101 protein-coding genes, 1 tRNA gene and 5 pseudogenes (2 of these 107 running past the window's edge) are annotated in these 111,943 nt (G+C 63.4%); 43 read left to right on the top strand and 64 right to left on the bottom strand.

Annotation, left to right across the window (positions count from 1 at the left end):
- Positions 1 to 1,029: the 5' portion of a mannose-1-phosphate guanylyltransferase/mannose-6-phosphate isomerase gene (locus tag ACMDCM_RS08960; RefSeq protein ID WP_412773241.1), read on the bottom strand. It extends 384 nt beyond the left edge of the window; only the first 1,029 of its 1,413 coding nucleotides appear in the window; the start codon lies at positions 1,027 to 1,029; its stop codon lies beyond the left edge, outside the window.
- 275 nt (positions 1,030 to 1,304) lie between these two features.
- On the bottom strand, positions 1,305 to 2,324 hold the full coding sequence (locus ACMDCM_RS08965) for an NAD-dependent epimerase (protein WP_412773242.1): 1,020 nt from the start codon (positions 2,322 to 2,324) through the stop codon (positions 1,305 to 1,307).
- Positions 2,325 to 2,518: 194 nt separating this feature from the next.
- Between ACMDCM_RS08965 and ACMDCM_RS08970 the strand changes: the two genes are divergently transcribed.
- Positions 2,519 to 3,478 (top strand): lysylphosphatidylglycerol synthase transmembrane domain-containing protein, encoded by a 960-nt coding sequence (locus ACMDCM_RS08970; RefSeq protein ID WP_412773243.1) that lies wholly within the window; start codon positions 2,519 to 2,521, stop codon positions 3,476 to 3,478.
- A 26-nt stretch (positions 3,479 to 3,504) separates the two neighbouring features.
- On the opposite strand, the gene ACMDCM_RS08975 is transcribed toward ACMDCM_RS08970, so the two are convergent.
- The 3 genes from ACMDCM_RS08975 to rfaD all read right to left on the bottom strand — a co-directional run bounded on the left by ACMDCM_RS08975 (position 3,505) and on the right by rfaD (position 8,242).
- Positions 3,505 to 5,433: an SDR family NAD(P)-dependent oxidoreductase gene (locus ACMDCM_RS08975; RefSeq protein WP_412773244.1), complete on the bottom strand. Its 1,929-nt coding sequence runs from the start codon at positions 5,431 to 5,433 to the stop codon at positions 3,505 to 3,507.
- 61 nt (positions 5,434 to 5,494) lie between these two features.
- On the bottom strand, positions 5,495 to 6,964 hold the full coding sequence (rfaE1, locus tag ACMDCM_RS08980) for a D-glycero-beta-D-manno-heptose-7-phosphate kinase (RefSeq protein ID WP_412773245.1): 1,470 nt from the start codon (positions 6,962 to 6,964) through the stop codon (positions 5,495 to 5,497).
- A gap of 297 nt (positions 6,965 to 7,261) precedes the next feature.
- Positions 7,262 to 8,242: an ADP-glyceromanno-heptose 6-epimerase gene (rfaD, locus tag ACMDCM_RS08985; RefSeq protein WP_412774709.1), complete on the bottom strand. Its 981-nt coding sequence runs from the start codon at positions 8,240 to 8,242 to the stop codon at positions 7,262 to 7,264.
- A gap of 347 nt (positions 8,243 to 8,589) precedes the next feature.
- Here rfaD and waaF point away from each other — a divergent pair, with 347 nt between their 5' ends.
- From waaF to ACMDCM_RS09000, 3 genes are all read left to right on the top strand, one after another.
- A complete protein-coding gene (gene waaF / locus ACMDCM_RS08990) occupies positions 8,590 to 9,663 on the top strand; it encodes a lipopolysaccharide heptosyltransferase II (protein ID WP_412773246.1) in 1,074 nt (357 codons plus the stop codon).
- A gap of 70 nt (positions 9,664 to 9,733) precedes the next feature.
- Entirely contained in the window at positions 9,734 to 10,321 is a 588-nt protein-coding gene (locus tag ACMDCM_RS08995; protein WP_412773247.1) for a D-sedoheptulose 7-phosphate isomerase, read from the top strand.
- Positions 10,318 to 10,869 (top strand): D-glycero-alpha-D-manno-heptose-1,7-bisphosphate 7-phosphatase, encoded by a 552-nt coding sequence (locus ACMDCM_RS09000; protein WP_412773248.1) that lies wholly within the window; start codon positions 10,318 to 10,320, stop codon positions 10,867 to 10,869. The genes ACMDCM_RS08995 and ACMDCM_RS09000 overlap by 4 nt, the downstream gene beginning before the upstream one ends.
- A 120-nt stretch (positions 10,870 to 10,989) precedes the next feature.
- Here the strand turns inward: ACMDCM_RS09000 and waaC are convergent, their stop codons facing one another.
- The gene (gene waaC / locus ACMDCM_RS09005; protein WP_412774710.1) at positions 10,990 to 11,934 is read right to left on the bottom strand and encodes a lipopolysaccharide heptosyltransferase I; all 945 of its coding nucleotides are present in this window, start codon (positions 11,932 to 11,934) and stop codon (positions 10,990 to 10,992) included.
- Positions 11,935 to 12,119: 185 nt separating this feature from the next.
- Between waaC and galE the strand changes: the two genes are divergently transcribed.
- From galE to ACMDCM_RS09020, 3 genes and pseudogenes are all read left to right on the top strand, one after another.
- Positions 12,120 to 13,130 carry a UDP-glucose 4-epimerase GalE gene (galE, locus tag ACMDCM_RS09010; RefSeq protein ID WP_412773249.1) on the top strand — a complete coding sequence of 337 codons (1,011 nt, stop codon included), beginning with the start codon at positions 12,120 to 12,122 and terminating at the stop codon, positions 13,128 to 13,130.
- Between the two features lie 121 nt (positions 13,131 to 13,251).
- Positions 13,252 to 15,057, top strand: coding sequence for an ABC transporter ATP-binding protein (locus ACMDCM_RS09015; protein WP_412773250.1), 1,806 nt, complete (start codon positions 13,252 to 13,254; stop codon positions 15,055 to 15,057).
- Positions 15,058 to 15,126: 69 nt separating this feature from the next.
- A pseudogene (locus ACMDCM_RS09020) lies at positions 15,127 to 15,294 on the top strand (fumarylacetoacetate hydrolase family protein); the annotation flags it as partial.
- On the opposite strand, the pseudogene ACMDCM_RS09025 reads toward ACMDCM_RS09020, so the two are convergent.
- The 12 genes and pseudogenes from ACMDCM_RS09025 to murD form a co-directional block, all read right to left on the bottom strand.
- Positions 15,269 to 16,159: pseudogene (locus ACMDCM_RS09025) on the bottom strand (AAA family ATPase); the annotation flags it as partial. The pseudogenes ACMDCM_RS09020 and ACMDCM_RS09025 sit on opposite strands and share 26 nt — an antisense overlap.
- Before the next feature lie 197 nt (positions 16,160 to 16,356).
- On the bottom strand, positions 16,357 to 17,256 hold the full coding sequence (locus tag ACMDCM_RS09030) for an outer membrane protein assembly factor BamD (protein ID WP_412774711.1): 900 nt from the start codon (positions 17,254 to 17,256) through the stop codon (positions 16,357 to 16,359).
- 422 nt (positions 17,257 to 17,678) lie between these two features.
- The gene (gene lpxC, locus ACMDCM_RS09035; RefSeq protein WP_412773252.1) at positions 17,679 to 18,635 is read right to left on the bottom strand and encodes a UDP-3-O-acyl-N-acetylglucosamine deacetylase; all 957 of its coding nucleotides are present in this window, start codon (positions 18,633 to 18,635) and stop codon (positions 17,679 to 17,681) included.
- A gap of 338 nt (positions 18,636 to 18,973) precedes the next feature.
- Positions 18,974 to 20,794, bottom strand: a complete 1,821-nt coding sequence (ftsZ, locus tag ACMDCM_RS09040; protein ID WP_412773253.1) for a cell division protein FtsZ — start codon at positions 20,792 to 20,794, stop codon at positions 18,974 to 18,976.
- A 91-nt stretch (positions 20,795 to 20,885) separates the two neighbouring features.
- Complete coding sequence (ftsA, locus tag ACMDCM_RS09045; protein WP_412773254.1) at positions 20,886 to 22,208, bottom strand: cell division protein FtsA; 1,323 nt, start codon at positions 22,206 to 22,208, stop codon at positions 20,886 to 20,888.
- Positions 22,205 to 23,227 (bottom strand): cell division protein FtsQ/DivIB, encoded by a 1,023-nt coding sequence (locus tag ACMDCM_RS09050; RefSeq protein WP_412773255.1) that lies wholly within the window; start codon positions 23,225 to 23,227, stop codon positions 22,205 to 22,207. Before ACMDCM_RS09050 ends, ftsA begins: the two co-directional genes overlap by 4 nt.
- Positions 23,228 to 23,595: 368 nt before the next feature.
- Complete coding sequence (locus ACMDCM_RS09055; protein WP_412773256.1) at positions 23,596 to 24,585, bottom strand: D-alanine--D-alanine ligase family protein; 990 nt, start codon at positions 24,583 to 24,585, stop codon at positions 23,596 to 23,598.
- Between the two features lie 4 nt (positions 24,586 to 24,589).
- A complete protein-coding gene (gene murB / locus ACMDCM_RS09060; RefSeq protein ID WP_412773257.1) occupies positions 24,590 to 25,507 on the bottom strand; it encodes a UDP-N-acetylmuramate dehydrogenase in 918 nt (305 codons plus the stop codon).
- A gap of 169 nt (positions 25,508 to 25,676) precedes the next feature.
- The gene (murC, locus tag ACMDCM_RS09065) at positions 25,677 to 27,080 is read right to left on the bottom strand and encodes a UDP-N-acetylmuramate--L-alanine ligase (RefSeq protein ID WP_412773258.1); all 1,404 of its coding nucleotides are present in this window, start codon (positions 27,078 to 27,080) and stop codon (positions 25,677 to 25,679) included.
- 194 nt (positions 27,081 to 27,274) lie between these two features.
- Positions 27,275 to 28,387 (bottom strand): undecaprenyldiphospho-muramoylpentapeptide beta-N-acetylglucosaminyltransferase, encoded by a 1,113-nt coding sequence (murG, locus tag ACMDCM_RS09070; RefSeq protein WP_412773259.1) that lies wholly within the window; start codon positions 28,385 to 28,387, stop codon positions 27,275 to 27,277.
- Between the two features lie 236 nt (positions 28,388 to 28,623).
- Complete coding sequence (ftsW, locus tag ACMDCM_RS09075; RefSeq protein WP_412773260.1) at positions 28,624 to 29,775, bottom strand: putative lipid II flippase FtsW; 1,152 nt, start codon at positions 29,773 to 29,775, stop codon at positions 28,624 to 28,626.
- A 189-nt stretch (positions 29,776 to 29,964) separates the two neighbouring features.
- Positions 29,965 to 31,365 carry a UDP-N-acetylmuramoyl-L-alanine--D-glutamate ligase gene (murD, locus tag ACMDCM_RS09080; protein ID WP_412773261.1) on the bottom strand — a complete coding sequence of 467 codons (1,401 nt, stop codon included), beginning with the start codon at positions 31,363 to 31,365 and terminating at the stop codon, positions 29,965 to 29,967.
- Between the two features lie 71 nt (positions 31,366 to 31,436).
- Here murD and ACMDCM_RS09085 point away from each other — a divergent pair.
- A pseudogene (locus tag ACMDCM_RS09085) lies at positions 31,437 to 31,604 on the top strand (GIY-YIG nuclease family protein); the annotation flags it as partial.
- 76 nt (positions 31,605 to 31,680) lie between these two features.
- Here the strand turns inward: ACMDCM_RS09085 and mraY are convergent.
- The 6 genes from mraY to rsmH form a co-directional block, all read right to left on the bottom strand.
- Entirely contained in the window at positions 31,681 to 32,787 is a 1,107-nt protein-coding gene (gene mraY / locus ACMDCM_RS09090) for a phospho-N-acetylmuramoyl-pentapeptide-transferase (protein ID WP_412773262.1), read from the bottom strand.
- A gap of 11 nt (positions 32,788 to 32,798) precedes the next feature.
- Entirely contained in the window at positions 32,799 to 34,238 is a 1,440-nt protein-coding gene (locus tag ACMDCM_RS09095) for a UDP-N-acetylmuramoylalanyl-D-glutamyl-2,6-diaminopimelate--D-alanyl-D-alanine ligase (RefSeq protein WP_412773263.1), read from the bottom strand.
- Positions 34,235 to 35,692: a UDP-N-acetylmuramoyl-L-alanyl-D-glutamate--2,6-diaminopimelate ligase gene (locus ACMDCM_RS09100; RefSeq protein ID WP_412773264.1), complete on the bottom strand. Its 1,458-nt coding sequence runs from the start codon at positions 35,690 to 35,692 to the stop codon at positions 34,235 to 34,237. The genes ACMDCM_RS09095 and ACMDCM_RS09100 overlap by 4 nt, the downstream gene beginning before the upstream one ends.
- Positions 35,693 to 35,795: 103 nt before the next feature.
- Positions 35,796 to 37,553, bottom strand: coding sequence for a peptidoglycan D,D-transpeptidase FtsI family protein (locus ACMDCM_RS09105; protein WP_412773265.1), 1,758 nt, complete (start codon positions 37,551 to 37,553; stop codon positions 35,796 to 35,798).
- The gene (ftsL, locus tag ACMDCM_RS09110; RefSeq protein ID WP_412773266.1) at positions 37,550 to 37,930 is read right to left on the bottom strand and encodes a cell division protein FtsL; all 381 of its coding nucleotides are present in this window, start codon (positions 37,928 to 37,930) and stop codon (positions 37,550 to 37,552) included. Before ftsL ends, ACMDCM_RS09105 begins: the two co-directional genes overlap by 4 nt.
- 3 nt (positions 37,931 to 37,933) lie before the next feature.
- Positions 37,934 to 39,133 carry a 16S rRNA (cytosine(1402)-N(4))-methyltransferase RsmH gene (rsmH, locus tag ACMDCM_RS09115; protein WP_412773267.1) on the bottom strand — a complete coding sequence of 400 codons (1,200 nt, stop codon included), beginning with the start codon at positions 39,131 to 39,133 and terminating at the stop codon, positions 37,934 to 37,936.
- A 297-nt stretch (positions 39,134 to 39,430) separates the two neighbouring features.
- On the opposite strand from rsmH, the gene ACMDCM_RS09120 reads away from it, so the two are divergent.
- A complete protein-coding gene (locus ACMDCM_RS09120; RefSeq protein ID WP_412773268.1) occupies positions 39,431 to 40,294 on the top strand; it encodes an N-acetylmuramoyl-L-alanine amidase in 864 nt (287 codons plus the stop codon).
- Positions 40,295 to 40,667: 373 nt separating this feature from the next.
- On the opposite strand, the gene ACMDCM_RS09125 is transcribed toward ACMDCM_RS09120, so the two are convergent.
- Positions 40,668 to 41,366 (bottom strand): hypothetical protein, encoded by a 699-nt coding sequence (locus tag ACMDCM_RS09125; protein ID WP_412773269.1) that lies wholly within the window; start codon positions 41,364 to 41,366, stop codon positions 40,668 to 40,670.
- Between the two features lie 184 nt (positions 41,367 to 41,550).
- On the opposite strand from ACMDCM_RS09125, the gene ACMDCM_RS09130 reads away from it, so the two are divergent.
- Entirely contained in the window at positions 41,551 to 41,796 is a 246-nt protein-coding gene (locus ACMDCM_RS09130; protein WP_412773270.1) for a CsbD family protein, read from the top strand.
- 271 nt (positions 41,797 to 42,067) lie between these two features.
- Positions 42,068 to 42,205: a hypothetical protein gene (locus ACMDCM_RS09135; protein ID WP_412773271.1), complete on the top strand. Its 138-nt coding sequence runs from the start codon at positions 42,068 to 42,070 to the stop codon at positions 42,203 to 42,205.
- Positions 42,206 to 42,324: 119 nt separating this feature from the next.
- Here ACMDCM_RS09135 and ACMDCM_RS09140 read toward each other — a convergent pair.
- From ACMDCM_RS09140 to ACMDCM_RS09150, 3 genes are all read right to left on the bottom strand, one after another.
- Positions 42,325 to 42,401, bottom strand: a tRNA-His gene (locus ACMDCM_RS09140).
- 289 nt (positions 42,402 to 42,690) lie between these two features.
- Complete coding sequence (locus ACMDCM_RS09145; protein ID WP_412774712.1) at positions 42,691 to 43,104, bottom strand: phasin; 414 nt, start codon at positions 43,102 to 43,104, stop codon at positions 42,691 to 42,693.
- 216 nt (positions 43,105 to 43,320) lie between these two features.
- Positions 43,321 to 43,704, bottom strand: coding sequence for a phasin (locus ACMDCM_RS09150; RefSeq protein ID WP_412773272.1), 384 nt, complete (start codon positions 43,702 to 43,704; stop codon positions 43,321 to 43,323).
- Between the two features lie 283 nt (positions 43,705 to 43,987).
- Between ACMDCM_RS09150 and ACMDCM_RS09155 the strand changes: the two genes are divergently transcribed.
- Together ACMDCM_RS09155 and ACMDCM_RS09160 are read left to right on the top strand one after the other, a co-directional pair.
- Entirely contained in the window at positions 43,988 to 46,963 is a 2,976-nt protein-coding gene (locus ACMDCM_RS09155; RefSeq protein WP_412774713.1) for a PAS domain-containing protein, read from the top strand.
- Positions 46,964 to 47,066: 103 nt separating this feature from the next.
- A complete protein-coding gene (locus tag ACMDCM_RS09160; RefSeq protein ID WP_412773273.1) occupies positions 47,067 to 47,660 on the top strand; it encodes a hypothetical protein in 594 nt (197 codons plus the stop codon).
- Between the two features lie 156 nt (positions 47,661 to 47,816).
- Here ACMDCM_RS09160 and ACMDCM_RS09165 read toward each other — a convergent pair whose 3' ends face one another.
- Positions 47,817 to 48,467, bottom strand: a complete 651-nt coding sequence (locus ACMDCM_RS09165) for a 3-oxoacid CoA-transferase subunit B (RefSeq protein WP_412773274.1) — start codon at positions 48,465 to 48,467, stop codon at positions 47,817 to 47,819.
- Positions 48,468 to 48,644: 177 nt separating this feature from the next.
- Complete coding sequence (locus ACMDCM_RS09170; protein WP_412773275.1) at positions 48,645 to 49,352, bottom strand: CoA transferase subunit A; 708 nt, start codon at positions 49,350 to 49,352, stop codon at positions 48,645 to 48,647.
- Between the two features lie 235 nt (positions 49,353 to 49,587).
- Here ACMDCM_RS09170 and ACMDCM_RS09175 point away from each other — a divergent pair, with 235 nt between their 5' ends.
- On the top strand, positions 49,588 to 51,516 hold the full coding sequence (locus tag ACMDCM_RS09175) for an AsmA family protein (protein ID WP_412773276.1): 1,929 nt from the start codon (positions 49,588 to 49,590) through the stop codon (positions 51,514 to 51,516).
- Positions 51,517 to 51,554: 38 nt separating this feature from the next.
- On the opposite strand, the gene ACMDCM_RS09180 is transcribed toward ACMDCM_RS09175, so the two are convergent.
- The 4 genes and pseudogenes from ACMDCM_RS09180 to ACMDCM_RS09195 form a co-directional block, all read right to left on the bottom strand.
- Complete coding sequence (locus tag ACMDCM_RS09180) at positions 51,555 to 52,373, bottom strand: ABC transporter permease (RefSeq protein WP_412773277.1); 819 nt, start codon at positions 52,371 to 52,373, stop codon at positions 51,555 to 51,557.
- On the bottom strand, positions 52,373 to 53,287 hold the full coding sequence (locus ACMDCM_RS09185; protein WP_412773278.1) for an ABC transporter permease: 915 nt from the start codon (positions 53,285 to 53,287) through the stop codon (positions 52,373 to 52,375). The genes ACMDCM_RS09180 and ACMDCM_RS09185 overlap by 1 nt, the downstream gene beginning before the upstream one ends.
- A complete protein-coding gene (locus tag ACMDCM_RS09190) occupies positions 53,284 to 54,432 on the bottom strand; it encodes an ABC transporter ATP-binding protein (RefSeq protein ID WP_412773279.1) in 1,149 nt (382 codons plus the stop codon). Before ACMDCM_RS09190 ends, ACMDCM_RS09185 begins: the two co-directional genes overlap by 4 nt.
- A 268-nt stretch (positions 54,433 to 54,700) precedes the next feature.
- Positions 54,701 to 56,431 (bottom strand): annotated as a pseudogene (locus ACMDCM_RS09195) (putative bifunctional diguanylate cyclase/phosphodiesterase); the annotation flags it as partial.
- A gap of 443 nt (positions 56,432 to 56,874) precedes the next feature.
- Between ACMDCM_RS09195 and ACMDCM_RS09200 the strand changes: the two are divergent.
- A complete protein-coding gene (locus ACMDCM_RS09200; RefSeq protein ID WP_412773280.1) occupies positions 56,875 to 57,978 on the top strand; it encodes an NAD(P)/FAD-dependent oxidoreductase in 1,104 nt (367 codons plus the stop codon).
- Between the two features lie 266 nt (positions 57,979 to 58,244).
- Here the strand turns inward: ACMDCM_RS09200 and ACMDCM_RS09205 are convergent, their stop codons facing one another.
- Positions 58,245 to 58,430, bottom strand: coding sequence for a YdcH family protein (locus ACMDCM_RS09205; RefSeq protein WP_412773281.1), 186 nt, complete (start codon positions 58,428 to 58,430; stop codon positions 58,245 to 58,247).
- 347 nt (positions 58,431 to 58,777) lie between these two features.
- On the opposite strand from ACMDCM_RS09205, the gene ACMDCM_RS09210 reads away from it, so the two are divergent.
- Positions 58,778 to 58,984 (top strand): YdcH family protein, encoded by a 207-nt coding sequence (locus ACMDCM_RS09210; protein ID WP_412773282.1) that lies wholly within the window; start codon positions 58,778 to 58,780, stop codon positions 58,982 to 58,984.
- 17 nt (positions 58,985 to 59,001) lie between these two features.
- On the opposite strand, the gene ACMDCM_RS09215 is transcribed toward ACMDCM_RS09210, so the two are convergent.
- The gene (locus tag ACMDCM_RS09215) at positions 59,002 to 59,679 is read right to left on the bottom strand and encodes a GGDEF domain-containing protein (protein WP_412773283.1); all 678 of its coding nucleotides are present in this window, start codon (positions 59,677 to 59,679) and stop codon (positions 59,002 to 59,004) included.
- A 206-nt stretch (positions 59,680 to 59,885) separates the two neighbouring features.
- Between ACMDCM_RS09215 and purE the strand changes: the two genes are divergently transcribed.
- The gene (purE, locus tag ACMDCM_RS09220) at positions 59,886 to 60,374 is read left to right on the top strand and encodes a 5-(carboxyamino)imidazole ribonucleotide mutase (protein ID WP_412773284.1); all 489 of its coding nucleotides are present in this window, start codon (positions 59,886 to 59,888) and stop codon (positions 60,372 to 60,374) included.
- Entirely contained in the window at positions 60,371 to 61,477 is a 1,107-nt protein-coding gene (locus ACMDCM_RS09225) for a 5-(carboxyamino)imidazole ribonucleotide synthase (protein WP_412773285.1), read from the top strand. The genes purE and ACMDCM_RS09225 overlap by 4 nt, the downstream gene beginning before the upstream one ends.
- A 6-nt stretch (positions 61,478 to 61,483) precedes the next feature.
- Here the strand turns inward: ACMDCM_RS09225 and aqpZ are convergent, their stop codons facing one another.
- Positions 61,484 to 62,197: an aquaporin Z gene (gene aqpZ / locus ACMDCM_RS09230; RefSeq protein WP_412773286.1), complete on the bottom strand. Its 714-nt coding sequence runs from the start codon at positions 62,195 to 62,197 to the stop codon at positions 61,484 to 61,486.
- A 269-nt stretch (positions 62,198 to 62,466) separates the two neighbouring features.
- Between aqpZ and rpsU the strand changes: the two genes are divergently transcribed.
- Entirely contained in the window at positions 62,467 to 62,754 is a 288-nt protein-coding gene (gene rpsU, locus ACMDCM_RS09235; RefSeq protein WP_412773287.1) for a 30S ribosomal protein S21, read from the top strand.
- 95 nt (positions 62,755 to 62,849) lie between these two features.
- On the opposite strand, the gene ACMDCM_RS09240 is transcribed toward rpsU, so the two are convergent.
- The 9 genes from ACMDCM_RS09240 to ACMDCM_RS09280 all read right to left on the bottom strand — a co-directional run bounded on the left by ACMDCM_RS09240 (position 62,850) and on the right by ACMDCM_RS09280 (position 72,811).
- Positions 62,850 to 63,680 carry a hypothetical protein gene (locus ACMDCM_RS09240; protein ID WP_412773288.1) on the bottom strand — a complete coding sequence of 277 codons (831 nt, stop codon included), beginning with the start codon at positions 63,678 to 63,680 and terminating at the stop codon, positions 62,850 to 62,852.
- A gap of 176 nt (positions 63,681 to 63,856) precedes the next feature.
- Positions 63,857 to 65,341 carry a hypothetical protein gene (locus ACMDCM_RS09245; RefSeq protein ID WP_412773289.1) on the bottom strand — a complete coding sequence of 495 codons (1,485 nt, stop codon included), beginning with the start codon at positions 65,339 to 65,341 and terminating at the stop codon, positions 63,857 to 63,859.
- A gap of 58 nt (positions 65,342 to 65,399) precedes the next feature.
- Positions 65,400 to 66,494 (bottom strand): calcium:cation antiporter, encoded by a 1,095-nt coding sequence (locus tag ACMDCM_RS09250; RefSeq protein WP_412773290.1) that lies wholly within the window; start codon positions 66,492 to 66,494, stop codon positions 65,400 to 65,402.
- A gap of 11 nt (positions 66,495 to 66,505) precedes the next feature.
- A complete protein-coding gene (locus tag ACMDCM_RS09255; protein ID WP_412773291.1) occupies positions 66,506 to 66,961 on the bottom strand; it encodes a DUF3606 domain-containing protein in 456 nt (151 codons plus the stop codon).
- 29 nt (positions 66,962 to 66,990) lie between these two features.
- The gene (locus tag ACMDCM_RS09260; RefSeq protein WP_412773292.1) at positions 66,991 to 68,388 is read right to left on the bottom strand and encodes an NAD(P)(+) transhydrogenase (Re/Si-specific) subunit beta; all 1,398 of its coding nucleotides are present in this window, start codon (positions 68,386 to 68,388) and stop codon (positions 66,991 to 66,993) included.
- 158 nt (positions 68,389 to 68,546) lie between these two features.
- Positions 68,547 to 68,864, bottom strand: coding sequence for a proton-translocating transhydrogenase family protein (locus ACMDCM_RS09265; RefSeq protein WP_292618519.1), 318 nt, complete (start codon positions 68,862 to 68,864; stop codon positions 68,547 to 68,549).
- A 138-nt stretch (positions 68,865 to 69,002) separates the two neighbouring features.
- A complete protein-coding gene (locus tag ACMDCM_RS09270) occupies positions 69,003 to 70,133 on the bottom strand; it encodes a Re/Si-specific NAD(P)(+) transhydrogenase subunit alpha (RefSeq protein WP_412773293.1) in 1,131 nt (376 codons plus the stop codon).
- Between the two features lie 98 nt (positions 70,134 to 70,231).
- Positions 70,232 to 70,384 (bottom strand): aa3-type cytochrome c oxidase subunit IV, encoded by a 153-nt coding sequence (locus ACMDCM_RS09275; RefSeq protein ID WP_412773294.1) that lies wholly within the window; start codon positions 70,382 to 70,384, stop codon positions 70,232 to 70,234.
- 546 nt (positions 70,385 to 70,930) lie between these two features.
- Positions 70,931 to 72,811: a M3 family oligoendopeptidase gene (locus tag ACMDCM_RS09280; RefSeq protein ID WP_412773295.1), complete on the bottom strand. Its 1,881-nt coding sequence runs from the start codon at positions 72,809 to 72,811 to the stop codon at positions 70,931 to 70,933.
- A 145-nt stretch (positions 72,812 to 72,956) separates the two neighbouring features.
- On the opposite strand from ACMDCM_RS09280, the gene ACMDCM_RS09285 reads away from it, so the two are divergent.
- The 3 genes from ACMDCM_RS09285 to ACMDCM_RS09295 all read left to right on the top strand — a co-directional run bounded on the left by ACMDCM_RS09285 (position 72,957) and on the right by ACMDCM_RS09295 (position 78,980).
- Positions 72,957 to 74,435, top strand: coding sequence for a sigma-54-dependent transcriptional regulator (locus ACMDCM_RS09285; protein WP_412773296.1), 1,479 nt, complete (start codon positions 72,957 to 72,959; stop codon positions 74,433 to 74,435).
- Positions 74,436 to 74,742: 307 nt separating this feature from the next.
- Positions 74,743 to 77,109 carry a L,D-transpeptidase scaffold domain-containing protein gene (locus ACMDCM_RS09290; protein WP_412773297.1) on the top strand — a complete coding sequence of 789 codons (2,367 nt, stop codon included), beginning with the start codon at positions 74,743 to 74,745 and terminating at the stop codon, positions 77,107 to 77,109.
- Between the two features lie 284 nt (positions 77,110 to 77,393).
- Positions 77,394 to 78,980: a DUF882 domain-containing protein gene (locus ACMDCM_RS09295; protein ID WP_412773298.1), complete on the top strand. Its 1,587-nt coding sequence runs from the start codon at positions 77,394 to 77,396 to the stop codon at positions 78,978 to 78,980.
- A gap of 186 nt (positions 78,981 to 79,166) precedes the next feature.
- Here the strand turns inward: ACMDCM_RS09295 and ACMDCM_RS09300 are convergent, their stop codons facing one another.
- The gene (locus ACMDCM_RS09300; protein ID WP_412774714.1) at positions 79,167 to 79,658 is read right to left on the bottom strand and encodes a hypothetical protein; all 492 of its coding nucleotides are present in this window, start codon (positions 79,656 to 79,658) and stop codon (positions 79,167 to 79,169) included.
- Positions 79,659 to 79,826: 168 nt separating this feature from the next.
- Complete coding sequence (locus ACMDCM_RS09305) at positions 79,827 to 80,162, bottom strand: ArsR/SmtB family transcription factor (protein WP_412773299.1); 336 nt, start codon at positions 80,160 to 80,162, stop codon at positions 79,827 to 79,829.
- A gap of 158 nt (positions 80,163 to 80,320) precedes the next feature.
- Between ACMDCM_RS09305 and ACMDCM_RS09310 the strand changes: the two genes are divergently transcribed.
- The 6 genes and pseudogenes from ACMDCM_RS09310 (at position 80,321) to ACMDCM_RS09335 (ending at position 87,291) form a co-directional block, all read left to right on the top strand.
- Positions 80,321 to 81,625: an NAD(P)/FAD-dependent oxidoreductase gene (locus ACMDCM_RS09310; protein WP_412773300.1), complete on the top strand. Its 1,305-nt coding sequence runs from the start codon at positions 80,321 to 80,323 to the stop codon at positions 81,623 to 81,625.
- Positions 81,626 to 81,643: 18 nt separating this feature from the next.
- Positions 81,644 to 81,847, top strand: coding sequence for a YgaP family membrane protein (locus tag ACMDCM_RS09315; protein WP_412773301.1), 204 nt, complete (start codon positions 81,644 to 81,646; stop codon positions 81,845 to 81,847).
- 66 nt (positions 81,848 to 81,913) lie between these two features.
- Positions 81,914 to 82,927 carry an efflux RND transporter periplasmic adaptor subunit gene (locus ACMDCM_RS09320; RefSeq protein WP_412773302.1) on the top strand — a complete coding sequence of 338 codons (1,014 nt, stop codon included), beginning with the start codon at positions 81,914 to 81,916 and terminating at the stop codon, positions 82,925 to 82,927.
- Positions 82,924 to 86,151: pseudogene (locus ACMDCM_RS09325) on the top strand (efflux RND transporter permease subunit); the annotation flags it as partial. The gene ACMDCM_RS09320 and the pseudogene ACMDCM_RS09325, both read left to right, overlap by 4 nt.
- A 168-nt stretch (positions 86,152 to 86,319) precedes the next feature.
- On the top strand, positions 86,320 to 87,015 hold the full coding sequence (locus tag ACMDCM_RS09330; protein ID WP_412773303.1) for a helix-turn-helix domain-containing protein: 696 nt from the start codon (positions 86,320 to 86,322) through the stop codon (positions 87,013 to 87,015).
- A gap of 57 nt (positions 87,016 to 87,072) precedes the next feature.
- On the top strand, positions 87,073 to 87,291 hold the full coding sequence (locus ACMDCM_RS09335; protein WP_412773304.1) for a hypothetical protein: 219 nt from the start codon (positions 87,073 to 87,075) through the stop codon (positions 87,289 to 87,291).
- Between the two features lie 362 nt (positions 87,292 to 87,653).
- On the opposite strand, the gene ACMDCM_RS09340 is transcribed toward ACMDCM_RS09335, so the two are convergent.
- From ACMDCM_RS09340 to ACMDCM_RS09350, 3 genes are all read right to left on the bottom strand, one after another.
- Positions 87,654 to 88,322, bottom strand: a complete 669-nt coding sequence (locus ACMDCM_RS09340; RefSeq protein WP_412773305.1) for a universal stress protein — start codon at positions 88,320 to 88,322, stop codon at positions 87,654 to 87,656.
- A gap of 243 nt (positions 88,323 to 88,565) precedes the next feature.
- On the bottom strand, positions 88,566 to 89,021 hold the full coding sequence (locus tag ACMDCM_RS09345) for a baeRF12 domain-containing protein (RefSeq protein WP_412773306.1): 456 nt from the start codon (positions 89,019 to 89,021) through the stop codon (positions 88,566 to 88,568).
- 199 nt (positions 89,022 to 89,220) lie between these two features.
- Positions 89,221 to 89,901 carry a protein-L-isoaspartate(D-aspartate) O-methyltransferase gene (locus ACMDCM_RS09350; RefSeq protein WP_412773307.1) on the bottom strand — a complete coding sequence of 227 codons (681 nt, stop codon included), beginning with the start codon at positions 89,899 to 89,901 and terminating at the stop codon, positions 89,221 to 89,223.
- 433 nt (positions 89,902 to 90,334) lie between these two features.
- Here ACMDCM_RS09350 and ACMDCM_RS09355 point away from each other — a divergent pair, with 433 nt between their 5' ends.
- On the top strand, positions 90,335 to 91,372 hold the full coding sequence (locus ACMDCM_RS09355; RefSeq protein WP_412773308.1) for a zinc-dependent alcohol dehydrogenase family protein: 1,038 nt from the start codon (positions 90,335 to 90,337) through the stop codon (positions 91,370 to 91,372).
- 48 nt (positions 91,373 to 91,420) lie between these two features.
- Here ACMDCM_RS09355 and ACMDCM_RS09360 read toward each other — a convergent pair whose 3' ends face one another.
- Entirely contained in the window at positions 91,421 to 92,254 is an 834-nt protein-coding gene (locus ACMDCM_RS09360; protein WP_412773309.1) for a universal stress protein, read from the bottom strand.
- A 185-nt stretch (positions 92,255 to 92,439) separates the two neighbouring features.
- Between ACMDCM_RS09360 and ACMDCM_RS09365 the strand changes: the two genes are divergently transcribed.
- Entirely contained in the window at positions 92,440 to 92,763 is a 324-nt protein-coding gene (locus ACMDCM_RS09365; protein WP_412774715.1) for a c-type cytochrome, read from the top strand.
- A gap of 136 nt (positions 92,764 to 92,899) precedes the next feature.
- Here ACMDCM_RS09365 and ACMDCM_RS09370 read toward each other — a convergent pair whose 3' ends face one another.
- The 3 genes from ACMDCM_RS09370 to ACMDCM_RS09380 form a co-directional block, all read right to left on the bottom strand.
- On the bottom strand, positions 92,900 to 93,121 hold the full coding sequence (locus ACMDCM_RS09370; RefSeq protein ID WP_412773310.1) for a hypothetical protein: 222 nt from the start codon (positions 93,119 to 93,121) through the stop codon (positions 92,900 to 92,902).
- A gap of 239 nt (positions 93,122 to 93,360) precedes the next feature.
- Positions 93,361 to 93,789, bottom strand: a complete 429-nt coding sequence (locus tag ACMDCM_RS09375) for a CBS domain-containing protein (protein ID WP_412774716.1) — start codon at positions 93,787 to 93,789, stop codon at positions 93,361 to 93,363.
- 81 nt (positions 93,790 to 93,870) lie between these two features.
- Positions 93,871 to 94,341: an Hsp20/alpha crystallin family protein gene (locus ACMDCM_RS09380; RefSeq protein WP_412773311.1), complete on the bottom strand. Its 471-nt coding sequence runs from the start codon at positions 94,339 to 94,341 to the stop codon at positions 93,871 to 93,873.
- A 172-nt stretch (positions 94,342 to 94,513) separates the two neighbouring features.
- Between ACMDCM_RS09380 and ACMDCM_RS09385 the strand changes: the two genes are divergently transcribed.
- A complete protein-coding gene (locus ACMDCM_RS09385) occupies positions 94,514 to 95,497 on the top strand; it encodes a zinc-dependent alcohol dehydrogenase family protein (RefSeq protein ID WP_412773312.1) in 984 nt (327 codons plus the stop codon).
- A gap of 159 nt (positions 95,498 to 95,656) precedes the next feature.
- Complete coding sequence (locus tag ACMDCM_RS09390) at positions 95,657 to 96,601, top strand: CHAD domain-containing protein (protein ID WP_412773313.1); 945 nt, start codon at positions 95,657 to 95,659, stop codon at positions 96,599 to 96,601.
- Between the two features lie 123 nt (positions 96,602 to 96,724).
- On the opposite strand, the gene ACMDCM_RS09395 is transcribed toward ACMDCM_RS09390, so the two are convergent.
- A complete protein-coding gene (locus tag ACMDCM_RS09395) occupies positions 96,725 to 97,561 on the bottom strand; it encodes a universal stress protein (RefSeq protein ID WP_412773314.1) in 837 nt (278 codons plus the stop codon).
- 264 nt (positions 97,562 to 97,825) lie between these two features.
- On the opposite strand from ACMDCM_RS09395, the gene ACMDCM_RS09400 reads away from it, so the two are divergent.
- Both ACMDCM_RS09400 and ACMDCM_RS09405 read left to right on the top strand, forming a co-directional pair.
- Positions 97,826 to 98,554, top strand: a complete 729-nt coding sequence (locus ACMDCM_RS09400) for a CBS domain-containing protein (RefSeq protein WP_412773315.1) — start codon at positions 97,826 to 97,828, stop codon at positions 98,552 to 98,554.
- 243 nt (positions 98,555 to 98,797) lie between these two features.
- Positions 98,798 to 99,445, top strand: a complete 648-nt coding sequence (locus ACMDCM_RS09405; RefSeq protein WP_412773316.1) for a BON domain-containing protein — start codon at positions 98,798 to 98,800, stop codon at positions 99,443 to 99,445.
- A gap of 55 nt (positions 99,446 to 99,500) precedes the next feature.
- On the opposite strand, the gene ACMDCM_RS09410 is transcribed toward ACMDCM_RS09405, so the two are convergent.
- Positions 99,501 to 99,650, bottom strand: coding sequence for a hypothetical protein (locus ACMDCM_RS09410; protein WP_412773317.1), 150 nt, complete (start codon positions 99,648 to 99,650; stop codon positions 99,501 to 99,503).
- A 234-nt stretch (positions 99,651 to 99,884) separates the two neighbouring features.
- On the opposite strand from ACMDCM_RS09410, the gene fixL reads away from it, so the two are divergent.
- Genes fixL through ACMDCM_RS09425 form a run of 3 tightly spaced genes read left to right on the top strand, consistent with a single transcriptional unit; the run spans position 99,885 to position 102,479 of the window.
- Complete coding sequence (fixL, locus tag ACMDCM_RS09415; protein ID WP_412773318.1) at positions 99,885 to 101,420, top strand: sensor protein FixL; 1,536 nt, start codon at positions 99,885 to 99,887, stop codon at positions 101,418 to 101,420.
- Positions 101,410 to 102,027: a response regulator FixJ gene (gene fixJ / locus ACMDCM_RS09420; protein ID WP_412773319.1), complete on the top strand. Its 618-nt coding sequence runs from the start codon at positions 101,410 to 101,412 to the stop codon at positions 102,025 to 102,027. Before fixL ends, fixJ begins: the two co-directional genes overlap by 11 nt.
- Positions 102,028 to 102,062: 35 nt before the next feature.
- Entirely contained in the window at positions 102,063 to 102,479 is a 417-nt protein-coding gene (locus ACMDCM_RS09425) for a response regulator (RefSeq protein ID WP_412773320.1), read from the top strand.
- Between the two features lie 121 nt (positions 102,480 to 102,600).
- On the opposite strand, the gene ACMDCM_RS09430 is transcribed toward ACMDCM_RS09425, so the two are convergent.
- Both ACMDCM_RS09430 and ACMDCM_RS09435 read right to left on the bottom strand, forming a co-directional pair.
- Entirely contained in the window at positions 102,601 to 102,891 is a 291-nt protein-coding gene (locus ACMDCM_RS09430; protein WP_412773321.1) for a DUF2312 domain-containing protein, read from the bottom strand.
- 269 nt (positions 102,892 to 103,160) lie between these two features.
- Positions 103,161 to 103,463 (bottom strand): DUF1244 domain-containing protein, encoded by a 303-nt coding sequence (locus tag ACMDCM_RS09435; RefSeq protein WP_412773322.1) that lies wholly within the window; start codon positions 103,461 to 103,463, stop codon positions 103,161 to 103,163.
- Positions 103,464 to 103,647: 184 nt separating this feature from the next.
- Between ACMDCM_RS09435 and ACMDCM_RS09440 the strand changes: the two genes are divergently transcribed.
- The 3 genes from ACMDCM_RS09440 to ACMDCM_RS09450 all read left to right on the top strand — a co-directional run bounded on the left by ACMDCM_RS09440 (position 103,648) and on the right by ACMDCM_RS09450 (position 105,969).
- The gene (locus tag ACMDCM_RS09440) at positions 103,648 to 104,223 is read left to right on the top strand and encodes a DUF1036 domain-containing protein (RefSeq protein ID WP_412773323.1); all 576 of its coding nucleotides are present in this window, start codon (positions 103,648 to 103,650) and stop codon (positions 104,221 to 104,223) included.
- A complete protein-coding gene (pyk, locus tag ACMDCM_RS09445; RefSeq protein ID WP_412773324.1) occupies positions 104,220 to 105,656 on the top strand; it encodes a pyruvate kinase in 1,437 nt (478 codons plus the stop codon). Before ACMDCM_RS09440 ends, pyk begins: the two co-directional genes overlap by 4 nt.
- Before the next feature lie 151 nt (positions 105,657 to 105,807).
- The gene (locus ACMDCM_RS09450) at positions 105,808 to 105,969 is read left to right on the top strand and encodes a hypothetical protein (protein WP_412773325.1); all 162 of its coding nucleotides are present in this window, start codon (positions 105,808 to 105,810) and stop codon (positions 105,967 to 105,969) included.
- Between the two features lie 350 nt (positions 105,970 to 106,319).
- Here the strand turns inward: ACMDCM_RS09450 and ACMDCM_RS09455 are convergent, their stop codons facing one another.
- Together ACMDCM_RS09455 and ykgO are read right to left on the bottom strand one after the other, a co-directional pair.
- Positions 106,320 to 106,997, bottom strand: coding sequence for a tetratricopeptide repeat protein (locus ACMDCM_RS09455; RefSeq protein ID WP_412773326.1), 678 nt, complete (start codon positions 106,995 to 106,997; stop codon positions 106,320 to 106,322).
- 118 nt (positions 106,998 to 107,115) lie between these two features.
- The gene (gene ykgO, locus ACMDCM_RS09460; RefSeq protein WP_011314284.1) at positions 107,116 to 107,241 is read right to left on the bottom strand and encodes a type B 50S ribosomal protein L36; all 126 of its coding nucleotides are present in this window, start codon (positions 107,239 to 107,241) and stop codon (positions 107,116 to 107,118) included.
- Between the two features lie 511 nt (positions 107,242 to 107,752).
- Here ykgO and ACMDCM_RS09465 point away from each other — a divergent pair.
- A complete protein-coding gene (locus tag ACMDCM_RS09465; protein ID WP_412773327.1) occupies positions 107,753 to 108,967 on the top strand; it encodes an EAL domain-containing response regulator in 1,215 nt (404 codons plus the stop codon).
- Positions 108,968 to 108,981: 14 nt separating this feature from the next.
- On the opposite strand, the gene ACMDCM_RS09470 is transcribed toward ACMDCM_RS09465, so the two are convergent.
- From ACMDCM_RS09470 to ACMDCM_RS09480, 3 genes are all read right to left on the bottom strand, one after another.
- Positions 108,982 to 109,359, bottom strand: a complete 378-nt coding sequence (locus ACMDCM_RS09470) for a DUF3175 domain-containing protein (protein ID WP_412773328.1) — start codon at positions 109,357 to 109,359, stop codon at positions 108,982 to 108,984.
- 97 nt (positions 109,360 to 109,456) lie between these two features.
- Positions 109,457 to 109,765 (bottom strand): hypothetical protein, encoded by a 309-nt coding sequence (locus tag ACMDCM_RS09475; protein WP_412773329.1) that lies wholly within the window; start codon positions 109,763 to 109,765, stop codon positions 109,457 to 109,459.
- A 155-nt stretch (positions 109,766 to 109,920) separates the two neighbouring features.
- Positions 109,921 to 110,838 (bottom strand): LysR family transcriptional regulator, encoded by a 918-nt coding sequence (locus ACMDCM_RS09480; protein WP_412773330.1) that lies wholly within the window; start codon positions 110,836 to 110,838, stop codon positions 109,921 to 109,923.
- Between the two features lie 158 nt (positions 110,839 to 110,996).
- Here ACMDCM_RS09480 and ACMDCM_RS09485 point away from each other — a divergent pair, with 158 nt between their 5' ends.
- Both ACMDCM_RS09485 and wrbA read left to right on the top strand, forming a co-directional pair.
- Complete coding sequence (locus ACMDCM_RS09485; RefSeq protein ID WP_412773331.1) at positions 110,997 to 111,695, top strand: pirin family protein; 699 nt, start codon at positions 110,997 to 110,999, stop codon at positions 111,693 to 111,695.
- A 74-nt stretch (positions 111,696 to 111,769) separates the two neighbouring features.
- Positions 111,770 to 111,943: the 5' portion of an NAD(P)H:quinone oxidoreductase gene (gene wrbA / locus ACMDCM_RS09490; RefSeq protein WP_412773332.1), read on the top strand. It continues 426 nt past the right edge of the window; only the first 174 of its 600 coding nucleotides appear in the window; it begins with the start codon at positions 111,770 to 111,772; the stop codon falls past the right edge of the window.

The following is a 111,943-nucleotide window of genomic DNA, read 5'->3' on the forward strand; positions in this document are numbered from 1 at the left end:
CAGACGTTTCAGCCCGTTGGCGTCCTTCTGGCGCGAGACCAGCACCGCATCCTGCGTCGCCACCACCACGAGATCGTCGACACCTTCCAGCGCGACCAGTGCCCTGTCGGTTGAGATATTGCAGTTGCGGGAATCCTCGAACACGGCGGGGCCTTGCGCCGCATTGCCTTCGCCATCCTTGTCCGACAATTCCCATACCGCGTGCCACGATCCGACATCCGACCAGCCGCAATCGACGGGCACCACGGCGGCAAGTCCGGTCTTTTCCATCACCGCGTAATCGATAGAAATCGCCTGTGCCTGCGCGAAAGCGTCGGGGTCGAGCGTAACGAAGCCGAGATCCCGGCCGGCATTGGCCACAGCATCCGATACCGACCGAACACTGTCGGGATCGACGTTGCGATATTCATCGAGCAGCACCGCCGCGCGGAACATGAAGTTGCCGCTGTTCCAGAGATAACCCGCCTCGACATAGCCCGCGGCGGTTTGCGGGCCGGGCTTCTCGACGAACATCGTCACCGCGCGCACCTCGCCTGCGATCACCGCGCCGGGGCTGATATAGCCGTACTCGGTCGCCGCCCGCTCTGGCCGGACGCCGAAGGTCACGATGCGGCCGGCATTCGCGGCGGCGAGGCCCTGACGGCAGGCGGCGACGAACGCTTCGGTATCACACACCACATGATCCGCGGCCAGCGCGAGCACGACGGCCGCGTCGTCGCGCATCTGCGCGAAGACCGCTCCCGCCGCGATTGCCGGTCCGGAGTCGCGTCGCGTCGGCTCCAGCAGGACGTCCGCCTCAAGCCCGATCTCCGCGAGCTGTTCGAGCACCATGAAACGGTAGGCGGCGTTGGTGATCACGATCGGCCGCTCGAACAGCGCCGGATCGGAAACCCGCCTCAGCGTATCCTGAAACGTCGAACGCTGCCCGAACAACGGCAGAAACTGCTTCGGGCGGCCCTCCCGCGAGGCCGGCCACAGCCGGGTTCCCGCGCCGCCGCACATGACGAGGGGGATGATACGCTCACTCACAAGACAATCTCCGCATTCCGATCCGTCCATTAGAGCGTTTTCGAGCGAAGTGGCTACCGGTTCGCGTGAAGAAAACGCGTCAAATCAAAACATAGAGCCCCGCTTCTGATCCCGTCAGGAGCGGAAAGGCTCTAGAACGGCACGAGGAAAAATGTATAGCGGTTTTCCGTCCGTATCCCGCCCGAAAACATTGGAATCGATCACGATGTGTTCGGATACAGATGCTCGCCCGACAAAACGGAATCGGGTTTATCGAATGGACCCCAATCGCCACGCTATCCGACCCGATGATAGCGACGATACCAGGTTGCAAAGCGAGGGATGCCGTCTTCAAGCGGCATCGAAGGACGGAAACCCACCTCGCGGGTGAGATCGTCGATATCGGCGAACGTGGCTTGCACGTCGCCGGGCTGCATCGGGAGCATCTCCTTTCGTGCCGTCCGTCCGAACTCCATCTCCAGAAGCGCGACGACGTTCATCAATTCCGCCGGCTTGTTGTTGCCGATGTTGTAAATTCGCCAGGGAGCCGGACTCGTGCCGGGATCCGGAGCATCACCCGGCCGGTCGGTTTCGCCCTGTGGAACATGATCGATCAGGCGGACAACGGCTTCGACGACGTCGTCGATATAGGTAAAATCGCGCCGCATGTTGCCGTGATTGAACAGCCTGATCGGCTGCCCTCCGACGATCGCGTCAGCGAACTTGTAGAGCGCCATGTCGGGCCGATACCACGGGCCGTAGACGGTGAAGAAGCGCAGTCCCGTTATCGGCATGCGGTAAAGGTGACTGTAGGCATGCGCCATCAGTTCGTTGGATTTCTTCGTCGCCGCGTAAAGGCTGACCGGATGGTCGACGTTATCGTGAACGGAAAAGGGAAGTTTTGTATTCGCGCCGTAAACGGAGGACGACGAAGCAAACAGCAAGTGAGGGCAGTCGGCGTGCCGGCATCCTTCGAGGACATTGGCGAAGGCCGTAAGGTTGGAATCGACATAGGCGTCCGGATTTTGCAATGAATAGCGTACGCCCGCCTGGGCCGCGAGATGGATCACGGCCGAAAGACGATTTTCAGCGAACAGGGCGGCCGCCGCCGCGCGATCGGCGAGATCGGCCCTGACGAAACGGAACCGCGAGTCCTTGCGCAGGATGTCGAGCCGGCCCGCCTTGAGCGCGGGATCGTAGTAGCTGTTGAGATTGTCGATGCCGACGACCCGACGCCCGTCCTTCAGGAGTCGGCCGGCGAGGTGAAATCCAATGAAGCCTGCCGCGCCGGTGAGCAGTATCGGATGATCCGACATTTCATTCCTCAGGATGTACAGGCCGCGGAGTGCGGTCGCGGGACTTCTTTATTGCCCACGTCCCGATGGGAGACCGCAATGCCTGTCGCGACTATTGCCAGACGCCGTCCAAAACCATACCAAGGCAGCCGGGCCGCCGATCGTCGTCCCGAAGGTCCCAGACGACCAACTTAACCTCGGCACACACGAGCGCAATGCGCCAGATCCTGCTTTCAACGGCAAAAATACTGGTTTCTGCCGCGTTGCTCTATCTTGCGCTCCGCAAGATAGACGTCTCCGACCTCGTCTCTCGCCTCGGTCTCGCCAGCGTCGGATGGATCGCGTTTGCCCTCGCCATGGCCCTGTTGCAGGTTCTCGTCAGCGCCCTGCGCTGGCGGGAAATCAGCGCGGACTGCGGCGCGCCTCTCTCGGTCGCGCAGGTACTGCGCTACTGCATAATCGGCTCGTTCTTCAACCAAACCCTGCCTTCCTCGATCGGCGGCGACGCCATGCGGCTCTGGCTGGTCGGGCGCGGGCCAGCCGGTTGGCGAGCAGCCGCCTATTCGATCTTCGTCGACCGCGCGATCGGCCTGACCGCGCTTGCCGTGCTGATCGTCGCCAGTCTGCCGTGGAGCTACCGGCTGATCGGCAACCCTCATGGCCGGCTTGCGCTGCTTCTCGTCGATCTTTCCGCGCTGGCCGCCGCCGGGGGATTCCTGCTTCTCGGCAGGCTGCAATGGCCCTGGCTCAAAAATATTCGGGCCGCGCATCATCTTCGCGCCTGCTCGGTCATTACCAACCATGCCATCTTCAATCGCAAACGCGGATGGAAGATGGCGTTCCTGTCGCTCTCCATCCATTCGCTTGCCGTCGTGATCGCGTGGTGCGTTGCGAGGGCGATCGCCGCGCCGGTTTTTTTCACGGAGATATTCCTGCTCATTCCACCGGTCATGCTGATTACGATGCTGCCGATCTCGATAGCCGGCTGGGGCGTGCGCGAGGCCTCCATGGCCCTGACTTTCGGATACGCCGGACTGGCGACCAGCGAGGGAGTTAATGTCTCGCTGTTGTATGGCGCGGTGCTCTTCGTCGTCGGCGCGCTCGGCGGCCTTGTCTGGATATTCAGCGGCGAGAGAGCCGAGAGGGGACCTGCCCCGATTGAACTCGCGGAATAACGGCGCGGGCCCGTTCGCGCGAAACGTCATGCGTGAGACGGTGTATGTCCCGCATGCACCCCGAATTCCGGCACGGCATCCTTCAAGACCGAGCGGATCTTCGACTTGTCCTCGTTGGCGACGGCCTCCCTCAGGTCCGCGATCCACTTGTGCAGCATGTCCATCGGCGGCTCGTTCGGCTTCGCCGCCAAGACACCCGGCAAACCGATCTCGATGGTCGGCTCCTCGCTCGCAAACAGGATTTCATTCAACCGCTCGCCCGGCCGCACGCCGGTAAAGACGATCTCGATGTCGTGGTGGGGTTGCAGGCCGGACAGGGTGATCATGCGTTCGGCCAGATCGACGATCTTCACCGGCTGGCCCATGTTCAGCACGTACACCGATACGTCGTGCCGTTCCGGCATCGCCGCATGGCTCGCCGCGGTGATGACGAGATCGCAGGCTTCACGAATCGTCATGAAATAGCGGACCATGTCCGGATGCGTGACGGTCACCGGACCGCCAGCTTCGATCTGCGCCTTGAACTTCGGCACAACCGATCCGTTTGACGCCAGCACATTGCCGAAGCGGACCGAAATCAGCCGCATCGGAATCTTGTCGTCGGTGCGCTGCGCCAGTTCGCGGTCGAGCGCCTGGCAATACATCTCGGCAAAACGCTTGGTCAGCCCGAGCATGGAGACCGGCTCGATTGCCTTGTCGGTCGAGATCATCACCATGGCTTCGGCGCCGGCCGCCAGCGCCGCATCGGCAACATTGACCGAACCGAAGATGTTGGTCTTGACGCCTTCGCTCCAGTCGCGTTCGAGGATGGGCACGTGCTTGAGCGCCGCCGCATGGAACACGATGTCGGGCTTGAATTCGTTCATCAGGCGCTTCAGCCGTTCGCGGTCGCGGATGTCGGCGATGCGGCCTTCCACCACAGCGGCCCGGTTTCTGGTGCCTAGTTCCTCCATGACCGCATAGAGCGCAGGCTCGGAATTTTCGATGATCAGCAGCCGGCTCGCACCGAACGTCACGACGCGTTTGCAGATTTCGGATCCGATCGATCCGCCGCCGCCGGTCACGACGATGGACTTGTCCTTGATCAGCCCCCCGAGCCGCTCATAGTCGATGGTGCGGCTCGGGCGAAGCAGGAGATCTTCGACGGCAACCGGCGTCAGGCGCGGAATATCGCCTTCCTCGCCGAGCGACGGCAGCCGGCTGACCTTCAGGCCCAGTTTGCGGCCCCGCGCAAGAACGGCCTCGGGCTGGGCCTCGGGCTCGAATGCCGAGGGCGTCATGATGATGCGTTTGATCGCACGGCGCCGCTCGGCAAAGTCCGTGATCACGTCTTCGAGCTTGTCTACTGCGCCAAGGACCGGAACCCCGCGTATCGTCTGGCCGATGTCGGCGGACGACGGCGACAGCAGGCCGACCGGCCGCAGGTGCTTGACCGCGCCGCTCTCGACCGAACGGAACAGAATTTCGGCATCCGCAGCGCGGCCGACGACGATGGCGGGCGTCGCATCGTCGGCCTTGACGCGAACAAGGGTGCGTTTGTAGCGGAAATACCGATAGGTGAAGCGGGTGGCCGCGAGCAGGAATATCTGCAACAGCCAGTACAGTATGATCGTCTTCTTTCCGAGAAAGAACGTGCCGTAGAGATTGGGCGCGATGACGATATAGTCGAAGACAAGGATAATGAATCCCAGAACCGATGACGCCTTGACGATGTTGAGGGCATCCACAAGGGAAATGAACCGCCATTTCGTCGTCGTCAGGTTGAAGGCGTAAAAGACCACGAAACTGATGACGAGGAAGTAGGGCAGCGTTTTCAGCAGCAACGGCAGGCGCAGGGCAAATTGACGGTCGTCAAAACGAAAGTAACAGCTCACGAGCAGCGCCGCCACGACCGTAATCAGGTCATGCAGCGCGATCAGGACGTTTCGCGAGGTAAATTTTCGACGCAGGCTCATGAGACGGCAACCCGGACAGCGCAGGAAGGGGAAACACGCCGGCCGCCGCGGAACAAGGCTGTCATGCCCTGCCTCCTGCGCGCTTCACCAATGATGTCGTACTGAATCCCTGCAGGATATCGATCAGCACGACCTCGCCGCCTCGCGCGGTAACAAGCTCCTGACCGACAACCTGCTCAAGAGAATAATCCCCGCCTTTGACAAGCACGTTCGGCTGAATGCGCTCGATCAACCTGAGCGGGGTGTCCTCTTCGAAAACCATCACAAGATCGACGGCCTCGAGCGCAGCCAGCACCTCCGCCCGCGCCCGCTCATCCTGAACCGGCCGGCCCTGTCCCTTCAGCCGGGCCACGGATGCATCGCTGTTCAATCCGACGACCAGACGATCGCAGGTTGCGCGCGCTCCGGTCAGCACCTTGACGTGACCGGGATGCAAAATATCGAAACAGCCGTTGGTGAAGCCGATCCGCAAGCCCTGTTCGCGCCACGCCGACAGACGCATGTCGAGATCGGCCGCCGATCGCGCGATTTTCTCTTCGGCCGCGAGAGAGGCCGGCGGCAGAATATTGCGGCGCAGTTCGGCGAGCGTGACAATCGCGGTGCCGCTCTTGCCCACCGCCACCGCCGCGGCGGCGCTAGCGGTCCGCAACGCAGTTTCCCAATCGGCCCCCGCGGCGAGCGAAACCGCGAGCGCAGCGACGACGGTGTCGCCCGCGCCGGTCACATCGCGAACCTTGACGGTGTGCGCGGGAACGTGAATGACCTCGCCCTCGCCGGGCACAAGCGTCATGCCGCGCTCGCTCTGGGTCACCAGCAAGGCTTCGCAATCAGCGAGCCGCATCACCTCGCGAGCCGCTGCGGCGATGCTGGCCTGATCGTCGGCGCGGCTGCGGGTCGCGTCCGCAAACTCCTTGCGGTTCGGCGTCAGCAGCGTCGCGCCGCGATAGACGCCGAAATCGGCGCTTTTCGGATCGACGATCACGCGCTTGCCGAGCCCGCGGGCCGTATCGATGACGGTGCGGATCACCCGCGCCGTCAACACCCCCTTGGCATAGTCCGACAACAGAACGATGTCGGCGCGCGGCAGTTGCGGCAAAATGGCGTCGATCAGGGCCTGCTCCACCGCCCCGGACGCCGGAGCCGGCGTTTCCCAATCGGCGCGCAGCATGTGAGTCGAGAAGTGCTCCGAAACGAATCTCACTTTGCGCGTCGTCGGCCGCGAGGAGTCCGAAACCAACAACGGCTCGATCAGACGTTCGCGTGACAATGTGGCGCGCAGTCGCTCTCCCGCGTCATCCTGCCCCACCAGCCCGACAAAGATGCAGCGCGCACCGAGCGCGGCGATGTTACGCGCGACGTTACCCGCCCCGCCGACGTTGGTCTCGCTGCGCTGAACCGCGATGACCGGCGCCGGGGCCTCCGGCGAAATCCGGGAAATCTCGCCGTATACGAACTCGTCGAGCATCAGATCGCCGACGCAGAGCACGGTCTGGCGGGAAAACGCATTCGACAAGCCGTCAAAATCGATCATCAGACCCTTCACCTGCTGCTTGAGTTCGATCCGGATTGCATTGAATCAAACTCAAGCTCTCTCGTTTTTACCGTGCACTATCTTATCCGAAAACCAGTTTCCGCCTTCGGACAAGATCACGCTCCAGTGGTCCTCTGATTTCAAGATCAGCATCCCTGCCCGGCCGATTTTTGCGAATGTTAGAATCAAAGGACCACTGGCAAATAAAAGGTTTCTAGCGGAGTTTCGAATTTGACATTCGCATCACCAACCCGCGGCAAAATGGGTCGCGAATGGCAGATCCACTCCACTGGCGTGTCAGCGAAAGCGATCGTCCCGATCGAGATAGCCTTCGACATAGGCCTCGACCGCTTCCTCCAGCGGCGTGAAGCCGCCGTTGTAGCCTGCGCGTTGCAGGCGCTCGACCTCGCTTTGCGTGAAATACTGGTAGGCTCCGCGAATCTGCTCAGGCATATCGACGTATTCGATGTTCGGCTTCGCGCCAAGCGTGACATAAGCCGCCGTCATCAGATCACGAAAGCTGCGCGCCTTGCCGGTTCCGACGTTGAAGAGACCGCTGACCGAGGGCGTCGCCAGTAGCCACATCATCACGCGGACCACGTCGTCGACATAGATGAAGTCGCGGCGCTGGTCGCCGTCGGCGATGCCCTCCCGGTGCGATTTGAACAACTGCACCGGACGGCCGGCTTTGACGTCGTCGAACCGGCGCGCCAACACGCTCATCATGGCGCCCTTGTGATATTCGTTGGGGCCGAACACGTTGAAGAATTTCAGGCCGGCCCATTGCGGAGGCAGCGCATCGCCGTTGGCGACGCGGCCGGCGACCGCCATGTCGAACAGGTGCTTGCTCCAGCCGTAGAGATTCATCGGCCGAAGCGCCCGCAGCGCGGCCAACGACTGATCGTCGCGAAAGCCCTGCCGGCCGTCGCCGTAGGTCGAGGCCGACGAGGCATAGATGAAGGGCGTCGCGGTCGCCGTGCACCAGTCAAGCAACCGCAGCGACAGCCGGAAGTTTGTTTCGACGACGAGATCGCCGTCGGTCGCGGTGGTCTCGGAGATCGCGCCGAGATGAACGATCGCGTCGAGACGGCGGCCCTCCAGCCAGTCCGCCAGTCCTGCGGGAGGAACGATATCCGCAAGCTGCCGCTTGGCGAGGTTGCGCCATTTGCCGTCGTGGCCCAGCGCATCGCACACCGCCACGTCGCCGCGTCCGGCGCCGTTCAGCGCGGCCACGAGATTCGATCCGATAAAACCGGCGCCCCCGGTCACCAGCAGCATGATGTCCCCGTCATGGATGTGCAATTCCTAGTGGTCCAATTCTAACCTTTGCATCCCGGTGCGGGCAGGCGTCCTCGCAAATGTCAGAATCAAGGGACCACGAGCAACCATAAGATTTTCCAGTGGAGTTTTGAATTTGACATTCGCCTGCCGGGTGTGCGGCAAGGTGGGCGGCTAATGTCGAATTCACCCGCTGGTTTGCCCCACTCCTGCCTGCGAGGCAACCTGGATGGCGTGAAGGGACGAAATCGCTCGCCAAACGCATGGCGCAAGATAACTTTACCTCCGCCACGGGAGCGGATAGGGAGGATTTTTCATCTGTCCCGGTGTTACGTATTCGTTAAGTTATGAAAGCAGATTCACCAGAAGATCTGGAGATTGTCAGCGACGCGGACGACTCGCGCCCTGTTCTGATCGTTCCCTACATGTGGATCGGCGACTTCGTCCGCGGCCATACGGTGGTGCGGGTGCTCAAGCAGCGCTGGCCGAATCGGCCGGTGGATATGCTGGTGACGACGCTCTGCGCCCCCCTGGTCGATTACATGCCGGGCGTGCGCGCCGGCGTGGTCTGGGACCTGCCCCGAGGCCGGCTGGCGCTGAGGCAACAGTGGGGACTGTCTCGCCAGTTGCGCGCGCGAGGATACGGAACCGTCCTCATCATGCCGCGGACCTGGAAATCGGCCATTGCGCCCGCGCTGGCCGGCATTCCGGAACGGGTCGGCTTTGTCGGCGAAGCGCGGTTCGGGCTGCTCAACCGCTGGCGCTGGGGCGAGCGAGCCCTGCCCCGCATGATCGACCGGAAGGCGTCGCTGGCGCTTCCGGCCAAGGCGGAGCGACCGCCAGAGTGGCCCGCGCCGCAGCTTCGCGTCCCAGGCGAGGACGTCATCCGCTGGCGGCAGGCGCAAGGACTGGGCTCCGGACCAGCGGTGGCGCTCGCTCCCGGAGCGGTCGGCTCCAGCAAGCGCTGGACTTACTACGCCGAGCTGGCTCGGATGCTGGCCGAGCATGGAATCGATGTCTGGGTGATCGGCGGCCCCAACGAAAAGGCGATCGCGGCCGAAATCGTGGCAACCGGCGGCTCGCGCGTCCGCGACCTCACGGGCCACGACTTGCGAAACGGCATTTTGGCGATGGCGGCGGCGACGCTCGCGATTTCGAACGACTCCGGCCTGCTGCACGTCGCGGCCGCGATCGGAACGCCCACGATGGGAATTTTCGGCCCGACCAGTCCCTATCACTGGGCGCCTTTGAACGGGCTTGCCGCGACGATCCAGGCTAAAACGCCGCTGCCGTGCCAACCGTGCCATCGCCCGGTCTGCACGCGAAACGACCATCGCTGCATGAGGGACATCCCGGCGGCCGAGGTGCTGGCCATCGCGGAACGGGTGCTTGCGGAGACCCGCGAGCGCGCCGCGCCTTGATACGACCATGCTTGCGCGGGCATGACGGGCTCAGTACCACTGCTATCCGTTACGGCGACAAAGGTGCGTCTTGAGCCAGAACCAGATCGCAACCCATTTTCAGCAATCGCTCGCCGCGCTTGAGCGCGCGGCGAAGGATACCGCGCTGCTCACGGTGGCAAGTGAGATTGCACTCGCGATCATCAGCGCGCTCCGTACCGGGCACAAGGTGCTTCTGGTCGGCAACGGCGGAAGCGCCGCGGACGCGCAGCATATCGCTTCCGAAATCGTCGGACGCTACAGGAAGGAGCGGCCCGGCTTCGCCGCCATCGCGCTGACGACCGACACCTCCGCCCTCACCGCCATCTCCAACGACTACGGCTTCGAGCAGATTTTCGCGCGACAGGTCGAGAGCATAGGCCAGTCCGGCGACGTGCTGGTGGCGCTATCGACCTCGGGCCGGTCGCCGAACATCCTCGCCGCGCTCGCGGCCGCGCGCCGGTGCGACCTGGTCACGGTCGGTTTCACCGGCCTCAAGGGCACGAGTCTGAACGACGTATGCGACCACCTTTTCGTCGCGCCGAGCGACGACACTCCTGTCATTCAGCAAATCCACATGACGGCCGCTCACGCGATCTGCGACAGCGTCGAGCGCGCGCTGGCGGGCGGCTGCACGTGAACGGCGACAAGATCGCTCCCGCTTCCCAGCCCGCCGCGTTCCTCGATCGCGACGGCGTCGTCAATCACGATGACTGCTACATGGGCACACGCGACCGCATTCGCTGGATGCCGGGCGTCGCCAAGGCGATCCGGCGGCTGAACGAGGCCGGATATTTCGTTTTCGTCTTCACCAATCAATCAGGCGTCGCGCGCGGCTTTTTCAGCGAAGACGACGTTCGCAATCTGCACCTGTGGATGCAGTCGCATCTCACATCGCAGGGCGCACGGATCGACGACTTCAGATATTGCCCGCACCATCCCGACGGCAGCGTCGCCGGATATCTGGAAGACCATCTCTGGCGCAAGCCGAGGCCCGGCATGATCCTCGACCTGATGCAGCACTGGCCGGTACGGCGCGAAGGCAGCTTCGCCATCGGCGACCGCGACAGCGATCTTAAAGCTGCGGCAGGCGCAGGCATTCCCGGATTCCTGTTCTCAGGCGGCGACCTCGACGCCTTCGTCGCGCGGGTGCTTGCTGAGATGTCGGGTGCGAGGCCGAATTTTTAGAGGATGAGGTTTGATTGCATCGTCATGCCCCGGCTTTATGCCGGGCATCCATCTTCTTTCGAAGATTGATGGATTGCCGGGATAAGCCCGGCAATGACGGATAAAGCGTGAAGCACCAAACTATCCCAGCAATCGCTCCGCCGCCTCGATCGCCTGTCGCGCCGCCGGTGGGCCGTTCTTGCCGCCGAGCACCGCCATACGGCCGCTGCCGACAGGTCCCGTCAGGCCAGGATCGGTGCTGACATAGATGCCCACGAGCGGCACGCGATAGGCCGCGGCGAGATGCATCAATCCGGTATCGACGCCCATCACCAGCGCCGCATTGCCGATCACCTGCGCGGTCAGGTCGAGACTTTGGCGCGGCAGAATGCGACTGCCCGCGATGTCCCGCGACAGCCGTTCCGACAGCAGTCGTTCGGCATCGGTGCCCCACGGCAGCACGATCTGCAATCCCTTCGCCTGGAGCCAGCAGCCGGTTTCGATCCAGTCCTCGGCGCGCCACTCTTTCGCGGATCGCGAGGTGCCATGAAGCAGCACGGCGTAGCGCTGGCTATCCGTCCGCGGGGGACGGATCAAACCGTAGTCCACCTCCTCCGGCGGCCGATATCCGAGCGAGAGACCGGTCAGCATCCGGTTGCGCGTCACGGCGTGCAGATCGCGATTCACCGCGTGTCTGATATCGTAGAATCGCACGGCGAAAGGTTCGCGGATGCTGCGGCCATCGTAGCCGTGGCGCTCGCCGCGCGCGAGGCGCGTCATGATCGCGGAGCGGATCAGGCCCTGGGTATCGATCACCTTGTCGAACGCCCGCGCGCGCAGAAGCGCGCGGAACCGGCCGATCTCGCGCCATGTCGCGCCAGCGGCGAGTTCCGAGCGCCAGCGCCGCGTCGCCACAACCACGACATCGGCAACCGACGGGTGCAGACGCACCAGCGGCGCGAACGTCTCTTCCACCAGCCACGTGATCCGCAGGTCCGGACACGCGCGCGAGGCATCGACGATCGCGGGCATCTGATGCACCACGTCCCCGAGCGAAGAGGTCTTGATGATGAGAATGTCGGTCATCGACATGCTGGGCCGCTCAGGAACATTCGGCTCTCGTTACAGTTTGGCAACCATAATGTCGATTCCCGGTCGCGAAGGCCAAAAATCGGCCGATCGGCGGCGATGCTATACGGCAACTCTACCGTTTCATGCGAGATAACGGCAAACGCGGGCGAGCCCGCGAGCCTTCGCACAGAGGAGCAGATATGACCGTGCTCGTTACCGGTGGCGCCGGCTATATCGGCAGTCATATGGTTCTCGCGCTGGCCGAGGCCGGGGAAAACGTCGCCGTGATCGACAACCTGTCCACGGGATTTTCCTCCGCGCTGCCGGACGGCGTACCGCTGTTCATCGGCGACGCGGGAGACGAGACGCTGGTCGAGAACGTGATCGCCCAGCACGGCGTCGAAAGCATCGTTCATTTCGCGGGTTCGGTGGTGGTGCCGGAATCGATGCGCGATCCGCTCGCCTACTACCGCAACAACACGATGACCACACGCAGCCTGCTCAACGCCGCCGTCAAATGCGGCGTCAACCGCTTCATCTTTTCGTCCACCGCCGCCGTTTACGGCAACCCCGAGCGGATGCCGGTTCGGGAAGACGCGCCGACCCGGCCGCTCTCGCCTTACGGATCGTCGAAACTCATGACTGAGATCATGCTGCACGACGTCGCGACCGCACACGGCATGAGCTACGTGGTGCTGCGCTACTTCAACGTCGCGGGCGCAGATCCGCTGGCGCGGATCGGTCTCTCGACCGAGGGCGCGACGCACCTGTTGAAAATCGCGGTCGAAGCCGCGACCGGCCAGCGCGCCAAGATCGACGTGTTCGGCACCGACTACCCGACGCCGGACGGAAGCTGCATCCGCGACTTCATCCATGTCAGCGATCTGGCGCAGGCGCATCGCGCCGCGCTGACGTACCTGCGGAGCGGCGGGCGTTCGACGACGCTGAACTGCGGATACGGACGCGGCTACTCCGTGCTGGAAACCATCGAGGCGGTGCGGCGGGTCTGCGGCCGCAATTTCGCGGTTCACTATGCCGATCGCCGTCCCGGCGACATCATGACCATGATCGCCGATACCGGCCGGATTCGCGCGGTGCTCGACTGGACGCCGCAATACGACGACCTCGCGACCATCGCCGCGCACGCGCTGGCGTGGGAGAAAAAGCTGGCGCAGCGGCACGTCTCGGAGGCGCTCGCGGCGTCGGCCTGACAATGCGGACGAAACCCGGTTTTGGCTTGAAAAAGACCGCTATTGCGGGCATTGAGTCGGACGCTTTCGCAACAACCCTGGCGCGCGGGCGACAGCCCACTCCCGGCGTCAATGGAACGCGATGACCGAGCTTCCGAAGAAAATCACCGACGATCCCTACGGCGCGGCGATCCTGATCCGTCGCCTGATCACCGAACAGGGCATGGCCTATTGGCGGCGCTACCTCGTCGCATTCGCGCTGATGGCCGTCTCGGCGGCAACGACGGCGGGTTCCGCCTATCTGCTCGGCGAAGTCATCAATCAGGCCTATGTGGACCGCAATGTGGGCGGCATTTTCATGCTGTCCTCCGTGGTGCTCGTCATCTTCATCGTCAAGGGTGCGGCGACCTACGGTCATTCCGTGATCCTGTCCCAGATCAGCAATGCCATTCTCGCCAATAACCAGCGCCGCCTGTTCGCCAAGCTGATGAGCGAGAGCATCGGCTTTTTCTCGCAACGACATTCATCGGAATTTCTCGCGCGGCTCACGGCCGGCGCGACATCGGTGACGCAGGTGCTCAGCCTGCTGATCAACGCCGTGGGGCGCGATCTCCTGTCGCTGATCGGGCTCGTCGCCGTGATGGTGATGCAGGATCCGTACATGTCGCTGCTTGGCGCGCTGGTCGCGCCGCCGGCGATGATCGTGCTGCGCAAGCTGGTGAAGCGCATCAAGGGACTGGCGCACAGCCAGTTCCACGGCACCGCAGATATCATGGAAACGATGCAGGAGTCGTTGCAGGGCATCCGCACCGTGAAGGCGTTCACGCTCGAACGGACAATGAGCGAACGGATCGACGCCAGCATCGCAGCCGTCGAGCAGACCAACAACAAGATGGCGCGGGTCTCCAACCGCGCCAGTCCGCTGATGGAAACGCTCGGCGGTTTCGCCATCGCGGGCGGGCTGATGTACGGCGGCTATCGCGTCGTCGCCATGGGCGCGACGCCCGGCCAGTTCTTTTCGTTCCTCACCGCCTTCCTGCTGGCCTATGAGCCGGCCAAGCGGCTGGCACGCCTCAACATCGAACTCAACAGCAGCCTGATCGGCGCGCGCAAACTGCTGGAAATCGTCGACAGCCCCGCCAGCGAGCCCGACGACAGCGACAAGCCGGCGCTGAAACTGACGGACGCCCGCGTCGAACTACGCGACGTCAGCTTCGCCTATCGCGCGGACGAGCCCGTCCTCAACCGCATGAGTTTCGTCGCCGAGCCCGGCAGGATAACGGCTCTGGTCGGCCCGTCCGGCGGCGGCAAATCCACCGTGCTGGCGCTGCTGCTGCGGTTGTACGAGGTAAGCGATGGCGCGATCCTGATCGACGATCAGGCCATCTCCGCCGTGTCGCGAACATCGCTGCGCCAGCAAACCGCCTACGTCGGACAGGACGTGTACCTGTTCCGCGCCACCATCCGCGAGAACATCGCGTTCGGCCGCCCCGGCGCCACCGAGGACGAGATCATCACTGCGGCGAAAGCCGCCTGCGCTCACGACTTCATCACGAGCTTTCCGCTCGGCTATGACACGCCGGTGGGCGAGCACGGCACGCAACTCTCCGGCGGGCAGCGCCAGCGGATCGCCGTGGCGCGCGCGCTGATCAAGGACGCGCCGATCATCCTGCTGGACGAGGCCACCGCCGCGCTCGATTCCGAATCCGAAAAGCAGGTGCAGGAAGCGATCGAGCGGCTCTGCCGGAATCGCACCACGATCGTGATCGCGCACCGCCTGCACACCATCATGCATGCCGACGCGATCCTCGTGGTCGAAGGCGGCGAGATCGTCGAGCGCGGCCGCCACGACGAGCTGCTGCGGCGCGGCGGACGCTATGCGTCGTTTTTTCGACTGCAGCATCGCGACGCGCCGGCGGCACTGGCTCCCCTAAGCGCTTCGGCATAAGCTATACCCACTCGTCGTTTGCAGCGGGCGATCCCGGCGCATGGCCTGCGAACCAACGCGGAGAGCCGCATGAGCGCATCACCGTTCGTGATTCCACAGCCGCCGCAACCAGCCATCGCCGTCGCGGGCGAAGGCGGATTTTTTCCGGTCCGCCGCATCTGGTGCGTCGGCCGCAACTATCTCGATCACGTCCGCGAAATGGGTAACGACCGAAATCGGCGGCAGCGAGCGCCGCCGCGAGATGCTGGTCGGCCTCCTCCAGCGCGTTGATCGCCGCATCGATGGACCTGACCGCCGGCTCGACCAGGCTCGGCGAACTCGCGGCCCGGCGTTCCAGCCGCCGCACCGCCGCCGCCAGCACGCTCACCGGCGAACGATTGCCGCTGACGGCATCCTGCGCCTCGCGCAGGTCGGCCGCGATCTTTTCGCCGGCCATCATGGCGGCGCGGCGCTCGGCCAGCGCGGTTTCCTCGCCGTCCAGCGGCGCGAGTTGCCTTAACTCGTCGGATGCATGGCGCAGATAATCAGCCTCACGCGCCGCGCGCTCCACGCCGGCGCGGTGATCATCAAGTGCTGCGCGGGCGGCGCGACGGGCCTCCCACAGCGCCTCCAGAGCGGCGGCATCGGTCTCCAGCCCGGCAAAGGCATCGAGCAGCCGCCGATGAGAGGAGGCATCGACCAGGGCCCGTTCGTCGTGCTGGCCGTGAATTTCCACCAGCGCCGCGCCCACCGCTTTCAGGGTCTGCACGCTGATCGCCTGATCGTTGATGAAGGCGCGGGTGCGGCCGTCGGCGAGCTGGACCCGGCGCAGGATCATCTCGCCCGAATCTTCGGACACCAAACCATCGATGCCGTTGGCGGCGAGGATCGCGGCGGCCGGGTGATTTTTCGGAATATCGAAGGTCGCGGTGACCTGCCCCTGCTCCGCGCCGTGGCGGACCAGCCCGGCATCGCCGCGACCGCCGAGCGCCAGCGCGAAGGCATCGAGCAGAATGGACTTTCCCGCGCCGGTTTCGCCGGTCAGCACCGCAAGGCCGGAGGCGAACTCGATATCGAGCCGCTCGATCAGGACGATGTCGCGGATCGAAAGGCGCGCAAGCATCGAAGGCCGGTTCCTGCCATGGGTGTCGCTGACGGGTTTGCAAAGACGCGTGGCGTTGAGTCTAGCGAAGTTCGGACCAGGACACTAGATCACGATGATCTTGGATCGAATCGATTCAAAATCATCATGATCGATTCCAATATTTTGAGAAGCGGATGCGGGCGGAAAAACCGCTACACACCTTTCCTCATCCCGCTCTAACCAAGCCCCATCTTCTTGAACGCCTTGCTGATCCACGAGCCCCGATTCTCGTTCGGCTCGACCCCGCCCGACTTCACGAGGTTGTAGGCGTCCTTATACCAGCGGCTGTCGGGAAAGTTGTGGCCGAGCACGGCGGCGGCGGTCTGCGCCTCGCCGACGATGCCGATCGCCATATAGGCCTCGGTCAGCCGCGCCAACGCCTCCTCGACGTGCCGCGTGGTCTGATAACGGGTCACGACGGTCTTGAAGCGATTGATGGCACCGGTGTAGTCGCGCCTCTCCATGTAGTAGCGACCGATCGCCATTTCCTTGCCGGCGAGTTGATCGCGCGCGCCCTCGAGCTTCTTCTTGGCTTCGCCGGCGTATTCGGACGTCGGATATTTGCGGATGACCTCTTCGAGCGAGTTCATCGCCTTTTCGGTCCGGGCCTGATCGCGCGAGATATCCGGAATCTGGTCGTAGTTCGAGACCGCTATCAGGTATTGCGCATAAGCGGCGTCGGGACTGCCAGGATGCAGCGTAACATAACGCGACGCGGAGCCGATGCAGGTGTCGTAATCGCCGGCTTGATATGAAGCATAGGCCGACATCAGGAGCGACTTCCGCGCCCATTCCGAATACGGGTGCTCGCGGTCAACCTCGTCGAACTTCTTCGTGGCCGCCTTGAGGTCGTGTTGGTTGTTCATCAGGAACAGGCCCTCGTTGTAGAGCTTGTCCGCCGGTTCATCGCTGAAGGTCTGTTCGTCCTTCGCCATGAACTTGTCCCACAGCGCACCCGTGCCGCAGCCGCTCAGGGTCGTCCCCAGAACCGCGAGACCGACGACGAGCCGCAGTTTCCGGCCGAGCCGATCAAGGAAAACGGTGCGATCCGTCAACGCGACCCGTCCGAGCGCCATACGCTTAGCCACCATCAATGAAAACCTGACGTGTGTGATACGGTGACCCGGGAACCGCCCTGAACAGGCGGTAAACCGGTTCCCAATTTTCGGGATCATGCTTCAGAGCGGTTTGCGTTTTGATGGAAACACCATGTTCTGTCATGGCCGGGCTCGTCCCTGCTATCCGCGTCTTGCCTGGCTGAAATTCCAAAGACGTGGATGCCCGGCACAAAGCCGGGCATGACGGCTGCCGATTCCATCTTAAAGCAATCCACCCTCACCAATCGGGTACGCAGCTATTTCGCCCGGATTAAGGCAAAACGCCGGCCGCACAACGCTCCGGACCTGCGGGATGACAACTCAAGCAACTCGCAGAGCGACAAAACAGAAGTGAGACGCGCGCGACGACACATGGAGGGCAGAACGCTGTGTCCCGCCGGTCACGACACGTTGGGACCGTAGGCCGCAACCATGCCACCCACCATGCCGCCGACCGCCTCGCCCTGACTGCGCGGACGCGACACCGGCTGGCCCTCAATCACCCGCCATGCGGTCCGATCGGCCATCAGCGCCGTGAGCACGGCATGGTTGAGCTTGTGCCCGCCGCGCAGCGAGCGATAGTCGCCCATCAGCGGCAATCCTGCGAGCGCAAGATCGCCGATCACGTCGAGAACCTTATGTCGCGCACACTCGTCGGCGTAGCGCAGGCCGTCGGCGTTCAACAGGCGTTCGTCGTCGAACACCATGGAGTTTTCAAAAGACGCGCCGCGCGCGAAGCCCGCGCTCCAAAGCTTCGCGACATCGTTCATGCAGCCGAAGGTGCGGGCGCGGCTGACTTCGCGCCGAAAGCTTTCGGGGTTGAGGTCGAGCGCATAATCCTGATGGCCGATCACCGGATTGGCGAAATCGATCTCGACTTCAACCCGGAAGCCGCGCCGGTTCGGACGCAGCTCGCCGAAGGCGTCGCCTTTCTTCACCCGCACCGGTTTCAATACCTGAATAAAACGCCGCGCCGCGGACTGCTCGACAATGCCGGCCTGATCAATCGCCGCGACGAACGCGGCCGCGCTGCCGTCCATGATCGGCACTTCAGGTCCGTCGATCTCGATGGTGGCGTTGTCGACACCGAGACCTCGCAGCGCAGCAAGAACGTGTTCGGCGGTGGAGACCAGCGGACCCTGCTGGTCCCCCAGTACCGTGGCGAATTCGGTGGACGTCACCGATTTTGCAACGGCTGGCAGCCGCCGGTCATTTCCGTCGGCGCTGGTCCGGACAAAAACAAAACCTGCGTCGATCGACGCAGGTCCGAGGGTCAGACTGACCTTTGATCCGGAATGAACGCCAACACCCGTCACAGTGGCTTGCGAACGCAGCGTCGTCTGGCGACTGAATTTCATAACCCGTGCCCAAGTGACTCATCTCGAATGCCGAATTCCTCGCTTGAGAGCGACGAATCGCTTCGTGATTCCCCAAGTCACAACTAAAACATACCGGTTGCCCCAAAGCGCGCCAACTCACGCTTCTTTACCAATTGTTACCCCATCTCCGCCGCAATCACGCCGCCGGCTGACCAAATTTGCTGCCACCGGCGCGACCTTAAAGTGAAACATGAGGTTGATAATTTTTCGTTAATCTTCAAACGCCTATCGAGAAAGGCTGAAATATCCGATTAAGCAAAACAGAGGCTTCGGCGCGCTGGTCGGCCGAAGCCCCCGAAGTTCGATTGTTACAGCTCTCAATTGGCCTGCCGCCGCAGAAAAGCGGGGATATCCAGGTGGTCGTCGCCCTGCGGCGGCGGTGCCACGGGAGCCGGTCGGCCATGGGAGTCCAACCCTTGCGGCGCCGGACGCCGGGCATATTCCGATACCGGCTCGTTGGCGGCCATCTGTTCGGCTACGCTGCGCTGCGGCCGGCGCTCCGGCAAGGGCGGCATCGGCGCCATGGCCGGTCCGGAGGCCCGGGCCGCGATCGGCGGCTCGGTGTCCTGGTCGCGGCGGCCGAGACTGACGTTGGCGAGGCGTTGCAACAGCGACAGCCGGCTCTTCTGCGGATGGTCCCCCTCGGTCTCGCCCCTCGCCTGACGGATCTCGTTCTGCGCGGGCATCGGCAGTTCCTCGATCCTTGGCATCCGCGGCGCGCGCACCGGGGCGCGCTCGGCCGGCTGCGGAATGAAATTCTCCGGCGGCGGCGGTTCGTGGCTCTCGTGCGGCGCGGGATCGTGATCGGGAAACAGCGTCGGCTTCTGCGCGATCGGCCGGACGGTGACGTCGCCGTAGGACGCCGGCTGAACGGGAGCCGGAGCGGCCGGCTGCGGCGGCTCGGCGACGGCCGCGGCAATCGCCTCCAGAGCCGCACGCTCGACATTAACGCCGGCCGTGGCGGGCTGAGCCGCCGGAGCGGCCTGAACGGCCGGACGCGGCTGCTCGGCGGCCTTCTGCGCCTGGGCGGCAGCCAGAGCGGCCTGGCGCTTCTGGTCCTCACGCAGCTTCGCGCTCAGATCGGCGATACGGGTGTCGGTCGCGGCCGTCGTGGGCGGGGTGGGAGAAATCGGCTTCGCGGCCGGGGTAGCGGCGGCGGTCCGGGCAATCGTGCTCTGGTCGATGCCGGTGGCAACCACCGAGACGCGGATGATGCCGTCAAGGCTCTCGTCGAAGGTCGCGCCGACGATGATGTTGGCGTCCTGATCGACCTCCTCGCGGATGCGGGTGGCGGCCTCGTCGACCTCGAACAGCGTCAGGTCCTTGCCGCCGGTGATCGAGATCAGAAGGCCGCGCGCGCCCTTCATGGAGGAGTCGTCGATCAGCGGGTTGGCGATCGCGGCTTCGGCGGCGGTGAGCGCGCGCTTCTCGCCCGAAGCTTCTCCGGTGCCCATCATCGCCTTGCCCATCTCGCGCATCACCGCGCGGACGTCGGCGAAGTCGAGATTGATCAGCCCTTCCTTCACCATCAGGTCGGTGATGCAGGCGACGCCCGAATAGAGCACCTGGTCGGCCATCGCGAAGGCGTCGGCGAAGGTGGTCTTCTCGTTCGCAACCCGGAACAGATTCTGGTTCGGGATGATCAGCAGCGTATCGACCACCTTGTGCAGTTCGCCGATTCCCGAATCGGCGGTGCGCATCCGGCGCTGGCCCTCGAAGTGGAAGGGCTTGGTGACGACGCCGACCGTCAGAATTCCCATCTCGCGCGCGGCCTTGGCGATCACCGGCGCCGCACCGGTTCCGGTGCCGCCGCCCATACCGGCGGTGACGAACACCATGTTCGCGCCGGAGAGATGATCGCGGATCTCGTCGATGACCTCCTGCGCCGCCGCCGCGCCGACATCCGGCTGCGAACCCGCGCCGAGACCCTGGGTGACCTGCGTGCCCATCTGGATGATGCGCTGCGCCTTCGACATGGTCAGCGCCTGCGCGTCGGTGTTGGCCACCACGAAATCGACACCCTGAAGTCCTGCGGTGATCATGTTGTTGACCGCGTTGCCGCCAGCGCCGCCGACCCCGAATACGGTGATCCGCGGCTTCAGCTCATGAATATCGGGAACGTTGAGATTGATGGTCATGGGTGCCTCTCGATTAAGCGCGCGGTGTCGCTGGGCCAGCGGTCGCCGACCGCGGGAGTTGATGAAAATCTGCAAATCGGCGGAAAACTCATCAGAAGCCCTCCCGGAGCCATCGTCCGACCTTTCCGAAATAACCGTCCGTCCCCGTCCGGAGCTGCCGCGTATGTCGCGGTTCGACATGTTCGAGATGTGCGTATTGCGGATACACCAGCAACCCGGTGGGAACCGCGAACGATGCGCTCTTGGCCTCGTTGGGCAGCCGGCCGAACCCGAGCGGACGGCCGATGCGGACCGGGCGGCCGAGGATGCGCCTGGCCAGTTCGGGAACGCCCGTGAGCTGCGATGCGCCGCCACTCAGCACGACCCGCGCGCGCGGTTCGGCTGCAAAGGGGGAATCCGCGAGCCGGTCCCTGACCATCTCAAAAATCTCCTCGACACGCTGGCGGACGATATTGGCGATTGTCGCGCGCGACACGACCTGAGGCGCGTCGCTGTCGCTGTCTCCGGCTGCCGGAACCGTCATCAGTTCGCGCACGTCCGAACCACCCGTCAGCACCGTGCCATATAACGTCTTGATTCGCTCGGCATCCGCAATGCACGCGCCCAGTCCGCGGGCGAGATCCATCGTGACGTGATGGCCCCCGATGGCGAAGCCGCTGGCATGCACGAAGCGGCCGGCGGAATAGACCGCGATCGTGGTGGTTCCAGCTCCCATCTCCACCACCGCAGCGCCGAGATCGGTCTCGTCGTCGGTGAGAACCGACAGGCCGGCCACATAGGGGCCGGCCGCCATGGCTTCGACGGTGAGGTGACAGCGCTCGACCGCCAGCATCAGGTTTTTCGCAACCGTCGCCTCCGAGGTGACCACGTTCATGTCGACGCCAAACCTGCGCGCCACCATCCCGCGGGGATCGCGAATGCCTTTCACGCCGTCGAGCGAATAGCCGACCGGCAGCGCATGGAGCACGGTGCGCCCGGGGGCGGTGGCGTGGTGCATCCCCGTCGAGGTGACGCGGCTGACGTCCGACGGCGTGACCGCGCCGCCCTGAATGCGGGACGCCGCCTCGATCAATTGTCCCTGCAACCGCCCGGCCGATATCGGCAGCAATACCGATTCGACCCGAACCTTCGCCATCTGCTCGGCGAGCGATACGGCGTGGCGCACCGCCTGTTCGCACTGGGCGAGATCGGCCACCGCGCCGGCCTTCATGCCGCGCGACTGGATCTGGCTGTAGCCGATCAGTTCGACCGCGTGGGTTCGTCCGCGCAGAGCGTCGTTGGGCGCGCTCGGCTTCAACCGCGCGATCATGCAGGCGATCTTGCTGGTGCCGATGTCCAGCGACGCCACCAGCGCGCTGCGATTGGGCTGCATCGGCCGCGTCTTGGGGGTCTGATTACGGTCAAGGTCGGTCATGCGCTGCCGGCCTTTTTGTTGGACTTCTTGAATTGCTCTTCGCGCGCCTTCGCGGCCTCTTCCGAAAGCCGCACGGTCAGGCGGTCGGGCAGCCGCATGTCGATGGCGGTGATGTCGCGCGACAGCAGCTTGTCGTCCCTGTCGTATTTCACGAGCGCAGCCAGCGCGCGGCCGACGTCGGTTTCCGGAAGCCGGATGTCAAGGCCGTCCTTGAGGCGCAGATTCCAGCGCCGCTCGCCAACGAAGATCGCCGCCTTGAGCTGGTCGTTCACCACCGGGTATTTCGCGACCAAAGCGAGAAAATCCCTGGCGCGGGTTTCCGCCCCCTTGCCGACCACAAGCGGCAGCGAGGCAAAGCGCCGGTTGACGTAGGGCTCGAGCACGACACCGTCATCCGCGATCACCGAGAGCTTGCCGTTCTCCTGCCACAGCGCGAAGGGGCGGCGCTCGGTGATATTGATCTGCAGCGCGCCCGGATAAAGCTTCAACACGGTCGCGTCCGCGATCCAGGGATCGCGCTTCAGGTTGTCGCGCACGCCGGCGGCGTCGAGGAACAGAAGCGAGGAACGGCCGTTGACGCCACCGACGGCCAATACTTCATCCTGCGTCAACTGCTTGCGACCGTTGACGGTAACTGAGGTGATGCGGAAGCCTACGGCATTGGCGAGCGCATTGCGCGTGTCGCTTAAAGCGCCGATCGCCGCATCGACGTGTCCGCCCGTAATGACGCCGAGCGCCACGCTGACGCCAAGGACGGTTACGGTCAGGGCCGCGCCGAGCCGGCGCGGAACGTAGCGCTCCAGAAACGCGATCGCGCGGTTGGGATTTCTGGCGCGCGCGTCGAGGCGCTCCGCCCGGGCGCGCTTCAGCTTCGCGATCTGCTCGCGCAGTAAAATGCTCGCGCCGCTGGCGGCCAGCCTGATCAGGTCGGCCTGCTTCAGCAGGTCCGACGCGCTCAGCAGATCAGACCCGGAGCCCGGCGGCCTCAACGACCGATCGAGACGTCCTCCACCATTCATTGCGCAAGCTCGTCACACGTTTTGCCCCGCCGCTCGCAAACTTTCGGCGCCTGAGGCGGAAAACTCGAATCGGAAACACGCGCAACCACCTGGCAATGCCGGACGGGGGCCGACCTCGCCGCAGGTCCACTCTCCCCCTCGATGCGACCGTCGAAGCGGAAAACCCGCAACAGCTCGCGCCCCGGCAGCCAAGTCGTTACATGAGCCGCCAGCGTTAACCTTCGGGCTTACTGGTAAACAAAAGGTAAAGCTGCTGTGGGCACGCGGCGTTTTGGTACGATAAAAGAACGCCTTGCGGCTTTTTGGACTCAAGCCGACCCCCATAACCCGCATAGCTCCGCCGGTCACCTCCTCCGGTGCGACCGCCCTCAACCGGTGCAGACCGCCCGTTCGGCAAGCACGATCTGATCGCGCAGAAAATCCGCGAACCCGATCCCCTGCGCCTTGAGCGCCTTGGGGAAGAGCGAGGCCGCGGTCAGGCCCGGCAGGGTGTTGGTTTCGAGATAGACCGGTCCCTCGCCCGTCACGATGAAGTCGGTCCGCGAATAGCCGCGACAGGACAGCGCGCGATGCGCCCGCAGCGCATCGTCCATGATCCGTGCGGCAATGGCCGGCGAGAACCGTCCGGGGCAGATCTCCTGCGTCGTTTTCGCCAGATACTTCGCGGCATAATCGAACGCCCCCTCGGCCGGCACGATCTCCACCGGTGGAAGCGCGATGACCGTGCCGTCGGCGCGCTCCAGCACCCCGCAGGTCGCCTCGACGCCGGACACAAACGGCTCGATGACATAATCCTCGGTCTTCGCCGCCTCGCGGACGCCAAGGAGATCCTGCGTCGCGTTGACGAAAATCAGCCCGTAGCTCGATCCATCGCGCGCGGGTTTTGCAATCAGCCGGCCATGCTCGGCCAGCGCGCGGTCGATGTCCGCCAGCGGCACGCCAACAGGCGCGGCGACGCCCGCCAGCGCCGCGAACCGCTTGGCGGCGACCTTGTCGAACGCGAGGTGCGAGGCGGCCGATCCGGAGCCCGTAAAGGGAATGCCGCGCAGTTCGCACATCGCCTGCAACTCGCCGTTCTCCGCGCGGCCGCCATGAAGCCCGAGCACCAGCACACGCTTTTCGGCCTTTGCTCTGTCGAGCGCCCGTTCAAGCGGCTCGCCGGAACCACCAGCAATGAACTCGTCTTCAAACGGCCGCGCGTGACCGAGCAATGCCTCCGAACGCACCTCGGTCACCTCGTCACGCACATCCCAGAACCACAAGTCCGCGTCCGGCAAAGCACGGTGCAGCGCCTGCGCGCTCGCCACCGAAACGAGACGCTCCTTGTTGCTGCCGCCGAAGAGAATGGTGACGCGCATCGACCTACTCCAATCCGATCCGCTTGATTTCCCATTGCAGATTGACGCCCGCATGTTTTTTCACCCGCTCGCGCACGGCCTCGCCCAGCGTTTCGATATCGCGTGCCGTCGCATCGCCGGTATTGATGAGGAAATTGCAGTGCATCTCCGAGACCTGCGCGCCACCGACGCGATGGCCGCGCATCCCGGCGGCGTCGATCAGCTTCCACGCGCTCTGCCCCGGCGGATTCTTGAAGGTCGAGCCGCCGGTCTTGTCGCGGATCGGCTGCACGGTCTCGCGATGGCTCTGCACATCGTCCATGCGCGCGCGGATCGCTTCCGGCGCGGCCTTGCGGCCGCGAAAGACCGCACTGGTGAAGATCACCGACGGATAGACCGCGCTGTTGCGGTATTCGAACTTCATGCCGGCATTATCGAAGGTCATCTTGTCGCCGCGGCGGCCGACGGCGCGCGCCTCGATGAGAACATCCCTGGTCTCGCTGCCGTTGGCGCCGGCGTTCATGCGCAGCGCGCCGCCAATGGTGCCGGGAATACCGAAATAGAATTCGAGGCCCGCGATGTTCGCCACCGCCGCCGCTTCCGCGACGCGCTTGTCGAGCGCGGCGGCGCCGGCGCGCAACGTCTCGCCGTCGGTCGTGATCTCCCCGAAGCCGCGCGCCGACAGGCGGATCACCACGCCCGGCAGGCCACGGTCGCGCACGATCAGGTTGGAGCCGACGCCGATGCAGTAGACCGGAATCTCCTCCGGCAGATGCCGCAGGAAATAGGCGAGGTCGTTTTCGTCCGCCGGCGTGAACAAGACCTGCGCCGGACCGCCGACGCGAAACCATGTCAGCGGCGCCAAGGACTCGTTCGCCAGCATCCGCCCGCGCAGTTCCGGCATCTGCGATTTCAGTTTTGTCGTGATGTCGGGGAAGGTCATGCGCACGACATCGCGACAATGGCAGACCGTCCCCTCTCCCGCTTGCGGGGGAGGGTCAGGGTGGGGGCGCCTTCTCGCAAGCTATCCGTTTGAAAGAAGCCCCCACTCCACCTCTCCCCCGCAAGCGGGAGAGAGAGCAGGCCGTGCCACTCTGCAAGCTCACCGCTTTTCATTCCAGCGCCTTCAACTCGCCCGGCAGCGCGTAGGCCCATTGGGTGATGTTGCCGGCCCCGAGGCACACCACGTAATCGCCGGGCTTCGCTAGACCCGCGACAACGCCCGGCAGCGCCGCCGACTCCTGCAACGGCACCACCTGGCGGTGACCGTGGGCACGCAGGCCGAGCACGAAGTGATCGCGATCGATTCCAGCGATCGGCGCTTCGCCCGCCGGATAGACCTCGGCGACGATGACGGTATCGGCATCGTTGAAGCAGGTGCAGAACTCCTCGAACAACGATTGCAGGCGGGTGTAGCGATGCGGCTGCACCACTGCGATGACCCTGCCCGAGGTCGAATCGCGCGCCGCTTTCAGCACCGCGGCGATCTCGACCGGATGATGGCCGTAATCGTCGATGATCGTGACGCCGTTCCACTCGCCGGTCTTGGTGAAGCGCCGCTTGACGCCGCCGAACCCTGCGATGGCGCCGCGGATGGTCGCGTCGGGAATGCCGAGTTCGTGCGCCACCGCGATCGCTGCCGTGGCGTTGAGCGCGTTGTGGCGGCCGGGCATCGGCAACACCAGATCGGAAATCTCGTGGGCGGCGTCGGTCTTGCGGTTGCGGAACACCACCTTGAAATGCGAGCCGCCGCCGTTCGGCGCAAGGTCGACCAGCCGCGCGTCGGCCTGCGGGTTCTCGCCGTAGGTGATGATGCGGCGGTCCTCGATCTTGCCGACCATGCTCTGCACGACGGCATGATCGATGCACATCACCGCGAAGCCGTAGAACGGCACGTTCTCCACGAACGAGCGGAACGCGTCCTGCACGGCGTCGAAGGTCTTGAAATGGTCGAGATGCTCGGGATCGACATTGGTGACGACGGCGACGTCGGTCGGCAATTTCAGGAACGTGCCGTCGCTCTCGTCGGCCTCCACCACCATCCACTCGCCCGCCCCCAGCCGCGCATTGGTGCCATAGGCGTTGATGATGCCGCCGTTGATGACGGTGGGATCGAAATCGCCGGCGTCGAGCAGCGCCGCGACCATCGACGTGGTCGTGGTCTTGCCGTGGGTGCCGGCAATGGCGACGCAGCTTTTCAGCCGCATCAGTTCGGCGAGCATTTCGGCGCGGCGCACCACCGGAATGCGCTGCGCGCGCGCCGTCATCAATTCGGGGTTGTCGCGCTTGATCGCGGTGGACACGACAAGCACGTCCGCGCCGTTCACGTTCTCGGCTTTATGGCCGACCGTGACATGGATACCCTTCTCGCGCAGGCGGCTGACATTAGCGCCTTCGGAAGCATCCGACCCCTGCACGGTATAACCAAGATTGCACAGCACTTCGGCGATGCCGCTCATGCCGATGCCGCCGATGCCGACGAAGTGGATGGGGCCGATTTCGCGCGGCAGTCTCATGAGGTCCCGTCTTCCCGCCAGAGTTCGTCATGCCCGGCTTCATGCCGGGCATCCACGTCTTCTTCCAGACGATTCATGCAAGACGTGGATGCACAGGCGCTCGGTATACCGAGTACCGTCAATTTTTAAAGCATCGAGTCGGATATATCCGACACGATTCCACAAGTCCGGCCATGACGGCAAATGTCAAGTCGTCATGCCGGCGAATCGAGTCGCGCCACCTTCATCACCAGATCGGCCAACCGCTCGGCCGCGTCGAGGCGGCCCACGGTACGCGCCGCCGCCGCCATGGCCGCGAGCCGCGCCGGATCGCCGGCCAGCGCAGACAATTCGGCCGCGAGGCGCTCCGGCGTAAAGTCCGCCTGCACCATACGGATCGCGCCGCCGGCATCCGCCAGCACGCCGGCATTGGCAAACTGATCCTGATCGATCGCGCCGGGCAGCGGCACAAGAATAGAGGGACGGCCGATGGCGCCAAGCTCGGCCACCGTGCCCGCGCCGGAGCGGGAGACGATCACATGACTCGCAGCCAGCCGCGCAGGCAGGTCGGCAAAGAACGGCGCAAGCTCCGCGGCGACCCCGAGTCGATCATAGACCGCACGCACCCGCGCCATGTCCTCGTCGCGCACCTGCTGGGTCAGGACCAGCCGCCGCCGGAGCGGCGCTGCAAGCTTTTCGATCGCGCCCGGCACGATGTCGCTCATGACGCGCGCGCCCTGACTGCCGCCGACGACGAGAACGCGCAGGGGATCGTCCGGACCGGGCGCGGCGAAGGGCACGGCGGCGGCCGCGAGAACCGCAGGCCGCATCGGCGTGCCGGTCGTCGTGGTCTTGCCGATCAGCGAGGGCTCCTTGTAGAGCACGCCGGGGAGCGAGGTGGCGATGGCGCTGACGCGGCGCGACAGGAAGCGGTTGGCGCGGCCCATCACCGCGTTGGCGTCGTGGATCACGGTCGGGATGCCGGCGAGCCTTGCGGCGATCAGCGGCGGCAAGGTCGGATAGCCGCCGAATCCGATCACGGCGGCCGGCTTCAATCGCCGCATCAGTCTGAGCGCAACGACGGTGCCGGTCGCGAGCGTCAGGCCGGTGCGCGCCAGCGCCAACGGCGAACGGCCGCGCACGGTCTCGCTCGGCACCACGTCGGTCATGTCCGTCGAGAACAACCCGCTGTAGCGCAGCGCGCGCGAGTCAGTCACCAGCCGCACCCGCAGGCCGCGCTTCATCAGTTCGACGCCGAGCGCTTCCGCCGGAAACAGGTGTCCGCCGGTGCCCCCGGCGGCGAGCAGGATGAGAGGCGTGGTGGTCATGGATAACGCTATCCCGGAAAAACCCTCTCCGTCATGCCCGGCTTTATGCCCGGCATCCACGTCCTTAGAGCCTTTCCGCTTCTGATGGAATCAGAAGCGGGCTCTATGATTTTGATTTGACGCGTTTTCTTTACGCGAACCGGTATCCACTTCGCTTGAAAACGCTCCAGGCACATCAAAGACGTGGATGGCCGGGACAAGCCCGGCCATGACGGTGTTGCTATCAGAAGCTGAAGTCACGCAAAATTCGCGGCCGCGGTGGCCTCGCCGATCGATTCCATTTCCGTGCGCGGCCGCTGCCGCGTCAGCGCCAGCATGATACCGACGCCGTAGGCGAGCGAGACCATCGACGAGCCGCCATAGGAAATGAACGGCAGCGTCATGCCCTTGGCAGGGATCAGGTGCAGGTTGACCGCCATGTTGATGGCCGCCTGCACGCCGAACATGATCGCGAGCCCGGACGCCGCGAAGCGCGAGAACAGATCCTCCGATGCATAGGCGCGTGACAGCGCGCGCATGACGATGAATGTGAACAGCGCCAGCAGCGCGAGGCACATGATGATGCCGAACTCCTCGGCTCCCACCGCGAACACGAAGTCGGTGTGACTGTCCGGCAGGCTTCGCTTGGCGATGCCCTCGCCCGGACCGAGCCCGAACCAGCCGCCGTTCGTAAAAGCCTCCATCGCGGTATCGACCTGGAAGGTGTCGCCCGAGGCCGGATCCATGAAGCGCTGGATGCGGGCGGCGACATGGGGCACCAGCATGTAGGCGGCGAACAATCCGGCGAACGCCATGCCCGCAAGACCAAACACCCAGACGATGCGCATCCCTGCGATAAAGAACAGCGCGCCCCACACCATCAGGATCAGCATGGTCTGGCCGAAGTCCGGCTCCATCACGAGCAGCGTCACCATTCCCAGCAGCAGCGTCAGCGCCATCGACGTCGCCGGCACCTCGGGCTTGCGCGCGGATTCCGAGAACAGCCACGCCGCCAGCACGACAAAGGCCGGTTTTGCGGATTCCGAGGCCTGGATGTTGACGCCGAGGATCGTGATCCAGCGTTTCGCGCCCTTGACCTCCGGGCCGAACCACAGCGTCGCCACGATCAGCACGATGCTCAGCGCGAAAACGATCAGCGCCGAGCGGCGGATCTGACGCGGCGTCAGGAACGACACGCCTACCATCACGATGATCGACGGCAGCAGAAACAGCACGTGACGATGGAAGAAGTGAAACGGATCGAGCCCGATACGGGTCGCGACCGACGGACTCGCCGCCAGCGACAGCACGACGCCGGTGAGCATCAAAAGGATCATGGCCGCCAGCAGCCACCGGTCCACGGTCCACCACCATTCCGAGAGCGGCGTGCGTTGTTCGCGTGAAATCATGACGGGTCCTGCGGGCGGAGATCACGCCATTGGTCCCCGATCGTGATTACCGGGAGGTTAAGGAAACAGGACAAGTTTGCGGGAGTTGCTCATCTGTCATGCCCGCGAAGGCGGGCATCCAGTATGTCGCAGCTTTCGACAGTCCCGGATGGCGACGGAGACAGATCAATCTTCGTTGGCGACATACAATCACCCCACCGGCTTCACGCCCGGCAGCGCGCGCACCAGTTCGCGGAAGCGGTCGCCCCGGACTTCGAAATTGCGGAACTGATCGAACGACGCACAGGCCGGCGACAACAGCACCACGGCGTCGGCAAGGCCCGACGCCTCCGCGTCGTGCGCGGCGATCGGCACCGCCGCTTCCAGCGACCCGCTGATCTCGTACTGCACTTTGCCCTCCAGCGTCGCAGCGAATTCCGTCGCCGCCTCCCCGATCAAATAGGCTTTCCTGATGCGCGGGAACGATTCGGCGAGCGAGGCGATGCCGCCGCTCTTCGGCTTGCCGCCGGCGATCCAGAAAATGTCGGCGAAGGACGACAATGCCTTCTCGGTGGCGTCGGCGTTGGTGCCCTTGGAGTCGTTGACGAACAGCACGTTGGCTTTGCGTCCGACCTGCTCCATGCGGTGCGCCAGCCCGGGAAAGCTGCGCAAGCCCTTTTGCAGGAGGTCGTTGCGCACGCCGAGCGCCAGTGCCGCCGCCGAGGCGCAGGCAGCGTTCTGCGCGTTGTGCCGCCCGCGCAGCGAACCGATGCCGCCAATATCGGCGATTTCGGTCCGCGCTCCGCCGCGGGCGCGGACGATCCTGTCATGATCGACGCCGATGCCGTCCGCGAGCGGCCGCTTCACCGAAACCCGCACCACGCGCCCGCCGGCCTGCTCGATGCGATCCGCCGCCGCCCGGCACCAGATATCGTCGACGCCGATGACGGCCGTTCCCTGCGGCGGCACGCTGGCGACCAACCGCTCCTTCACCTCCGCGTAATGCTCGATGGTGCCGTGGCGGTCGAGATGATCGGGACTGACATTGAGCAGGATGCCGACGGTCGGATCGAGCGAAGGCGTCAGATCGATCTGGTACGACGACATCTCGATGACATGCACGCGACCCCTGCGCGGCGGCTCCAGCGACAGGATCGCGGTGCCGATGTTGCCGCCCATCTGCACATCGTGACCGGCTTCGCGCATCAGATGCGCGACCAGCGCCGTGGTGGTGGACTTGCCGTTGGTGCCAGTGATGGCGACGAACGGCGCGTCGGGCACATGACGCCGCCGCTCACGGCAGAACAGTTCGATGTCGCCGATCACCTCGACGCCGGCCTCTCGCGCCGACAGCACGCTCCAATGCGGCGCCGGATGCGTCAGCGGCACGCCTGGCGCCAGCACCAGCGCGGCGAAATTGGTCCACGACACCGTGCGCAAGTCCGCGGTGATGAAGCCGGCCTGCGCAGCCTTCGCGAGATTATCGGCGCTGTCGTCGCTTGCGATGACTTCCGCCCCGCCCGCCTTCAGCGCGTGACAACTCGCAAGGCCGGAGCCGCCGAGGCCGAACACCGCAACCATCTTGCCGGCGAAAGAGGTGACGGGGATCATGTGGATAAACCGGCGAGGTTGTGGCCGTCATGGCCGGGCTTGTTCCGGCCATCCATGTCTTTCATAATTGAACCAAGCAGCATGGACTGAAACGTCTGATTTATTTCGAGAGGTTTGAGGATATTCGAGCAGCGATTCAGCGGGAGCACAACATCAAGCACTGGCCTCGCGCCCAGAAGATTCGAAATATTATCATAGGCAATCCGAACTGGGACGATTTGTACAAAACGATCGCTTGAGGCGTGGATGGCCGGGACCATAGGCGTTCGACAGAACGCCGTTCTTCGAACGGCTATGCCAGGCCATGACGAAAAATCACCGCAGCTTCAGCGTGGAGAGGCCCGCCAGCGCCAGCATCACCGAGATGATCCAGAACCGGATCACGATCTGCGGCTCGGTCCAGCCGAGCTGCTCGAAATGATGATGGATCGGCGCCATCTTGAAGATGCGCTTTCCCGTGAGCTTGAACGACGCCACCTGCACGATCACCGACACCGCTTCCAGCACGAACAGGCCACCGATGACCGCCAGCACGATCTCGTGCTTCACCGCGACCGCGATCGAGCCGAGCATGCCGCCGAGCGCCAGCGAACCGGTGTCGCCCATGAAGATCGAGGCCGGTGGCGCGTTGAACCAGAGGAAGCCGAGGCCCGCCCCGAGCACCGCGCCGCACAGCACCGCGAGTTCACCCGCGCCGGCGATGTAGTTGATCTGGAGGTAGTCGGCGAACACGGCGTTGCCGGCGAGATAGGCGATCATGGCGAAGCTCGCGGACGCGATCATGACCGGCACGATGGCGAGACCGTCCAGGCCGTCGGTGAGATTCACCGCATTGCCGGCGCCGACGATGATGAAGGCGCCGAAGGCGAGGAAGAACCAGCCGAGGTCCAGCACCACGTCCTTGAAGAACGGAATTACCAGAGCGGTCGAGAACGGCTCGCGGCCGAGGCGGACCAGCGCATAGCAGGCGGCCAGCGCAATCAGCAGTTCGAGCAGGAGGCGCGTCCGTCCGGCGAAGCCGGCATGGGTCTGTTTGGTGACTTTCAGATAGTCGTCGTAGAATCCGATGATGCCGAAACCGAGCGTCACCGCAAGCACGATCCAGACATAGGGATTGAGCGGATTGGCCCACAGCACGGTCGATACGACAAGCCCCGACAGGATCATCAGGCCGCCCATGGTCGGCGTGCCCTTCTTGCTGACGAGGTGCGACTGCGGCCCGTCGGCGCGGATCGGCTGTCCCTTGCCCTGACGCAGGCGAAGATTGTCGATGATCCAGGGACCGAACAGGAACACGAACAACGCGGCCGTCACCATCGCGCCGCCGGTGCGGAACGTAATGTAGCGGAAGACGTTCAGGAGCGGCTTGAAAACGCCGAGCCCCGGAACCGTGTTGGAAAGATCGATCAGCCAGTAAAACATTTCATGAAACCCTAAACCGCGACACCGTCGTGCGCGGCGTTGCCGGGAAATCGCTTTTCAAGCGCCGTCACAATCACTTTCATTCGCGATCCGAGCGAACCCTTGACCATGATGACGTCGCCGGCGCGGATCGCCGCCACCACCTGCGATTCGAGCGCGCCCGATCCCTCTGCATAGCCGCCCCGCCTGCCGGAAGAAAGCGTATCCCACAGGTTGCGCATCAGGGGGCCGCAGCAAAATACCATGTCGACGGCGTTGGCGTTGATCGCCTCGATCAGGCCGCGGTGCAGCGCGGCGCTTTTGGGGCCGAGTTCCAGCATGTCGCCCAGCACGGCGATGCGGCGGCCTTGCGCGCCGATCTCGGCACGACCAAGCACGTCGAGCGCCGCCGCCATCGACGCCGGATTGGCGTTGTAGCTCTCGTCGATCAGCGTCGCCTCGCCGTTCGGCACGGTCAGGACATGGCGCACGCCGCGTCCGGCGGCCGGCTGCGCCTGCGACAGCGCAAGACCCGCCAGCGCGAGATCGGCGCCGGCCAGCAACGCCGCCGCCAGAACCGCCAGCGAGTTCATCGCCATGTGGCGGCCGGGCATGGCGAGCTTGTAGGTCAGATCCTGGCCAAGAATTCTGGCATGCACGGCCGAGCATGCCGGATGCAGCGCCACGTCGAGCAGGCACGCATCGGCCTTCTCGTCCGCGCCGAACGAGACGATCCTCGCGATGCCGAGTTTCATGGCGCGCTTCTGCAAGCGCGCGAACTGCGCGTTGTCGCGATTGAGCACGACGGCGCCGCCCGGCTCGACGCCTTCGAAAATTTCCGCCTTGGCATCCGCGATCGCCTCGACGCCGGAGAAGAATTCCAGATGCACCGGCTCGACCGTGGTGATGATGGCGATATGCGGCCGCACCATCTTCACCAGCGGCGCAATCTCGCCGGCGTGATTCATTCCGATCTCGAAGATCGCGAAACGCGCGTCCGCCGGGCAGCGCGCCAGCGTCAGCGGCACGCCCCAGTGGTTATTGAACGAAGCCACCGAGGCGTGGGTCTCGCCCTGCGCGGCCAGCACGCTCCGTAACGCCTCCTTGGTCGAGGTCTTGCCGACCGAACCCGTCACCGCGATCACCTGCGCGGCGAGACGCGTGCGCGAGGCCCGCGCCAGATCGCGCAATGCTGCAAGCACGTCCTCGACGATCAGCAGAGGCGCAGCGGCGGCGAAGTTGTCGCGCTGCGCGGCCTCGACCACCGCCAGCGCCGCGCCCGCCTTCAAGGCGGCATCGACGAAAGCGTGGCCGTCATGCACGTCCCCCCTGATCGCGAAATAGGCCTCGCCGGGCGCGATGGTGCGGCTGTCGATGGAAATGCCGGCGATCGCCGCCGGCAACGCCCCTCGCCTCTCGGCGCGCATCGCCGCAGCCATCGCGTCCAGTGTCCACAACGGCTGCGCGCTCATGGCGCCCCCGCTGTCAGCGCAGCGATAGCCGCCTCGTGATCGCTGAACGGCAACACCCGGTCGCCAACGATCTGTCCGGTTTCGTGGCCCTTGCCGGCGATCAGCAATGCATCTCCGGGCTGCAGGCCCGCGATCGCGGCCCGGATCGCCTCGGTGCGATCGCCGATCTCGCGCGCGCCGCACGCGGCCGCGAGGATCGCAGCGCGGATTGCGGCGGGATCTTCGCTGCGCGGATTGTCGTCGGTGATAATGACCGCATCAGCATTGTTGACGGCGATCTCGCCCATCAGCGGACGCTTGCCCGCGTCACGGTCGCCGCCCGCGCCGAACACCACCACGAGCCGCCGCCTGGCATACGGCCGCAGCGCCTGCAGCGCTTTCGCCAGCGCGTCCGGCTTGTGAGCGTAATCGACAAAAACCGGTGCGCCGTTGCTCTCGCCAACCAGTTCAAGCCGCCCCTTGGCGCCTTCGAGATGCTCGAGCGCCGCGAACACCTGATCGGCATCGCCGCCGGTGCCGATGACGAGACCCGCCGACACCAGCGCGTTCTCGATCTGGAACTCGCCGACCAACGGCAGGCGTATGATGCGCTCGCGTCCCGCGTGTTCGAGCGTTACTCTTTGTGAAAAGCCCTCGATGGCCGCACCGACCAGGCGAATGCCGATATGCGTGCCGTCGCCGCGGCGGCCGACACGCATGACCCGGATGTTGCGCGCGGTCGCCGCCTCGATCACCGTGCCCGAACAATCATGGTCGGCGGAAATCACGGCGGTGCCGTCCGGCTCGACCAGCTCGCGGAACAACCGCAGCTTCGTATCGAGATAATGCGCGACGGTCGGATGATAATCCATGTGGTCGCGCGACAGGTTGGTAAAACCGGCGGCGCGCACGCGCACGCCGTCGAGGCGATGCTGGTCGAGTCCGTGCGAGGACGCTTCCAGCGCGAGATGCGTCACGCCCTCGCCCGCGAGCTGATCGAGTTCGCGATGCAATGCGATCGGATCGGGCGTCGTCACCGAGCCGTATACGTTGCGCGACGGCGCGACCACGCCGATGGTGCCGATGCTGGCGGCGGGATGCCCGAGCCGCTGCCAGATCTGCCGCGTGAAGGCTGCGACCGATGTCTTGCCGCTGGTGCCGGTGACGGCGGCGACGGTCGCGGGCTGGCGCGGATAGAATCGCGCCGCAGCCTTCGCCAGCGCGCGGCGCGGATTCGGCGTCGCGACGAACGGAACGCGCGCGTCCGCCGGCGCGTGCTCACCGGCGACCGCAACGGCGCCGGACGCGACAGCGGCATCGATGAACCGCGCGCCGTCGGTCTTTGAGCCAGCAAGCGCGAAGAAAAGATCGCCCGGCTTCACCTCGCGGCTGTCCATGGCGAGGCCCGTGACGGCCAGTTCGCCCGTGCGCGCGTCCATGGCGGCATCGACGCCGAAAAGCTCGCGAAGTTTCATGGTTCCCCGCCGCCGACCCGGTGGTTCGATTCTAGCATTCGCATCCCGTGCGCGCGCTGAAAATGGGACGAAACTCGGGTTCAGGACACCAGAAGAGCTGCGTTTACTGCGTCGTCCTGGATGCCGCAAGAATAAGGCGGTCGGACGGCGGCAAATTGAAGCGCGGCTTGATTCCAAGCAGCGGCGCAATGCGCGCGATCACCTTGCCGCCGGTCGGGACCGCGTTCCAGCCCGACGTGATGAAGCCATGGGTTTCCTTGGTCGCCTGCGGCTCGTCCAGCATGACCAGAAGCTGATATTGCGGATTGTCGGCGGGCACGATCGCCGTGAACGCGGTGAGCACCTTTTTCTTCGCGTAGCGGCCGTGGATGACTTTTTCGGCCGTGCCGGTCTTGCCGCCGACGTAATAGCCCTTCACGTCGGCCTTCCGTGCGGTGCCGATCTCGGCGTTGAGACGCAGCAGGAAGCGCATTTTCTCGCTGGTCTCGGGCTTGATGACCCGCTTCGCAAGCTTCATCGCATCGGCTTCCGAGCGTTTCAGGAAGGTCGGAGGAATGAGATAACCGCCGTTGACCAGCGCGTCGATGCCCATCACCGCCTGCAGCGGCGCCACCGCGATGCCGTGCCCGAAGGCGATGGTCACGGTGTTCAGTTCACCCCATTTGCGCGGCACGATCGGAGCGGCGCTTTCCGGCAATTCGGTGCGCAGACGGTCGAGCTGTCCCATCTTGCGCAGGAACGCCTTGTGCGCCTCGACGCCTTGCGCCAGCGCGATGCGGGCGGCGCCGATATTCGACGAGAACGTGAATACCTCTTTCATGCTGAGAAAGCGGCCCTTGGGCTCGTCGTCGTGAATCCTGAAACGCCCATAGTGCAGCGGCGCGCGGGCGTCCCACATCGAGTTCAAACCGTATTTTCCGGTATCGAGCGCCATCGCCAGCGTGAAAGCCTTGAAGGTCGATCCCATTTCGTAAACGCCCGTGGTCAAACGGTTGATGCGATCGGGATCATGCGCTTCTTTCGGGTTGTTCGGATCGAAGTCCGGCAGCGAGACCATCGCGACGATTTCGCCGGTCCGCACGTTGGAAACCAGGCCCGAGGCGGCCTTGGCGTGATAGCGCTCCTTGGCCTTGACCAGCTCGTCGCGCAGCGCGTGCTCGACGCGAAGATCGACCGACAGTACCACCGGCTTCTGCAGACGGTCGGTGGCGAAGCCGGCGCGATGCAGATCGGCAAGCCCGTTGCTGTCGAGCCACTTCTCCATGCCGGCAATGCCCTGATTGTCGATGTTGACCAGGCCGATCAGATGCGCCACCTCGCGGCCGCTTGGATAGACGCGCTTGTTCTCACGTAAAAAGCCGATGCCCGGAATTCCGAGATTATGGATTTCCTTCTGCTGCGACGGCGTGATCTCGCGCTTCAACCAGACGAAGCCCTTGCGCGTGCCGAGACGCCGGCGAACCTCCGCGGTCTCGAGATCGGGCAGCGTCGCCGTCAGCAGCTCGACCGCCTCGTCGCGATCGATGATGCGGCGCGGCTCGCCGAACAGGCTCGGCGCTTTGACGTCGGTGGCGAGAATCTGGCCGTTGCGATCGACGATATCGGGTCGCGCGGTGGCGATCGCATCCTGCGACACGGTGCGGTGGCCTCCCTTGTCGTCCGGGAACGCTGCGAACATGACGAGGCGCGCCGCGATCACCGAATAGATCAGGCCGAATGCGATAATGACGAGACCGACCCGCACCCGCGCCTTGGCGGCGCGATCGACGTTGCGTCCGTAGAGCAGGTTGCGGATCACGCGCTGGGTCCAGGCCGCGGACGGCTCGCGACTGTCGCGACCGAGCATGTTCCGGCCGGTCATCGCGGGCCCTCCGGTGCGGGAAGGGAGCCGGTGATGACATCGGGGTCGACGATCTCGATCATGGCGCCGATCGGGTCTGCGGTGCCGGGCGGCACCAGAGTCGGGGGCCGCTCCGGCAGGTTCTTGAGAGAATCGAACTGCGTGGCGTCGACAGGCTTCAGTTTCAAATGCCGTTCGGCCAGAACCTGCAGGCGCCTCGGCGCATCGAGCCGGGCCCATTCCGCGCGCAGCGACGCGATCGCCTCGCGCTGCTCGCGCACCTGCGCCTGCAGCCGCGACACGCGCTCGGTGCGGGCCGTCGAATCCATCTTGATGCGGTAGACATACGATGCCGCATAGACCAGCGCGCAGACCACGAGGAAATGGATGATCCGCATCGATCAGCCTCCCCGCATCACGTCTGCGAGCGAGGGCCAGCCCGAAGGCTCGCCGGCGCCGGCGATCGCCGGCGCAGCGGTGCGTTCGGCGGCGCGCAGCTTGGCGGAGCGCGCGCGCGGATTGACGCTCACCTCGTCATGCCCCGCCGTCACCGGACGTTTGGTAAGGATGGCAAAGCTCGGCGCGGCCCGCTCGATCTCCGGCCGGTGGCGCGAACCGCCGCCCGCCTTGCCGCGCGCGGCGAAGAAGTTCTTGACGATGCGGTCTTCCAGCGAGTGAAAGGATACCACCGCGAGCCGGCCCCCCGGCTTGAGCACGCGCTCCGCCGCCGCCAGCGCAGCGCTCAGTTCGTCGAGTTCCTCGTTGACGAAAATCCGCAAGGCCTGGAACGTCCGCGTCGCCGGATGAATCTCGTGCGGCTGGGCGCGCACCACCTTCGAGACGATATCGGCCAGCGCCCGCGTAGTGAGAATCGGCCCCTCCCGCCGCGCCGCAACGATGGCGCGGGCCACGGCGCGCGAGCGGCGCTCCTCGCCAAAGACATAGATGATATTGGCGAGGTCGGTCTCCGACGCGCGCGCCACCACGTCGGCCGCGGTCGGCCCGCGCCCGCTCATGCGCATGTCGAGCGGACCGTCGAGGCGAAACGAGAAGCCGCGACCGGCATCGTCGAGTTGCATCGAGGACACCCCGACATCCATGACGATGCCATCGACGACATCGGCGCCTTGAGCCGCGCAGACGGCGGCGAGATTGGAAAAGCGATCCTCGACCAGCGTCAACCGGCCGCCGGACTCCTCAACCAGACCGAAGCCAGCCGCAATGGCGGTACGGTCGCGGTCGATCCCGATCACACGGGTATCGGCGGCGGCAAGAATGGCGCGCGAATAGCCTCCGGCCCCAAAGGTCGCATCGACGTAAACGCCGCCGTCATGCGGCGCGAGCATGGCGACGGCCTCGCGGCCGAGCACGGGCACATGGCGAACCGGCGGTACCGTCATGCCCCGCCTCTCGTCCGCAGATGCCTCGCTCTCGACATGCGCCCGCCCATTCCGCCCCGGATGCCCGAAAATCAGCCGGCCGCTCCGGTCGCCGCGACCCATCGCCACGGCGAGGCCGGCCGGATCGGTTCCCACAAGTTTCCTCGCCAGGAGACAGGCCGACAAACCCGGGCTTCCGCATGGAATTTGAGGGGCTGCCATGGGGATTTCGAGCGCGAATGGGACCTCGGCCGCCCCGAAACCGGTTCGGCACTTCATCCCTCAGTAACGGCGGTTAGCATTAAGAAAGGGTTGATGGTTTCGGCTGGAATCGAGTTGTCGCGGGCAGCCGCACGGCGCGAGATGCAACCCTCCAAAGTCGGGGGAAAACACGCGAGGTTGTCCTGCTTTGATTGCCTGGCGCCTCGCGCGTCCGGATAGTGATCCTGATGAGTCGCGGGATAAATCGAAACGCGCTTCGGATGGCGCGTCGTTCTCCTGCCCGTTTTGGATCGTTGCATGTTATCAAGTTCGTTCGCGTCTGCTGAATTCAGGCATCGACGCCCCCTCCCGATCCCCAAGGCCATCGCTGGAATGCCGACCTTCGTCCCGGACTCATCCGTCGTCTCCGACACTGTGCCCTCCATGAACTTCGGCGACCGCGCCAAAGGGCGGCAGCCGGACATGATTGTGCTGCACTACACCGGGATGCCGGACGTCGAGGGCGCGCTGGCGCGGCTATGCACCTCCGGGACCGACGTGTCCGCACATTATGTCGTGCTCGAGGACGGTCGCGTCGTGCAATGCGTCCAGGAGGCGAAACGGGCCTGGCACGCCGGCGTCGCCTCGTGGGCCGGCGAGGAGGACATCAATTCCTGTTCGATCGGTATCGAGATCGTCAATCGCGGCCACGACTGGGGCTATCCGGATTTTCCGCTACGGCAGATCGCCGCCGTCATCGCGCTGTGCCGCGGCATTATTCTTCGGCGCGACATTCCGGCCCATCGCGTCGTCGGCCATTCCGATGTCGCGCCAGCACGCAAAAAGGATCCCGGCGAAAAATTCCCCTGGCACTCGCTGGCGGATTCCGGCGTCGGGCACTGGGTTCGGCCGGCGCCGATCGTGTCCGGCGACGTGCTGAAAGGCGGCAGCGAGGGCGACGATGTCCGCGCGCTCCAGCAATCGCTGGCGCGATACGGCTACGGCATCAAGGCAAGCGGGATATTCGACAACACGACCACGGATGTGGTCAGAGCCTTTCAGCGGCACTTCCGGCCCGAGCGCGTCGATGGTCTGGCCGATCAATCGACATTGAATACGCTGCGGGCTCTGCTCGAGAACCTGCCGGCCGCAGCCGCCACGGCGTCGCGCGAAACCAGCTAAAAGCATGGATTACCGCGATGGAAAAGCCAATGAAACCGTCGTATAGTCTTGGACGTTGTCGGTGGCACACGCTGAGTGACAACCGGCCGCGACGGGGATGATGGACGTAGCCTATTTTGCCGGTTTCAGGCTGCGGCACCAACGCATCGGCACGCGTTTTGTCTAACCCGTTCCCGGCGTGTGCGACCTTTTCGCGCCTGGACGTCGGCCGTTTCAGTAACGGCAGCGGCGGATGGCTTGTTCAGCCCTAAATCAGTTCGACCGTCGCCATGCCGGCCGCGCCATCCCACCCACGCCATGTCGACGCTCGTGTTGGATGGAGCGGGGAAAGCCTGCAAGCTGCGGGCCGGTATCGGTGATCCTCAGGTTTCAATCACCCGGTCAGGTTCGCAACGAATTCGGGCGCTTCGAGACCGGAGTCGGCAAAGAAGGACAGGATCGCGGCCTTTGACCAATATTGCTCGATCAGCAGCCTCGCGAAACGCTCCTTCTCCCGCGAGAATCTTACTGTCAGCGTATCGGCACTGTCCGGCTTTTTCCCGAACAGATCGGCATTCCACGGATCCCCGTTGAAGAAGTCATGTTCGAGGACCGTTCGTTCCGATACGTGATTTCCGTTCGCCTGATTGCGCCGCGCGCGCACGGCTTCCGACACTTCCGTGATCAGGGTGAACAGACGCGCCTGTTCGATAAGAAGATCCTGGGTCGGAAAGACATTCTCCACCAGAAGGCCCGGAACGAAATCCCGCGCCAGGGCGGTCGCGAGCTGCATCCAGGCGTCTTCCGGCGACCGCGCGGCGATCTTGTAGAAGTCGAAGAGCGCCATCCACCGGCCTCGCAATTCCTCGACCTGGGAATCGTACCATCGCGACCAGATCGAGTGCTCGCCGACGGGCCCTTCGGCTTTCCTGACAGCGTCGATCCGCTCCAGCAATCCCAGGTCGACCCTCATGGGACGGCTCAACCGCTCGGGAAGATCGGGCGCGCTGTACTCCTCAAGGTCGTGAGCGAACTCGGTCGCGTCCGGATCCGGAAAGGACGTTCTGTATTTTCCGCTTCCAGTTTTCTGCATCGTGCGACGGCTCCCCTGGACAATCAAAATCGGCGATGCAGCAATCTCTTGCTTCGCAGATGCACATAAACCGCGGAGCTCGCGCTCCGCTGCCATGCGACTATTAGACATCTAGCAAAATCGGAGCGAAGTAAGATCATCCAATGGTTAGTCTCCGTCTCTTAACGATGAAGGAGGGTTAGCAATGGACTGGAACCGGATCGAACAAAACTGGGATCAGGTCAAGTACAAGGTCAGAGATCAGTGGGGTAAGTTCACCTTCGACGATCTCTGGGAAATTTCCGGCAACCGCGAGCAACTCGAAAAGAAGCTGCAACAGCGGTACGGGTACGGAAACGACTACGCAAAAAAGGAAGTCGACACTTGGTATACCAAGGCGCAGTCGTGGCCCGATACGTTGAACGAACCACCTCGCTGGATGGGGTATTAGTGTTTTTTACGGCCAGGTGAGGTCCGCTTAGGCGGAAGAATGCTCAACAAATAATTAGCGCGTATTCATCTGCGGGATACGCGCTAACCCGGCGGTTCGGCCGCCTCATCGTCAAATTTTATCTCGCCGTTTCGGAATATATACGGCAGCCAGCCGGGGAATGCGGCCGATGTGCTGTCTTTCCCCGGCGGCGACTGCAGCCCAAGCTTTTCTGAACCCACAAGGGAACCTTGTCGGCTCCAACGTGTAACCTCCAAAACAGGAGGCCATCATGGATGAAGACCGCGATGACCCAATGCCGCAGGGGCCGACTAACAATCTGTTCCTTGCCGCAAGCGGTTTCGGACTTGTAGCATTCCTCGTCGGGTTCGCGCTTATTGTGGCGGCCAGCCTCGGCTTTTTTAGATGAGTGCTGACTGGCTTGCGAGGTCTCTCATCCTGGCTTGACTCATGACTTGCTGCTCATGACTTGCTTGTGTTCAGGCGTGCCCTCGCAGCCGCTTGGCGTGTTTAAGTGATTGTACGTATTGGTACAGTTGGGTGGGCTCGAACCACCGACCTCCTGTTCCACAGACAGGCGCTCTAACCAACTGAGCTACAACTGCATCGGGTCCACGCCCGGACAAGAAAAACGGCTTGTGAACGGGGCGGAAACTAGGAGCAACGCCTTGCTTTGGCAAGGCCGCAACGATCCGCTATCGCGAAGCCGGCCGCTTAAAATCACCCCCGCCGACGTCCGTGGCCCTTGGCCATTTGCCTGTCGATAGCAAGGGGTCCGGCTGGCCGCGCGGATCGGGAGCGTCCGGCGTGCGTATCCCTTCAAGGACGACGCCAAACGACTCAACCCGGGCCAGCCGGTCCGGGTTGTCGCGGCTCGCGAATCGGTTCGCTCGATCAGACGACCGGCTGGAACAGCTTCGACGTGCTGGTCCTGATCGGCTCGGCGGTCTCGGTGGCAATCTTCTGGCCCAGTTCAGCCAGCTCCTTGGCCTGGGCCGCAAAGGTCCCGAACTGTCTGCGCGTGTGGGCGCTCCACACCTCGGTCGCATCGGTCAGCGACCTCGCGCCGACCAGTTCCTGCAGAAAATCGAACCCGGCGCTGGTATTGGCCTGGCCGAAATCGAGAAGCTTGGCGGAATAGGCATGGACCCCATTGCTGGCAGCGCTGAACACCGCCTCGATGGCACCGTTGCCGTTCTGCGCGGCCTCCTTGAATTTCGCGTAGTTGTCGCGGGCCTGCGAGACGCCTTTTTCGGCGAATGCACGTACCTGCTCGGGGACTTCGAACGGATCTGTTGAGTTGGCCATGGCATCTGTCCTTCGCATCGGTGAAACCTCGCGTAATCCTGCGAACGTGCCTTCGCGGATCACGGATGCCCGAATTTCGAGATTCATCGATCCCGAAGTCGCGGGCGGCATGCTACATTCTTATCATGTCGATTGTGCAATGCAACAAGATATTGCGACGCAAGATATGTTTCCGGAAGATTTGAAGGCTGGCGTCGGGAGTGGAAGCCGCCGGCGTCAGTCTTTGGGCTTCCCCGCTTCCATGGTGGCCCGGCCCATGCTTTGACCTATCTCACTCGCCTGCTCGGTCAGCGCTTTCATCTGACTTTGCACATACTCGGTGTGCAGCCGCATCACCTCGGCCAGATCGGTGGCACGGAGAAGCTTCTCGGCATAGTCCAGCGAGGCAGTCATGTTCTGCTCGGCAAATGAGATCGCCTTGCTGCTGATGTCCCGAACACTGCTGCGGACCGCGACGTTGCGCCCCTCGATCGAACTGGCCGCCTGCTGCGCTCCGTTGAGAAAACCCTCGAATGTCTTGCGCGCCTGCTCAAGACCGGCCTCGACCATCGAGCGAACGTCATTCGGAATTTCGAAACGGTCACGCCCTTCATCACCCATGGTTCGCCACTCCTGTTGCAGGCCCGCGCGCTGGTCCCTTTCATGGGTTCCTATCGTGGACCTCTGGTTTGTTTTTGCAACATCTCAACGTGTCACCGCCCACGGAGGTCCATGGACGGCCGTCGAATTAAGGTTATCCGGGCTTTAGCGGGGATTGCGAAGGCGGGGTCGTGGACCTCGGCCGGGTAGGACACGATACTGACGATCTGTTAGGACTGCCGTCCGTGAAACCCGACATGCGCAGCCGCGGCAGGCGACAAGAGACGATGAACATACGGTGCCCATGATCAGCGCCGATTTCCAGTTGCAGGGCGTGACGGATCCACGGCTGGCCGTTCATGCGGCTGGCGCGCAGCCGGCGTGGCTTTGGTCGCTCGACGGCGCCCGAATCCTGTGGGCGAATCCCGTCGGCGCCTCGATATTCGGCGCCGTCAATGCTCTTGCGCTTGCGTCGCGAGACTTCGGCCCAGCCGATGCGCACCGGCGTCAGGTGGCCCGGTTCGCGGACCGGCTGCCGCCGGCCGGCGCGGTGCGGCTTGAACGGCTGCGCGGCTTCGGCGGCGCGCTCGGCGGTCTCGTCACCTGCGCCTGCGCGCGGCTGGATTTCTCCGACGGCGGCAGCGGCATCATCATCACCTGCGTGGAGCCGGCGAGCGGCGGCATGGCGCTGATCGAACGCTTGCAACGATTGGTGAACGGCATCGATGCGCCGATTGCCGCATTTGCGCGCGACGGCAGATTGGTCGCCGCCAGCGACGCGGCGCGGACGCTTCCCGGCTTTCGCAGTCTTGCCGAAGTCGGGCTGGAGGGCGCGCGCGAAGACGCGTTGCGCGACGGCCATGCCGAGACCACGGCAGGGCCGTTGCATATGACGCTGCATCGTGTCGGCAGCGGCGACGACGTCGGGCTTGTCGCCCTGCTCGCGCCGCAAGCTGCGGAGCCCTCCGCCTCGGGGAGCGCGTCGCCGCTGGCTGAACCGCAATCCGCACCGCCGTCACCGAGCGAGGCGGCCGTTCCGCCCCTGCCGACCGTCGATGCATCGCCCTCGCCTGACGATACTCCGTCGCGCGATTCCGTAGCTCGGATGCGCCGTCATCCCCTGCGCTTCATGTGGCGGATGGATGCCGACGGCCGCTTTTCGCTCGGCTCCGACGACTTCACCCGCGCGATCGGCATGCGCACGGCGGCCGGTTTCGGCCGGTTGTGGAACGAGATCACGGAGGTGTTCGGGCTCGACCCCGAAGGCCGCGTTGCAAAAGCGGTCGCCACCCGCGACACCTGGAGCGGCATCACGCTGCTTTGGCCGGTCGACGGGTCCGACGCGCGCCTGTCCGTCGAAATGTCGGGACTGCCGGTCTACGATCGCACGCATAATTTCGCGGGTTATCGCGGCTTCGGCGTCTGTCGCGATCGCGAAGGTTTGGCGCGGCTCGCAGCAAATCGGCGTGACGAAGTCTCGCTCAACCAGGCCTCCCATCCGCTGCCGGCGGGCGCAGCGACATCTCCCGAGGTCACTCCCGCCGAATCCTCGCAACAGCCAGCAGAACCGGACACCGCCGTGGAAACGCCCAAGAATGTCCTGCCGTTCAGGTCCCCGGCCGACCCGAAACAGCTTTCGCTCACCCCCATCGAGAACAACGCCTTCAACGAGCTGGCGCGCCAGCTCTCGGCGCGGCTGGAGGGCGGGCCGGACGCCGTCGAACCCGAGGCCGCCGCGAAGCAGCCGGTTGCCGAAACACCCGATGCAGCCGAACCGCAAGCGGACGGATTGTCATCGTCCGGACCCCCGCCGCAGGCCATCGGCGCGCGCGACAGCCAGGTGCTCGACCTGCTCCCGAGCGGCGTGATGATCTACCGGCCCGACCGCGTGCTTTACGCCAACCCGGCCTTTCTCGCACAAGTCGGGTACGACGACCTGCATGCGCTGGAACAGGCCGGCGGACTCGATGCCCTGTTGGTCGAATCCGACATGCCCGCCGCCGATAGCACGCCTGCTACCGGCTCTCCCGTCACGGTCTCCTCAACGCCGCCATCGGGCGCACCGCAACAGCCGATCGCCGCCCGGCTTTTCGTGGTCGCTTGGGATGGCGAGCCCGCGCAGGCCCTGATCTGCACGGGTGCAGCGCCTTCTCCCGCGGGTCATGCCACCGCCGAGGAACTCGGCGCCATCCTCGACACCGCGGCCGAAGGCATCCTGATGTTCGGCGAGAGCGGACGCATCACCGCCTGCAACCGCAGCGCCGAAGCGCTGTTCGGCCACTCCGGGGACGGTCTCGCGCAGCTCAATCTGACGGATCTCTTCGCACCGGAGAGCCAGGGCGCGGTGCGCGACTATTTCAACGGACTTGCGGGCGACGGCGTCGCAAGCCTGCTCGATCATGGCCGCGAGGTGCTCGGCCGCGCGCGCGAGGGCGGCTTGATCCCGCTATCGATGACGATGGGCCGGACGCAAACCGACGGCCCCAACTTTTTCGCGGTGTTCCGCGACCTGTCGCAAGCGAGGAAGATCGAGACCGAGTTGTCCCAGGCGCGACGGCAGGCCGATCGCGCGGCCAACGCCAAGGCCGAGGTGCTGGCGCGGATCAGTCATGAAATCCGAATGCCGCTCAACGCCATCATCGGTTTTGCCGAAGTGATGAGCGACGAGAAATTCGGTCCGCTCGGCAACGAACGCTACGTCGAATATATGAAGGACATCCGCGGCTCCGGCGAACGCATCATCGCATTCATCGACGACCTGCTCGACCTGTCGCGGATCGAAACCGGAAAACTCGATCTCGCCTTCGTCAACCAGAACCTCAACGAACTGGTCGAGCAATGCGTCGCGGTGATGCAGCCGCAGGCCAATCGCGAGCGCATCATCATCCGCACCTCGCTCGCGCACACGCTTCCGCCGGTCGTGGCCGATGCGCAGGCGCTGCGCCAGATCGCCCTCAACCTGATCGGAAACTCGGTCCATCTCGCCAACGCCGGCGGCCAGGTCATCGTCTCCACGGCGATCAATGATTTCGGCGACGTGGCGCTGCGCGTGCGCGATACCGGGCACGGACTCAACGACGACGAGCTGGCCGCCGCGACGGAGCCGTTCCGCACGCCGGCGCCAAGCGATCAGGCTTTCGAGAGCGCCGGCGTCAGCCTGTCGCTCACCAAGGCGCTGGTCGAAGCCAACCGCGCACAGTTCCACATCAGGACCGGCCCGCATTCCGGCACGCTGATCGAGGTGGTGTTTGCGCAGGCGAAGGCGCTCGTTTCGGAATAGCAACGCCGACATGGCCGACACGGGAACCCGCTTGTCGCGATCATCCGCTAGCCTCCGACAGCCCGCTGGCATATAGTCGCACGGTGTGATCACCGGAGCCCGGATGGCGACATTTTCAGGCAAGCATCATCTGGTTTTAGCGGCCGCGTTCTGCCTGGGCTGGTCCGCAGCGCACGCCCAGGGCGAGCCCGTGAAATACTGGATTCCATTTGGACCGTTCGGCGTCGGCTATGCAACTGAGCCCGCCGGCGGCGCAACCTATGGCAACTTTCCGGGCTTCGACGTCGAACGAACCGAGAAGAGCGGATTTTCTTTCCGAACCTACAGCGCCCCGGTCAACTCACTGACGAACGGCTTCGGGCGGAGCGATTTCTATGGCGGCGCGTTCGGCAACTCGCTGTCCTACGAAAGCTCGCAGTTCGGCTACACCTTCAAGGGCGTGGGCGACGCGCCGGTGACGCTGTTCGGCGGCGTCGATAGCTTGAAATACAACCCGGACGTCTTCAGCACGATCACGTCGTTCAGCCCCGCCGCCGGCGCAACCCCTGCCTACGGCGTCCATGCGGGCGTCGAAATCCGGCCGACGTCGAACCTCAGCCTGTCGTTCTCGGCCGGCTACACGCAGCAACAATCCGGCCTCGCAGACGGCGACATCAGCTCGAGCCTGCTGCCCAGGGAACTCGGCGGACGGCGTTAATCAGAGCGTTTTCAAGCGAAGCATGTCCTCGGGCTTGACCCGAGGATGGCTACCGGTTCGCGTAAAGAAAAGACGTCAAATCAAAACATAGAGCCCGCTTCTGATTCCATCGGAAGCGGAAAGGCTCCGGCGGAGCGGGGACAGCGCTGCCGCAGATCAGGCCTTCTTCAGCGCGACGCGGAATTCGCCTTCGGTCTTCGCCTTGACCTCCTCCAGCGTAACGCCGTCGGCGAGCTCGATCAGCACCATGCCGCCCTTGCCGTGCTTGTCGATGGTGAACACCGCAAGATCGGTCACGACCATATCGACGACCCTCTCGCCGGTCAGCGGCAGCGTGCATCGCTTGAGCAGCTTGGGGCCGTCCTTGGCGGAATGCTCCATCACCACGACGACGCGCTTGACGCCGGCGACGAGATCCATCGCGCCGCCCATGCCCTTGACCATCCTGCCGGGGATCATCCAGTTGGCGAGGTCGCCGTTCTGCGCCACCTGCATCGCGCCGAGGATGGAGAGGTCGATATGGCCGCCGCGCACCATGCCGAACGAGTCGGATGAGGAGAAATAGCTGGTGGTCGGCAGTTCGCTCACCGTCTGCTTGCCCGCGTTGATGAGGTCGGGGTCCTCCTCCCCCTCATAGGGAAACGGACCCATGCCGAGCATGCCGTTCTCGCTCTGGAGCTGCACGTCGATGCCGTCGGGGATGAAGTTCGACACCAGCGTCGGAATGCCGATGCCGAGATTGACGTAATAGCCGTCGCGCAGTTCCTTGGCGGCGCGCGCCGCCATCTGCTCGCGGGTCCAGGCCATTGGATTCTCCTGTCTTCCTGTATCGTCATTGCGAGAAGCGAAGCGACGAAGCGATCCGCTCTCGATCCCGAGCGCTGGATGGCTTCGCCGCGCCCGCAATGACGGCGTATAAACAGTGCCGCGGCTTTCATTCATTTCGGCATGGTCTGCTCCGAAAACCGGAAGGCCACTTCGGGATCATGCCGCCGGACGCGGGCGGGTGTTGCGGAATTCGATGTGCTTCCTGGCGCTGCCGACCTCGACGAGTCGCTTGACGAAAATGCCGGGCGTATGGATGTGGTCGGGGTCGATCTGGCCCGCGGGCACCAGATGTTCGACTTCGGCGACGGTGATTTTCGCCGCGGTCGCCATCATCGGATTGAAGTTTCGCGCGGTCTTGCGGTAGACCAGATTGCCGGCGGTGTCACCCTTCCAGGCGTGGACGATGGCGAGATCGGCGAACAGCCCGCGCTCCATCAGGTATTTCTCGCCGTCGAACTCCCTCACTTCCTTGCCTTCGGCGATCAGGGTTCCGACGCCGGTCTTGGTGTAGAACGCCGGAATGCCGGCGCCGCCGGCGCGAATGCGCTCGGCCAGCGTGCCCTGCGGATTGAATTCGAGTTCGAGTTCGCCGGCGAGGTACTGCTGCGCGAACAACTTGTTTTCCCCGACATAGGACGAGATCATCTTCCGGATCTGCCGCGTCTCGAGCAGCCGGCCCAGTCCGATGCCATCGACACCTGCGTTGTTGGACACCACCGTCAGATTCTTGACGCCCGAGTCGCGGATCGCATCGGCCAGCGTCTCCGCGATGCCGCAGAGACCGAAGCCGCCGGACATGATCATCATGCCGTCCCGGAGGATGCCGTCGAGAGCCGATTTGGCGTCGGGGTAAACCTTGTTCATGAGGTGCGACCTGAAGAAGGAAGGCGCCGCCTGCCGGCGCGCCGGAATGGTTCGTGGCGAGTATTAGGCAAAATCCTCCAGGGGCGTCAATTGGAGGTATGGCGGCCCCATAGCCCCGCCGGCGGCCTTGAAAGCGTCAAGAAAACCGATCAAGTTGCGGCCAGCCGGACCGGTGCCCGACCACCCGGCGAGCGTCAACCAACCCGGATATGTCATTGAGACGATGGCCCGAGGAATGAAGCGCCTGGGAATATCGGTCGCGGCAATTCTGGGAGTTGCGCTGATCGGACTAACGGGGCTGATCGCGATGTCTCGGCTGCTCGACCGAGATGCCTTGCGTAGCGCGGTCGAAACACAGATCCGCGCCGTGACGGGGCTCGACTTCACTGCCGACAGCCACATCGACGTCTCGATTTTTCCCCGCAGCTACGTCTCCTTCCACGACGTCCGCATCAAGGGCAGCAACGCTGATGCCCCCGCGCTCAGCGTCGATGTGCTCACCGCCAATCTGCGCCTGATTCCGCTGCTGATGCAGCATTTCCAGATCGCAGACGTCATGATGCTGCGTCCTCACATCCGCGTGACGCGCGCCGCCAACGGTCAAAGCAACTGGACGCCGTTCGTGGAAACGATCGCGCGAACCATGAAGCCCGGAGCCGACCAGCCCGTCTCGTTCTCCGAAATCCGGATCCAGGATGGCGAACTCAGCTATGAGGATGCCGCCAATAAGGTCTCCGAGAATCTCGGCGACATCGACCTGTCGCTGGCGTGGCCCTCGATCTCCCGCTCCTTCGCCGCGACCGGGCAGTTCGACTGGCGCGGCGAGCGCGTCGACGGCAGCATCAGCCTCAGCGATTTCCTCGCGGCCCTGTCCGGCGAGCGCTCGGGCCTGAAGGTCAGGATTGCCAGCGCGCCGCTGAAATTCGCGTTCGACGGCACGGTCGCAAACCCGGTCAGCCTGATGATGGAAGGCACGGTGACCGCCGACAGCGCCTCGTTGCGCGAGGCACTGGCCTGGATCGGGCAGCCTCCGCCCGGCAGCGGCGGGTTCGGCCGCTTCGCGCTCAAGGCGCGCGCCAGCACGATCGGCGCATCGATCGCCTTGACCAACGTCAACCTCGAGATCGACGGCAATGTCGCCGAAGGGGTGATGACCTACGCCAACAACGGGCGGCAGACCCTGCAGGCGACGCTGGCCGCCGGCGCGGTCGATTTCACGCCCTATGTCCAGACCATCCGCCTGCTTGCCGGCAGCGCCCGCGACTGGAACAGACAGTTGTTCGATCTGCATGCGTTGTCGGCCACCGACCTCGACATGCGGCTCTCGGCGGCGAAGATCACGGTCGGATCGACCAGGCTCGGCAAAACCGCGCTCGGGGCCAACCTTCGTAATGGAACGTTGGCGCTGAGCATCGGCGAAGCGCAAATCTATGACGGAATCGCCAAAGGATCGTTCGGCATCTCGCGCGCCGATGCGGACGCCGAGGTGAAGGCGCAGTTTCAGCTCACCGACGTCGATCTGCAAGCCTGGGCCAGCGATCTGTTCGGCACCGGCAAGCTCTCCGGACGCGGCAACCTGAATGTTTCGCTCGAGGCCAAGGGATCGAGTCCGTTCGAGCTGGCGCAATCGCTCGACGGAACGGCGACACTGACCGGGCACGACGGCGCCATCAGCGGGTTCAATGTCGAGCACTTGCTGAAGCGGCTGGAGCGCCGGCCGCTCTCCGGCGGTAATTTTCGCAACGGCAAGACGCCGTTCGACACGCTGAACATCGCTCTCCGTTTCAACGACGGCGTCGCGGTCGCAACCGACGTGCGCGTCGAGGGGCCGGCTACACGTATGACCCTGACCGGAACCGCTTCGGTGCCAGCGCGCGACTACGACCTCAAGGGCGTCGCAAGCCTGACGCCGGCGGCAAACGCCGACCCCTTCGACCTGCCGTTCGTGATCCAGGGGCCGTGGGACGACCCGCTGATCTTTCCTGATCCGGAAAGCTTGATCCGCCGATCCAAGGCGTCGGCGCCGTTGCTCGAAGCGGTCAAGGATCGCAAGGCCCGCGATACGGTTCGCTCGGTGATCGAGCATCTCACCAACCAGAAAACAATTCCCGAGGCGGCCGCTCCAGCCGCTCCGGCGGAATCCGGCGCACCGCGCACGAACTGACGTTCCCCGTCGCGAGCCCTCCCGGGTCGCGCCCGTCATCACAATGGCGCGGCGCTTTCGCCCTGCCGGCTCGACAGCTTCGAGGCCAGCGATGCCGCGATGATAACAAGCGTGATCGATCCGACGATCAACGTGCAGATCGCGTTGATCTCCGGCTTCACGCCGAGGCGCACTTCCGAGTAGATCCGGATCGGCAGCGTCGTCGAGCCCGGCCCGGTGGTGAAACTCGCAATCACCAGGTCGTCCATCGACAGCGTGAAAGCCAGCATCCACCCCGCCGCGACCGACGGCAGGATCAGCGGCAGCGTCACCTTGAGGAACGCCCGCAGCGGATCGCAGCCGAGATCCATCGCGGCCTCCTCGAGGCTTCGATCGAGCGATCCGAGCCGCGACTGCACCACCACGGCGACGAAGCACATGGTCAGCGTGGTATGCGCGATCGTGACGGTCCAGAACCCCCGCTCCGCATCGACCGCGACGAACAGCAGCAGCAGAGACAGCCCGGTGATGACTTCGGGCATCACCAGCGGCGCGTACAGCATTCCGGAGAATAGCGTGCGCCCCCGGAAATTTTCCCCGCGGGTCAGGGCCACCGCCGCGAGCGTGCCGAGGATGGTGGCCGCCGTGGCCGAGACCGCGCCGACCCGCAGGCTCATCGCGGCGGCGGACAGCATCGCGTCATCGTTGAAGAACTCGACGTACCAGCGCAGCGACCAGCCGCCCCACACCGTCACCAGCCGCGAGGCGTTGAACGAATAGATCACGAGAACGACGATCGGCAGGTACAGAAACGCCAGCCCGAGCGTGAGCGAGGTGATGTTGAACGGCGACAGTCTGGCGAGCGCGGGCTTTGCCATCACCTTCTCCCCTCGAGCTGGCGGCGCTGCATCCGCTCGTAGACGAGGAGCGGCGCCAGCAGCAGCGCCAGCAGGACGACGGCGAGCGCCGACGCCACCGGCCAGTCGCGGTTGGTGAAAAACTCCAGCCATAGGGTTTGCCCGATCATCGGCGAGCTTGAGCCCGCCAGCAGATCCGGAATCACGAACTCGCCGACGATCGGGATGAAGCACAGCAGCGCGCCTGCGCCGACACCCGGCAGCGACAGCGGAAGCGTCACCAGCCAGAACGTCGCCAGCCGCGAGGCGCCGAGATCGGAAGACGCTTCGAGCAGCGCGGGATCGATCTTGGCCAGCGTCGCATAGAGCGGCAGGATCATGAACGGCAGATAGGAATAGACGATGCCGAGATACATCGCCGTGTCGGTGGACAGCCAGACCACCGGCGCCGATACCAGATGCAACGCCAGCAGCGTCTTGTTGAGGATGCCATCGTGCTGAAGGATGTTGATCCACGCATAGACACGGATCAGGAACGAGGTCCAGAACGGCACGATCACAAGAACCATCGCGATCGGCTGCCATCGCGCCGGCAACCGCGACATGCCGTAGGCCATGGGATAGCCGACCGCGAGCAGGATCGCGGTGGACGTCGATGCGACGACAACGCTGCGCAGGTAGGACAGAAGGTAGATATGGTCCGACGCGAGCAGCGCGAAATTCTCAAGCGACAGCGCCGCGAGCGCCGCCTTGATCGCGGCCAGGCCCTGCGCCGGATCGAACACCGGCAGATAGGGCGGCTGCGCAATGGTGGTGTGGGACAGGCTTATCTTGAGCACGAATCCGAACGGCAGCAGGAAGAACAGCAGCATCCACAAAAAGGGTATGACCGCCGCCCGGCGGGCCGGGGCCGAGAAGAGACGCCGCCCGCTCATCTGTCGAGCACCACGCAATCGTCCGGCGTGAACCGCGCCACCACGCGCTGGGCGGCACGGAAGGCATCGACGTCGAGCCGTGCCGTGTTGGCGACCGAAGCGCGCAGCACCGCGCCGCTGTCGAGCCTGACCTGATAAAGGGTCTGACCGCCGAGATAACTGACGCCGGCGACGACGCCTTCCAGGCGGTTGATCTCCACCGCGTCTCCGGTGTCCGCCTCCGGCCCGCACCGCGACAAGCGAACCTTCTCCGGGCGGATCGCGACGCAGATCCGGTCTGTTGTCAGCGGCTGCGATGGCGCGGCCGCGATCACCTGCCCGGCATCCCCTGTCGCGACCCTCACGCGACCGGCGTCGCGCGCCTCGACCACGCCGTCGATGATATTGATGCCGCCGACGAACCCGGCGACCCAGCGCGAATTCGGCGCTTCATAGAGCCGCCGCGGCGTCGCCACCTGTTCCAGGCGCCCCGAGTTCATCACTCCGATACGATCCGCCACCATCATGGCCTCTTCCTGATCGTGGGTGACGATGATGAAGGTCATTTTGAGCCGGCGCTGCAGCCGCATCAGCTCGGCCTGCGTATTCTCGCGAAGCTTCTTGTCGAGCGCAGCCAGCGGTTCGTCGAGCAGCAGCAGCCGCGGACGCCGCGCCAGCGCCCGCGCCAGCGCCACGCGCTGCCTTTGGCCGCCCGAGAGCTGGTCGGGCTTGCGCCTTTCCATGTCCTCGAGCTTCACCAGCGCGACCATCTCCGCGACGCGGGCCTCGATCTCCGCGCGCGGCAGGCCCGCTCGCTTGAGGCCGAACGCGATATTGTCCCGCACGCTGAGATGGGGAAACAGCGCGTAGTTCTGGAACATCATGTTGACGGGACGTTGATGCGGCGGAACGCGCGCGATGTCGTGGCCATCGAGGAGGATCTGACCGGAATCAGGCGTCTCGAATCCCGCCAGCATCCGCAACAGCGTGGTCTTGCCGCAACCGCTCGGCCCGAGCAGCGCGAAAAACTCCCCCGCTGCGATGTCGAGCGACAACCGGTCGACCGCGGAAAATTCGCCGAAGCGTTTGACGATCGCCTCGACCTGCAGCAGCGCCATGCCGGCCGTCCCCGCCGCATCAAGGGTCCGTCTCGCGTCGTCAGTCATTCCATCCCGCCTCGCTTCCCGCGATGACGGCCAGCGATCCGATTCCGGCAACGTTCCAACCAGTCTCTCCTTGCGAATGTCGAGGTCAAACGAACCGAGGCAATACACGTTGCAGGCGCAGTTTTGGATGCGACATTCAGGTGCGGGAGATTGCGCCCAATTGAAAGGCGAATGTCAAATCCGCTTCCTTCGCGACACGGCTGTCGCGACTCGGACGGGCCGGAACTCGGTGGCCCGATCGGCCCGGAATTCACGGCGAATGCGGCCGTCAGCCGGCCTTGCGGCAGATTGCTTCGGGAGTACGGGGCAAACGCCCGACCAGGGAAGCGTACTGCGCGATCGGAGCCGGCCTGCCGATGAAATAGCCCTGGACCGCATCGCAGCCTTCGTCGGCCAGGAAACCAAGCTGCTCCGAGGTCTCGACTCCCTCCGCGAGGATCGACACGTCGAGGCCGTGGCCGAGGCCGATGACCGCCCGGACGATCGCCGCGGACTGCGGATTGCGCCCGAGATACATGACGAACGCCCGGTCGATCTTGATCTTGTCGAACGGGAACGCCTGGAAGTAGCTCAGCGACGAGTAGCCGCTGCCGAAATCGTCCATCGAGATGCGAACGCCCAGCGCCTTCAGCCGCCGCAGCAGCGCCAGGCTCCGCTCGAAGTCCTCGATCAGAACGCCTTCGGTGATCTCAAGTTCGAGCCGGCCCGGATTGAGGCCGGTTTCCAGCAAAATCGAATGCACAAGGCCGACCAGATCGCCGTGAATGAACTGCACCGGCGAGAGGTTGACCGCGATCTGCTTCGGCTCGGGCCATGACGCGGCCTCCCTGCACGCCTCGCGCAGGATCCACTCACCCATCGCCACGATCAGGCCGCTCTCCTCGGCGAGCGGAATGAAATCGACGGGCGGAACGAAGCCGCGGGTCGGATGACTCCATCGCGCCAGCGCCTCGAAGCCGGTCACGTCACCGTCAAGGAGCCTGCGACTTGTGCGTGCCTGCGGCTGATAGTGCAGCGATAGCTCGCCGTTGCGGACGGCGTTCGAGAGGTCCTGATGCAACGCGCGGCGATCCCGGATCTGCCGGTCCATGTCCGGTTCGAAGATGCTGATGGAGCCGCGCGATTTCGCCTTGGCGCGGAACAATGCCGCGCCGGCATTGGCGAGCAGCGAGGCCGGTTCGATGCCGTCGCGCGGAAACAGTGCGATGCCGCTGCTTACCCCGACGCGGACGGATTTGCCGTCGATCAGAAATTCCGGCGCCATCGCCTCGCCGAGCTTTTCGGCAAGCGCCTTGCCCACGGCAGGCTGTTTGCCGTCGATGATGAGGCCGAACTCGTCGCCGCTCAACCTTGCGACGAGGCCACCATGCGCGGTGTCCTGAATGCGATGGGCCACCTCGATCAGCAGCTTGTCGCCGAACGAGTGGCCGAACACGTCGTTGATTTCCTTGAGGCCGTCAAGATCGACCGACAGCACCGCGAACTCGTCGTTCGTTGCCTGGCACGACTCGATCATTTGCGACAGCGCTTTCAGGAACGCGGTGCGGTTCGGCAGGTCGGTCAGCCCGTCGTGATAGGCCATGTGCATCATGCGTGACTCGGTCTGACGGCGATCGGTCACGTCCTCATGCGTCTTGATCAGATATTGCGGTTCGCCGTCGTCAGTGGTCACGGTAACGCGGCGGGTCAGGAACAACCGCAATCCCTCGCTGGTGCTGATCGGATGTTGGGTCTGGAAGCCGCCCTTCGTGATCGCCGCCTCGTCGCGGGCAAGGATCTGCTTTGCCGCGCGCGGGTCGAAGATATCCGATGCGGTCAGCCCGATCACATCCTCGCGGCGGCGATTGAGAATCGTTTCGGCGCGCCGGTTGGCGAGCAGATAATGGCCGTCGCTGGCGCGCTGGACGATCAGCGACACCGGAATGTTATCGACCACGGTTTCCAGAAACCGCTTTGTTTCTTCCAGTTCGCGCGACAGCGAATTGCGCTCGAATGCATCCCTGCGCAGACGCGAGCGCCGGGCCTTGCGCAGCGCGGACGTCATCCAGAAGACGGCCGCCAGCAAGCAAACGGCGGCAACCCCAATTCCGGCGACATGACTGTCCGGCGAGACATCGCCCGTCGCGGCCCACGCATCCCCGGACCCCGCGGCGAGAGCGGCATATAGCCCCACCGCAGCGCCCACGCGATTGCCGCCTGCCTGCCAATTCTTGCCAGTCATCGCACACCCGGGGATCTACCCGGGCCGAGTGTCTGGCCCAACGAGTTTGAATCAGGTAAAGATTTACCCCCGCTATCGGAGAATGCGGTCCGGATTGCGCAATTGGCCTCTCATGATTAATGCCCAATTAATGCCCAGCTAACGAAAACCGAAATCCGAAGTTCGCCACGGAGAGCGCAGCACAGTGAGGCAAGCTTCGGATTCGGGACACCAGGCCGCGAATGGACAGGGTTGAGTGCGTCATCGTCGGTGCCGGCGTCGTCGGGCTTGCGATCGCGCGCCGACTCGCGCGATCCGGCCGCGAGGTCATTGTTCTCGAATCCGCGGAAGCCATCGGGACGGCAACGTCCTCGCGTAACAGCGAGGTGATCCATGCCGGCATCTATTATCCGGCCGGCAGCCTGATGGCGCGGATGTGCGTCAGCGGCCGGCGCGCGCTTTACGCCTACTGCCGCGAGTACGGCATTCCTCACCGCGCTTGCGGCAAGCTGATCGTCGCGACGACGGAGCAGGAGGCCGGCAGGCTGCAATCCATCAGGGCGCGAGCCGTGGCCAACGGCGTCGAAGACATCCGGATGCTGAACGGCGACGACGCCCGTACGCTTGAACCGCCGCTGCATTGCGTCGCCGCGCTGCTGTCTCCGTCGACGGGCATTATCGACAGCCACGCCTTTATGCTGGCGTTGCGCGGCGACGCCGAGCGCGACGGCGCGGCATTCGCTTTTCTGACGCCGCTGTCGCGCGCCAAGGCGACGCCGCCCGGACTGGAGATCGAAACCGGCGGCGACGCGCCGATGACGCTCGCTTGCCGTGTGCTGATCAACGCCGCCGGCCTCGGCGCCCCGGCGGTGGCACGCAGCATCGAGGGCATGCCCCTGGACCGGATCCCGCCGGCTTACCTCGCCAAGGGAAACTATTTCCGTTGCAGCGTCCGCACGCCGTTTTCGCGCCTGATCTATCCCGTGCCGGAGGCCGGCGGCCTTGGCGTGCATCTCACGCTGGATCTCGCGGGACAGGGCCGCTTCGGTCCCGACGTGGAATGGATCGATACCCCGGACTATGACGTCGATCCGGCGAGGGCGACGCGGTTTTATCCCTCGATCCGGCGCTACTGGCCCGAACTGCCCGACGGCGCCCTGCTCCCGGCCTATTCCGGAATCCGGCCAAAGATCGTGCCGCCGAATGTCGCGGTGCAGGATTTCATGATCGACGGACCCGCCGACCATGGCGTCGCCGGGCTGATCAATCTGTTCGGAATTGAATCGCCCGGCCTGACCGCGTCACTCGCGATCGCGGACCATGTCGCCGCGCTCGCCGGGAGCTAGAGCTATTCCGGCTTTGATGGAATCAAAGCCGGGCTCCAGCTTTTTTTCGACGCGTTTTCTTTACGCGAACCGGTAGCCACTTCGCTCGAAAACGCTCTAGCTTTTTGTTTTGACGCGTTTTGTTCACGCGAACCGGCATCCACCGCTTGAAAACGCTATAGCGTGGTGTCCAAACCGCACCCGCGCGCCGTTCCGACGCGCGAACCGGCAGCAATCGCCGGCGCCGCCCGACGCCACGGACCCTCAAGCAGAAGACTGGAAGAATTTTAGTGGAGGGCCCCGACGGTGGAAAGTTTCAGTCTTTCGATCTCGTCCTTAAGCATTAGTTTCCGGCGCTTCAATTCGATAATCCTCAGGTCGTCGGTGGAAAGATGCCTGAGAGCATCGTGCAATTCGCCTTCCAGGATCCGATGTTTCCGTTCCAGTTCAGCGAGATGCGCCTGAATTGCCATTTCGAACCTCCTCGGTAGGATTCAACCTCAGATTCGCTCCGAAGCGTTGAGTTTACATGAACCCAAGGGGCTGTCGATGGGGCAGAAAACCGCATCGATCATATTTGCGGGATTCGACTGCAAGCATGGAACCCGGTGGCTTGCGCGGCGGGCAGGCAAGAGCAATAATTCGCCCGGGGCGGGATGAGGAAAAGCGTGGTGCGGTTTTCCGTCCACATCCCGCTTCGCAAAATGTTGGAATCGATCACGTTCATGATTTCGGACCGATTCGATCCAGATCGTCGTGATCGAGCTGAAGCCTCCCAACTTTTTCGCAAACTTTTTGCGATTCAAGTCAGTACGTTATCATGAGCGATGAAGAAGAGCTCGAACTCGGAGCCGAGCTCGCCCGGCTGCAACAGGAACACCGCGACCTCGACGCCGCCATCGATGCCCTGCATCAATCGCCGGCACCCGACCTGTTGCGGCTGCAGCGCTTGAAGAAGCGCAAGCTGCAGCTACGCGACCGCATTTCCTTCATTGAAGACCAGATCACGCCGGATATCATTGCCTGAATGGCGGCGGCCGCCTCTCACTCGCCGCGCCGCTGCGCCTTGCGGACATACATCGCGCAATCGGCCTGTTCGAGCGCCGCGTCGGCGTCGGCATGGGGTCCGAGGATGGCGACTCCGATCGATGCGCCGGCCGTGATCTTTCGTCCGCGGAAGGTCAGCGTCAGCCGGTCGATAGCCTCTTCGAGCGCCGATGCCTTGGCTTTGGCGTCGGTCTCGGTGAGATTCCACAAGAGGAGCGCGAACTCGTCGCCGCCGAGCCGCCCGATCAGGTCGGAGGATCGCACCTGTCGAGACAGCGCCGCGACGATCGCCTTCAGCATCGCATCTCCCGCCGCGTGACCGAACGCATCGTTGATGGGTTTCAGGCGATCGACATCGAGCACGAACAACGCGCCGCCCGCACGATAGCGCCGGATATAGGCCACCGAGCGACGAAGCTCGCGTTCGAAGCCGCGGCGATTGAGGACGCCAAGGAGAAAATCGGTATCGGCGGACGCCTCAAGATCCGCGATCCGCGCCTGCGCGGCCGCGAGCCGGGATTTGAGACGGCGGGTCAGGGCCCTGGCGTCGGCCGCAACGTCACGTTGTACCGCCTGGTGCTTGGGCCCCGGCGTGGCGCGCGCGGCAGGCGCGGCCTTGCGGCTCGCCTTGCGTTTGGCGGCCGTGGAAGAAGACGCTTTGGGGATCTTTTTCATCGTCGCAAGGCTTGCCGCCATTCACCAAGAAAGGATAGTTCATTCCCGGCTGCTTGCCTCGTCAAGATGCCTCCTATAATCCGGAGCATGTTTCTGAATTGATGAAAAACATGCCAGCGATAAAGGTGCTGGCGCCCCTTTGATTCCGAAGTTCGCATCAAAGGCTGCGGCAAGGACATGCGAACTTTTGGAATCGGGACACGGGAATGACGGCCGCCGTCGCCATCATCATGGGGAGCCAGTCGGACTGGGACACCCTGCGTCACGCCGCGGAAACGCTGGCTGCGCTCGGCGTGGGGAGCGAAAAGCGAATCATCTCCGCGCACCGGACGCCTGAGCGGCTGTTCGCATTCGCCAGGGGCGCCAAGGCCGCGGGTTTCAAGGTCATCATCGCCGGCGCGGGCGGTGCCGCGCACCTGCCCGGCATGACGGCGGCACTCACCGAACTCCCCGTGCTTGGCGTGCCCGTCGAATCCAAAACGCTGGCCGGAGTCGACTCGCTGTATTCGATCGTGCAGATGCCGGCCGGCGTTCCGGTCGGAACGCTTGCGATCGGCAAGGCCGGCGCCATCAATGCGGCGCTGCTGGCGGCGAGCGTGCTCGCGCTTAGCGACCCGGCGCTCGCCGGCCGCCTCGAAGCATGGCGCAAGCAGCAGACGGATGCGGTGGGCGACCACCCGGAGGAATCGGCGTGAACGATTCTCGGCGGGTGACGCTCCGTCCGGGCGACACCATCGGCATTCTCGGCGGCGGGCAACTCGGCCGGATGCTGGCCTTGGCGGCTGCGCGCCTCGGCCTCAAGTGCCAGGTGTTCTCGCCCGATCCGGACTCGCCGGCGTTCGATGTCGTACAGAACGCCACCTGCGCCGAATATGCCGACGTCGAGGCGCTGGAATTGTTCGCGGCCGACGTCGACGTGGTCACCTATGAATTCGAGAATGTCCCGGCGGCGACCGCCATGGTGCTCGCCGCCCGCCGGCCGGTGCTGCCCGACTACCGCATTCTGGAGACGGTTCAGGACCGCCTGCTGGAGAAGAACTTCATCGCCGGACTGGGCGTCGCCACCGCCGCCTATGCCGACGTGGCGTCGCCGCAGGCGTTGCGCGAGGCGATCGAGGCCGTCGGGCTGCCGGCGGTGATCAAGACCCGCCGCTTCGGCTATGACGGCAAGGGACAGGCCATCATTCGCGCCGGCGACGATCCCGGTCAGGTGTGGGACGACCTCGTCACCAGGTCGGCGATCCTGGAAGCGTTCGTTCCGTTCGAACGCGAGATTTCCGTGATCGCCGCTCGCAGCGCCGACGGCGGCGTCGAATGCTTCGATGTGACCGAGAACGAGCATCGCGACCACATCCTGAAATATTCGCGCGTGCCGGCTGCGATCCCCGACGCGCTCGCCGCGCAGGCGCGCGACATCACCAAAAAGATCGCAACCGCGCTCGATTATATCGGCGTGCTGGCTGTCGAGATGTTCGTGGTGCCGGGCGCCGGGGCGCCGACGCTGCTCGTCAACGAGATCGCGCCGCGCGTCCACAACTCCGGTCACTGGACGCTCGACGCCGCCTCGGTCTCGCAATTCGAGCAGCACATCCGCGCGGTCGCCGGCTGGCCGCTCGGCAAGCCGGTCCGGCACGGCAGCGCCGTCATGACGAACCTGATCGGCGACGACATCATCGACTACGGCAAATGGCTCACCGCGCCCGGTGCTTCCGTGCATATCTACGGCAAGGGCGCGCCGCGCCCCGGCCGCAAGATGGGCCATGTCACAGAAGTCAAGGACGGCGACGTCAAAACGTGAGCCACCCTATCTTCCCGCGACGACGCCTTCCGGCTCGTCACTGAGCCCGCGATAGACCACGCCGCCGATGACGCCGCCGATCAGCGGCGCCACCCAGAACAGCCAGAGCTGCTCCAGCGCCCAGCCGCCGACGAACAGCGCCGGGCCGGTGCTGCGCGCCGGATTCACCGACGTGTTGGTGACGGGAATGCTGACGAGGTGGATCATCACCAGCGCGAGTCCGATCGCCAGCGGCGCGAACCCCGCCGGAGCCTTGCCATGGGTCGAACCCATGATGACGAACAGGAACATGGCCGTCATCGTCACCTCGGTGATGAAGCCGGCCATGAGGCTGTAGTGACCGGGCGAATGCTCGCCATAGCCGTTCGATGCGAAGCCCTTGGCGACATCGAAGCCCGGAGCCCCGCTGGCGATCACATGGAGCAGCGCCGCCGCCGCGATCGCGCCAATGAGCTGAGCGATGATATAGGGGACCACCTGCCCGGCCGGAAACCGGCCGCCGGCGGTCAGGCCCACCGTGATCGCCGGATTGAGATGGCAGCCCGAAATGTGTCCGATCGCATAGGCCATGGTGACAACGCTCAGACCGAATGTAAAAGCGACGCCCAGCAATCCGATGCCGACTTGCGGAAACGCCGCCGCGATGACGGCGCTGCCGCAGCCCATAAACGTCAGCCAGAAAGTGCCGATCAGCTCGGCCGCGTATTTCCTGAAATCCATGACACGCCTCTCTCAATTGCAAGGAACAATCATTCGGAATCGAAACCCTTTAAACTCGCATTGTGAAGCACTCCCCCGGCGCGGCGGCGGTATTTTTGGAGGAATCCACCTAACTTTCGGCCGGTCCCGCGCACAAATCGCCGTCTGGCGGTGGACATTCCCGTTTTGATCTGTTACATCGGCGCCCTTGATGCTGAGGGCTTGGCCTTTGTCGGCCCTCCCGCTTCCGACCAAAATTCTCACTTCGTGCAATTGTAAGAGGATGCCGCGTGCAGGTTCTCGTTCGCGATAACAATGTCGATCAAGCCCTCAAGGCGCTGAAGAAAAAGATGCAGCGCGAGGGTATTTTCCGCGAGATGAAGCTCCGCGGTCATTACGAAAAGCCCTCCGAAAAGAAGGCTCGCGAAAAGGCCGAAGCCGTACGCCGCGCCCGCAAGCTTGCGCGCAAGAAGATGCAGCGCGAAGGCTTGTTGCCGATGAAGCCGAAGCCGGCGTTTGGCGCCGGTCCGGGAGCGGGCCGTGGCGGTCCGGGTGCCGGTCCGCGCGGACCGCGCTGAACGAACGCTTCCCACACCGAACTTGAACAAAACGCGGGGCTTCGGCTTCGCGTTTTGTTTGTTTTGCGGTGGTTTTGTCGTGTGCCGGCCCGCGGCTATCGCGGCAACACCGCCTGGACGACCGATTTCGCGGCCGAAAGCATATCGTCGGCGACCGTGGTATGAGCGCGCAGCGCCGGCGCCGCATTGGCCTCAAGGTCGAGCGGCGGCGCTTGCGGAATATCCGCAGGCGGAACCGGCAGTCGCGCCTGGTCGTCGGCGCGGTCGGAAGGTGATCCCTCCCCGCTCCCCGTCGTATCAAGCCCCGAAGTTTCGACAGCAGGCGTGGACACCTGGATCGGGGGCGGGAGCGGCTGGATTGCAGGCGGGAAGCCGGCGCGCGTAACCTGTTGCAGGCGCGGTGACGTGGATTCGACAGGCTGACGATCGGCATCCTGCCGCAGTCGAGAGTTTTCCACCCGAGAACGCGCCGCCTCGACCCGCACGGGCGTATCGTTCGTGCTGCGCAAGCGGTCGATCGCGGCCCGCGCGAGAACGTTGGCGTCGTCGCGATGATCGTCCGGCGCCGAGACCGTCTGTGCCGGAGCGGCCGGCACGGACGCTACTTTGGCGGCTCTCTCCCGCCGCGCCGCTTGATGCTTTTTCGCGCCAGTCGGCAAGCTCGCGGTTTCCGCGCGCTTCTCGTTGGGTTTTCCAGAGGCCGCCTCGGGCTGGACCTTCTCGGTGGGAGCCCCCGCGATCGCCTTCTCGGAAATACCTTTCGCCCGGACCCCGGCTTCGGGATTATTAGGAAGCACGGCCGCGGCTTTTGGCGGAGCATCGGCGGGCCCGGCTATGTAGTGGTTCACGATGTAGGCCGCTGTCACCGTCGCAAGCACGGATGGCAATATCTTCTCAAAAAAGAATTTCGAAGCGCATTTCAGCATGACCGGCCTCTCCCGCGCCGTCTGATGCTGAAACTTTGGGGCCGATTGAGGGATCAATCGCGACCGATCGGTGGCAAGAGTTCAATCCGCCGTAACGCTTCGTGTCCGTTTATGGCGATTCCGACAGAAGGGTCGAGCCTGACAGGGATGCCTTCACGCGAACCCCTGCCCCGGTATCAGAGCAGCTTGATCCGGCCGAACGCCATGAACCCGGTGAGGTCGCGCCCATAGACCGGTTTCACATCGTCCGGCAGCAGGTAGCGGCTGACCAGTCCGCCAATGCCGAACTTGGCATGATCGGTGCGGATGAAATCATAGATTCCGCCGACCGAGACTTTGCCCACGCTGAAAATCCTGTCTTCGAGGCCGGGAATGTGGTGGGTCAGTTCGTTTTCCGCGACCTGTTCCGCGCGCATGAACAGCGTCCAGTTGTTTTTCAGAATCACGGAACTCTCAAGCAGATAGGCGTCCAGTGTTTCGCCGGGGCTCAGCATCTTGCGGCCCCAGGCTGCCGTCGTGCTCCACAGATGCCCGTCGCCGAACGGCGTGGTGTAGATCGCCGATGCCGTCAGGCGGTTTTCGTTGACCTCCGGCTCGAGCTGCTCCGGCGAATCCAGATGCCCGTAGGAGACCTGCAGCGACAATTCGCGGACCGGATTCCAGCTCACCCGGCCCGCGAAGCTGTCGAGCGACGGCCGCTCGATGTCGTAGCGGTACTGATCCGGTTCCCGGCCGCGAAAGGTCGAGGCCTCGAACTTCCAGTTGTCGAGAACCAGACCGGCCGTCACAACGCCGAACGTGATGTGCGTCGAATCGAGCCAATGGTGGCTGATCGGCGCCTCGGGATTGTCCATGCCGCTGAGGCGATGCATGAAGGCCGGCGGCCCGAGCGCAGGTTCGCCCGGCAGGCCGCCATAGACGAAGACGCTCGAGTTCGCGGTGATGTTGTGGCTGTACGTCGCCGCCAGTTCCATGAACAGATCGTGCGGATGCTGGCGATCGACCAGATGCGACACGCCGTCGGCGGTCTCGCCGCTTGCCAGCAACAGCGGATAGCCGGCCGCGCCCATCAGCGGCTCCGGCGACAGCATGGCGCGCACGCCGAAGGTGCCGTCGTCTCCGAGCGGCCGCTGCGCCATGGTCATGAGCATGCCGCTGACGAACGTCTTGTCCGCGCCGCGCGGACCAGGCTGCCGGTCGTAATTCAGGTTGATGGAGCCGTGGGTCATCACGCTCCAGGCATCGACCTGTTGATGAAGACCTTCACTCGGCGATGTATCCGGCTGCCAGCTCGTCCCCGACGCCTCGCGCGCCATCATGTAGGGTCCGAGAAAGCCGGGCATGGAGCCGTGGCCATCCGTTCCGTGCCCCGTATGGGCGGGACTCATCGCCTCATGATCCATGTGCATGTGCGCGATGGCCGGCGCCGGAGGCTTTCGTTTCACCGCCGCGTGTTGCCGCCCCACCGGATGCGCGGGATGGGACTGATGGGATCGTCCGCCTGAGACGGCATGACCCATATGGTCGTGATCCATATGGTCGCGACCCATGGGGTCGTGGTCCGGCGGCATCTCCTGGCCCGCGGCAGCGGATGCCATCGTCCCCAGCGCGAACACGAGACACGCGCAGCGGACGGTGCGGCACAGGGAACGTCGAGACATCAGATCCTCAAGGCCACGCCTCAAGGCGAAGGCGTCGGCGATTCCGTTCATTGTCCGACTATGGCACGAACACCATGAAGATGTAGACCGCGAACACGACGATGTGGATCATTCCGAACAGGATGTTGGTCCGGCCGGTTCCGAACGTGAGCATGCTCAGAAGAAACGTCAGGCCGAGCAGGATCATCTTCTGGCTGCTGAGACCGAGTTCGAGCGGCTTGTCCATGACGTAGGCGGCCACCGCGACGGCCGGAATCGTCAGGCCTATTGTGGCCAGCGAGGAGCCGAGTGCGAGATTGATGCTCTTCTGCAGATCGTTTTGCCGCGCGGCCGCGAGCGCCGCGACGCTTTCCGGCAAAAGCACCAGCAGCGCCAGCAGCACGCCGGCGAGGGCTTCCGGCGCGCCGACCACCGCAATCCCTGCGTCGATCACCAGCGAGAACTTCTTCGCCAGCAGCACCACGGCGAGCAGCGAGATCAGCAGCAGCGCCACGCTCAGCGCCAGCAGACGGTTCGAGGTCAGCCCCTCCCCGTTATCGGCGCCGTGCCCAACAATGAAATAGTCTTGATGCAGGACCGTCTGCGTGTACAGAAAGACGGCGTAGAGCAGGATGGTGACGACGCTGACGAAACCGAGTTGCAGTTGCGAATACAGCGGTCCGGGCGTCGTCAGGGTATAGTTCGGCATCACCAGCGTGATCGTCGCGAACACGATCAGCACACTGAGATAGATGTTCACGCCCGCAGGCCGGAATTCCTGCTCGCGGTAACGAAGCCCGCCGGCCAGAATGCAGGTCCCGACCAGACCGTTGCACACGATCATGACCACCGCGAACACGGTATCGCGCGCCAGTTCCGGCACCGCCTTGTCGCCCAGCATGATGGTCGCGATCAGGGAAACTTCGATGATGGTGACCGCGAGCGTCAGCAGCAGCGTTCCGTAAGGCTCGCCGATCCGTTCCGCGATGACCTCGGCGTGGTGCACGGCCGCGAACACCGTGCCGAACAGGATCACCAGCAGCACGACCGCGAACAGGACTCCGGTCGACGACGGGACGAAGGTGATGCCAAGACCGGTCACAGCGCCGTAAAACAAAACGGCCAGCGCGGGAAAAACCCACGCCGACCGCGGCATCGAACCATGCGCGCTCACTGGCGGCAGGCCTATGCGGCGCGCTTGCGCACGCCCTTTTTCGCCTTCTTCGCCACCACGGTCTTTTTGGCAGCCGTTTTCTTTTTCACCGCCGCGCTCTTCCTGACGGCTGTTTTCTTTTTGGCGGCCTTCCCGGGAGCGAGATAAGCGCCGACCTTCTTCGAGGAATGCCCGACCGCCTTCACAGCGGCGCGAAGCCTTGCGGGCGTCACCTTGAACTTCTTCGACCAGTAGCTGACTTCGTAAGGCTGGCTCAGCGCGATCAGCGCCCGGTCACGCGCCTTGTGCTTTTGCAGCTTGATATAGGCTTCGACTTTCCTGGCGGAGCGGCCGACAGCCTTGACCGCGGCCTTCAGCTTCAACGGCGTGACTTTGAACTTTCCGGACCAGTAACGGACCTCGTAGGCTTCACTCAACGCTATCAGGCCGCGGTCGTTTCCACCGCGCTTCGCCTTGTTGTCAGCCATCCCGGCCTCCTCTGTTGAATATCGCCGTGTCACATCGCCTTGACGATATTCTCCGTCATCTTCTTGGCGTCGCCAAGTAGCATCATGGTGTTGTCGCGATAGAACAGTGGATTGTCGATGCCGGCGTAACCCGACGCGAGCGAGCGCTTGATGAACATCACGGTGCCGGCCTTCCAGACCTGCAACACCGGCATGCCGTAGATCGGCGAGGACTTGTCTTCCTCCGCCGCCGGATTGGTGACGTCGTTGGCGCCGATCACGAAGGCGACGTCGGCCTGGGCGAATTCCGAATTGATGTCCTCCAGTTCGAACACCTCGTCATAGGGCACGTTGGCTTCGGCCAGCAGAACGTTCATGTGACCGGGCATGCGGCCCGCGACCGGATGGATCGCGTACTTCACTTCGACGCCTTCGGACTTGAGCTTGTCGGCCATCTCGCGCAGCGCGTGCTGCGCCTGCGCCACCGCCATGCCGTAGCCCGGCACGATGATGACCTTCTGCGCGTTCTTCATGATGAAGGCCGCATCGTCCGCCGAGCCGAGTTTGACCGGCTTGACCTCGCCACCTCCGCCGGCCGCCGCCGCCGTCTCCCCGCCGAACCCGCCGAGGATCACCGAGATGAACGAACGGTTCATGGCGTGGCACATGATGTAGGACAGGATCGCGCCGGAGGAGCCGACCAGCGCGCCGGTGATGATCAGCGCCGAATTGCCGAGCGTGAAACCGATGCCGGCCGCCGCCCAGCCCGAATAGGAATTCAGCATCGAGATCACGACCGGCATGTCGGCGCCGCCGATCGGGATGATCAGCAGAACGCCGATCGCGAGCGCGAGAATCGTGATCAGCCAGAAATCGAGCGCGCTGCCCGACATCACCAGGCCGTACATGAAGAAGACCAGCGCAAGCGCGAGCACGATGTTGATGATGTGGCGCACCGGCAGGATGATGGGAGCGCCGCTCATGCGGCCCGACAGTTTCAAAAACGCGATCACCGAGCCCGTGAACGTCAGCGCGCCGATGGCGACGCCGAGCGACATCTCGATCAGGCTCTGCGCATGGATATGGCCGGGCGTGCCGATGCCGAAGGCTTCCGGCGCGTAGAACGCGCCCGCGGCCACCAGCACCGCCGCCATGCCGACCAGCGAGTGGAACGCCGCGACCAGTTCCGGCATCGACGTCATCGGCACCCGACGCGCGATCACCGCGCCGATGCTGCCGCCGATCGCGACACCGAGGATCACCAGCACCCACGCCACGGCGCCGGCGGGCGGATGCGAGGCGAGCGTGGTCGCGACCGCGATCGCCATGCCGGTCATGCCGAGGAAGTTGCCGCGCCGGCTCGACGCCGGACTCGACAGCCCGCGCAGCGACAGGATGAACAGGACGCCTGCGACGAGATAAAGCAGCGCGGAAAGATTGGCGTTCATGGCGGAGCCCCGACGTCTTGTCCCGGACGCGGCGCAGCGCAACGCAATGCGACGCAGAACCGGGGCCGTCCCAAACTGTGGCGGTCCCGGACCGGCGATGCGGCCTCACACGCCGCATCGCATCCGGGACACTGGAAGTAATCCAGCATCGAAAAAATCTACTTCTGCTTCTTCTTGTACATCGCCAGCATTCGCTGGGTGACGAGGAAGCCGCCGAAGATATTCACGCAGGCAAAGACCAGCGCGACGAAACCGAAGGCCCGCGCCCAGCCCGAGCCGGCCGAGATCATGCCGACGCCGACGGCGAGCAGCGCGCCGACCACGATCACCGACGAGATCGCGTTGGTGACCGACATCAGCGGCGTATGCAGCGCTGGCGTCACCGACCACACGACGAAGTAGCCGACGAACACGGCCAGCACGAAAATCGACAGCCGGAACACGAAGGGATCGACGGCTTCAACGATATGTTCCATGGCGAAGCTTCTATTCGTCATTCCGGGGCACGCCGGAGGCGTGAACCCAAAATCCAGAGGTTAAGGGCTGGGCAGAGATTCCGGATTCGCGCGTCGCGCGCTCCGGAATGACCCGTTGAAAGGCAATATCCTTCGTCATCACGCGCTTTTCGGCTGGAAATTCGGATGAATGACGGCGCCGTTCCTGGTCAGCGCGGTCGCCTTGACCAGTTCGTCGTCCCAGTTCACCGCAAGCGCCTTGGTCGTCTTGTCGACCAGCGTCTCGATGAACGAAAACAGGTTGCGGGCATACAGGCTCGAGGCCGACGCGGCGACGCGGCCCGCGACATTGGTGAAGCCGATGATTTTCACGCCATCGATGTCGACGATCTTGCCCGCCTTGACGCCCTCGACGTTGCCGCCGCGCTCGACCGCGAGATCGACCAGCACGGAGCCCGGCTTCATCGAGCGCACCATTTCCGCGGTCACGAGCCTCGGCGCCGGTCGCCCGGGAATCAGCGCCGTCGTGATGATGATGTCCTGCTTCTTGATGTGCTCGGCCGTCAGCGCCGCCTGCTTGGCCTGATACTCTTTCGACATTTCCTTGGCGTAGCCGCCGGCGGTCTGCGCGTTCTTGAACTCTTCGTCCTCCACCGCGAGGAATTTGGCGCCGAGGCTTTCGACCTGCTCCTTGGTGGCGGGACGGACGTCGGTCGCGGTGACGACGGCGCCGAGGCGGCGCGCGGTCGCGATCGCCTGAAGTCCGGCAACGCCGACGCCCATGACGAAAACCTTTGCCGCCGGCACGGTGCCGGCTGCGGTCATCATCATCGGAAATGCGCGGCCGAACGCCTCGGCCGCCTCGATGACGGCGCGGTAGCCGGCCAGGTTAGCCTGGCTCGACAGCACGTCCATGACCTGGGCACGCGTGATGCGCGGCATCAACTCCATCGCGAAAGCAGACACGCCGGCGTCCGCGATCGTCTTGAGCGCCGCTTCGTTGCCGTAGGGGTCCATGATCGCGATCACCAGCGCGCCACGCTTGTAGCGCGCCAGTTCGGATGCCTCGGGCCGCCTTACTTTGATGACGATATCGGCATCCGCGACAGCGTCGGCGCTGATCACGGCGCCCGCGGCCGTAAAATCGGAATCCGGCACTCCCGACTTGGTTCCGGCGCCCGGCTCGATGGCGACATCCGCGCCGAGCGCCTTGAACTTCTTCACCGTATCGGGCGACGCAGCCACCCGCGGCTCGGACGGATCGATCTCCTTCGCGATCGCAATCTTCATGATGCCTCCCGCAGCCGACGGCCACGCACGACTAAAGCACCAGCCATATTGCTACTAGCAAACGAAAATCCGAGACGGCCGGAACGACGACCTGACGATCAGGTGAGGAAAATCGCCATCAGCGCGACGACGGTGACGACGACAGCAGTACCGATCGTCCCGAACTTGATGAAGGACTTATACGTTCCTTCATGCGCCGGATAATCCATTCCGTCCGCCGTCGAGTACACGATTTCATTATGATCTGACACGTCAGGTCTCCAACCAGGGTTGATCTTGCCCGTGAGGAATTAGCGCAATCGGGAAGACAGAGCAACGGTGTGGCGGTCGCCGTCGGCAAAGTCATCGTGCTTTTATATGTACAGGATGCACAAATCGGGCGATACGGACCCGCGATTGCTCTAGAGCCTTTCCGCTTCTGTTGGAATCAGAAGCGGGGGCTTTATGATTTTGATTTGACGCGTTTTCTTTACGCGAACCAGTAGCCACTTCGCTTGAAAACGCTCTGTTTCGCCCTGAAAATCGCCGCTCGCCTAATGGTTTGGTCACAACGGCCGCCGCCGTCTGTGCCGACCCGGACCGGGAACGGCGTCTGAACCGCATTGGCCATTCGGCTCCTAACCGGCCAATGCTGCGGAAAAACAGCTACCGGTTGAAAATACGTGCCTTTTTGGAGAGGTCGGCAAAGCCGGTCCGTTTGGTTTACGGCCCTCCGCGCTGCGCCATTTTGCCACATGCGCCGGCGACCGCCAGGCGATGCGACCACGGCTATTTGCGCGAACGCATGCCCGGCTCCCCTATCCCATCGTCTCCAGCTCATCGATCATTCCGGCAATGACCGACAATCCGCCGTCCCAGAAACTGGGGTCCCTGGCGTCGAGCCCGAACGGCTTCAGCAATTCGGAATAATGCCTGGTGCCGCCGGCGGCGAGCATCGCCAGATAGCGATCGGCGAACCCTTCCGCGGCGTGCTCGTAGACCGCGTAGAGCGAGTTCACGAGGCAATCCCCGAACGCATAGGCGTAGACGTAGAACGGCGAATGGATGAAGTGCGGGATGTACATCCAGAACGTCTCGTAGCCCGGCTTGATCTCGATCGCTGGCCCGAGGCTCTCGCCCTGCACGCTGAGCCAGAGCTGGCCGATGCGCTCGGCGGTGAGTTCGCCGTTCTTGCGCTCGGTGTGGACAGCGCGCTCGAAGGTATAGAACGCGATCTGCCGCACCACGGTGTTGATCATGTCCTCGACCTTGCCGGCGAGCAGCGCCTGCCGCTGCTTCGCGTTCCTGGTCTGCGCCAGCAGCCGCTTGAAGGTCAGCATCTCGCCGAACACGCTCGCCGTCTCCGCAAGCGTCAGCGGCGTCGGCGCCATCAGCGCGCCGTTCTTCGCCGCCAGCACCTGGTGCACGCCGTGACCGAGTTCATGCGCGAGCGTCATCACGTCGCGCGGCTTGCCCTGGTAGTTCATCAGCACATAGGGGTGCGCCGACGGCGTGGTCGGATGCGAGAACGCGCCCGGCGCCTTGCCGGGCCGCACCGGCGCATCGATCCAGCGGTCGGTGAAGAAGCGCTCGGCGATGCCGGCCATTTGCGGAGAGAAATCGCCATAGGCCGTCAGCACCATCTTGCGCGCATCGTTCCATGGAATGACGCCGGTGGCGGCGAACGGCAGCGGCGCGTTGCGGTCCCAATGCGCGAGCTTCTTCTTTTTGAACCAGCGCGCCTTCAGTGTGTAGTAGCGATGCGACAACCGCGGATAGGCCGCGCGCACCGACGCCACAAGCGCATCCACCACCTCGCGCTCGACGCGGTTGTTGAGATGGCGCGAATCCGCGACGTCCTGAAAGCCGCGCCAGCGGTCGGAGATATCCTTGTCCTTGGCGAGCGTGTTGGTGATCAGCGCGAAGGTTCGCTCGTTGGCCTTGAACGTCTTCGCCAGCGCCTGACCGGCCGCCTTGCGCTTGTCCGGAGAACGGTCCTGCAACAGGTTCAGCGTCGGTTCGATCGCAAGCTCCTTGGCTCCGACCTTGAAGCGCAGGCCAGCGATGGTCTGGTCGAACAGCCTGTTCCAGGCGGAGTAGCCGGTCTGCGACTTCTCGTGGAAAAGCCGCTCGACGCGATCCTCGAGCTGATACGGCTTGTCCTTGCGGCTGTCCTCGATCCACGGGCGATAATGCCCAAGCTCCGGGGCCTGCATGGCGCGCTCGATCACGTCGTCGTCGATGCGGTTGAGTTCGAGCGCGAAGAACAACAGATGCACTGAGGCGGCCGTCAGGCGCTCCGAGACATCGCCATAGAACTTCGAGATCGTGGGGTCGACGCTGTCGCCGGCGTGGATCAGCCCCGCATAGGAGCCGAGCCGGCCCGCGAGATCGTCGATCAACTCATAGCGCCGCACGGCTCCCGCGAGCCACTGCCCGCCCTCTGGCTTCGCGGTCTCCTCGGCGAGCCTGCCCTTGTAGTCGGCCTCGAACACCTTGCAGTCCGCATCGACCTTGTCGAGGTCGCGCGCCACCTCGGGCGCGTCGATGCCGGCATAAAGGTCGGCGAGATTCCATTCCGGCAGACGACCCGCATCCGGTTTCGCGGCTGCGGCTTTTTTTGCAGCGGGCTTGCGATGTGAGGCGGGCTTGCGGGCGGCGGCGGATTTGCGTGAAGCGGACGAAGAACGCGAAGCCATTATCGATCCAGACTTTCTTTTTCAGTTCCGACCAGGAAGGACCCGTTGCACGACGACGGCGCGGCAAACCTTTAAGAGCGCATTAATCAGCGTCCGCCAGTGTGCCTCGATTCGGTACAGATAGTTGGTGCGTGCGGGGAATGCCATGACTGCCACCATATTGATCGCAGACGACGACGCGGTCCAGCGCCGGCTCGTCGAAAACATGGTGCGGCGGTCGGGCTATGACGCGGTCGTGGTCGAGAGCGGAGACGCCGCCGTCGCCGCGCTGACGGCCTCCGATGGCCCGGCCATCGATGCGCTGGTGCTCGATCTCGTGATGCCCGGCCTCGACGGCATGGGCGTGCTGGCGAAAATCCGCGAGGCCGGCCTCGGCGTCCCCGTCGTCGTCCAGACCGCGCATGGCGGCATCGACAACGTGGTGTCGGCGATGCGCGCGGGCGCGCAGGATTTCGTGGTCAAGCCGGTCGGCATCGAGCGTCTCCAGGTTTGTTTGCGCAATGCGCTCAACACCAGCGCGCTCAAAAGCGAGTTGCGCAGGGTCCGCCACAGCCGCGAAGGCCGCCTGACCTTCGCCGACATCATCACCCGCAGCGAGGCGATGGCCAACGTGATGGCGACCGCGAAGAAGGCCGCGGGCTCGTCGATCCCGGTCCTGATCGAGGGCGAGTCCGGCGTCGGCAAGGAGCTGTTCGCGCGCGCCATCCACGGCACCGGCGAGCGCAGCGCCAAGCCGTTCGTCGCGGTGAACTGCGGCGCGATCCCCGACAACCTCGTGGAATCGATCCTGTTCGGCCATGAAAAAGGTTCCTTCACCGGCGCGACCGAGCGCCATACCGGCAAGTTCGTCGAGGCGTCCGGCGGCACCCTGTTCCTGGACGAAGTCAGCGAACTGCCGCTGACCGCGCAGGTCAAGCTTCTGCGCGCGCTGCAGGAAGGCGCGGTGGAAGCGGTCGGCGGCCGCAAGCCGGTCAAGGTCGACGTCCGCATCATCTCGGCCACCAACCGGCGGCTGCTCGATCGCGTCAAGGAGGGCGCGTTCCGGGAGGATCTGTTCTATCGCCTGCACGTGCTGCCGCTGACGGTCCCGCCGCTTCGGATGCGGCGCGACGATATCCCGAGCCTGCTGCGGCACTTCCTCACGCGCTTCTGCGCCGAGGAGAACCGGACCATCGACGGCATCAGCGGCGAGGCAATGGCGGGGCTGTCGCAGCTCAACTGGCCCGGCAACATCCGCCAGCTCGAAAACGCGGTGTACCGCGCGGTCGTCATGAGCGAGGGCGAGCAGCTTGGCGTGTCGGATTTTCCGCTGATCGGCGCGCAACCTGCTACGGACGCCGCGTCCGGCGAGCCGCTGATCATGGAGCCGGTGCTCCAGAGACCATCGCCCGATATGGTTTCAGGTAATGAAATACCTATTGCGCCGCTGCCTGATGCAGGCGCTCTGACGATGCTGACTGACGACGGCGAAATGCGTCCGCTCGAGGAGCTTGAAGCCGAAATCATCCGCTTTGCGATTTCGCACTATCGCGGCCAAATGTCCGAAGTCGCGCGCCGGTTGAAAATCGGAAGGTCCACTCTCTATCGCAAGCTCGACGACATCGCGACAGCCGAGGAACGGTAACCGGCTGCAACGCGTTCGCATCATGAAAATCCGGACAGCATCACAGGAGCGTGTGGCTCAGACATGAACCGTTGCGAGGTTGTGACAGACAAACGGAAAACGCGCGTCGATCGCTCCCATCGCGTTGCAAACAGTGTCTTTTGCGGTCAGTTTGTCGTGAGTGTCCCTTGCGGCGCTAGCTGCCCGAATCGGGCGCGTATACCGTCCGTGCACGAATCGCGGAACACCTGATCCAGGCCGGCAAGCGCAGGACGAAATCATTCAGAAATTGTTCCATGCCGGGACAATTTCACCCGAGGGTGAGAGAATGCGAGACTACTCGACTAATCGTCGGACGGGATTCGATCGGGTCCTGACGGTCATAGCAGCGATGTTTCTGACGATGTCCGCCCCGGCAGCATTTGCCCAAACGGACGCCGCGAAAGGCGCCGGCGAACTCGCGATCGACGCCGCGATTCCGAAGCCGGAGCCCGCGAACGTTCCTCCCCCCACGACAGCCGACTTCAAGATGGGCAATGTGCCGCCCGCGCCTCCGATCGCGGACGCGTCGAAACCGGCTGGCCAAAAGGCCTCCGCTACGAGCGCGACCGCACCGAAGCCGGCCGATACCAAACCGACCGCCGCGAACGCTGCCGATTCCGGGTCATCGTCGACCACGAAGCCGGCTTCCGATGCAAAAGCCTCCGACGCAGCGACGCCGCAAGATGCCTCCCCGGACACCAAGGCTTCCGACGACAAGGCGGCGGAGACAAAGCCGTCGGACACAAAGCCCGCCGATGTCGCGACTGCCCCTGCGAACGGCGCCAAGACGGACAGCGCCAAGACGGAGGGCGCCAAGACCGACGATGCGAAGAAGGACGCAACCGCGACGATCACCCCCGCCGGCGCACCTGCCGCGGAGGCCGGCGCCGCGACCGCCACCGATCAGCCGGGCGAACCGGTGAAGGCCGCAAGCAATGTCCCACCGGCGGATCAGCCCACGGCCGAAAAGCTGCACGAAATGCTTGACGCGAAGGCCGCAAAATTCTTCGGCCGCAAGGCCGAGCGAACAGCGATCGAGAAATTCTACGCTGCCCGAAGCTATGCTCCGCTATGGACACAGGGCGGCGCGTTGAATGATCAGGCAAAGGGCGTGATCGCCCGCCTCAAGGACGCCGCGGCCGATGGCCTCAATCCCGCCGACTATCCGGTCCCCGACTTCGCTGCCGCGTCTTCTTCGCCGGATCAACTTGCGGAGGCCGATCTCAAGCTGACCGCGAGCATGATGGATTACGCCCGCCAGGCTCAGAGCGGCCGGATGCACTGGTCGCAGGTCAGCGCGGCTATCCAGTATCCGGAGCATCCCATCGATCCCGAGCAGGTATTGACGAACGTCACCACCGCGAAGGATGCCTCGACGGCGCTCGACAGCTACAATCCGCCGCAAAAGCTTTATCGCGAGCTGAAGCAGAAGCTGGCCGAGCTGCGCAAGACCTCCGAAGGCCCGGTCATCGAAGTCGCCGAAGGCCCGACCCTGGTGTTCCGCAAGAATGACGTGATGGAGGATCCGCGGGTCCCGCAAATTCGCGCGAGGCTCCACGTCGCTCAAAATCCCGACGACACCCGCTATGACGCCGACGTCGCCGCCGCCGTTCGGGAATTCCAGGCTCGCAATAAGCTCAGGCCGGACGGCATCGCCGGCAACAACACCATCCGCGCCCTGAACGGCCCGAGGAAGAGCCATCAGATCGATACCATCATCGTCAACATGGAGCGCTGGCGCTGGCTGCCGCGCGAACTCGGCGCACCATCGCTCGGCAATGCCTACGCCATCCTCAATATCCCCGACTACACGCTCAAGGTGATGCAGCACGGCGCGCAGCTCTGGAGCACTCGCGTCGTCGTCGGCAAGCCGGGAATTTATGCCACGCCGCTCCTGACGGAAACGATGAAATACATCACCATCAATCCGACCTGGAACGTGCCGCCGTCGATCATCTACAAGGAATACCTGCCGGCCCTGCAGCAGGATCCGACGGTGTTGGAGCGCATGGGCCTCAAGCTGGAGCGCGACCGCAACGGCGGCATCCACATTTCGCAGCCGCCAGGCGACCGCAACGCGCTGGGCCGCATTCGCTTCAACTTTCCGAACAAGTTCCTGGTGTATCAGCACGATACGCCGGACAAATACCTGTTCGCCAAGGAGAAGCGCGCTTTCAGCCATGGCTGCATGCGGGTTCAGAACCCCGATCAATATGCGGCCACGCTGCTCAACATCGCGCTTCCGCAGGACCACTACACCCCGGAGAAGATCCGCAGCATGTATGGCCGGAACGAATTCGACATCAAGTTCCCGACTCCGATTCCGGTCAACATCACCTATCAGACGGCTTTCGTGGATCATGCCGGCAAGCTGCAGATCCGCCCCGACGTCTACGGCCGCGACGCCACGATGCTGGCGCTTCTCCGCAATTCCAAGGGCCGGGATCTGGAAGCGGTGATCGCCCACGCCCAGCCGAATTATTCTCCCCCCAAGGGGGACATCCCGCAGGGCGTCGCGCTCAATGACAATAGCGGCAGCGGGTTTGGCGGCGGTTTCGCGAGCAGCGGCCCGTCGTTCTTCGAACGGCTGTTCGGGATCCAGACCCCGCCCCCACAGATCGAAGACCGCCGCCGCCAGATCTATCGGCGCTAGCCTTAAACTGATTAGTTGATTAAAAACAAGGGCTTCATCGCACGATGAGGCCCTTTTAACGTTAACCATTGTCCACCGCGCCTCAACGCCGTGGCTCTTTTTTGCCACACTCGGAAGGCTAGTTATCCTTTAGGCGCAGGCGGGTCAGGGTAAATATGGATTAACCCTCCTGTCCTACGACTTGGGTTTACGTCCTTTCACGTTTGCGTCCTTTCACATGGGGTTGTGGAAGGTGGGGTTGTGGAAGGCCTTCCGGCTTGATCGTCCTTCGGGTGGGCTCATACGTGCTTGCTGGTTTTGCGCGCGGCTTGAAATCGTTGTCGATTTCACGGACCGGTTCTCGCATCGGCTTGGCGTCGCTTGTTCTGCTGGCGGGCGCCGGATCGGTTCATGATGCCGCCGCGCTCAACGAAACGCGCACCCTGTCGTTTCATCACATCCATTCCAACGAAGACCTGACCGTCACATTCAAGCGCAACGGCCGTTACGACGAAGCCGCGCTGAAGCAGCTCAATCATTATCTCCGCGACTGGCGCACCCAGGAGCAGACCACCATGGATCGTCACCTGTTCGACATCCTCTGGGAGGTCTACCGCGACGTCGATGCCAAACAGCCGATCAACATCGTTTCCGCCTACCGCTCCCCCGCCACCAACGCCATGCTTCGCCGCCGCTCCGCGCACACCGGCGTCGCGCGATTCAGCCAGCACATGCTCGGCCACGCCATGGACTTCTTCATCCCCGGCGTGCCGCTCGAAAAAATCCGTTTTGCCGGACTTCGCCTGCAGCGCGGCGGCGTCGGCTTCTACCCCAAATCGGGCTCGCCCTTCGTTCATCTCGATACCGGCCATGTGCGGCACTGGCCGCGCATGACCCACGACCAGTTGGTGCGCGTCTTCCCGAACGGCCGCACCGTGCACATTCCCTCGGACGGTCACCCGCTGCCCGGCTATCAACTGGCGATGGCCGACATCGAGAGGCGCGGCCAGAACGCGGATGAAGACGGAGCGGTGAACAGCAAGCCGTCGAATTTCCTGCTCGCGCTATTCCGCGGCAAGTCCGCCGACAAATCCGTTGACGATGACGATGAATCGGATGACGCGCCGGCCGGACAAACGACCGTCGCTTCCGCTGCACCGGTGGCGTCGGCCGAGCCGGTCCCGCTGCCCCGGCCGAAGCCGGCCTCGTCATTATTCAGGCTCGCATCGGCCGACGGCCTGACCACGCCGCCCGCCAAACAGGCCGCCGCGAGCAAACCGCGGACCCCGGCCGACATCATCAATGCCCGCGGCTTCTGGGACGAGCTGCCGGCGACCCCGACACAAGCCAAGCCGGAGCAGGTCCTGGCCGCCCTCAGCGCCCGCAAGGCGCTCGCCGCCGTCGACCCGCAGCCGACCTCCAGCATCTCCGATTCGCTCCAGGCGCTGGCCTATGCGCCGTCGGCGAAGGACGTCCGCCGCGCACGAATCGTCGCGGCGACCGCATCGATCCCGCCGGTCCGATCCGTCGCTCCCGCGCGCAATCCGATGACCGTCGATGGCGTGACCACCGTGATCGCCAAGCGCGTGCCGGGTCTAGGCGCGATCGTGTCCACTTCGCGCCGGCTGGCGCCCGGGGCCACGGGCGATAGCGATGCCTGGATGCGCGCGATGATCGTCGCCCCGAGCGCAAGCCGCGCGATGTCTGCGACGGTCATGGGCGACCAGGACATGACATTGATGCAGGTCTATTTCCAAAAGCCGGACCAGACGATCGCAATGACCTTCTCCGACGATCCGCAGATGGGTATCCTCTGCGATCGATTTACCGGATCGGCAGTCGCCCGTCTGGCCACGACGGTGCTCGCGGTGCATACCGCCTCGCTGCGGTAACGCATTTTCGAGCGAAGCATGTCCTCGGGACTGACCCGCGGATTGGGCGCCGGTTCGCGTGAAGAACACGCGTCAAAGTAAAATCATCGAGTCCCCGCTCCGGATTCCATCAACCCCATCGTCTGTCCTGAACAACTGCGCTGCAACGGACGCGCCGCATGCGATGGAAGCGAGGCGCTCGTTGAGCTATCGCTTTGCCGAAGGTGCGAATACCTGATTGGTGAAAGGCGACGCTCCCGGCACTCTGATCTCGATGAAGCCTCGTTCCATGTCTCGATGGCACGCATTGCAGCCGACCGTGAGGTCGTTGAACGCCTTCACGAAAGCTGCACCGTCTTTTGATTGAATCGCTTTGTCGATTGACTGGATTGGCCCGGCCATTATTGCGACGTCGCCTACGGGAATGCCTGAATAAAGCGATGCCGCTTCGATCAAGCTCGCTCTGATCTGAGCCAGTTCATACGCCGCAAGATCCCAGTTGTGGCCCTTTCCAGCGAACCACAGCTTGATGTGCCGCCACTGCTTTCCGAGCATGATCTCTCCGAGACGGGGAAGATTTCCGCCTCGTGACATCGGTTCCTGCGACGATGGCTCCTGCAAGGATGGCTGCGAGGATTGAGCGACAGCTAGTGCCATCGGCGCGAGGCCAACGAGCATCGCCGCCATGAACACGCGCATTTTCACGTTTAACCTCCGTTCACCTACATGTCTCCGCCGATCGCGCGGCGTGCGCCGGCCGGGTGCGGTCAGGGAAAACATGTTCTGGGAAACGTCGATATCTGATTGGCCAGCCCGACACCTTGAGCGAGATCAACTCAACGGCAATGCGCCGCATCCATGCGATCATCATCTTGGCCGACGGCGGCCACGCGGCCGCTTGGCTGCGGCCGGTGCGCAGAAGGCCGAATGCAGCGCATCCACGATGGTCAAAACCTCCGGCCGCGTGATGGAATAATAGACCGTCGTGCCCTCGCGACGGGCCTCGACGAGTCCGTCGGCTCGCAATCGCATGAGCTGTTGCGACATCGGCACCTGCTCGATCCCGAGCCCCTGACGCAGTTCCGCGACCGACCTCTCGCCGTCCACCAGGGCGCAGAGCACCAGCAGACGCTGTGGGTGGGACAGGCTGCGCATCAGCACCGCGGCCGACTCCGCCGCCGGCATCATATCTTCTACATTCATAGTATTGAATTTATACTCCTTGAATGTTATGTGCAAGCTGTCCAGTCTCTCGAGAGGCGGACGCAAGGCTGGAAGACAATCTGCTCCTGCCTTGAACCAGATCAAAGCGGAAAGCGCGATGTCAGGGAAACTCGGCGGATAAATCGGAGGAAGAGTCCATGTCTCACATTGTCGTTCTCGGCGCGGGCCTCGGTGGAACCATCATGGCCTATGAGATGAAGACCAAGCTGAAACGCGATGACCGTCTCACCGTCGTCAACCTCGGCTCGACTTATTCGTTCGTGCCTTCGAATCCATGGGTCGCCGTCGGCTGGAGACAACCGGCGGATATCGAAGTCGACCTTGCTCCGGTGCTGAAACAGAGAGGCATCGAACTGCGGCCGGAGGGGGCCAAACGCGTCGAGCCGGCTGAAAACCGGATTCAGCTCAACGACGGCACATCCATTACCTACGACTACCTGATTATCGCCACCGGACCTGACCTTGCCTTCGACGAGGTGCCGGGGCTGGGTCCGAATGCCCATACCCAGTCCGTCTGCCAGACCGATCATGCCCTTCAGGCCAAAGTCGCATTCGACAAACTCGTCAAGACGCCGGGACCGGTGGTGATCGGCGCCGTGCAAGGCGCATCCTGCTACGGCCCGGCCTATGAATTCGCCTTCATCCTTGAAACGGCCTTGCGCAATGCGCGCGTCCGCGACCGCGTGCCGATGACTTTCGTGACGCCGGAGCCCTATATCGGCCATCTCGGGCTCGACGGCGTCGGCGACACCAAGGGCCTGATCGAAAGCGCAATGCGTGACCGCCACATCAAATGGATCACCAATGCGCGCACGACCAGGGTGGATCCTGAAAAGCTCGTCGTCGAGGAGGTCAACGACGACGGTTCGCTCAAGGCGACACACGAACTGCCGTTCGCCTTCTCGATGCTGCTGCCGGCCTTCCGGGGCGTTCCGGCCGTTCATGGCGTCGAGGGTCTGACCAATCCGCGCGGCTTCATCGTGATCGACAAGCACCAGCGCAACCCGGTCTTCCCGAACGTTTTCGGCGTCGGCGTCTGCGTCGCCATTCCGCCGGTCGGCAAGACCCCGCTCGCGGTGGGCGTACCGAAGACCGGCTTCATGATCGAATCCATGGTCACCGCGACGGCGGAGAACATCGCTTCGCTCCTCAAGGGCGAGCAGCCGAAAGCGGTCGCAACCTGGAACGCGGTCTGCCTCGCCGACTTCGGCGACGACGGCATCGCCTTCGTCGCCCAACCCCAGATCCCGCCGCGCAACGTCAACTGGTCGTCGCAGGGCAAATGGGTCCACGCAGCCAAGATCGGCTTTGAGAAATACTTCCTGCGCAAGGTGCGCCAGGGCAAGGCCGAGACCTTCTACGAAAACCTCGTCCTCGACATGCTCGGGATCAAGAAGCTGAAGGAAATTCACGTGGAGACGGCCGAACAGGCGCAGTCTTGAAGCAGAGGAGAAACGACAATGACGATCGATCGCGCCGTGATGATGTTTGCCGGCTTCATGGTTCTCGTCTCGCTGGGGCTCGGATTTTACGTGTCGCCCTGGTGGTTTCTGCTCACGGGGTTCGTGGGCCTGAACCTGATCCAGGCGTCGGTCACAGGCTTTTGCCCCGCGGCCATGGTCTTCAGAAGGCTCGGCTGCCCGGCCGGCGTCGCATTCAAATAACGACGAGGCTTTCTCCATCCGATGGCCGGGCGAAACTCGTGATCGCTCCGTGAAAGCTGCACGCTCATGCATCGACCGATCTTGCGCTTCCTGACAGCCGTTCTCGCCGGCGCCGCGATCGCCGGCGCGACGGCGGCCAACGCCGCTGAATTCGTCGTCAAGGCCACGACGATTCCCGAGATGAAGGCGGTGTTCGGCCAGGTCGAGAGCCGCATCGTGGTGCCGGCGCGTGCCCGCATCGGCGGCTCGGTGCGCGAGCTTCGCGTCACGCAGGGCGACGAAGTCAGGGAAGGACAGGCGATCGCCGTCGTCGTCGATGACAAGCTCGCGCTTCAGCTCAACGCCGCCGACGCCAAGATCGAGGCGCTCAACTCGCAGCTTTCAAATGCACGCGTCCAGCTCGAGCGGGCGCAGCAGCTCAGGGCGAGCGGATCGGGCACGCAGGTCAGCCTCGATCAGGCCAAGATGCAGTTCGAGGTCGCAACCAATCAGGTCGCGGCGGCCAAGGCGGAGAAGACCGTCATCGAACAAAGCGCGCGCGAGGGCACCGTCTTCGCGCCGGCGACCGGCCGGGTGCTTACCGTGCCGGTAACGCTCGGTTCGGTGATCCTGCCCGGCGAGGACATCGCCCGCATCGCGCCGGGCCCGTATTATCTGCGGCTGTCGCTGCCGGAGCGCCATGCCGGCGAGATCACGCAGGGCGCCGACGTGACGGTCGGCGCGCGCGGGCTGACGACTGCGCCGGACGGCATTTTCGCGGCGCGGCACGGCCGCATCGCCAAAGTCTATCCGGAGATCACCGACGGGCGCGTGATCGCGGATGTCGAGGTCGAAGGGATCGGCGATTATTTCGTCAACGAGCGCACGCTGGTGTCGATCCCGGTCGGCAAGCGCACGGTGCTGGCGGTGCCGCCGGCGGCGATCCGCACCACCCACGGCGTCGATTATGTCCGCGTCGCCGCCGACGCCGGCTCAATGGACGTCGCTGTCATCCTCGGCGAGACCTTCGCCGATAACGGCGCGGAGCGCGTCGAGATTCTTACCGGCCTGCGCGACGGCGACCGGATCGTGCTGCCATGAAACTGGGCATCGCAGGCCACCTGACGCGCGCCTTCATCGCGTCGCCCCTCACGCCGCTGATCCTGCTGGCGGCGCTGGCGCTCGGGCTGGTGGCGCTGGTGACGCTGCCGCGCGAGGAGGAGCCGCAGATCTCGGTGCCGATGGTCGATATCCACGTCACCGCCAACGGGCTGAAGGCGGAGGACGCCGTCAAGCTGGTGACCGAGCCGCTGGAGACCATCGTCAAGAGCATCGACGGCGTCGAGCACGTCTATTCGCAGACCGAGGACGACGGCACCGTGGTCACCGCGCGCTTCAAGGTCGGCACCAATCCGGACGCCGCCATTCTCCGCGTGCATGAGAAGGTGCGCGCCAACATGAACCGCATCCCGTTCGGCATTCCCGAGCCGCTGATCGTCGGCCGCGGCATCGACGACGTGGCGATCGTGGTGGTGACGCTGCGCCCGACACCTGGCGCGGCCGCGCGCTGGACCGCGAACGGGCTGACGAGGTTGGCCCGCGAGTTGCAGGTCGAGGTGTCGAAGCTGCCCGACATCGGCCTCACCTATATCGTCGGCGAGCAGCCGGAAGCGTTCCGCGTCGAGCCCGATCCCGAGCGGCTGTCGCTTTACGGCATCACGCTGCAACAGCTCGCCGCCAAGATCGAGGGCGCCAACCGCTCGTTCCGCGTCGGCACCGTGCGCGAGGAGACGCAGCAGCGCGCCATCGTCGCCGGCCAGACCCTGCAGGCATTGCCCGAGATCGGCAACATCCTGCTCACCGCGCGCGACGGCCGCCCGGTCTATGTGCGCGACGTCGCCCGTGTCGTGCTGGCGACCTCGGCGGCCGAGAACCGCGTCACCGATATCCGCAAGACGGCGGCGGGACTTGAGCGCGCGCCCGCCGTCTCGCTCGCCATCGCCAAGCGGCCCGGCACCAATGCGGTGGTGATCGCCGACGAGATCGTGCGGCGGCTGGAGCAAACCCGCGGCCAGATCTTCCCCGAAGACGTGGAGATGACGATCACCCGCAACTACGGCGAGACGGCCAACGAGAAAGCCAACGAGCTTCTGTTCCATCTCGGCCTCGCGACGGTGTCGATCGTGGTGCTGGTCGCCGTCGCCATCGGCTGGCGCGAGGCGCTGGTGGTTGCGGTGGTGATCCCGACCACCATCCTGCTGACGCTGTTCGCCTCGTGGATCATGGGCTACACGCTCAACCGCGTCAGCCTGTTCGCACTCATCTTCTCCATCGGCATCCTGGTGGACGACGCCATCGTGGTGATCGAGAACATTGCCCGCCACTGGGCGATGCGCGACGGCCGCCCGCGCGTGCAGGCTGCGATCGACGCGGTCGCCGAGGTCGGCAATCCGACCATCGTCGCGACGCTGACGGTGGTGGCGGCGCTGCTGCCGATGCTGTTCGTGTCCGGCATGATGGGGCCCTATATGAGCCCGATCCCGGCCAATGCCTCGGCCGCGATGCTGTTCTCGTTCTTCGTCGCCGTCATCGTGACGTCGTGGCTGATGATGAAATTTGGCGGCGACTCCGTAGCGTTTTCAAGCGAAGTGGAATCCGGTTCGCGTCAAGAAAACGCGCCAAAACAAAAATCTGATACCGGCGGCGGCCATGAGGCGACAGGCGGCGGACGCCTCGGCCGCCTCTATGTCGCGGTCGCGAGGCCCGTTCTGGCGACGCGCCGGCGGGCATGGATATTTCTTCTGGGCGTGGGCCTTGCCACCGTGGCCTCGCTCGCGCTGTTCTACACCAAACACGTCACGGTGAAACTCCTGCCGTTCGACAACAAGGCCAATCTTCAGGTCGTGCTCGACCTGCCGAAGGGGTCGTCGGTCGAGGACACCGACCGGGCGCTGCAAGCGATGGTCAGCCGGCTCGCCCCGGTGCCGGAGATCGTCTCGTTCCAGACCTATGCCGGTACCGCGGCGCCATTCGATTTCAACGGCCTTGTGCGGCATTATTACCTGCGCGCGGGTCCCGAGCAGGGCGATATCGCGATCAACCTTGTGCCGAAGGGCGCACGCGCAAGGGCGAGCCACGCCATCGCGCTGGACGTGCGCGAGCGCCTGCGCGGCATCGACCTCCCGCAGGGCACGGTGGTCAAGGTGGTGGAGCCGCCGCCCGGCCCGCCGGTGCTGGGCACGCTGCTGGCCGAAATCTACGGCCCCGACCCCGACACCCGGCGCGCGGTGGCCGACAAGGTGCGCGAGGCGTTCAAGAGCGTTCCCTTTATCGTCGATGTCGACGACAGCTATCACAACCGGGCTGAGCGCGTGCGCGTCGCGATCAATCAGGACAACCTCGAATACTACAAGGTCGAGCAGTCCGACGTATACGACACCCTGCGCTATCTCTACGGCGGCACCACGGTCGGCTATTCCCAGCGCGGCGGCGGACGCTACCCGATCGCCATCCGCCTCGCGCTGCCCAAGGCCGATGCGGTGATCGACGCGCGCGCGCTGACCACGCCGGTGCCCGCCAACGCGCTGCCGGGCGGCCGCGGGGTGGTCGAACTCGGCGATGTTGTCAGTGTCGCCCATGAGCCGGCGTCCTGGCCGATCTTCCGCCACAACGGCCGTCCCGCCGAGATGGTGATGGCGGAACTCGCGGGCGCCTATGAAGCGCCGATCTACGGAATGCTTGCGGTGCGCGATGCGATCGACCGGATCGATTGGGGCAGCCTGCCCAAGCCGGTGATCGCCTTGCACGGCCAGCCGGACGACGAAACGCATCCGACCCTGTTGTGGGACGGCGAATGGGAGGTGACGTGGGTGACCTTCCGCGACATGGGCGCGGCCTTCATGGTGGCGATCCTCGGGATCTATATCCTCGTCGTCGCGCAGTTCGGCTCGTTCAAGCTGCCGCTGGTGATCCTGACGCCGATCCCTCTCACCTTCATCGGCATCATGCTCGGCCACTGGCTGTTCGCCGCGCCGTTCACGGCGACCTCGATGATCGGCTTCATCGCGCTGGCCGGCATTATCGTGCGCAACTCGATCCTGCTGGTGGATTTCATCCGCCACGCGCAGCGTCCCGACCGGCCGCTGATCGACGTGTTGCTGGAGGCGGGCGCAATCCGCTTCAAGCCGATCCTGCTCACCGCGATCGCGGCGATGATCGGGGCGGCGGTGATCCTCGCCGACCCGATCTTTCAGGGGCTCGCGATTTCGCTCTTGTTCGGACTGGCGTCCTCAACGGCGTTGACCGTTCTGGTCATCCCGGCCATTTACGTCGTGCTGCGGGGAGGCGGACGCCCGGCCGGAACCGGCGCGCACCCGCGCCCCTTGCCGTGTCCCGGAACAGCACCTCCGTAAGAGCCCTTAGGATATCGACCGAAATATTCCGGCGCGCTGCGTCGGGTAAACTGGGCCATCCCGCATCGAGGAGATGGCGACATGCACATCCAGAAAATCACCGCCCCCACTGCCAAGGATCTCAATATCCCACACGTCATGGCGGCTGGACCGGCCGGCCAATTCAGCGCGATCGCCCGTTGCTCGGGAGTGGTCGCAAGCGAATTTTCCTACGGAAAGGATGAGGAAATCTACGGCGAGGGCGAGCCTGCCGAATACCTCTACCAGATCGTTCGCGGCGCTGTACGTACCTACAAGCTCCTGAGCGACGGGCGGCGGCAGATCGGCGCATTCCACCTGCCGGGCGACGTCTTCGGCCTCGACCCTGGCACGGAACACAGGCTTACCGCCGAAGCAATCGTCGACACCACCGTCCGCCTGGTGCCCCGTCGCAGCCTTGAGAAGGCCGCGGCATCAAACGTCCATGTTGCCCGCAATCTCTGGACGCTGACGGCAAGCGATCTCCGGCACGCCGAGGATCACATGCTGTTGCTCGGCCGCAAGACCGCGATGGAGCGCGTCGCCACTTTCCTCCTGGAAATGGACCGCAGGCTCGCCGGAGCCGGCATGATGGCGCTCCCGATGTGTCGTCGCGATATCGGCGATTACCTCGGTCTGACGCTCGAGACCGTCTCGCGCGCGCTCTCCCAGCTTAACGATGAGGGCATCCTGATGTTTTCGAGCGCTCGCCATATCGCACTGCGTAACCGACAGCGGCTGTCCGCCATGGAGGCTTGAGGGCGCGGGCTTTTCGGATCGCCCGGCCCGCGTCCCCCAGAAAACGAGGAGTTTCCCATGAACGGCTACCGCGTCTCTTTCTACAAGGACCTGCTGAATTCGAACGGTCATAATTTCAGGTGCCTTCAGCATCAGATCGATGTCGACTCAAATGATCCCTCTCAGGCGTTGGCGCTGGCAGAACAACAAATCGGCAATAGGTGCTTGAACGTCGACTGTGTCGAAGTAGTACACTTGGTAGACGACTCTCAGGCACTCGAACATCCACCGGCCTGACGGGGCTAGGTTGCGGCTCTCCACCGGCCGCCCCGATCGAGTCCCCCAGCCGGCAGATCTCTTGCTGCGTCTTGACCGTATCGCCTCCTTGCCGAACTCGCGATTTTCTGGTCGTGGACGATTGCCCGACCGGACCGTCAGTCTTCGAACAGTGGCGGGTCCAGCCGGTCGCGAGGCTCGCGCTCGACCGACTCATTGTCCTCTATCGGACTCTCACGCTCGACGTCGACCTGCTCCTTCTCGATCAGGCTGGGAGTTTCGTCCGCCCGTTCTCGCGGCTGAGGGCACTGCTTTCGCGGAGGCGATGCCGGTTCGGAGACTTTCTGTCGGCGTGAAGAACCACGTGCGCGCATCTCGTCACCTCAATGAGACATCAGGCAGCAGATCGGACTCCTCGTGAGCAGATCGCGGGTCATCCCGCCGAACATCCATTCGTTGAGCCGGCTATGGCCGTAAGCACCGGTGACCAGAAGATCGACGTCTTCATTATCTGCCCATCCGATGATCTGATCCGCACGAGAGCCGCGAGCCTGCATTTCGACCCGGCCCTCCGCCTTTACCCTGTGCTGCGCGAGATAGCGAACGACATCGTCAACATGATGGCGCGCAGTTTCCGTCTGTTCCTTCTCGCATATTTCCAGGACGGTTACGCGCCTGGCCTCGTGAAGGAACGGCAACCCATCCTGAACCGCACGTCGCGCCTCCCGCGTATCTTTCCATCCAATCATGACATGGTCGGCGGCAAGGGATTTCACCGCCGCTGGCACCACCAGGAAAGGACGACCGGCTCCCAGAATTGCGGCCCCAACGTCGACGCTTCGATACATATCGCCGGCGGATCTGCCGCTCTCGATCACGATCAAATCGGCGCAGCGCGCCTCACTAATCAACGTCTCCGTGGGGTACGCAATGACTGATCGCCATTCGATCTGACGACCGCTTCCCACAGCCGCCTGCACCTTGTTTCCAGCCTGCGCGAGGCTGGCTTTCACCTCTGCGATATCGAATTCGGCCGCATTGCCGACGATCACGACACCCTCGGCGACATAAGGCGGAACGATCGCAACAGCCGACAATCCAATCAAATTGGCTGCGAATTTGTCCGCCACATCTGCTGCGACGCCAATGAACTGCTTCGAGACATGGTCGACATTGACCCAAACCATCAGCGTTGCATAGGACATAACAACCTCCACTTTGGCGATCATCTATCACGTCCACATCCCGATGCCGGCCGCCTGATCCAAATCGAAATACTTGCGGGCCTCACCCGATCAGGTTGGGCCGTCACTCACGAGATGCTTTTCAATTTCCCGGACCGAATGCTTGGTCAGGTCCTTGTTTATCTCGGCGACGATGCGAGCCTTCACCTCGGGATGGAATGCGCTTCGCAAGTCGGCCAATGTCTTTGGCGGCGCGACCACGACGACAGCCTTCGCCTTGCTCGTTCGGACCATCTGCTCCATGGCTTCAGCAACCGTCCGCGCAAACCGGTGCTCCTCGATGTCATGCCAATCGGTTTGCTCGACAGCGCTTTTGCGACCGGGAAACGAGGGTTCGATGACCCGCCCCGGCCGATCGCTCCCTTGCTCGCGGGTCATCGGATTTGTGTCTTCAAAGACTTTCTCCGTCTTGAGATCGAGGGATAAAGCGTCGCCGGCGTTTCGCAGGAACAAGGCCTTTCGGCCGTCGCCGACAAATACCAGCGCATCGCGGGGAATCCTGAACATGCTGACCTGCTCCTCGTGACAATTGCGTCCTTCAACAAGCTCGGAGACACCGATCCGGTCCATCAGCGAGTTGGGGTCGGCAGTCCCGATCGATGAAAACGATCCGGCGGCATCTCCGCCGGATCGCGAACCGGGGCTCACCGTACGAATAGATCGGATGCAGGCGGTCCCGCGCTTTCCTGTCTCCTCTGGTGGTTGCTTATCCCTCTTCTCCGATCAACGGAACGAAGCGCACATCGGCAATGTCTTCGTCACGATACTCGTCCGCCGAGATCCGGGTCACTCGCACCAATTCCTGACCACGGAAGTCTGCGCCAATCGGGATCACCAACCGGCCACCAATTTTCAACTGCCGCTTGAGGGCTTCCGGAACCTGCGGCCCGCCGGCAGCCACGACGATCGCATCATAGGGCGCGTGCTCACGCCATCCCTTTGTGCCGTCGCCATGCAGGACGTGAACGTTGTCATAACCGAGTTCGGCGAGTAAGGCCGCCGCCCTTTCGGCGAGCGGGCCAAGACGTTCCACGGTGTAGACGTCGGCAGCAATCTCCGACAATACGGCGGCGGCGTAACCGGAGCCGGCACCGATTTCGAGAACCTTTTCATTGCCCTTCAGCAGCAGGGCTTCGATCATGAAGGCAACGATATAGGGTTGGGAAATCGTCTGCTCTCCGGCAATCGGAAGCGGCGCGTCCTCGTAGGCGAATTCACGAAGCTTCTCCGGGACAAACAATTCGCGCGGCACCTTGCGCATGGCGTCGAGTACCAGTTCGTCGCGCACGCCCCGCGCGGCGATATGATGCTCAACCATCTGCCTGCGAAGAGACGGGAACGAAATCCTTTCGCCGGAAGGAGCTTTGTTGGAGACCGGACTTCCCATGACAACGGCTCCTCGTAATTCGCGCAATTCCAGGATAACAACGCCGGTGGACCGGCGTTGCATCCCTCATTCCGCCGAGACATGGCGGAAGCGGAACCAGCACCGCCTGCGTGGCCAAGACGACTTCGATTAATATCTGCATCATGAAATCCGCCCGAGCGGTTTGACCGGTATCAAGGGTCGGGCTACCCATCGGCCCTGAAATCGATCGCGCCGCCTGGTTCGCTATTCCCCGCGCCCGAGAGAAAATTCTCGCAAGTCAACCGCCGTTCCCCGGCCGCCTTGAAGAGTTCTGCGGGACAACATCATCACTGAACAGCCCGAAGGACACGAAATGACGTGGCCGAAAGGTCGGCCTTGATCGAAATCAACGTGGAGCGCGGCGGGCCGGCTTTTATATTATAGCAGACCACTCATTGGATCGGACCAATCCATGAAAGCGCTCGTCTACCATGGACCCGGACACAAAACGCTCGAAGATCGCCCCAAGCCGGAAATTCGGTCCGCGGGAGATGCTATCGTCAAGATGGTAAAAACGACCATCTGCGGCACGGACCTGCATATTCTGAAAGGTGATGTGCCGACCTGTACGCCCGGTCGCATTCTCGGGCACGAGGGTGTCGGCATCATCGATTCAATTGGCGCCGGTGTCACGACCTTCAAACCGGGCGACCATGTCCTCATCTCATGCATTTCGTCTTGCGGCAAATGCGAATACTGCCGCCGAGGTCTCTACTCCCACTGCACCACCGGCGGCTGGATCCTTGGCAATGAGATCGATGGGACGCAAGCCGAATATGTTCGAACCCCACATGCCGATACCAGCCTATACCGCATTCCGGCTGACGCCGACGAAGAAGCGCTCGTCATGCTGAGCGACATCTTGCCGACCGGCTTCGAATGCGGCGTTCTCAACGGCAAGGTAGCGCCGGGATCAACCGTCGCAATCGTCGGCTCCGGGCCGATCGGTCTTGCCGCATTGCTCACGGCGCAATTTTACTCGCCCGCCGAACTTGTCATGATCGATCTCGATGACAAACGCCTCGAGATCGCCAAGATCTTCGGCGCTACGCATACGATCAATAGCGCGAACGGAGAGGCCGCCGACAAAGTGAAAGCATTGACCGGCGGCAAGGGCGTCGATACGGCGATCGAGGCCGTCGGCGTTCCCGCCACCTTCGTCCTCTGCCAGGACATCGTCGCTCCCGGCGGCATCATCGCCAACATCGGCGTGCATGGCAGCAAGGTCGATCTGCACCTGGAAAGATTATGGTCGCGCAATATCTCGATCACGACGCGGCTGGTCGATACGGTCACGACGCCGATGCTTCTCAAGACGGTGCAATCAAATAAGATCAGTCCCGCCCGATTGATTACGCATCGATTTTCCCTCGACCAGATCCTTAAGGCGTACGATACGTTCAGCCGCGCTGCGGACACGGGCGCGCTGAAAGTGATCATCGCGGCCTGAGGCCCATTTGCGAGGACGCGGGTTCCGTTCAATCGATCCGTGAAAGACCTAGTGCGACATGAAAACAGGAACCGTCATCGCCGACAATATTCCGAGCGTTGCTCCGCCAAGTACGAATTCACGCAGACGAGAATGTCCGTAGCCGCCCATCACAAGCAGGCTCGCCGAACAGTCAGCAACATGCGATAGTATAATATTTGGCACATCGATGTCAGCGGCCGGCGTTCTTCTCACGTCGATCTCGATGTCGTGCCGGGCCAGATGCCTGCCGATTTCAATACCGCCAATGACCTTCTCGTTGGCGGTCTTCTCATTTTCCACAATAAACAATTCGACGGCGTTGGCTTTCCTCAACAGCGGGAGCGCATCGTTGATGGCGCGCACTGCGGCGCGACTTCCATCCCAACAGCACACGACCCGATCGAGCCTCAATCCGTCCTGCTCGATATGAGGGACGATCATGAGCGGCCGACCAGAATCAAACAGGGTCGCTTCGATCAAAGAACTGTTATCGATGCCACTATATTCGTCCGATTGCATGATGATGCTCAGATCGAAACATCGTGCCATCTCCGAAAACGTCCTGGGCGGCCCGAATTCGGTCTGCAAGACAAGCCGCGGCTCGGCTGACAGGCCACGACGCTTCATGGCAACCTCAAAGCGGTCGATTGCAGCACGCGCTGCTGCTTCGCTTTCGGCGAACAGGTCGGCAAGGACGCCCGCGGGGAAATTTGGAACAATGTACCTGGGAATATTCGCCGCAAAGGCAAAGGAAACTCCCGCGAGATGGGCGCCAAACATCTCGGCTGTCGAAGCAGCAAAATCGCGGACGATGTCCCCGGATTGATCGCGCTCCAGATGGAGAACAATATCCTTGATCATCTGATTTCTCCTGACCGGCGTGATCTGAAACCGTACGATAACGACACCAGGACGGATTGACGTACCTCAAAGCAAGGGCTCGCGCTTTTGAGCGTCGATTTCTTGAGCTGGGTCAAGAGAACCAGGCGGCGCTCTGCTACGAATATTTGGTATTCGCCGATTCGACTTTCACCGCAGGAAGAACAATGCGCATCGCCATTTCATCGCTGCTTCTGACATCCCTGATCCTCACCTTCGGATCAGCGCAACGCACCGAAGCCGCCAACGTCGAGCAAGGCCGGCGCTTGGCGCTGCTTTATTGCGCAAGATGCCACGCAATCGACAAGGTGAGCCCTAGCCCGCTTCGGATTGCGCCGCCATTCCGTAACCTGCACGAACGTTATCCTGTCGAGACGCTTGAGGAAGCCCTTGCCGAAGGACTCACGACTGGACATCCCAGCATGCCACAATTCCGATTCGAGCCCGATCAGATCAACGACTTTATTATGTTTCTTAAATCCCTGGAATAATCCGCCAGGCGATTGCACAGCAGCGAAGGATGTGGAGATCGCTCCAGCGTACGAGACAGCGATCAGCATATGAGAACTGATTTCACGCTCCATCCCGCCAAACGACCCGCCGCTGCATGACTTGCCGCCGCCGCGCCTATTCGACCACGAGAGTCGTGAAGAACGGCGTGACAACGTCGGCGCTGGTTGTGCTTTCTTCTTCAAAAGCATTCACGGTGACGAACTCATTCCTGCATTCGAGGCACTTCCAAAGCTGCTGAATCTGATGCGGTTCGAGACGTTCCTCCCACTCGAGATGGATCAAACGCGAGCCACACCGCGCGCACGTCCTGTTATGGTCTTGTGTGGTCGATGCCATCGTTGCGCTCCCTTAAATTTAACCACGCTCCCTTTCAGGTTAAGCAGGTTACCGAGCCGGTTCGCCGTGATGCTGATCCAGGTCAAGGAAACGGCCGTGCGTGCTCGCGCCGGCCGCCTGTGCTACAATCCCGGTGGCTTCTTGCGACGCATCGGACAGCCGTTCCCAATCAACCGCCGTAAAAGGTTCGGGATCATCAGCGCCGACGAGCAGCTTTCAGATGGGTCCTACAAGGCAAGCTATGCGCCGCGGGTACAATCTCGCAAAGCTCGCATGATATCCTCGCGCGCGATGATGCCGTCCAGATGCTGCCCCGTACCCATGACGGGAATGCTGCGAAGCCGGTGCTCGACCATCAACTGCAACACACGCACCAGCTTCGTCGTTGCGCTCACATAGATGAATTCGTGGATCATCACATCGGAAACGGTGCGTTTCATGAGTTCGTCATATCGCGGCACCATTGAGGTCAGCGTAAGAGCAAAACATTTGAGGAAGTCGAACTTTGTCACCAGGCCAACGACCTCCAGTTGGTCGACGACCGGATAGGCGTTGAAGTCATCGCTGGCGAACAGATCGTTGAGTTCGTTCATCGCGACCTCGCTCGATACTGTCTTGACTTCATGCGTCATGTAACGATCGACGGTCTGTTCGAGAAATTGATACAAGATATCACCCAATTCGCTGCATCCGACTTCCTTGCGGCGTCGACGCGCGCGGTACATGCCGCGCGCGTCCGACCTCCCTACTCACGCGGCCGCCTTGACTTCGATTGTTTTGGCCTGCGCCGGCGGCGGCTTCGGGACCGTGACCTTCAGGACCCCCTTCGACATCACCGCCTTGATGCTGTCGAGGTTCACGCCCGGCGGCAGTTCGACCGTCCGCACGAAGGAACCGTAGTTCCGCTCGACAAGATGATAGTCCTTTTCTTTTTCCTCCCGCTGGTTCTTCTTCTCGCCGCGGATCGTCAAATGATTGTCAACGACGTTCAACTGCACGTCCTTCTCTTCCATACCCGGCAGTTCCGCGGTTAATTCGATCTCCTTGTCCGTCTCGGCAAGATCCATGCTGGGCATCAGCGTCCGGGACGACAGGCCGGTGAAGCTTTTGCTGAAGCCATCGAACAGCCGGTCCATCTCCTGCTGCAACATCGCCAACGGATTTGCTTCGGCACGCGTCAGGGAACTGTCCCGTCCTACCGGAATAAGCGACTTCATCATGATCGAACCTCCTCCAAACAGTGAGCTTTGAGCGGCGTCATCTCACCACGCGCCAGCGGGACTATCTTGATCGAGGTCAAACCGGAGCGGCTATTGCGCCGCAATGAATACTCGCGTTACGTTCCAAGCCGATCGGACGTACGGCGCCGCCGGCTTTGCGAGGAGGCATTCCATGCGCGCGATGGTGCTCTCGGCTCCAGCCACACCGCTCCGGATGCAGGAGCGCGACGATCCAATCCCGGGCGACGGAGAGATCCGCGTCAAAATCAGCGCGTGCGGGGTTTGCCGCACCGACCTTCATGTCGTCGACTCGGAACTCCCCGGCATCCGCTATCCGATCATCCCGGGCCATGAAATCGTCGGCCGCGTCGACCTGACGGGCAGCGGCGTGACCCGTCATCAGATTGATGACCGCGTCGGAATACCCTGGCTTGGATATACCTGCGGCGTTTGCCGCTATTGCCGCCTCGGCATGGAGAACTTGTGCGACCGCCCGCTTTTCACCGGCTATACCCGCAATGGCGGCTTCGCAACTCACGTCATCGCCGATGCGCGCTACGCGTTTGCGATCGGCGAAGCCGGCGACGACGTCTCGACCGCGCCGCTACTATGCGCCGGCCTGATAGGTTGGCGGTCGCTGGTCATGGCGGGCAACGCGGAACGGCTCGGCATCTACGGATTTGGCGCGGCGGGTCACATCATCGCTCAAATCGCCGCCTGGCAGGGGCGCTCGGTGTTTGCCTTCACCCGCACCGGCGATATCGCGGCGCAGGACTTCGCCAGACAACTTGGCGCCATCTGGGCCGGTGCATCCGATCAGCGTCCGCCGGAGGAACTGGATGCTGCCATCATCTATGCGCCGGCCGGTGAACTGGTCCCGCTCGCCCTGCGCGCGGTTCGCAAAGGCGGCCGGGTGGTGTGCGCCGGAATCCACATGAGCGATATTCCGTCGTTTCCGTACAGCCTCCTTTGGGAGGAGCGGCGGTTAATGTCCGTTGCCAATCTGACGAGGCAGGACGGCATCGATTTCTTCAAGATCGTTCCTCAGGCCGGAATTCACATCCGCACGACAACCTTTCCTCTCGACAAGGCAAACGACGCCATTGCCATGCTGAGAGCGGGACAACTGCTGGGAGCAGCCGTTCTTCAACCCTAGAGCCTTTCGCTTCTGATGGAATCAAAAACGGGCTCCAGATTTTGATTTGACGCGTTTTCTTCACGCGAACCGGTATCCACTTCGCTCGAAAGCGCTATAACCGAAAGGAAAACCTGGCGCGGCTGAAACCGGTCTCTCGTCAAGCCAACTGGACCCGCCATGACTGGTTCCCGAAAATCCCGCCTGGACGGCTCACGCTTCAAACAGCGACGGGGCAGCTATCGACGTTATAAACTGCCGCGATTGACCGCAACCATGACATGTAAGGAAGCATTCCGCACGATCGCGCGCGGCTGTCTCGACGATCTGGCGGCAAATCAACAGGCAACGTACGAAGGAGACAGGGAAGCGCTGCATCAGATGCGGATTGCCCTGACCCGTTTGCGGGCTGCCCGATCCTTTTTTTCCTCTTTTATTCCATCTTCAGAATGGTCTCCCTTGAAGGGTGAATTGAAATGGCTGAACAAACACCTGAGCCGGACGCGCGATCTGGACGTCGCGCTTAAGCGGCTTCCCTCAGCCCATGATACGAGTCCGCGACAAACGCTCGGTCGCGCTTGGCGGAAAACCTGGAGCGCCAGCCATCGAGATCTCCGCCGGGCGCTCCACTCGAGGCGATACCGGATCCTGCTGCGCGACATGTCGATCTGGATTGATGGAAGCAGGTCGTCCGGCAAGGTGAAGCCATCAACCTCGCTCACGACGTATTCTGGCCGCCGGCTCGATCGTTGGTACCAGAAGCTGGTCAAAAAGAGCCGGGCCATCGAGGACATGAGTGCAAGCCAGCGCCATCGACTCAGGATAAAAAGCAAACGATTCCGTTATGTGCTCGAAGTTCTCGAGCAGCTTCTCCCAGGTAAATCTCGCGCCGGAGTGAGAGAGTGTCTTAAGTCTCTACGCAAGATTCAGAAATACCTGGGACAGTTGAACGACGCTGAGCAAGGCCGCCTTATCGCGACAGCTTTGGCAAAATCGGCGCAGGAGGACGGAGCGAGATGGAACTCGCCGTTGCCGACAGGCCGAAAAGCCAGGAAACGGATGATCAGGGCCGCTGCGCTCGCTTTCCAGCAGATGGCGGAATTGAAGCCGTTCCAGCTATCTTGACTCTTCGCTTTCAAGACCTGGCAACCGACGAATATGGAGCGATTGAGAAATTGACGTCAGCTCCGCGGGCTTACTGGATGCTGTCCAACGGACGCATCTCACATTGGCCGAAACGGGTGAAGCTCAGCGCGATAGCAATACGCAACGCGTCGATTCAGAGGCGAGATGCTGCGTCACGCCGCCGAGCACCCACTCGCGCAATCGCGAATGGCCATAGGCTCCCGCAACAACCACGCCCGCTGCGATACTGGACGCGATTCCATCCAGTGCAGCCGCCGCATCCCGTGTCGAAATCTCCTCCGGAACAAGTGCGTTTGCTGCAATGTCATGTTGTGACAGCCACGCGACGACGTCGTTAGTGCGGTTCAATGCCGCCTCGCGGCTGCCGCCGTCCTCGACGATTTCGGCAATCGTAACGTCCTTGGCCTTGCGCAGCAACGGAAGCGAATCGACGGTTGCCCGCCGCGCCTCGGGCGTATCCTTCCAGGCGACCAGCACACTCCGCAGATCGAGCCAGCTCACCGCTTCGGGAACAACGAGCAAGGGTCTGCCCGCCTGCATCACCAGATCGCTCGGGTTGACCCTGGCAAACGGGTCCGTAAATACCCCGCCTCGACTCTGCCCGATCACGATAATATCGGCGGCACGCGCTTCGCGCGAAACAAACTGAATAGGGATTTCCATGCTGGAGCGCCATTCGACCTGTTTCGTGCCCCTGTTCATGACCTTTCGGAACTCGGACTCAAGCTCCGATAGCCGCGCCTCGATGGCCTCCCGACCTCGCCCGATCATCTTGTCGGCCTGCTCACCCGAGGTGAAATAAAGCGGCGGACTGAATTCCGCGGCCGCGATTCCGACGACTCGCGCGTCAAATCGCCCGGCCATTTCGCCCGCTATAGCGAGGCAGCGCTCGTTCGACTGATCGGATGCAAGGTTCACCATAATCGTCGCGTAGGTCATTCTTTTTCTCCCGGCGGCTCGGTTAACAATCTCAAATGGCGTCACACGCCAATATGCATGGGTCCGGGATCGTGGAGCGAACATGATCCAGATCAAGAAACCCGCAAATGATGCGGTGCCGCTACCAACGATGAGAGGCGCTCGCACAATCAGATCGAAGTCGCCCGTATTTCGGCCGATCGTCGCGCTTGACCCAGGTCAAGCCGTCTCGATGCATCGGCGATATTATTTGAAATGTTTTCATTCAACTCTCGGAGCTTCGGCATGCGCGCTCATCAGATCATGACCAGGCGGGTCATCACGGTCAGTCCCGACACAACCATTATCGATGCCGCGAACACCATGCTCGAACAACATGTCAGCGGCCTTCCGGTGATCAACACGACGGGAAAGCTGGTCGGCATCGTTTCGGAAGGTGATTTCATTCGCCGCGCCGAAATAGGGACGCAGCGCAGGAGGGCGCGATGGTTGAAATTCCTGCTCGGTGCCGGCAGGGACGCGTCGGACTTCGTTCACGAGCAGGGTCGCAAGGTCGGCGAAATCATGACGCCGAACCCTTGTACCGTGTCGGAAGAAACGTCGCTGGAAGACATCGTAACAACGATGGAAAAGAACGGCATCAAGCGGTTGCCGGTGATGCGGGGCGACCGGATTGTCGGAATCGTCACACGCGCCAATCTACTGCAGGCCGTCGCGGGGCTTGCCCGCGAGGTTCCCGATCCGACCGCGGATGATGATCATATTCGCGACCGCATCATTGCATCCATCGAGAGAAACGACTGGTGTCCATTCGGCCTGGGCGTCATCGTGCACGGCGGGATCGTTCATCTCAGCGGGATCATTACCGACGAACGGACCAGACAGGCTGCCGTGGTGGCGGCGGAAAATGTCACCGGCGTGAAGGACGTTCACGATCATCTCTGCTGGGTCGATACCATGTCCGGATTGTACTTGAATTCCCCCGAAGACAACAAATTGGCAGCGGCGGGTTGAGTGCAAAAAACCAACAGCAATCGACAACCTGCAGCTAAAGTCGGCGAACGCCGACACTGCGACGCCGCGACCCCTGAATGTCGATCGACATCGAACCGGACCGGTCTGGCCGATTTGTCGTCACGCCGCCGAGGCGCTTGCCAATGACGGCAATTGCCGCAGACGTTTTGATTCTGATCAATGCGCCGCATCATGGGTAAGCGAGATTATTTTTGTCTTGGATAAACCCGATGGAGAACGACCATGACTGACTCTCAACTTCGTCAAGATATCATCGACGAGCTTGAATTCGATCCAGCGTTCGACGGCGAGCATATAGGCGTCGCCGTCGATAACAATGTCGTCAGCCTGACCGGCCATGTCACCAGCTATGCCCAGAAGGTCGCGGCCATCGCAGCCGCCCGGCGCGTCAAGGGCGTGCATGCCATCGCGGAGAACATCGAGGTCCGCTACCCGTTCCAGAGCAAGACGGCGGATGACCAGATCGCCAAACGCGCCATGGATATCCTGGCATGGGATGTCATTGTTCCCGACACGGTCGAGGTGCTCGTTCAGGACGGCTGGATCACCCTAAGCGGCCATGTCAATTGGTACTATGAGAGAACAGCGGCGGAAGACGATGTTCGCAAACTTTCCGGCGTGCGCGGTGTAACGAACACGATCACGGTCAAGCCCCGCGTTGAGGCGTCGAACGTCAAAACCAAGATCGAGTCGGCGCTCAAACGCCACGCGGAAATCGAAGCCAAGGCGATCCGCGTGACGGTCGAGAATGGCAACAAGGTTATTCTCGACGGCAACGTCGACAATTGGGATGAGCGACGTGCCGCTGAAAACGCCGCCTGGTCCGCGCCCGGCGTGGCCTTTGTCGAAGACCACCTGACGATCCGCTGATCGTTCGGAACCTGCGGCGCCTTTTGCCGACGCCGCAGGCTGATCAGAACCCAACTCATTTCTTCTCGGCGGAGGGGGACGGCGGTTCTTTTGCCTCCTCCTCCGCCAGCAACCTCAAAATGATCTTGCGCTTTTCTTCATCCGTCGTCTCCGCAAGCAGCTTGCGGTAGAGAAGAATGTTTTCCTCGTGCACATAGCGTCGCATCGGGAAATCCCCTTCGCGTGGAAGCGAAAGCAAATTGGCAGCTTTACCTGGAGGCCCGGACCAGCCAGGGCTGCTGCGGCAGTCTGGTATTTTATGATGTTTTTTGGCCGGACAAAGCCTTAATCTTCGATCCTTGAGCCGATAGGCCGACCATAGGTAGCGGTCACGATCCCGGATAGCCGCTGGGAATGCGAAGGGCTCATGAAGCTTTCCTTGCCGTGCGGGATGTGAACCGTGACGCGTGATGATCCGCCACCCCTGAATAGCCTGTTCCGCGACGAGGAGTTACAACGCGGAATCGACAAATCCGGTGTCGGCATCTGGGATCTCGATATCTCGACCCGCAGGCTGTTCTGGTCCAGTCCGACACGCAGGCTTTTTGGCGTCTCGGAAAGCGCGCCGGTGAGCTACGATCTTTTCCTCTCCCTGCTCCAGCCGGAAGATCGCGCGCGCACGGAATCGGCTATTCGGCGCTCGATCGAGACCGGGTGCAGGTTCGATATTCAGTACCGGATCCGTGGAACACCGGAAGGAAGCCGCTGGATTCGGGCGCGAGGCGGTCTCGTCGTCAACGACGATGGGGTGCCGCGGCGCCTCAGCGGCGTGGTGCTCGATATCGACGATCAAAAGTTGATCGAAGAAGCCCTGCTCGCGCGCGAGGATCACCTTCGTTCGATTCTCGACACGATTCCCGACGCGATGATCGTTATTGACGATCACGGCATCATGCAGCACTTCAGTGCCGCGGCCGAACGTCTGTTCGGCCATTCGGAACACGAAGCCATTGGCCAGAATGTCAGCATTTTGATGCCTGAACCGGACAGCAGCCGACACGACGGCTATCTGGCCCGCTATCAATCCACCGGCGAACGGCACATCATCGGCATCGGACGGATCGTCACCGGGAAACGCCGGGATGGGGCTACTTTTCCAATGCACCTGTCGGTCGGCGAGATGCACTCCGGCGGAAAACAGCATTTTACCGGATTTGTGCGCGATCTTTCAGAGCACCAGCAAACCCAGGCAAAACTCCAGGAACTGCAATCCGAACTGGTTCACATGTCTCGCCTGAGCGCGATGGGAGAAATGGCCTCGACCCTTGCGCACGAATTAAACCAGCCGCTCACCGCGATCAGCAACTACATGAAGGGATCGCGCCGTCTTCTGGCGGCGAGCACTGACCCCAACATCGCGAAGATCGAAACGGCGCTGGATCGGGCCGCCGATCAGGCCATCCGCGCCGGCCAGATCATTCGACGGCTGCGCGATTTCGTCTCCCGGCGGGAGTCGGAAAAACGCGTCGAAAGCCTGGCGAAGCTGATGGAAGAGGCCGGAGCTCTCGGTCTTGCGGGTGCCCGAGAACAGAACGTCACGCTGCGGCTTGAGCTGGACGCGGAATGCGACCGCGTCCTCGTCGATCGCGTGCAGATTCAGCAGGTCCTGGTTAATCTCTTTCGAAACGCCCTGGAAGCGATGGCGGAATCGCCGAAACGCGAACTCGCCGCCTCCAGCAAGAAAGCTTCCGACGACATGGTCGAAGTCTCGATATCGGATACCGGCCATGGCTTCAGCGAGACCGCCGCCGCAAGCCTGTTCCAGACCTTCTTCACGACCAAGGAAACCGGAATGGGCGTGGGGCTCTCCATCAGCCGGTCGATCGTGGAAGCCCACGGCGGCCGAATGTGGGCCGAAACGAACGATTCAGGCGGCGCGACCTTCCGACTGACCTTGCCCATGGCGTCGACCGAGGATTTGCCCGATGTCGCATAAGGGAAATGTCTACGTCATCGACGACGATCCTGCGATGCGGGACTCGCTCGATTTCCTGCTTGGCTCGGCAGGGTTCGAAGTCACGCTGTTCGACACTGCCGCCGATTTCCTCGCCGCTCATGCAGACCTTCGTTTCGGCTGTGTCGTGTCCGACGTCCGCATGCCCGGCATAGATGGAATGGAGTTGCTTCGACGCCTCAAGGCCGATACCTCGCCCCTGCCCGTCATCCTCATGACCGGACATGGGGATATCCCCCTCGCGGTCGAAGCGATAAAGTTGGGGGCGCTCGATTTCATCGAAAAGCCGTTTGAAGACGAACGGCTGATCGGAATGATCGAGGCCGCCCTCCAGCAGAGCCCGGATCATGCCAAGAGCGACGCCGTCTTGGCCGAGATCGCATCGAGGATAGCGAGTCTCAGTCAGCGCGAACGTCAGGTCATGGACGGACTCGTCGCAGGTCTGTCCAATAAACTGATCGCTCGCGAACACAATATCAGTCCCAGAACGATCGAGGTTTATCGGGCAAATGTCATGACGAAAATGCACGCGCATAACTTGTCCGAGTTGATCCGCCTCGCGCTGCGCGCCGGCATTTTGAACGATTGAGTTAAATCAAGGCGTCGCGTTCCCATAGCCGTATCGTGACGATCGGCTATCTGGATTCGCGACATCCGATGACAGAGATCACAATCGCAAGGCACAGAATCTGCGTTCTCGACGACGATCCTGCCGTGCTTCAGTCATTGCGATTTCTTCTGGAAACCCACGGGTTCAAGGTTCGCACGTTCAATACCGCCATGGCGCTGTTGACGTCCATTGACCCGGACGACGTCGATTGCCTGGTGATCGATTACAAATTGCCCCATATGGATGGGCTGGATGTGGCGTCTCGTCTCCGTCAACGAAAAGTCGCGGCGCCGATTGTGCTCATTACCGCCTATCCCAACCAGCATATGGTCGAGAAAGCCGCGGCTGTCGGCATAGACTGTATTTTGTTCAAGCCTGATCTGGAGGACAGTCTCGCGACGCGCGTGAGGGAAGCCATTTCTCGCCAATAGCAACAGCGAACCGGGAGCGTCATGCAATCCGGAACGCAAGACCCGGTTCAGTTTCCTCACGGCAACTCGTCTCTGGGTTTCAGATGATCCGCGATCCGGTCGACCCCCGCAATACGCTGACTCATTCCGCTGCGTCAGCAAGGCCTCCCGACGCCATGCCAAGAGCGTGCATATAAAGGTCCAGAAGCGCCTCTTCTTCCTGCCGCTCCGCCGCGTTCTTCTTTCTCAGCGAGACAATCTTCCGGATGATCTTTGTGTCGAAGCCATTGCCTTTTGCTTCCGCGTAGACGTCTTTCACGTCGTCCTGCAAGGCCTTCATCTCCTCGAGAAGCCGCTCGATCCGCTCCACGATCGCCTTGAGCTGCTTGGCTCCAGAATTACCCAGGCCGGTCGTTTCCATGGTTGCACCCATACCCGATTACTCGTTTCCAGCACGATCCATGATCGCCTTGAGCTGGTCCTTCGCGAATCCGGTCGTGGACTCTTCCCTGGCGGCGACGGCGGTGGCGACCATCATGCTGCTCCTGAAATCAATGGATGACGATTGTAATGTGAGTTCGACGCGGTGGCGCCGCCCACGACTTGAAGGCCGACACTCCGGGGCGGCGTGCTTGACGTCAAGGCGGCAATGCGCTCATCCACAGCGGCCCACAGGCCGCGCGGCGACGCGCCGCCGACCGATCAGTGACCGCTCCCGCTTTTCTTCATCGATGCGAGCTGTTCCGGCGTCGCCGTGCCCTGATGCTTCGTCTTCCAGGTCTCGTAGGGCATGCCGTACACAGCCTCCCGGCTCTCGTCCTTGGTCATGACGGCCCCTTTTTCATCGGCAGCCTCCTTGAGCCAGTTCGAGAGGCAATTGCGGCAGAAGCCGGCGAGGTTCATCAGGTCGATGTTCTGAACATCGGTCCGGGATCGCAGATGTGCGACCAGACGCCGGTAGACAGCCGCTTCCAGTTCCGTTCTTGTTTTGTCGTCAATGGTCATGAGCCGATCTCGCCGCCGCTGTCAGAATACGGTTTATTGGGACTTGTCACAGGTTTTACCATATCCCGCCGCAAACAGTGCAAGCCTGAAAAGAAAATGCGCACCTTGACGTGAAAAGCCGGTTCCAGCCGTTGACAGGTCCGACGGGTCACGCGAAATCACGCAAAACGATTTGCCCCGCTAAATGACGAAATCAGATCCTTTCCCTCCTCCACCGGTCTCGCTGCGCGCGAGCACCGCGGGCCTCTTGCCCGCGCTCGGCATCCTTGTTCTCTGCGTGTGGTCGACGCCCGCGGCAGCGGACTTCCGGCTCTGCAACAATACCTCAAGCAGGGTCGGCATCGCCCTTGGCTACAAGGACGCCGAAGGCTGGACCACGGAGGGCTGGTGGAATGTCTCGTCGCACGCCTGCGAAACGCTGCTGCGCGGCACCCTCATCGCACGGTATTATTATATTTATGCTCTAGATTACGACCATGGCGGCGAATGGTCGGGACAGGCTTTCATGTGCTCGCGCGACAAGGAATTCACGATCAGAGGCACCGACAATTGCCTGGCGCGCGGCTTCGACCGCACCGGTTTTTTCGAGATCGACACCGGTGACCAGCGCGCGTGGACCGTGCAATTGACGGACTCCGGCGAACAGGGACCCCAACGGGTGCCGCAGGGTTCATTTCCGGGTCTGCCCAGTCCGGCGGGCGGAACGACTCCGGGCGTGCCTGGACTGACGCCAGGCGCGTTGCCCGGACGCAAGCCATGAGACGTCTGCGCCGAATCAAGATCCTCGCCACGCTCGGACCGGCCTCCTCCGACAGCGCCATGGTGCGTCGCCTGTTCGAGGCGGGCGCCGACGTCTTCCGCATCAACATGAGCCATACCACGCATGACAAGATGCGCGAGCTGGTGGCGACGATCCGCAACGTCGAGGGCAGCTACGGCCGCCCGATCGGCATCCTGGTCGACCTTCAGGGGCCCAAGCTCAGGCTCGGCTCGTTCGCCGACGGCCCGGTCCAGTTGAACAACGGCGACACGTTCGTGCTGGATTCCGACAAAACCCCCGGGGACAAGACCAGGGTCCACCTTCCGCATCCGGAAATCCTGACGGCGCTGCGCCCCGGCCACACGCTGCTGCTCGACGACGGCAAGGTGCGCCTGATCGCCGAGGAGACCACATCCGAGCGCGCCGTGACCCGCGTCGTCGTCGGCGGCAGGATGTCCGACCGCAAGGGGGTCAGCCTGCCCGATACCGATTTGCCGGTATCGGCGATGACACAGAAGGACCGTTCCGACCTCGACGCGGCGCTGGAGGCCGGAGTCGACTGGATCGCGCTGTCGTTCGTGCAGCGCGCCGACGACGTGGCCGAAGCCAAGAAGATGATCCGCGGCCGGGCCTCGGTGATGGCCAAGATCGAGAAACCGCAGGCCATCGACCGCCTGCCCGAAATCCTCGAAATGGCGGATGCATTGATGGTCGCGCGCGGCGATCTCGGCGTCGAACTGCCGCTGGAACAGGTGCCCAGCCTTCAGAAGCAGATGACGCGGATGGCGCGGCGCGCCGGCAAGCCGGTGGTGATCGCGACGCAGATGCTGGAATCGATGATCCAATCGCCGGTGCCGACCCGCGCCGAAGTCTCCGACGTCGCCACCGCCGTTTATGAAGGCGCCGACGCCATCATGCTGTCCGCCGAGTCCGCGGCCGGAAAATATCCGGTCGAAGCCATCTCCACCATGAACCGGATCGCCGAAGAGGTGGAGCGCGATCCGATCTATCGCGGCGTGCTCAACGCGCAGCGCGCCGAGCCCGAGCCCACCGTCGGCGACGCCATCGCCGATGCCGCGCGCCAGATCGCCGAAACGCTCGACCTCTCCGCGATCATCTGCTGGACCAGCTCCGGATCGACGGCGCTGCGCATGGCGCGCGAACGGCCGAAACTTCCGGTGGTCGCCATCACGCCGAACCTCGCGACCGGCCGCAAGCTGGCCGTGGCGTGGGGCGTGCATTGCGTGGTCGCGGAAGACGCCCACGACCAGGACGACATGGTCGACCGCGCCGGCAGCATCGCGTTCCGCGACGGTTTCGCCAAGGCGGGCCAGCGCATCATCATCGTCGCCGGCGTGCCGCTCGGCACGCCCGGCGCGACCAACATGGTCCGCATCGCCTTCGTCGGTCCCGACGGCGACGCGGGCGGTTAGCAGGATGTTGAAAAGCTCCCGGCGGGTGCCGGGACGCGGCCGGCCCGGCCGAGGCCGGTTATCCACGCAATCCACAGGAACGCGAATCGGCCTGCAAACTTTATTCACGTTCTCGGTGAAAAGTAAGGCGTATCGAACCGGAGTATATGAGATGAGTTTTGAAGCAGGCGAGGCTTTGATCGACGAGATCGTGGCATCATGCAACGGTGACATTCGCGGGGCGCTGATGGCGCTGCTGATGGTCAACGAGCGGCTGGAAGACGAACTGCAGCGGCTTTATGCGGCGGCACGCGAAAACAACACATTGCATTAGCGCGTTAAAGCCCTTTCGCTGCTGATGAGATCAGAAGCGGACTCCGAGATTTCGATCTGACGCGTTTCCTTACGCGAACCGATATCCATATCCCGGGGTCAAGCCGGGACATGCTCCGCTCGAAAACGCCATGTTGAAGTGGTCTCGACAGGCGAACGGAGCGCGCGGGGCGACGAACGCTTCGCCGTCGCGCTGGCGGCGCGAGCCGAAAATCTGGTTCGCGAGAAATCCGGTTCACGAATTGTCTTTGAATGCCGGGATTCCGGATCGCGGCTGCGCGGCGTCCGGAACGACCGGAACGTCTTTCAACTGCGCGCGCCGAGGCGGCTTTTTCAGTCCGCTCGCAAACATCAGATATCGCGACCCTCGACCTTTTCCGTCAGTGTCTTGACCAATTCCTGCACGTTCGCGAGATGGGGGTCGATGGCGAGCGCCTTGCGGAAGGCGTCGAGCGCGCGCCGGTCGTCTCCGAGTTCCTTCATGATCATGCCAAGACCTGCAAGCGCTCCGAAATGGCGCGGCTCGCGGATCAGCACCTGCTCGATGTCCTCAAGCGAGCGCCGGTAGTCGTTCTGCATGTAGTACAGGGTCGCGCGTTGGCTCCATCCCTCGATGTAGTCGGGATGCAGCTTCAAAACCGCATCGAGCAGCTTGATTGCGACGTCCAACCGACGGGCCTGCGTCGCGACCTTCGCCCGCTGCATCAAAAGCGCCGTCGTGTCGCTCGACGTCCGGCTCCACAGCGCCAGGATCTTCGCTTCAACATGCCTTGCGCTGTCCTCGTCCGGCGCAACCTTGAGAGCCCCGAACAGGAAGTCGAGTCCGTGGACCTTGTCTTTGGGAATTTCCGAAAGCTTCGCGTGCGGCCGCGGCAGGTCCCTGCTCTCAAAAGGGACGCTCTGCGGGCCGCTGCGCGGCGGGGCCTGGGCGTAGCCGACCGCGGGCATCAAAACGCCAGCCATAACACCGGCAAGAGCAAGCTGGCCTGCGCGGCAAAACCACCGGATCGCGGGACGTTTCTGCTGCATTCGCGAGGGTCCAGAAAATCGGGCGAACTTCTGAACAACTATACTAGAACAAAACGCGCCGCAAAGCGCAGGCGCGTCAAAGGGCTGCGATGGCTGACACGGACGCGAGGCGCGTGAATCAGCCCTGACGGGCCTTGAACCGGCGCTGGGTCTTGTTGATCACGTAGACCCGGCCCTTGCGGCGGACCAGACGGTTGTCGCGATGACGCGAGCGCAGCGATTTCAGCGAGTTACGGACCTTCATGGGAACGTTCCTGATTTTCCAGAGGCCGTCTGCAACGGGCCGAAAACAGCGAAAACATCAATCAACCGGCTTGCGGCAAGCCGCCCGGGACGCGCGGTTTCTAAGCCATGAGGCCAGGCCATGTCAATCCGGCCTGAGCGATAACGGCCTGTTTCGATGCGGAATTTCCGACCTCGGCCCATCGGCCGGCAACGCCGTCCGGTGTCCCGATTCCGAAGTTCGCATGCCCTTGCAGCAACCTTTGATGCGAGCTTCGGAAAATCAATGGCCCACTGGCAAACTTGCAAATTCAAGCGCTGTTTGGGTTCGGAAGTTCGCTTGGCGCACTCGATCAGACAGTGAAGCGAGCTTCTGAACCGCCGCACCGGATATCGATTCAACCTTGAATCGCTTTATCCGGGTTAACGATGCACCGACATTCTCCGGTGCATGACCGGTGTACGAGCGATACGGACCCTCATGGAGCCATAACACATGGTTCACGTTGGCGCCCTTCCAACGGGGACACGGTATGACTGATCAAGCCAGCCAGGACGACAAAATCGCGGAGACGCCCTTCGGCAAGCGGAGGGTCAAGCTGCGCGCCTGCATCGTCGAGCGCAAGCACCATGTGCGGTCGCTGCTTTGCGAAGCGATCGAGGAACAGGGGTTCATTCCGCACGCCTGCGCGACGCTGGACGACCTCGATGCTTCCCTGTGCGCCGATTTCCCCGATCTCATCGTCATCAACATCTCGATGAACGGTCTGCCGGTTCCGCATATCCTGAACCTGCTTGCGAGCCGATCCAGCACCGGCACGGTGCTGCTGGTCGGGCCGCCGCACGCGCCGGCCGTCAGAGCGGCGCGGGAACTCGGCCACGAGCTGGCGCTGAACCTGCTGCCAGTGCTGGCGACCCCTTTTAGCGACTGCGACCTGCACGCCAGCGTCGCCGCCCTGGTGCCGGCCGATCCGCCCCCGCCGCCGGTCGATGTCGCCGAGGCGCTTGGCGCCGGCTGGCTCGAACTCTGGTATCAACCCAAGATCGACGCGCGAAGCCTTTCGCTGGGCGGCGCCGAGGCGCTGGTCCGGATGCGCCATCCGAACTGGGGAATCGTCCCGCCGGCCCATTTCATCCCCGACAAGGGCGATCCACATTTCCGTGCATTGTCGGACTTCGTCATCGGCCGGGTTTTCCAGGACTGGCGTTATCTCGTCGCCAAGTCCGGAAGCATCCATATGTCCATCAACCTGCCGCTCGCCTTTTTCACCGACGCCAACGCCATCGACGATCTGCGCCTGCGGTTTCCGGATCACCCGGCCTTCGACGGCCTGACCGTTGAGGTCGACGGCAGCGAAGTGGTGCGAAATCTGCCGCTCGCGCTCGAAGCGGCGCAGCGGTTGCGGTTTCATAACATAGGCTTCTCGCTCGACGACGTCGGCACCGAATGGCCGGCGCTGGCCGCGCTCGATGAATTTCCCTTCGCCGAGATCAAGCTCGATCGCCAATTCGTCGACGGCAGTTCGTCGGCGCGACTCAAGCGCTCCGTCTGCCGCCGGATCGTCGAGCTGGCCAGGAGCCGCGGCATCAGGACGGTCGCCGAAGGCGTGGAGACCCGCGACGACTTCATCGCGATGCACGGCATCGGCGTCGATTTCATCCAGGGCTTTCTGTTCGGCAAGCCGATGACCACGCGGAAATTCGCACGCAACAGCCGCCAGCGCCCGACCTTCGTTCCCGTCGCCTGACAGGCCGCAGAGACTCAGCCGGCCCTGCCGAAGACCTTGCGCAGCTCGTCCTTCGCCGCTTCGAGCGTGCGACGGCGCGGCGCGGACAGATTCCTGCCGGCACGATTGATGTAGAACACCAGCATCGACATCGCCGAGCGGTAGGGATCGCTCTTGCGGCGATGGCTCCGTTCGGCGGAGCGTTTCAGCGACCGCGCGATGGCGGTCGCGCTGCGCTGCTTGAAAACATCATGCTCCAGATCGAGCGCGTCGCTCGTCGCCGTGACCCTGCCCGACCATTTGCGAACCGGCTTTTTCCGGCGCTTGGACGATCCTGCGGGAGCCGACGATCCTGCGGGAGCCCTTGTTTTCGTGCGGGACGCCGACTTGCGCGCCGTTGACCTGTTCGGCATTTTGCTCTCCTCGATCGGGGACCCTATCCGACGCGTCCACAGGACAACGTCATGAGCGCCGAATCGGTTCACGGGTCTTTTGCGGAAAGTGTTTTGGCTATTGCCGGCTGCCGGGGCCGACCACGCCTCCGTTTGTTTTCGCCGCGACGTCGTCGCCGGTCGCTTCCGCATTGGACTCGAACACCGCGCGGCACGGCGCGCCGAGTTGCGCCTGGTTCTGCCGCAGGCAGGCGACGATGCGGCCGACGTCTGGAATCTCGCTACCGCAAAGTCTGAAGACGTCCGGCGTGCAGGCCATTCGCTGGGCGAATGTGCCGCGGTATTCTTCGGCAAGGGCTGTGTGCGCGGCGGCAGCGAGACCGCCGGCCAGAATCCCGGAAACCAGGACAACTCGATGCTTGCGCATGTGCCACCTCTTCCGAATGCTTCACACGCCGCACCTCCTCAAACCATTGAGGCGACAGAAAGGTTCGTTTCGGGCAATAAGGTGAGGACGCGCAGTTCCAGGCGCGCTCGCGCGAACGAGCCGAAAGGGGTGCCAGCCGTTCCAGGTCTTTCATTTTATGAAAGTGGCTTTTTCCGCCTCGGACGCGCGAGCTGATCGGCAAGGTGTTCGATCAACGCCTCGACACGCGCCGGCCGCGGGCCGCCCGGCGGCATCACCAGATGCACGGCGCCTTCGACCTGCTTCCAGTCCTTGAGAATGACTTCGACCTTTTTCTCGGCGATGGCTTCGGCCACGATGAAATCCGGCAGGTCGGCGATGCCTGTTCCAGCGATAACAGCGGGCAGCAGCGCCTCGCCGTTGTTGACGCGCAATTGGCCGGACGGCCGCACGCTCGCCTGTTCGCCGCGCGCATTGGTGTAGCGCCAGATGCCGGGCGTCGACAGATAGGCATATCCCAGGCAATTATGGTCGGCGAGATGCATCGGATGCCTCGGCGTGCCGTGCGCCTTCAGATAGGCGCGCGATGCCACGGTATGGCGCGGCATCGCGCAAAGCCGCCGCGCCACCAGCGAGGAATCCGGCAGGCTCGCGATCCGCACGCCGGCGTCGAACCCCTCCCCGATCAGATCGACCATCGCGTCGCTGAAATGAAGATCGACCGAGACTTCCGGATATTTTTCAAGGAATGCCGGCAACAGCGGTGCGATCACCCTGACGCCGAACGTCATGGGCACCGCGAGCCGCACCCGCCCGCGCGGCGCGCTCGATCGCGCCAGCGCCTCGTTCTCGGCAGCCTCGCCATCGGCGAGCAGGCGCGACGCGCGCTCTGAAAGATGTTTGCCGGCATCGGTCAGCGCCAAACGTCGTGAGGTGCGGTTGAACAGCCTGGCGCCGAGCCGCGCCTCAAGCCGGCCGACGGCCTTGGAGACCGTCGCCTTTGACAGCGCAAGCTCGGCCGCGGCCGCCGCGAAGGAGCGCATCTCCACCACCTTGGCGAAAATCGCCAGCGCCTCGAAGTCCGGCAGTTTCACGACTTCGCCTCATCCTCCAAATGGTCAATTTTAGGAAACAATACGTTTCCATAGTTTCTATTTATACATCAAACGGGAGAGCCTATCCATCCATCAATCCACAGCCGGAGCGGCGGACGCGGCCGCTGCGGCGAATGCGAAAATGGAAAGGACAGGACATGATCGAACTCAGGCCTTTCAACAAACTCGGCGGCGCCGACCATGGCTGGCTGAAAGCGAAGCATCACTTCTCGTTCGCCGGCTATTACGACCCGGACAAGATGGGGCATGGCAGCCTGCGCGTCTGGAACGACGACGAGATCGCGCCCAACAGCGGGTTTCCGGCGCATCCCCACGCCAACATGGAGATCATCACCTATGTTCGCGAAGGTGCGATCACCCATCAGGACAGCATGGGCAATCAGGGCCGCACCGAAGCGGGCGACGTGCAGGTGATGAGCGCGGGCTCGGGCGTGCGTCACTCCGAATACAATCTCGAGCCGGTGAAAACCACGCTGTTCCAGATCTGGATCGAGCCGAAGGCTGACGGCGGCGAACCCGCCTGGGGCGCGAAGCCTTTCCCGAAAGGCGACCGCTCCGGCAAGCTGGTCACGCTCGCCAGCGGATTCAAAGCCGACAACGACGCGCTGCCGATCCGTGCCGACGCGCGCGTGCTGGCGACCACGCTGAAGGCCGGCGAGAGCGCAAGCTACGCGGCGGACAAGACGCGCAACCTGTATCTCGTCCCCGCGGTCGGTGCGGTCGAGGTCAACGGCGTGCGCGTCAACGCCCGCGACGGCGCGGCCATCCGCAATGAGGCCACCGTCAACATCACCGCGCTGGAGGATTCCGAAGTGGTGCTGGTCGACGCGGCGTAAGCCGTCACCGACGCAACGAACGGACGCGCGGCCAGATCCGCCGCGCGTCCCCTTCCAAACGTGGAAACCGACAAATGGCAAAAGTTCTCGTTCTCTACTACTCCGCCTACGGACATATCGAGGCGATGGCAAACGCCGTCGCAGAGGGCGCCCGCGAGGCCGGCGCCACCGTCGATATCAAGAGGGTGCCCGAACTCGTGCCCGAAGCCGTTGCGAAGGCAAAACGCTTCAAACTCGATCAGGCCGCG

Source organism: Nitrobacter sp., from assembly GCF_047149785.1.
GTDB lineage: Bacteria > Pseudomonadota > Alphaproteobacteria > Rhizobiales > Xanthobacteraceae > Nitrobacter.

Excerpts from the sequence above, each read along its gene's own strand:
- ACMDCM_RS08965 (WP_412773242.1), bottom strand. The coding sequence starts at position 2,324 with ATGTCGGATCATCCGATACTGCTCACCGGCGCGGCAGGCTTCATTGGA.
- ACMDCM_RS08970 (WP_412773243.1), top strand. The coding sequence starts at position 2,519 with ATGCGCCAGATCCTGCTTTCAACGGCAAAAATACTGGTTTCTGCCGCG.
- ACMDCM_RS08975 (WP_412773244.1), bottom strand. The coding sequence starts at position 5,433 with ATGAGCCTGCGTCGAAAATTTACCTCGCGAAACGTCCTGATCGCGCTG.
- rfaE1 (WP_412773245.1), bottom strand. The coding sequence starts at position 6,964 with ATGATCGATTTTGACGGCTTGTCGAATGCGTTTTCCCGCCAGACCGTG.
- rfaD (WP_412774709.1), bottom strand. The coding sequence starts at position 8,242 with ATGCTGCTGGTGACCGGGGGCGCCGGTTTTATCGGATCGAATCTCGTG.
- waaF (WP_412773246.1), top strand. The coding sequence starts at position 8,590 with ATGAAAGCAGATTCACCAGAAGATCTGGAGATTGTCAGCGACGCGGAC.
- waaC (WP_412774710.1), bottom strand. The coding sequence starts at position 11,934 with ATGACCGACATTCTCATCATCAAGACCTCTTCGCTCGGGGACGTGGTG.
- galE (WP_412773249.1), top strand. The coding sequence starts at position 12,120 with ATGACCGTGCTCGTTACCGGTGGCGCCGGCTATATCGGCAGTCATATG.
- ACMDCM_RS09015 (WP_412773250.1), top strand. The coding sequence starts at position 13,252 with ATGACCGAGCTTCCGAAGAAAATCACCGACGATCCCTACGGCGCGGCG.
- ACMDCM_RS09030 (WP_412774711.1), bottom strand. The coding sequence starts at position 17,256 with ATGGCGCTCGGACGGGTCGCGTTGACGGATCGCACCGTTTTCCTTGAT.
- lpxC (WP_412773252.1), bottom strand. The coding sequence starts at position 18,635 with ATGAAATTCAGTCGCCAGACGACGCTGCGTTCGCAAGCCACTGTGACG.
- ftsZ (WP_412773253.1), bottom strand. The coding sequence starts at position 20,794 with ATGACCATCAATCTCAACGTTCCCGATATTCATGAGCTGAAGCCGCGG.
- ftsA (WP_412773254.1), bottom strand. The coding sequence starts at position 22,208 with ATGACCGACCTTGACCGTAATCAGACCCCCAAGACGCGGCCGATGCAG.
- ACMDCM_RS09050 (WP_412773255.1), bottom strand. The coding sequence starts at position 23,227 with ATGAATGGTGGAGGACGTCTCGATCGGTCGTTGAGGCCGCCGGGCTCC.
- ACMDCM_RS09055 (WP_412773256.1), bottom strand. The coding sequence starts at position 24,585 with ATGCGCGTCACCATTCTCTTCGGCGGCAGCAACAAGGAGCGTCTCGTT.
- murB (WP_412773257.1), bottom strand. The coding sequence starts at position 25,507 with ATGACCTTCCCCGACATCACGACAAAACTGAAATCGCAGATGCCGGAA.
- murC (WP_412773258.1), bottom strand. The coding sequence starts at position 27,080 with ATGAGACTGCCGCGCGAAATCGGCCCCATCCACTTCGTCGGCATCGGC.
- murG (WP_412773259.1), bottom strand. The coding sequence starts at position 28,387 with ATGACCACCACGCCTCTCATCCTGCTCGCCGCCGGGGGCACCGGCGGA.
- ftsW (WP_412773260.1), bottom strand. The coding sequence starts at position 29,775 with ATGATTTCACGCGAACAACGCACGCCGCTCTCGGAATGGTGGTGGACC.
- murD (WP_412773261.1), bottom strand. The coding sequence starts at position 31,365 with ATGATCCCCGTCACCTCTTTCGCCGGCAAGATGGTTGCGGTGTTCGGC.
- mraY (WP_412773262.1), bottom strand. The coding sequence starts at position 32,787 with ATGTTTTACTGGCTGATCGATCTTTCCAACACGGTTCCGGGGCTCGGC.
- ACMDCM_RS09095 (WP_412773263.1), bottom strand. The coding sequence starts at position 34,238 with ATGAGCGCGCAGCCGTTGTGGACACTGGACGCGATGGCTGCGGCGATG.
- ACMDCM_RS09100 (WP_412773264.1), bottom strand. The coding sequence starts at position 35,692 with ATGAAACTTCGCGAGCTTTTCGGCGTCGATGCCGCCATGGACGCGCGC.
- ACMDCM_RS09105 (WP_412773265.1), bottom strand. The coding sequence starts at position 37,553 with ATGACCGGCCGGAACATGCTCGGTCGCGACAGTCGCGAGCCGTCCGCG.
- ftsL (WP_412773266.1), bottom strand. The coding sequence starts at position 37,930 with ATGCGGATCATCCATTTCCTCGTGGTCTGCGCGCTGGTCTATGCGGCA.
- rsmH (WP_412773267.1), bottom strand. The coding sequence starts at position 39,133 with ATGGCAGCCCCTCAAATTCCATGCGGAAGCCCGGGTTTGTCGGCCTGT.
- ACMDCM_RS09120 (WP_412773268.1), top strand. The coding sequence starts at position 39,431 with ATGTTATCAAGTTCGTTCGCGTCTGCTGAATTCAGGCATCGACGCCCC.
- ACMDCM_RS09125 (WP_412773269.1), bottom strand. The coding sequence starts at position 41,366 with ATGCAGAAAACTGGAAGCGGAAAATACAGAACGTCCTTTCCGGATCCG.
- ACMDCM_RS09130 (WP_412773270.1), top strand. The coding sequence starts at position 41,551 with ATGGACTGGAACCGGATCGAACAAAACTGGGATCAGGTCAAGTACAAG.
- ACMDCM_RS09135 (WP_412773271.1), top strand. The coding sequence starts at position 42,068 with ATGGATGAAGACCGCGATGACCCAATGCCGCAGGGGCCGACTAACAAT.
- ACMDCM_RS09145 (WP_412774712.1), bottom strand. The coding sequence starts at position 43,104 with ATGGCCAACTCAACAGATCCGTTCGAAGTCCCCGAGCAGGTACGTGCA.
- ACMDCM_RS09150 (WP_412773272.1), bottom strand. The coding sequence starts at position 43,704 with ATGGGTGATGAAGGGCGTGACCGTTTCGAAATTCCGAATGACGTTCGC.
- ACMDCM_RS09155 (WP_412774713.1), top strand. The coding sequence starts at position 43,988 with ATGATCAGCGCCGATTTCCAGTTGCAGGGCGTGACGGATCCACGGCTG.
- ACMDCM_RS09160 (WP_412773273.1), top strand. The coding sequence starts at position 47,067 with ATGGCGACATTTTCAGGCAAGCATCATCTGGTTTTAGCGGCCGCGTTC.
- ACMDCM_RS09165 (WP_412773274.1), bottom strand. The coding sequence starts at position 48,467 with ATGGCCTGGACCCGCGAGCAGATGGCGGCGCGCGCCGCCAAGGAACTG.
- ACMDCM_RS09170 (WP_412773275.1), bottom strand. The coding sequence starts at position 49,352 with ATGAACAAGGTTTACCCCGACGCCAAATCGGCTCTCGACGGCATCCTC.
- ACMDCM_RS09175 (WP_412773276.1), top strand. The coding sequence starts at position 49,588 with ATGAAGCGCCTGGGAATATCGGTCGCGGCAATTCTGGGAGTTGCGCTG.
- ACMDCM_RS09180 (WP_412773277.1), bottom strand. The coding sequence starts at position 52,373 with ATGGCAAAGCCCGCGCTCGCCAGACTGTCGCCGTTCAACATCACCTCG.
- ACMDCM_RS09185 (WP_412773278.1), bottom strand. The coding sequence starts at position 53,287 with ATGAGCGGGCGGCGTCTCTTCTCGGCCCCGGCCCGCCGGGCGGCGGTC.
- ACMDCM_RS09190 (WP_412773279.1), bottom strand. The coding sequence starts at position 54,432 with ATGACTGACGACGCGAGACGGACCCTTGATGCGGCGGGGACGGCCGGC.
- ACMDCM_RS09200 (WP_412773280.1), top strand. The coding sequence starts at position 56,875 with ATGGACAGGGTTGAGTGCGTCATCGTCGGTGCCGGCGTCGTCGGGCTT.
- ACMDCM_RS09205 (WP_412773281.1), bottom strand. The coding sequence starts at position 58,430 with ATGGCAATTCAGGCGCATCTCGCTGAACTGGAACGGAAACATCGGATC.
- ACMDCM_RS09210 (WP_412773282.1), top strand. The coding sequence starts at position 58,778 with ATGAGCGATGAAGAAGAGCTCGAACTCGGAGCCGAGCTCGCCCGGCTG.
- ACMDCM_RS09215 (WP_412773283.1), bottom strand. The coding sequence starts at position 59,679 with ATGAAAAAGATCCCCAAAGCGTCTTCTTCCACGGCCGCCAAACGCAAG.
- purE (WP_412773284.1), top strand. The coding sequence starts at position 59,886 with ATGACGGCCGCCGTCGCCATCATCATGGGGAGCCAGTCGGACTGGGAC.
- aqpZ (WP_412773286.1), bottom strand. The coding sequence starts at position 62,197 with ATGGATTTCAGGAAATACGCGGCCGAGCTGATCGGCACTTTCTGGCTG.
- ACMDCM_RS09240 (WP_412773288.1), bottom strand. The coding sequence starts at position 63,680 with ATGCTGAAATGCGCTTCGAAATTCTTTTTTGAGAAGATATTGCCATCC.
- ACMDCM_RS09245 (WP_412773289.1), bottom strand. The coding sequence starts at position 65,341 with ATGTCTCGACGTTCCCTGTGCCGCACCGTCCGCTGCGCGTGTCTCGTG.
- ACMDCM_RS09255 (WP_412773291.1), bottom strand. The coding sequence starts at position 66,961 with ATGGCTGACAACAAGGCGAAGCGCGGTGGAAACGACCGCGGCCTGATA.
- ACMDCM_RS09260 (WP_412773292.1), bottom strand. The coding sequence starts at position 68,388 with ATGAACGCCAATCTTTCCGCGCTGCTTTATCTCGTCGCAGGCGTCCTG.
- ACMDCM_RS09265 (WP_292618519.1), bottom strand. The coding sequence starts at position 68,864 with ATGGAACATATCGTTGAAGCCGTCGATCCCTTCGTGTTCCGGCTGTCG.
- ACMDCM_RS09270 (WP_412773293.1), bottom strand. The coding sequence starts at position 70,133 with ATGAAGATTGCGATCGCGAAGGAGATCGATCCGTCCGAGCCGCGGGTG.
- ACMDCM_RS09280 (WP_412773295.1), bottom strand. The coding sequence starts at position 72,811 with ATGGCTTCGCGTTCTTCGTCCGCTTCACGCAAATCCGCCGCCGCCCGC.
- ACMDCM_RS09285 (WP_412773296.1), top strand. The coding sequence starts at position 72,957 with ATGACTGCCACCATATTGATCGCAGACGACGACGCGGTCCAGCGCCGG.
- ACMDCM_RS09290 (WP_412773297.1), top strand. The coding sequence starts at position 74,743 with ATGCGAGACTACTCGACTAATCGTCGGACGGGATTCGATCGGGTCCTG.
- ACMDCM_RS09300 (WP_412774714.1), bottom strand. The coding sequence starts at position 79,658 with ATGCGCGTGTTCATGGCGGCGATGCTCGTTGGCCTCGCGCCGATGGCA.
- ACMDCM_RS09305 (WP_412773299.1), bottom strand. The coding sequence starts at position 80,162 with ATGAATGTAGAAGATATGATGCCGGCGGCGGAGTCGGCCGCGGTGCTG.
- ACMDCM_RS09310 (WP_412773300.1), top strand. The coding sequence starts at position 80,321 with ATGTCTCACATTGTCGTTCTCGGCGCGGGCCTCGGTGGAACCATCATG.
- ACMDCM_RS09315 (WP_412773301.1), top strand. The coding sequence starts at position 81,644 with ATGACGATCGATCGCGCCGTGATGATGTTTGCCGGCTTCATGGTTCTC.
- ACMDCM_RS09320 (WP_412773302.1), top strand. The coding sequence starts at position 81,914 with ATGCATCGACCGATCTTGCGCTTCCTGACAGCCGTTCTCGCCGGCGCC.
- ACMDCM_RS09330 (WP_412773303.1), top strand. The coding sequence starts at position 86,320 with ATGCACATCCAGAAAATCACCGCCCCCACTGCCAAGGATCTCAATATC.
- ACMDCM_RS09335 (WP_412773304.1), top strand. The coding sequence starts at position 87,073 with ATGAACGGCTACCGCGTCTCTTTCTACAAGGACCTGCTGAATTCGAAC.
- ACMDCM_RS09345 (WP_412773306.1), bottom strand. The coding sequence starts at position 89,021 with ATGTTCAGGATTCCCCGCGATGCGCTGGTATTTGTCGGCGACGGCCGA.
- ACMDCM_RS09350 (WP_412773307.1), bottom strand. The coding sequence starts at position 89,901 with ATGGGAAGTCCGGTCTCCAACAAAGCTCCTTCCGGCGAAAGGATTTCG.
- ACMDCM_RS09355 (WP_412773308.1), top strand. The coding sequence starts at position 90,335 with ATGAAAGCGCTCGTCTACCATGGACCCGGACACAAAACGCTCGAAGAT.
- ACMDCM_RS09360 (WP_412773309.1), bottom strand. The coding sequence starts at position 92,254 with ATGATCAAGGATATTGTTCTCCATCTGGAGCGCGATCAATCCGGGGAC.
- ACMDCM_RS09365 (WP_412774715.1), top strand. The coding sequence starts at position 92,440 with ATGCGCATCGCCATTTCATCGCTGCTTCTGACATCCCTGATCCTCACC.
- ACMDCM_RS09370 (WP_412773310.1), bottom strand. The coding sequence starts at position 93,121 with ATGGCATCGACCACACAAGACCATAACAGGACGTGCGCGCGGTGTGGC.
- ACMDCM_RS09380 (WP_412773311.1), bottom strand. The coding sequence starts at position 94,341 with ATGATGAAGTCGCTTATTCCGGTAGGACGGGACAGTTCCCTGACGCGT.
- ACMDCM_RS09385 (WP_412773312.1), top strand. The coding sequence starts at position 94,514 with ATGCGCGCGATGGTGCTCTCGGCTCCAGCCACACCGCTCCGGATGCAG.
- ACMDCM_RS09390 (WP_412773313.1), top strand. The coding sequence starts at position 95,657 with ATGACTGGTTCCCGAAAATCCCGCCTGGACGGCTCACGCTTCAAACAG.
- ACMDCM_RS09395 (WP_412773314.1), bottom strand. The coding sequence starts at position 97,561 with ATGACCTACGCGACGATTATGGTGAACCTTGCATCCGATCAGTCGAAC.
- ACMDCM_RS09400 (WP_412773315.1), top strand. The coding sequence starts at position 97,826 with ATGCGCGCTCATCAGATCATGACCAGGCGGGTCATCACGGTCAGTCCC.
- ACMDCM_RS09405 (WP_412773316.1), top strand. The coding sequence starts at position 98,798 with ATGACTGACTCTCAACTTCGTCAAGATATCATCGACGAGCTTGAATTC.
- ACMDCM_RS09410 (WP_412773317.1), bottom strand. The coding sequence starts at position 99,650 with ATGCGACGCTATGTGCACGAGGAAAACATTCTTCTCTACCGCAAGCTG.
- fixJ (WP_412773319.1), top strand. The coding sequence starts at position 101,410 with ATGTCGCATAAGGGAAATGTCTACGTCATCGACGACGATCCTGCGATG.
- ACMDCM_RS09430 (WP_412773321.1), bottom strand. The coding sequence starts at position 102,891 with ATGGGTGCAACCATGGAAACGACCGGCCTGGGTAATTCTGGAGCCAAG.
- ACMDCM_RS09435 (WP_412773322.1), bottom strand. The coding sequence starts at position 103,463 with ATGACCATTGACGACAAAACAAGAACGGAACTGGAAGCGGCTGTCTAC.
- ACMDCM_RS09440 (WP_412773323.1), top strand. The coding sequence starts at position 103,648 with ATGACGAAATCAGATCCTTTCCCTCCTCCACCGGTCTCGCTGCGCGCG.
- pyk (WP_412773324.1), top strand. The coding sequence starts at position 104,220 with ATGAGACGTCTGCGCCGAATCAAGATCCTCGCCACGCTCGGACCGGCC.
- ACMDCM_RS09450 (WP_412773325.1), top strand. The coding sequence starts at position 105,808 with ATGAGTTTTGAAGCAGGCGAGGCTTTGATCGACGAGATCGTGGCATCA.
- ACMDCM_RS09455 (WP_412773326.1), bottom strand. The coding sequence starts at position 106,997 with ATGCAGCAGAAACGTCCCGCGATCCGGTGGTTTTGCCGCGCAGGCCAG.
- ykgO (WP_011314284.1), bottom strand. The coding sequence starts at position 107,241 with ATGAAGGTCCGTAACTCGCTGAAATCGCTGCGCTCGCGTCATCGCGAC.
- ACMDCM_RS09465 (WP_412773327.1), top strand. The coding sequence starts at position 107,753 with ATGACTGATCAAGCCAGCCAGGACGACAAAATCGCGGAGACGCCCTTC.
- ACMDCM_RS09470 (WP_412773328.1), bottom strand. The coding sequence starts at position 109,359 with ATGCCGAACAGGTCAACGGCGCGCAAGTCGGCGTCCCGCACGAAAACA.
- ACMDCM_RS09475 (WP_412773329.1), bottom strand. The coding sequence starts at position 109,765 with ATGCGCAAGCATCGAGTTGTCCTGGTTTCCGGGATTCTGGCCGGCGGT.
- ACMDCM_RS09485 (WP_412773331.1), top strand. The coding sequence starts at position 110,997 with ATGATCGAACTCAGGCCTTTCAACAAACTCGGCGGCGCCGACCATGGC.